An 81490-nucleotide genomic window follows, 5' to 3' on the forward strand; every position below is an offset into this window, starting at 1 on the left:
AATTCTTCTTCACTCAACTCATCAACAGCATTCTCTATTTGAGCTTCTATATCTAGTTCCTCTTCCTCTTGGGCCGGAGCTTCTTTAGGTTCTTCTTCGAGGTCTAGTGATAACTCTTCGTCTAGCTCAAGGTCATCTTCTCCTAAATCTAAATCGTCTAAGTCTAGTTCCTCTTCCTCATCTGTTTCATTTAACAGATCCTTTACTTTTTGTGCCTCTTCATCATCTAAAATACTGTCACTAAGATCCTCATCTATATCAGCTAGCTCTTCAAGGTCATCTAGTTCATCTAGCTCCTCAAATTCTTCAAGTTCAGCTTCAGGTGTACTTTCTTCTACAGTATCCAGAGTTATCTTTTGAGATTCTTTTCCAAGAGTTGCAAAAATTTCCACTAATTCTGTGGGTAAAAAAGGTTTACTTAGTATGTTTGTAAAAGCATCTACTTTCTCAGCACCTCTTGCACATATGTATAAAGATTTAGTAAATGTGATTTTAGTTTTAATTTCATCAAGTAAATCATCAGTATAGAGTGTATCATCAATAACTATTAGGTCGTATACAGATGATGCAACACTATCAATAGAACTTACAACTTCTAAGTTATCTGATGTCTTTTGTGCACTTAGTGTAACGAGTTTATTAACAACTGGATTATCATTTAAAAGTAATATTTTCACGTAGATTCCTTGAACTTAAGTAGTTTCTTTTAAAAACTATATGTTTATTATTGTATCTAAATAAAATTAAAAAAACATCTCTAATACATTAAATGCTTCGAGCATCTCGTTTTTGAGAATAAGCATAGTTGATGTAAAAGTAGCAATTAAAACAACAAAAGCAACCATGATTTTAATAGGAAACCCAATAACAAGTAAATTAAATTGAGGCATTGTTTTCATCAGCATTCCAAATATAACATCAGCGAGCCAGGAGAGAGCTATTATTGGGAAAGCTATCATAAATCCAACTATAAACATGTTCGAAGTTGCCTTAATAACATAGTTGAAAATATCTTCTGTTAGTAAAAAGCCACCTAGAGGTACAGTTTTTAAAGAGTTGTCTACAAAAAGTAACATCCAATGGTGTAGGTCTAAAGAAAGCAGTACCATTAAACCCATTAACGATAAAAACTGAGAGATGATTGGCATTGAAACACCAGTCTGTGGATCTATAGCACTTGCCATTGAAAACCCCATCATAAAAGATATAAGACCTCCAGCATAAGTGATAACATTATAAGAGATTAGAAGTACTATACCAATAACAAGACCTAACATCAACTCACTTAAAATAGCTAAAAATATTGTTGGTACATCTATAGATATTTGAGTATTTGGCATTGATGAGTAGAAGACAATAGTAAAAAAGAATGCCATTGAAGCTTTAATATTCATTGGGATATTTTTATGTGAAAAAATAGGAACAGCCATAAAAAGAGCAGCAAAACGAAAAAAGAGAAGTATAAAACCTACAATAAAAGTTTCGTTAAAAACCTGTGCCCATTCCACCTAAACTACCTTTATTATTTTATCTGTTGAAGTTTTTTATTTTCTAGTTTAAAAACTTTGTCACATTTGTGTGCGAGTTCATCATCGTGTGTTACAAGTATCATTCCCGCATTGTTATCTTCGCAGTATTGGAAAAAAAGTTTCATGACTTCATCGGCTGTCTTTTTATCTAAATTTCCTGTTGGTTCATCAGCAAATATAATTCGAGGTTTTTTAGTAAGCACTCTTGCTATAGAAACACGTTGCTGCTGTCCACCGGAAAGTTCTGTAACTTTTTGCTTTATTACATCTGTAATTTGCAGTCTATTTAAAAGTTCTTTCTCTATAGTTATCCCAGAAAGTATTTCTGCTACTTCTAAGTTTTCATAAGCACTAAAACCATTAAAAAGATAATGTGATTGGAAAATAAGCCCTAGATCATGGCGTTTAATCTGAGAAAGTCTCTTGTTATTCATACTTTTGATATCTTCGTTAAAGAGTGAAACTGTTCCATGTTCTTGTGTTAGAAGTGTTGAAAGTATGTGAAGGAGTGTGGACTTTCCACTACCGCTCATCCCTATAATAGCTATAGACTCTTGTTCATTTAGATCTAATGAGACATCAGAAAAAAGTTCATATTCAAATGTATGTGATATATTTTGTGCAGATAGTAAATTCATAAAGAGGATTATAGCAAGTCTTACTAAAAAATTGGCAAAAAAAAAGGCTAAGACCTAAGTCCTAGCCTTTTAATAAAAAGAGAGAATGTTAATCCTAAGGATTAACTCATTTGTGCAGCAACTTCCGCAGCAAAATCATCTTCAGCTTTTTCAATTCCTTCACCTACTTCAAGGCGAACAAATTCAGTAATCTCAGCAGTTCCACCTAGAGCTTTAGCCGCTTTGTCAATAGCTTGTGCTACTGTTAACTTCTCGTCTAAAACATAGTTTTGGTCAAGAAGAGCTTGCTCTTTATCTAAAGTCGTGTTATCAGAGATAAAACGAGCTAAAGAACCAGGAACAATTTTGTCCCAGATTTTTTCTGGTTTACCTTGAGCCGCTAAATCAGCTTTGATATCAGCTTCAGCTTGTGCTAAAACTTCATCAGTTAATTGACTCATAGAAATGTATGTTGGCACATTTTTAAGAGGCTTCTTAAGACGAGCTAATTCTTCGTTCTCTTTTTTAATAACTTCAATTCTACCAATAGTTTCAGATGCAACGTAAGCAGCATCAAAATCTTTGTAAGAAAGTGTCGTTGGTTTCATTGCAGATGTATGCATAGCTACTTGTTTAAGAACAGCTCTCATACCCTCAGCAGTTTTTTCACTGTCACATTTAGCAGTAAGAATAACTGCTATACGAGTGTTTGAGTGAATGTAACCATTTAAAGCCGTAGTAGCATCAGCAGTAAGTGTGTTAAAACGACGAACTTCAATTTTCTCACCGATTTTAATAACAGCAGCTTGAAAAGTTGCACCAAATGCAGATGCATTAAATGCAGCTACATCAGCAGGATTGTTATCATAAACTTCTTTTGCAGAATCTTTTACAAGGTTTTGGAAACCTTCATTTTGTGCAACAAAGTCAGTTTCAGAGTTAATCTCTATAACTGTAGCCTTAGAGAAATCTCGTGCAATAACAATTCCAGCAAGACCTTCAGCAGCAACTCTATCAGCTTTTTTAGCTGCTTTAGCAATACCACGTTCTTTTAAAAGTTCAGTTGCTCTGTCCATGTCTCCATCAGCTTCAACAAGAACTTTTTTACAATCCATCATAGGTGCATCAGTAGCAGAGCGAAGCTCTTTTACCATTGCCGCTGTAATAGCTGCCATTATTATGCTTCCTCTGTTATTGCCGCTTCAGCTACAGGAGCCTCAGTTGCTACTTCTTCTTCAACTTGCTCTTCTTCAGCAGGTGCATCTCTAAGAGCTTTACCTTCGTTGATTGCAGCAGTCATTTCACGACAAAAAAGTTGAATCGAACGGATTGCATCATCATTACCAGGAATTGGATAGTCAATTAAATCTGGATCACAGTTAGTATCTAGTGGAGCAACAACTGGGATTTTAAGACATCTTGCTTCTAAAACAGCAATGTGCTCTTTAACAGCATCTACAACAAAAAGCATATCTGGAAGTTTTTTCATGTTACGGATACCACCGAAATATGCTTCTAGTTTAACTTTTTGACGAGCAAGCATTAATGCTTCTTTCTTAGTAAGAAGATCAATTTGACCATTTTCTTGCATTTCAGAAATAACATCAAGTTTACGGATAGACTTTTGAATAGTTGGGAAGTTTGTAAGCATACCACCTAACCATCTGTTATCTACATAAGGCATACCACAATCGATTGCAGCTTGTCTTACAGAGTTACGAGCTTGTTTTTTAGTACCAACAAAAAGAACAGTTTGTCCTTCAGCAGCAGCGTCCATAACAATTGTATAAGTATTACGGAAATAACGTAAAGTCTTCTGTAAATCAATTATATAGATATTTTTACGAACACCAAAAATGTATTTTTTCATTTTCGGATTCCAACGACGAGTTTGGTGTCCAAAGTGTACACCACATTCTAAAAGGTCTTTCATAGTTACCATAGGTAATCCTTAAATTGCACATTCGTGCAAAGAGTTTTGTTAGTTGACTTCGGTAATGTGGGACATTGACTCACTAAAAAGAGAGTTGCACTAACTTTTGACACATACCTGTTTAATGTTCTCTTCTACATTTAAAGAAGAAAAATCCGCGAATTATACTAAAATTTTATTTAAATTATCATAAAATGTAACCAAATAACTATTTATTATCAATTACCCTCATTTAAAGATTCCTTCATAAATATATAAAGAGTGACTTTATAACTATTTATTATAAAATTACCCTCGTTTAAAAGTCCTTTTATAATAGATAATGTATAGTGTTGGCATATTATATTCAAAAAGGGATAAAAATGAATAAATACATAATACTACTCTTAGCATTGATAACAATGTTAAGTACTAACTTAAGTGCACTATCTATGTTTGATCGCATTCAAGGCATGGAACTGGAAATGAAGAAAATGCAAGAAGAAATAGTTACTCTTAAAACATCTGAAGCTGATGATGAAGAGTCTGATGATGAAGACGCAGATGAAGAAAGTTCTGAGTCTGATGATGAAGATGCAGATGAAGAAGAGTCTGATGATGAAGATGCAGATGAAGAAGAGTCTGATGATGAAGATGCAGATGAAGAAGAGTCTGATGATGAAGAGTCTTTATTTGGCGATGACATGACTATTGAAGAACGTTTGGAAGAAGCTGAAGAAACTATTAATGAACTTAACATTCGTACTAATGGTAACAAGTTAAAATTGGGTGTTGATTATAGATTTGCACTAGACAATATGCAATACACAATGGCGGATGGTTCGACACAAGGCAATGATGCCTTTATGACAAACAGACTATGGATTAATATGAACTGGAAAGCTACGGACAACCTAAGTTTCTCTGGTCAATTAGCATACAATAAAGCATTTGGTGCTAGAAGTGGTTGGAATTCAAATATGGCTGGAATGGAAACATTTGACTGGATAACGAATGAAAATGCATATGATGATGTAGTTAGAGTTCGTACTGCTTATTTCTTATATAAAAATGATACTTTTGCAGGCATTGACACACCATGGACATTTAGTATTGGTCGTCGTCCATCTACCAATGGTCACTTAATTAATTTAAGAGATGACGATGGCAAAGCTTCACCTATGGCTCACACTATCAATGTTGAGTTTGATGGTGCAAGTGCTAAGTTTGGACTAGAAGAACTTACAGGTATTAATGGAATGTATGTTAAATTTTGTGCAGGTCTAGGTGGAACAAATGCAAGTCCTAAATTCTTTGCTGTCAACCCAAATACAGGCTCTCCTGAGCCAAGCAGAGCTCCATATAGTACAAACCCAGATGATATTCCAAACATTCATCTATTTGGTTTCATCTTTACTCCTTATGATAATGGTCAATATGCACTTGCTACTCAGTATTATTATGCAGAAAACTTAATTGATGCAGATGTTAATGCCAGTAGAACTATGTTAGGTATGAAAACTGTTGGTGGTATGCACAGTGTAACAGCTAACTTTACGGTAAATGGAATCGGTGATGAGTGGAGTGATTATCTTGATGATACTTTTTTCTTTGTAAGTGGTGCTATGAGTGTATCTAATCCAAAAGACGGTGTTGTAGGTGGCATGTTCGGTTCAGAAGAAGCTAAAACAGGTCATTCTGTATGGGTTGGACTTCAAATGCCTTCGGTTATGACGGGTGATGGTAGATGGGGAATTGAATATAATCAAGGTTCTAAGTACTGGAGAAGTATTACTTATGCAGAAGATACAAATATAGGTTCCAAAATAGCTGCTCGTGGTGAAGCATATGAAATCTACTTTACAGAACCTCTTGTAGAAGATATCCTTACATTCCAAGTTCGTGCTACATATATCGACTATAAGTATTCTGGAAGTAATGGTTTCTTCGGAAATATAACAGGAACACCTGTTAAGATAGCTAACTCAATGCCAACACCTATGGGTAACATTGAGTCAACGACTGTTGACACAGCACAAGACATCCGTTTTTACTTACGTTATAGATTCTAAGTCTTATAAGTTCTCACATTATGTGAGAACTTAATCTTCCACACTTACTTTTAACTCATAAATCACAAACTAAATTTATTCAGCTACAAGTCTTTCTAGTTCTACTTTTACTTTAGCAACATGCTCTTTCACACGAACCTTTTCAAACACAGCTTTTACTATTCCATCAGGATTGATAATTAAAGTCGTTCTTACAATTCCCATATACTCTTTACCGTAGTTCATTTTCATCTGCCAAACGCCATACTCTTGCATCATGTTAGTAGACTCATCACTGAGTAATGTTATACCTAAGTTTTGCTTCTCTATGAAGCTACGGTGCTTTTTAGTTGTGTCTGCACTTACACCAATTATGATAGCATCAAGCGAGTTAAAGTCTGGAGCAGCTTCTGTAAACTCACAGGCTTCAGTTGTGCAACCTGGTGTACTGTCTCTAGGGTAAAAGTATAAAACTATCCACTTGCCTTTTATATCTCTTAAACATATCTCTACATCATCTTGATTGGGTAAACAAAACTCTGGTGCCTTGTCATCTATTTTTATCAAATCTTATCCTTTTTTATTTAGTATACAAAAAGAAGCATATATACCCATGCTCCTGTAAGCATTATCAAAGTGACACCTGTAAATGTTATCCACCCAGCACGTTTATGTTTTCCATTTTCAAGTTGCTTTTTTGCCATAAGAAGTGTTGTCGTCCAAATAATAATCGTTACCACAGCTATAGATATATGAACAATCAAAACAATAAAAGCATAATCATGCCCTACACCACTTCCTTGCATAAAACTTTTAAATCCACCAACAAAGCGAACACCAACTTCAAAAAATGATAAGACTATTAGTGAAACAATGTACAAGATTCCTTGCAATAGTGCATGTAGCTTATACTTCTTTTGTCTCGCTAAGAAAATGATTCCCAACATTAGGAAAGGTAAAGCCGCAACTATGAGACTTACTATATCCATAAACAAAGGAGCCCGTGTTCCAAAAAAACCTGGTAAATTCATAAATTCTAACATTAAAATTCCTATATTTTTTTATTTTTGTAAGTGTACCAAAAGCCAAGTAAAACTATTAATACTAAGAGAACAATAGTTATTTGTTTTAAGTAAGCATCTAGCATTTCTTGATTTTCGCCTATAAAGTACCCCAGCATTACTAAAACTAAAGACCAAATACCTGCACCAAGTGTTGTATAAGTAGAGAAAGTAACTAAATTCATACGTGATAAGCCAGCAGGAATAGAAATTAGCTGTCTAATCCCAGGAATAAGCCTTCCTATAAAAGTAGAAATTGCCCCGTGTTTTAAAAAATACCTATCCATTTTATACAAACTTTCATTAGAAACAAAAAAATACTTTCCATAACGAAGGAGTATTTTACGTCCTAAAAAAAGCGCTAAAAAGTAGTTTATGAAAGCTCCAATAAGTGAACCACTCAGAGCACAGAGTATAATAACTAATAAGTTCATTTCCCCTTGTGAAGCTAAATATCCAGCAGGTATCATAACAATCTCACTAGGAAAAGGTACAAAACTACTCTCTACGGCCATAAGTAAAAATATTCCTAAGTATCCCCAGTCGAAAATTAAATCAACTAAGAGCTGTGCTATATCATGTATCATTTTAAAACTTCCTCGACATCTTTTATCATTTTATACGCTACATCTTTGTTTGAGTAGCTAAGTAGTTTCTCACTTTTTTCAGTAAGAGGTTCACTAACTGCACCCCAAAACTTATCCTCAAGATTTTCATCTTCTCTATAGCACCAACCCATGCTATTGTCTACTATAAATTTAGCATTATAAAACTGGTGGTCACCTGCTGCATAAGGATAAGGAATATAAAACGCAGGACATCCATTTGTCGTGAGTTCCCACAGTGTACTCGCACCTGCACGACTCACTGCAAAGTCAGCTTTTACAATCAAAGAATCTAGCTCTTTGGTAAATGCATAGACTTCAGCATCAATACCAAGTTTTTCATACTCTTTGCAAACTCTCTCATAATCTAAATCACCCGCTTGGTGAATAATTTTAATACCCATTTCATCTAGTTTCTTTGCAACAGACAGTGCTAAATCATTAATAGCCTTTGCCCCATGAGATCCACCTAAAAATATAATACTTTTGAATTCATCGCGTTTTCTAGCATTTACAGAGAAAGTCTCTTTTACAGGATAACCTTGAATTTGAGAGTTTTCATCATATGCAGAAATAAATCTCTTTGCAAATGGCTTTAACATCGCGTTTAGTCTACCATTTACTGCATTTTGCTCATGAATAAAAAGAGGTAGAAATTTACTCAGGCAAGCAAGAGAAGCAGGTGCAGCAGAAAAACCACCGACACTATAAGTAGCCTGTATCTGATGATTTTTCAGTAGAGAACGTGCTTTTAAAAACGCTTTAAAAATCTTGTAAAGTGCTATAAACTTAGCAAAACCTTTTTGGTTCACTACCCCAGTAGTTTCTAAAAAATAAACATGAGAAAAAGAACTATGCTCCCCAAAGTACCTTTTATCTTGTCCTTTTGTAGAACCTATAAATATGACTTCGTGCCCATCTTTTACAGCAGCCTCAACAAGAGCCTCAGCTATCATAAGATGTCCACCCGTGCCACCACCTGTTATACATAATTTCATATTAAATCCATCAACTCATATCTGCTTTTTTAGAAGCCATTAAAACCATACCAATTCCAAAAGCACTTCCTAGCATTGCCGACCCACCATAAGATAAAAAAGGAACACTTATACCTTTAATGGGTGTAATTCCACTGATGCCATAAGCATTTACTAAAAAAGAAAATGCTAGACTTAATCCTATTCCTATACTAAATAGATAAGCACTTTTATCCCTAGTTCTATTTGCCACTTTAAAAATTCTTTGGAGTATCCATAAAAAAACAACTACTACAAAGAATACTCCAAAAAACCCAAACTCTTCTGCCAGACCAGCTAAAACAAAATCCGTATGCACTTCTGAGAGAAATCCGAGTTTAAAAGTTCCATTTCCTAAACCAACACCTATAAAACCACCATTGTGTATGGCGTTTAAAGAGTGCCCTATCTGGTAAGGTTCAACTTCAACAGGTACTCTTAATTGGTCAGCTATAGAAGCTGGAAATATCTCCAATACACTATTTTGAGCTAAAGACCACCAAGATTTTATACGCAGAATTCTATGTTCTGCTGTAAAAATAAAGATAAGTATAGAGATAAAAATACCTCCTAAAATACTAAGAAAAAACCGAAAACTACTTCCAGCAAAGATAAGCATAAAAAGAAGTGTCAAACCTAAAACAACGACTTGTCCTAAATCTTTTTGTAAAAATGCGATAACAAACATCGCCCCGATGAATACAACTCCATAAGGAATAAAACGCTTAAACTCATTTGTTAAACCCATTCCACCATGATCTCCAAGTTTACGGGAGAAACTCCAAGCCAAAAAGTAAACAAATCCAACTTTAAAAAACTCAACAGGTGCAAGAGAAAAACCTGCTACTTTAATCCAGCGTTTTGCACCACCAACGGCAGAAACTAAACTCTCAGGTAAGAAAGGCATTGCTATCATCAGAAATAAAGATCCCAAAAAAAGTAAAAATCCGATGGGTGTAAGCCATTTATCAGGGTCTAATTGAGAGAGAATAAATATAAGACTAATACCTAAAAGCGCAAAAACAGCTTGTCTTATAGCAAAATGAAACTCATTTACTCCAAAAAGAAGTGTTGTATAGGGAGCAAGTGTGTAAGACAGAATTACACCTGTAAAGATAAGTATCGACACTAAGGTGAAAAGTTTTCTATCTGCACTCATGAGACTACTTTATCTTGTTTATTTTGAGGACAAACTCAACTTCAGGTTTAGATATATGAAGCTCTTTTGATATAGTCTCTACTGAGACGCCTTGCTTGAACAGTGAAATAATTTTTTCATCATCATTTCCATGGATAGAGTTTGGAATACTTATTTGTTTTACTCCACTTTCTAAAAGAGCTATGCGGTTTCCTATTTCTACATCTATGGTGCTAATATTCTCTTGGAGTTGAGTAATTGCCGCCTTGAGCGGTTGAACCATATCGTAGACACTACGTTCTACCTCTTCATAAATATTTTCATCATTCATTCTTTGTGAATTATTTTCTAGATTTTCCTGTGTCTCACTGAGATTCTTTTTAAGATAAAAAAGTTCACGATTTAAATCTTCTACAACAGAAGCAACAGAGTGAATACTTTTGGAGTAGTCTGCATCCTTTGTATATACATAGTAAAGAAGGTATAAAATGACCCCAGCCATTCCAACAACAATGTACTCTATGTTAAAGTTTACAATGTTCACGATTTTTTCTCTCTTGATTCTCTTATTAAAACTCTTTCTCTTGCTGTCATATAGGCACTCCACTCTTTTTCATCTCTATCATGTATCTTTAAAAATTTTGCTAATGTTTCACTCACAGCCTCAAAAAAAACTCCTACATCGCGTTTAGGATAAACAGGCATCTCAATACGACCATAGTAAACTTTTCCAACTTCAAAGAGTGCTTCTTCTAGATTAAAATGCTCAAATCCTATAGATTCGATTTGTCCTTCATGCATAAGTGAAATTCTTTGTGGTACTTCATCTTTTAAAAACATCTCTAATGTATCTATTTTTCTATGCAGTTCTACTACTAGTTGCAGTAATACTTGGTCAGTATCTCTTGTGTCGCCCTTTGCTTTTGCAAGCTTTAACCACTGGCTAATAGGATCGTCATCTGCCTCACTTAACTGCTGATATTCTCTCTTATAAACTTCTTTATTTACTGACTCTTCACTAAAGTAAAGATGTATAGGAGCAGGAACTAAACGCGGTGTACTCATGCCAAACTCCTGTCTAAAATAATAAGAGCTAAAAAGGCTATGCCTAAGTACCCGTTAACAGTAAAAAATGCACGATCTATCTGAGTGAAATCACGACGTACTAACTTTTGCTCATAAGCTAAAACTACTCCACTACCAAATGCAGCCACTAAAGCAGAGAAACCAAGTCCTGCTGACCACACAAAAAGAATCCAAAAAAGAACTGCAAGAGAGTGAAAAATAGCAGATATAAAAAGTGTAGCTTGTGCACCATACATGGATGGAATAGAATGAAGTCCCTTCTCTTTGTCAAAATCTATATCTTGAAGAGAGTATAAAAGATCAAAACCAGCTACCCAAAAAATAACTCCAAGACTAAGAAGAACTGACCAAAGAGGAATACTTGCACTTACAGCTACAACACCAGCGATAGGTGCTAAACCAAGAGATATACCTAAAATAATATGCGCTAGAGAAGAAAAACGCTTGAAGTAAGAGTAAGAACCTAAAACAAAAAGTATAGGAATTGCGAGCTTAAACGCTAAGGGATTTATTATGTATGCTACCACGACAAATACAAAAGCATTCACTCCTATAAAAACTAAAATAGATGAAGCATCAAGTCTTCCATCTACATTTGGACGACTAGCTGTTCGAGGATTTTGTGAATCTATGTCACGATCAGCATAACGGTTTACACCCATCGCAAAGTTTCTTGCACTTAGAGCTGCTAAAACACCTAAGAGTAGAAGCCAAAAACCGAACCAACCATTTGCGGAAACGATCATAGCTATAAAGATAAACGGCAAAGAAAAGATAGAGTGTTCAAACATTACCAACTCGTTAAAATCTTTTGCTTTTTGTATGACTCTTTGCAAGTTTTCAACCCTCTTATGTTAATTACTATCATTCTATCTAAAAGAGCTTAAAAATGATATAATTCTCCCATGAAAAAACTCGCTATTATTGGACCTACAGCATCTGGAAAGAGTGATTTAGCTATTAAAATCGCACAACAAATAGATGCTTACATACTTTCCATAGACTCTTTAAGTATCTACAAAGAGATAGATGTAGTCTCGGCAAAGCCTTCTTTAACAGACTTAAACGCCATCAAGCATTTTGGTATTAATGTTTTAAACCCTGATGAGTACTTTAGTGTTGACATCTTTATATCTCTGTATAAAGAAGTTCTCAAAACATGTAAAAAAGATTCTAAAAACCTTGTTATAGTAGGTGGTACTTCTTTTTATTTGAAGTCGCTTGTTGAGGGTTTATCTTCTCTTCCAGCTATGGATGAAGATGTAAAACACAGAGTCCAAGTTAGACTCAAAGAGCTTCATAAATCATATGAATTACTTTTAAATCTTGATGAAAAATACATGCAAAAAATAGACAAAAACGACTCTTACCGTATAGAAAAAGCTCTGCTTATTTATGAGGCTTCAGGGCTAACTCCAAGTGAGTGGTTTAAGCAAAACCCACCAAAGCCAATCATTGAGAACCTTCCTATATTTAACATTGACGTAGAGCGCGACGTATTAAGAAAAAGGATTGCTTCTCGCAGTCAAAAAATGCTTGAAATGGGTCTTGTAGATGAAGTGTGTATACTTGAGAGAAAGTACTCGCGTTTACCACATTCTATGAAAAGCATTGGAATTGTAGAAGTTTTGGATTTTCTTGATGGAAAGGTTGATAAAAAGCAGATGATAGAGTTAATCTCTATACATACCGCTCAACTTGCTAAACGCCAACAAACTTTTAATAAAACTCAGTTTGATGGCATTGTAAACGCAAGGTTAGAAGAACTAGAAGAGTTAATACTCAACTCGCTAAGCGAGGACTAACCTCTTCCCGTTACTTCTAGTAAGTGGTAACCAAACTGTGTTTTAATTGGTCCATAAACAACACCAACGTCACCATTAAAAACAGCCTTATCAAATTCAGGAACCATTTGTCCTGGTCCAAACTTACCTAAGTCTCCACCCTCATTAGATGAAGGACAGTTTGAATTTGCTTTTGCAGCAGCACCAAACTCAGTTCCGTTTGCTATTTCTGTTTTAATTTCACTACATTTATCTTCGCTATCTACTAGTATGTGTCTTGCTGTTGCCCATGCCATATTATTTTCCTTGTGATTTTATAGTGAAATTTTACACTTAAGTTCTTTAAATTTTATTAAGATTAATAGCTAACTATTATAAGAATCAAAATAACAACACTACTCTTGTATTATATTGTATATAAAAATTAGGATAAAAAATGATAAAAACATTACTAGTTATAGCTGCTCTTTTCTTTGTTGGATGTAGTTCAGATGAAACGAATGTACCTGTTGTACCAAAACTTGTAGTTGGTAAAAGTTTAGCCGACCTAAAGTTAAATGACCAGTTTGAAAAAGCACACACACTTAATGAAGATACATATAGAGTTATTTTTGCATTGGGCAAAGAGTCTGGACATATTTGTAACGACTTCTTTGTAACGCAAGAGCCTACATACTTAGCAGAGCACAACACTCAGTTTGTTGCTGACATAAGTTCTGCACCTTCTGTCATTAGAAGCCTTTTTATCATGCCTGGTCTTAAAGACTTTAAACATACAGTTTTACTTCTTGATAACAAAGCTATCGCCGCACCTTACAGAGAAGGTATGGATGTAGAGAAAATTGTTGTTGTTTATATTTTAAATAAAGAGATTAGTGAGATTAAAACTATTAGTACAACAGAAGAGTTAAAAGCTACTATAGAAAAGAAATCTGTTATGTCTGTCATCGCTCCAGTTATAAACTCTGTTTTAAACTAAAGTTCTAAAAGCACGGTATCTCGCCGTGTGGATTCAAACTTAGGTTGATAAATCTAAGTATTCAGATATATCTTCAAATTTTTTATCAAACTCTTCAGCTGTTATTTTTTTCATAATTTGTTATGTGTTTAGTCCTAAGCATCTTGTCTATGCTTATAATCAACAATTGCTATAATAAGTTTATTATCTTCAATAAGATAAAAAAGTCTATAGTTCCCAACCCTATATCTATAATAACCTTCTAAATTATCTTTTAATTTTTTTATATTAGAACCATAAAATGGATTTTCTTTAAGCTGGGGATAAACAAAAATTTTAATCTTTAAATATAATTTTTTGTCTATCTTTTTTTTAGCTTTTTCAAAAGTTTTAGTTTCAGCAATCTGATACTTTAATGGCATGCCCTTAGGGTACAATTGTATAGTCACCTTTTTTAAAGTCTTCTAATCCATTCATTAGGTTTTTAAAAAGCTCTTTATCTTCTAAAATTTCTGCCATTTCATCTTTTTCTACAAATTGTGATGAAGTTAGATATTGCAGTGTTGCAAATTCTATGAAATTTGAAAGGTTTCTTCTTTGACCTTCTGCTGCAAGCTTTATCATATCATAGATTGAATCGTCAACTCTCATCGTTACCGTTTTCATTGCATACTCCTTTGAATATTTATATATCTAATTATATTCAAATTTATTCACTTTGTCAATTTATTGAATTATCACATAACGACTGTCGTGAGCGATAATTTTCCCGCTAGGGTAAATTATTGGTCTCCTCATACTTGTTATATAGCTGCGGCAGTAGTGTTTAAGCTTTGAAGTTTTTCTGCTAACCACATTTTTATAACAGCTTGACGACTTACACCAACATGCTTAGCTTCTTTGTCTAAAGATTGAACCATCCAAACTGGAAAGTCAATATTAACTCTTTTTGGTTCTTCATTTATCATCTTAATTTTTGATGTATCAAAATGCTCTAATATATCATCTTGATTATCATCGAATATTTTATCTAGCTCTGATGCTTTCATAAAGTTTACTCTCCTTTTCTCTTGAAAGTCTAACAGAAATAATTCTAACATTTGCATTTCTGTATGTAATAATAGCAGTATAGTTTTTTGAGTCAATTTGTCCTAAAACTAAAAATCTATCTTCATCTTTACTTTGTGGAGACGGAATTTCAAAAGAATACGGGTCTTCCCATAACTTTTGAGCTTCTTCAAAATCAATACAATGTTTAGACTTATTTATATTTTTGTTTTGTCATATTCAAATTTCATACCTAAGTTATACCATAATTATATGAGAATTGATTTTATAGGGAAGTTTTGATATATCTTTATTGTTTCTTACACTCAAAAAAGTGGAGATGTTACCCCTGGGGTGTAATTTTGGGTGTAATTTTGAAGCTTTTCTTCATACATGAGCAGTTACAAAAGAAATTTTAGAAAAGATAAATGATAAGTGAATTATTACAGAAAAAGATTATCAATTTTGACTAGAATTTTTAAAAACACAAGAAGATCAAGAAAAAAATAAAACGCATATTGATGAGGCTATAGAAAACATCAATTCAAGATTAAATTGAATAACGATAGAAATGCCACAACCAAACACTCAAATCACATAAAAAGTTTAGACTAAAAATCTAAGCTTTTTTTACTTCCCACCCTCAAACTTCTTCTTCAACTCCTTAGCCTTTTCAGCACTCTCCACATTCAACTCAACAATATCATCAAATGCAAATCCTTTCATAATAATCTCATACAATTCAGGCTTATTTTTTCTCCAATTTCTAAGTGTTACAGGTGTAACATCAATATACCCAGCCATATCTCTTTGAGTCATATTTCCCACCTTTTTTAGGTAAGAATTTAACCCATAAGTCTTGAAACTACAACTAGTTAAATATTAACTATTATTTGTTGATTTATAGTTATATTTAACTATAATCTATTTTGCTAGTTAAATATTAACTCAAAAAATTAAAAAAGAGTTAATTTTAATAAATAAAATTTGACATTGTCAAGTAAATTCATAACATATAAATACTTTCCTTATGAAAGTACAGTAAAACAATGTACTTTTGTAAGCAAAAGTAACAAAATTAAAATAAAAAGTGAGGAAGAAATCATGAAAAAGTTATTAATAACTGGATTAGTTGGTTTAAGTTTAGTAGTTGGAGCGAATGCTTCTGTAAGAGATACAACTGTAAATGTTTACGGTGTTGGTGCAAAGACTGATAAAAATCAGGACAGTTCTGCTGGTGCAGGTATTATGCTTGACAGTGAAAATGTTAAAGTAAAATTAGAAGCTACTTCTGATTTTATCAAAACTGGTGCTGTTTTAAAGTTTAATCCTTTAGAAAAGTATTACATTAAAGTTGGTTTGAATTATTTAAATCAAAAAATGTATGCTCCTGATAATACAAATGCAAAAGTTAATCAATACTCTGGTGCTTTAGGTACTGGTTATATGATAAGCAATGATTTGTATATTGAACTTGGTGGTTCTATTACTCAGCTTGACGGTTCTAAAGTTGGTGCTGATTATGAAGTAAAAGATGAAACAACTTCATTAACTTACTTAGAAGTAGCAAAGCGTTGGTTTGATGTACTAGATACAACAGCAAATGCAGGACAAGTATTTCACGAGTTTAGTAATGATGAGTTCTCATATGGTGTCGGTGTAGATTACTACCCTACAAATAACTCAAAATTAGGATTTAACTATCAAAATGAAAAGAATAATATCGTAAGTGTTTATTCTGCTCAATACGGTTATCTTTTTGCTGAGTATGTAGATAATATCTCCAGCAAGACTAATCAAGTAAATGCAGGTTTCAAAATTGCATTTACAGACATTACAGACTTCTCTACTTACAGTATGCCTAAAAATATCAAGCCTCATCTTTCAGAACTTCACAGATTTGAAAGTATTGCCTTTGGTACAAATATGGAAATACAAAGTAGTGCAGGTGTAAGTAAAACTGCTGAGGCTATAGCAAGAGATAACACTCCTGCAATATCAAGTCCTACTATATCGTTAGCAAATCAAAGTGTTAATGATAATGGTGGTTTTATAACTACTGATTTACCTGCTCCTACAGTTTCAAATGTTAATGCTGGTGCTGTTTATAGCATAGTTGGAGACCCTACAGGTGGAAAACTTACTATTAATGCAGGAACTGGTGTGGCTACTTGGGATGGAGATTTAGGTGGAGATACTGATTATAGTATTACTATTAAAGTTCTAAATACTGATGGTGGAACTAGTTCTACTACATTTACTTTAACAGTTATTGATAACGGTTAAAGCAAAAAAAATTAAAAGCTTAGATTTTTTTCTAAGCTTTTTTGTATAATATAAAACTACACCCCTGTGAATGAATCTCCACTTTTTACAACTTTGCTAATCAAAGATTTAGAAAGATTGAGATAACGACACATTTTGGTATTGCGGCCTATAAAGCTGAGCAAATGTGTTTAGTTATAAATGCAAGAACAAGTGGAGCAGTAGGAGGAATGGATACTCATGGAGACCATGACATACAACATCCTTTATGCATTGATGAAATCGTAGAACAGATAGATGCTTTAGTCACTGACTTAAAAGAAATGGGGGTTTACGATGATAGTGTAATCGTCGTTGGCTCTGATATGGGTAGGACGCCTCAGTACAACTCCTTTAACGGTAAAGATCACTGGCCTATCACTAGTATGCTACTTCTAGGAGGACGAGTCCAAGGTAACCAAGTAATAGGAGAAACTACAGACCTTCTTGAAGCTAAAAAAGTCGATCCTCAAACTTTAGAACTATCAGAAAATGGGATAGAACTAACCTACCCTGATATGCATCAACTCTTTCGTCGTTACTCAGGTATTGAAAATACAGCTGTTTCAAAAAAATATGATCTCAAAGCACAAGAGTTAAACATTACAAAGTTTTTCAAAATTTAATAAATACTAAAATAGTTGTAGATCAAAAAATTTACGTACAGTTAAATGCAACTGAAGATACTTTTAGGCCCTTAATATTTGAGAGTATCATGCTAGAGTCTTTTTCAATTGCAATAAGTCCAATGTTTTTTGCTTTTGTAAACTCTTTTAAATAGTTAGAATTCTTATTAAAAAGTGCTGTTGCATATGCATCTAGTAGGTCTATATCCAATCCGTTTTGTATAATTGTAACTGAACTATATATGTTAGATGACATTCCAGTTTGTGTGTTGAGTATATGGTTGTTTTGTGGTGAGTCAATAAATCTTTCATAGTCTCCACTTGTCGAAATAGAGATGGCATCTTTTGAAGTCTTTATAAAACCAATAGACCCATCACTGTTGGGGTCTTTTATAGCTATATTATAACTTTTACCAAAACCAACTATTTCTCCACCTACATCAACAAGTGCCTTTGTTGCCCCTACTTCTTTTAAATATAGTGCTATTAACTTAGACACATACCCCTTACCAATACCACCTAAGTCTATCCTCACTCCACTCTTTTTAAATGATATACTCTGCTCTTGTATATCAAGTAGTTTGTAGTTGACAAGTTCCTTTTTCTCTTCTAGCTCTTCTTTACTTGCTAGCTTTTGATTGGAAAACCCAAAATGATATGCTCCATGACTTAAAGAGCCAATGGTAATGTCAAATGCACCAGCACAAAGCCTTGATGCTTCAATGCATCTTTTAAAAAGTACAATATCTTCTTCTTCACAAAACACTTTTTCTTTACTGGCCGTTGTATTTATTTCATATAAAAAAGAGTCTTGCTTGTATGCACTATACCTCTTCTCAAAATCAGTTGCTATTTTATAAGCTTGATAGAGAATACTTTTTGAGACATTTGCCCTTATGAGAATTTTTGTACTCATAACTTTAGCTTCAAGAGCCTTTTCAAAAAATCTCAATATTAAAAATCGTATTCTATAGATAGAGTAGTATATACTGCTGTTATTTTATCAATGTCATACCAATTTTTTATATATGCATTTTCAGTTGTTTGATACATATCTATACTCGCAGTTACTTTATATGGACTAGAAATTGATGGTTTGTATATAAAAGGAATTCCAATATCATAAGAGTCAAAAGCACTCATTCTATAATCAACCGCAAAGTATTGGTCATCTAAACCATAAGCACCAACATCTTTAGCAAAAAATGCATCCGATTGTGAATAATATCTTAATCGTAATCCTGATGTAACACTACTTCCAAAATCACTTAACCATTCTGTACTAACAGTATGTGAAGATATATCCCAATCATCTGCATAGTATCTATATGAGTAGTTAATACTGTTTCTATCATTTAGCATTACTATGCCCTTGAATGCGAATGCATGAGCTGTTCTTGTTTCAGGGTATTTCTCAAACTTTGCAAAAGTATCTTGTTTGACATAGTTGTATGGAGATGCTAAAAAACCTTCGCTATACATAAGTGAGTATATAAACTGAATGGATGCCGTAGGGGATAAAAGTTGATTTATCGACATATCAATTTTACCCTCTTTTCTATCATCTCTTGGAAGGTTTCTGTCAAATGCAGGAATCCATGTATCATCTGATTGTGAAATACCTATTCCAATTGCTGTATTTTGCTCATTGAGTTGTCTTGTATAGTTAATAAAAAATGCCCTACCTTCATAGTCACTCTCAGTAGAGTAATAAACACCACCACTCAAAGCATTGTTAGTATCTTCATATGCCATAGTTAAAGTTGGAGCGTAACGAACTTCTTCAAAAGTGCCCTCTTTTGGAGATGCACCAGTCACAACATCAACCACAGCTGGACTACCTCCATTTTTAAAACTTGCAGCAGCTATAGTGTCTACTCTAAGTTTTACTCCAATTAAAAAGTTTTTTGAAAGGGTTTTCATTAATGAAAATGTTGGGGAGTAAACTTGAACATCTGCTGTATCGTTGTAGCTGTTCAAACCTACAGTTGTGCTGTCTTTTAAAGAAGATGCATAAGATTTTAAAAATGGTACTAGAAGCATTAAACTAATAAAAAGAGATTTCATCACCTGCATCCACATCCTCCTTGAAAACTACTATCTCCTCCTGCACTTGCTTCACGTATTAAGAAGATATGACTCTCTTGTTCAGCTCTCTGCGCTAAAGGTGAAAGGCTCATCTTATCTTGTGCAAAATATTCTTTTTCATAAGGCATAACTCGCACAAGTGCATCAGAACATCCAGTAAGTAGTACTAATGATACTAAAAAAATATACTGCATTTAAATTACTTTAATTTATCTATTTTAATTTTGAGTTTAGCTATATCATCATGCGATAAACTACCCACAATCACATCTCTAACTACTCCTTGTTTATCTATGAGGTATGAAGATGGCATACCTTTTGCACCATAAGCTTTTGGCATAGATTTACTAGGATCATATAACGCTATAAATGGTCTTTTATAGCCTAACTCTTTTTCAACACTTTCTAGGAACTCTTGTGAGCTACTACTTGACTTATCTATGCTTACTGTTACTATTTTAAAGCCACTCTTATACTCTTGTTGAAGTGTGAAAAACTCTGGCATCTCTTTTTTACATCCTCCACACCAACTAGCCCATAAGTTTACCAGTACAACTTCTCCTTTGAAGTCATCCATAGAGTATGATGTAGTAGCATCTAGTGTTTGAAGTTTAAAAGCAACCGCATTATCGCCTTTTGTAACTTCTGCAGATAGACTGAGTGTTAGTAGCACCATTGTTATAATTTTTTTCATATTTTATTCCTATTGACATAAATTTACATTTGATTGTACAAATAATGGACTTGTTACACCATTATTATGACAAGCATTACATGATATTCTATTGCTGAAGTCTATTGCTGAATCTATAGAATATTCTGCACTACTAAAACTATGAGAAGCAAAATTTGATTGTGCTAGAGTTTGGTTTGTGTCTCTTGTTATGATTCTCATAGTATATGTTCCATTAAGAGGAGCATTAAAGAGTCTATCTAGTAAAAATACATTTCCTTGACCAAGGTTACCTTTTGACTCTTCATCATAGTAGTTTACAGTAGAGTGAACTACATTCGAACTAGCATCTAAAAACTCAACTGCCAAGTCTGCATTACAGGTATTTTCTAAGTCGTTCATATCTTCAACATTAGCACTTTTATAAAGTGTACCTGCTATTGTTAGATGTTTGTTCGGAGCTAAGTCAAGATTGTGACAGGAAAGGCAATCTCTTCCTTGAAAGTGTGATCCTCTATCTGCCGCACTTACTGGTTGTGTTAACTTTTGAGTTTCTTCTCCACACCCAATGAAAAAGAGTGCAAGAGTAGTAGCAACAATGGTTTTATAGTATTTCACTTAAAGTTCCTTAACGATACACATTTTATGAAAATATATCTAAATCTTCAATAGTTCCAGCTAGGGGGTAGTATTGTGTTAAGAGTTGGTTATTCTCTATTTTTGCTAGTTTTCGCATGGCTTTATTTATATGAGCATAAGTTATATTTATCCCATTTTCATCAACTGCTAAAGTGGTAGGGTTTACTTTTAAAGCATCGTGTCTATGAGTAGAAGCACCGACAACACGGCCACCTGTAATTCCTTTACCCATAAACATCATAGAACTAACACTCCAGTGATCTTTACCGTTACCACTATTATAGCCAGGTGTTCTGCCAAATTCAGAGCCAATTACAAAAATAACATTATCAGAGATACCTTGGTTTTCTGCCTCTTGTTTGAGTAAATCTACACCTTTTAATAATCTAGCTAGTCTTGGTATATGAGTAGCATCATGGTTTCCATGTGTATCAAAACTACCAAAATTGATATTAACACTTGCAGTCAGTCCAGCCTTATAGCCCGCCATTGCAAAACGACCTTGAGAAAAAACTTGATTGTTTCTATCTGGGTGTGTATTTACATCATCTGGTAAAAACTCTACTAATTTTTTAAGTTCATTGGAGCCACTATGAGCTAAACCATATTGTTTTGCTAACTTTATAATAGACTCCAGACCTTGATTTGCTATTGTTCTGTTTGTGCGTGCTTCATTTGCTGCTTTAATTCTATTAAAATCATCATCATGAAAATAGTTATTATCATCATTATATCGATTTACAAAAGCGAGTTCATTTATTGCATTCATATTGCTCAGTCGTGTTCCTGCTACAACACCAAATGTTTCATCATATCCACCAGCTGTAATAAATGCTAAAGGAGAAGCAGGATTACTTATACCTGCAACTAAGGCAGATAAAGCAGGGTATCCCTCTGAAAGTTTTCCACTCATCATATATCTACGACCTGAGTCATGACCATTTGTTTGAGTATCTATTCCGTTAACGACTAAAAGTTCCGCACCAAACTTATCAAAAAAAGTTGAGAATTCATAATCAACATTGTTGTCATCTAAACCTCTAACTGGAGCATATTTAATAGCAGAAGCTGAAGTTGATGTTGCAATATCAACATTTGCATAACTCCTATTCATTGCTGCTGATGTAGGGTTGTCATTTGAATCCAACTCTTCTTCAAGGAAGCCTTTAGGGTCACAAAAAGATGTTGGATCCCAACCACCAGATGCTTGAACAAACACCCAAAGAGGGTTATCGCCTACATTTGCTTGAAGTGTGTTTGGAAAAAGAGCCATTGCCGCAACAACCGATGTGTATTTCAAAAAATTTCTACGTAACATAATATTCTCCTTACTCTGCACTATTTTCATAGACAAATTTAAAATCACTTAAAAGATAAGCGACAACTACTTGCCATGAACGGATAACATAATTAGCATCTCGATAAACTCGATCATCTGCTCTACCATCATTGTATAATCCTTCACGAGTTACTGGATCATAGTGAAGTTCACATACATCCATTATTTCTTTTGATTCATCACCAAGAGAAATACGATTTTTACCCGCAGTATACGTTTGCATAAATAGCTCATATGTCTTTTCTAGCTCAACAGTACCTAGAGGAAGTTCTTCGCCTAATATATGCTTATGAAGATGCTGAATATTTTTCTTTATCGCTGCGATAAAAAATTCATTTTCAGGTTCTAATGTTGTACTCACATATGGGAAAAGCTTACGTTCACTAGCAGGAAAATAAAAATCTCTTGAAACAGGATAGCATGACATCTGAAGAGCCATACGAGTCTGAATACTTGCCATAACGCCATTAAGCTCTTCTACTCTAGTTGAAATAGATCCTGAGTTAATACCTCCATAAAGTATCTTGTAATTATCATCTCTTAGAAGTCTGTGAGTATATGATCTATTGTTGTCAGCATCACCTTGTCTTCTATATATACTCCAGTAGTAACCCATAACATCATATATTTTACTGTTAAGTGCTTCTGGCGTTATAAGTTTAGCCTGCCCTAGTCTCTCTGAGAGTACACTATTTGTACTCCCAGTTGCTACAGCTCTATAGAGTGGTGACTTTACAATCTCTTTTATAACAAGTTTAGCATCAAGACTACTTGCTATAAACTTATCTTTAATAGCCTCTAAAATAGAATTTTCATATGTATATGCTTCTAGTTTATTGACATAGTCAATATCGTCACTGACAGGCTGAGTTAATGCATCTCTTCCTAACAGTGCTTTATAAAACAGCTTTACTATAGACTTAGCAAAACGTTCATCTTTTGTAATTTCACCTGCTAACCATTGTAGTAAGTTTCCTGATGCACTTTGTGGTGCAGTATTTGACAAGCTTATTCCAGCAGTTTGTGCTACGTCTCCACGAAAACCAGGTCTATATCTACCATTATTATCCCAGTTTTTAAAAGCACTTGCTATAGGCTCCATCACATTGTGACATACTGTACAGTTAGGATTTGTCCATGTTGCTGTATCGCTTACTACTTCATCAGAATTTAGCGGACGATTTGCCAATCCTAATATATCTGTATCTAGAAAGAAAATCTGTGCTTTAGCAGATCTGTGACGGTCCAAGTTAGTATTTGTAGAAGGAAATCTATTTAAGTAAGTGATAGTTGTAAAAATTCCTGCATGAGGAATACCATCTATTTTTGCTTCTCTAAATACATCTTGTGGATATTTTGCTTCTATCTCGTCTTTAGTGACATTTAACTCATGCACATATGTAAACCCACTTATGTCAATGTCATATGTTTTTGCAGAAAATGGATTTACCATTACATAATCAGCTGTTAATATCTCACTAAATGGACGGTTCTCTTTGATTACATGGACTATTAACTCTATCGCTTCTCGTGATATTGCATAGTTTGTGTAGTTGTCAATTTCGTTGTATTCACCATCATCAATATCTTCCCACCATCTCCTTTGTGGAAAGTCCGTACTACTTAAAAGGTTTTCTCCATCATGTCCAGGTGTATAAAAGTCTGTTAATAGTACATCGTTAAAACTAAGTCTAACCCAGTCATAAAAAGCTTTGCTTTGCATATATTTGTCAAGGGAAGCATCTATGTCTTCTATAGATTTTACACTGTTTATTTCATCACTATTTGGTGCTTTTCCTTGTATGGCATAAGAGGCACTTCTAAGAGTTTTTGTGGGCGAGAGCAGTGATACTGCTGCATTTGTAAGTGTTGTATTTTGAGTGGCACTTACACATGTCTTGGTGTCTTTAACATATGCAACAAATTCTTCAACATTATCTTTAGCAGTACCAGTTAGCTGTACACCCCCACTATGAGAAACTTCATTTGAACCTTTTTGGACAAGTTGTGATCCTGCTGATTTTATATAGGTCTGTAAAATATTATAATTTTCAGCCTTATTATCACCAAGAGGACTCGCTAAAACTAACCTATTACCCTTGTAGTCACCGCCAGAAGAGTGGCAAGAGACACATGAGCTAAGTGCTAAAGAAACAGAGTCATTAAAATACTCTTGCTTACATGATTCAGTATTACCTTGTACTTTTGCACTATCGTCTGTGGTCTCTTGAGAATTACATCCTACAAGAAAAAGAGCAGTAATAATCGAACTATATGAAAGTAATTTTTTCATTTTATTCTCCTAAATGTTTAAAGTTTTTAAGGTTTAATAAGAATTATAGGTGGCAAGTATAATGTTGAAGAATATTTGCAACTCGGCTATCTTAATAACATAAGACCCATAAGCTTTCCGTCCTTGCTTCGCAACAAGTTTGGCATTTTAAATACTTATATAAGAAAATTCTATAATAAGTAACATTAAATCATTATTAAACATATAAATAAGAATTTGCAAGAAGCTAGAGAAGGCTGTCAAAAATTATGCGATGATTAGCTTGTTTTACTACTAGACTCTTCTGTAGAGTTTTCTTCTTCCATTTTTGCTCTATCTGCTTTACAGATATAACGCGGTTTAGACGAAGTGTTTAACTTCTTTCTAGCACTTTTGAGGCGTTTATCGTACAGTTTTTGAATCTTAGCATTTCTATTCATCTTATTCTTCCTTAACTATCTTAACTTTTAGCATATATAATGCATTTTTGAAAGTATACACTTCTTTTTTATCTTCACCTAATCCTTTATTTTTTTTATTGGTGTATTTAGTTAAAATGCGGCATGAATAAAAAACAAATAGCTATTTTAAGTGTCGGAAATATATCAAATCAAGATGAAGGTATTGCTTTATATGCGAGTAAATACTTAGAATCTAACTACAGTTTTCACCCAAGTGTAACATCAATATCCCCAGCCATATCTCTTTGAGTCATATTTCCCACCTTTTTTAGGTAAGAATTTAACCCATAAGTCTTGAAACTACAACTAGTTAAATATTAACTCAAAAAATTAAAAAAGAGTTAATTTTAATAAATTAAATATTGACATTGTCAAGTAAATTCATAACATATAAATACTTTCCTTATGAAAGTACAGTAAAACAATGAACTTTTGTATTCATTCCCATTATAGTTAACTAAACCTTAAATCACATTATTAATAGACATAAAGAGTGTCCTCTACTATCAGCTTAAAACTGGCTAATATTAGGGGAGTATTTGTATTTTTGGAAGCATATGCGATGAAAATTATCGCTTAATCTTAAGAAACTGTACTATATTATTCTAAAGCTCTAAAAGCACGGTATCTCTCCGTGTGGATTCAAACTTTTTACATCCACTCTCAAAAGCACCGCCCTCTCCCACTAAAATACACTTATGTTTTGCACGAGTAATCGCAGTATAGATAAGCTTTGTATTATGCATAATGAAGTGTGTGAAACTCATAGGAATTACCACTATGTCATACTCCATACCTTGCACTTTATGAATTGTCAGAGCATATGAGAGCATCAGGTGAGACTTTAACTCTTCATACTCATACACCACTACGACATCTTCATTTGGATAAAAAACAAAAAGCTGTTCATCATCTTCTTCTATCTTAAAAAGGAGTCCACTCATTCCGTTAAATATTCTTCTAACACTAGACTCCTCTCCCGTCTTAAAACCATCCCCACTCCAAGAAGTCATGTTTTCATTTTTTGTATGGACTACTTTATCCATTAAACGAAACTCTAAACTACCGCGTTTAACACACTTGCTCGGGTTTGGGTTAAAGTAGTCTTGGAGAACTTTGTTTAGGTTTGTAGTGCCTAGTATGCCACCCTTCATAGGTGTTATGACTTGAAAGTAATTTAGATACTCTTTTATCTGTTTATTCTTTAGTCTGTACCTAGCTTTTTCTATGGACTCTACAACTCTGTGTACTATTTCGGCCACGATATTGTTAGAGTTCTCATCACGAAGATTTTTGAGTTCATCTTGGGAAAGTTGGTTTCGTAGAGAATAGTAGTTTTGTATACTCACATCTGTAAATTCAAAGTCATCATACTTCTCTCTATAATGAGGTACATTCCCTTTTCGGATATCATTGGCTATAAGGGTTATGGCTTGTTCTTCACTCTGTCTATAAATCTTTGTTAGCTTTACTATAGGCGCAAGAGAGAGTTCTAAAACATCACTCAGTACATTGCCTGCTCCAATCGGAGGAAGTTGTGCATCATCACCTACGATGATTACTACAGCCTTTTTAGATATCTTTCTCATAAGTCGCGCAAAAAGCGAAGAGTTTATCATAGAAGCCTCATCAATAAGCACAACGGAATAAGGAAAAGTATCTAGACTCTCATGCTTTATAAGTAAAGACTGAATCGTAGCCGACTCATACCCAGTTGTGTCACTTATACGCTGAGATGCTATCCCACTTAAAGCACATGTCATGATTTCTTTTTTATCATATCTTGTGTTGAGTATTTCTAAAATTGTTTTTGAAGTTGTACTCTTTCCTGTTCCTGCATAACCAACTAAAAACAGAAGTCCTACTCCTGAGTTTATCATTTGGACAGCTTCTGTTTGTTGCTCTCCAAGTTTTAATTCTGACTCTTTTAAAAAAGCATCTAAATCGCCAACAAAACCGCTATTTTTTATCTTCGAACGAGTAGCAAAGTCATCATATAAAAACTTTTCTGCATCATAAAGTCTAGAAGGTGAAACACGGTTGTTCTTCATAATGACTATGCTTCCCTCACCTACTCTCTCAACTAAAGCAGCTTCATAAAGGTTCGTCCTATTTGTAAAAAGTAACAACTCATCGAGCCCACTAAAAAGAACTTCTTTAGAGATACAAGAGTTTCCTTGTGCTTCGCAGTAATTAAGCAAAACATAATCCATAGCAGAGCTAATACGCCCTTCATCTTCTTTTTCTACTCCCATTTTAAGAGCAAGTTCATCTGCTCTTTTAAAACCTATGGAGTTTATATTTGTCAGGACATATGGGTTTTCTTTTATTTTTGCACAGGGTGCGTCAACATCTTTCATCGCAGTTGCTATAGTAGTTAAAAGAGCTGGTGAAACGTCAAAAGGACTTAAAAATTCTCCGAGTTCTCTCATGGAACGAAATTGTTTCCAAGAGTTCTGAATCTTTTTAAGTCGTTTCTCTTTAATACCTTTAAATTCTAATAGTCTCTCGATGTCGTTATCGAGTATATCTATAAGCCCCTCTTGTCCAAACTGCTCAATTAAATCTGCTGAGAGTTTTTTAGTGAAGCCTTTGATGATTTTGTTTAAGAAGAAAAAGAGTTCGTTTTGATTTACTTTGAGGGAGTCAAACTTGAAAGTTTTGCCATGTTTTTTATGCTCATGCCACTCACCACTTAGAGTGATTGCAGAACCTTTTATATTTTCAACAGAACTCTCATAATAAGTACCACTTATCTTCTCATCAGACTTTAAAACAGCTATAAAAAAGCCATCTTCTTCAAAAAGGATTCTATCAATTTGACCTATTAAAGTAGTTGCCAATGTTATATACTTAAATAATTTTCTATGATTTGGTCTGAAACATCTTCATGTTCATGAAGTATCATTTTTGATATTACAAAATCTATTTTATTAATTATTTCTTCCTTACTCAATAAATATTTTTCTAAAATTAATATTTTTTCTTGATTATTCATTATTATCTCTATTTATCTTATTTAACTAGAATTGACATATTACTTTCAAGAATTAAAATTTATGCTATAATTTTATCAGTTGGGACAATTAGAGAGCATCAACTCTCTAAAAGCTTTTAATATAACCTTAGTTCATAAAGAACTAAAAGTATAACAATTATGACGCTTAATCGCATTGTTACATCCTTTTGGTTACAAGGCTGACCCTGTCCCACCTTCCACCTCACAATACAACTCATACATCATAATCGACAACCGATTGTACAATTATAATATTTTTTGTAATGCTTAGTAGAAAACATGGCAATATGCCACACTTTAAAGCTATTTTGTAACTATTGCGAAGCTTATGTCTAGAATCTCTTTATGCTCTTTAATATACTTGTTTAAATCTTTGAGTTTTAGATTTTGGATCTGTTCTAGTTCTAGTTCAGAACTTCCTAGCTCAAAACCTTTATAGTACTCCTGAAAAGTTCTACTTAAACGCTGACTCATAGTCTCAACACGTAATGGCTCTGAACCAAGTATGAACTTTTTCGTCTGCTCTAATTCATCTTTAGTCACACCCTTTTTAACAAAAGTAGCTATCACTTCTTTAACTGTTGCTTTAGCTTCTTCCATAGACTCAAGTTTTGTTTGTAAATAACCGCTCATATAAGAGCTAGATTTTGTCACATTTACTCTTGCGTATGCAGAGTAAGCAAGACCACGTTTTACACGTACTTCTTCCATTAAACGTGAACCAAATCCACCTGTACCAAGTATAAACATAGCAACTCTAGCCTTGTAAAACTCAGAGGAATCTATACTGATGTCATATGGCGAACCAAAATAAACATATGCTTGTTCAGTCTCGCGTTTAAGTACAGAATTTTTAATTTTTTTATCAACTTTAATCTGTACTAAAGGCTCACTTTTTCCAACTTCTAATGTAGATAAAACCTCAGTAAGTGTCTTTTTAACAAGTTTAATATCAATATCACCACCAACAACAACAATAGCACGAGAAAGTACTATATGTTCTGCTGTAAATTTCTTTACATCTGTCATATTAATACTTTCAACACTCTCTTTCGTTCCACTTGATGGCTGTGCAAGAACAGAACCAGTAAACAAAAGACTTTTAAGTTCATTCCCTGCAATATAATCAAAGTCATTCTCTTTACGACTCAAACCACCAACTGTCATAGTTTTTATCTTCTCGAGTGCTTTAGCAGAATAGTTAGGGTCTTTTAACAGTGTCTCTAAGCAATTCATACTATTTGCATACTCATCTTTTAAAGAACTTACTTCTAAAACAAAAGTTTCAGTTCCTGAATGAGCAGAGATACTAATGGCCTTAGATTCAAGTGCCTCAGCAAAAGCATTAGAACCCTCTGTTTTTGTACCCTCATTTAAAATCTTAGCTGATACTTTGGCTAAACCTGCCTTTTGAATATCAGTGATACTTCCACTGTTTGTAAAAACTATTTGTGTACTTACAAGTGGTAATCTGTTGTCTTCTTCATAGATTAAAGGGATTTTTACACCCTTGATTTCTATTGTTTCTGTTTTAGCTGCCATAAGTATCTGTCCTATTATTAGTAGTGTTAAAAATATTTTCATTATATCTAGTTGAAAATTTCTAATGTTTCATATGCTGTATTTCTTACAGCTGGTATTTCATCTATGTCTTTAATGAGTTGTACCATCTCTTCTTTAGCCATTACATAAGCTGCGCCTGCAGAACTTACAACATTTTCTTCCATCATAGTAGAACCAAGATCATTTGCTCCAAAACGCAGTGCCATCTGACCGATGTAAGGACCTTGTGTTACCCAAGAACTTTGTATGTTTGGCACATTATCAATGTAAAGTCGTGCAACTGCGAGTAAACGCAGGTAACGGTTTGAAGATGGTTTGTCCATATCTGGAATCAAAGCTAAAAGTTCAGTATTTTTTCCCTGAAAACTCCACATGATAAATGCACGAAAACCACCAGTTTCATCTTGAAGGTTTCGTATCATATCAAAGTGATCTACAATCTGTTCATCAGTTTCAACTGTTCCATACATCATAGTAGCAGTACTCATGATGTCGAGTTTATGAGCTTGACGATGTACATTTACCCAAACTTCCGCATCTATTTTCTTTGGAGCGATGATATCACGAACTTTATCTGAAAGTATTTCTGCACCAGCACCAGGTATGGAAGCTAAACCTTTTACTTTTAAACGCGATAGCACTTCTCCAATTGTTATGCGAGAAACCTTAGCAATAAAATCTAGCTCAATAGAAGAAAAACCGTGAATAGTAATACTCGGGTATTTAGTATGAATATGTTCAACTAAATCCTCGTACCACTCTATTTTTAGCTTAGGGTGTACTCCACCTTGAAAAAGTATCTGTGTACCACCGATTTCAAGAAGTTCGTCTATTTTGTCATCTATCTCTTCGAAAGTTAAAACGTAAGCATCTGCATCTTTTTCATGTCTATAAAAGGCACAAAACTTACAGTCAACCCAACAAATGTTCGTATAGTTAATATTTCTATCAATTACAAAAGTGGTAATACCTTTTGGGTGAAGTTCTTTTTTACGAGCACTAGCCATCCGGCCAAGTTCCTTTAAATCAGCATTCTTTATTAAATCGAGAGCCTCTTCTTTAGTCATTCTTTGGCGTACAATTTTACTCATTATTTCCAACCTTTATTTTTAGGGTTTATCGATTTTTTCTTAACAAAAACAGTGTAAGCTATATAAAAAATAATCATCATAAAAATCATAAGTCCAAATATTTGAACCCATGCACTTAGGTTCATTACTTTAGAAACTATGCTCCTATGCTCTTTGTTATCTATGTTAACTTCAGCCATTTGGGCAACATGTGTCATTGCAGATACTGCTAAATTACCATCAGGTATATTTATATGACAAGAGATACAAACACCTCTTCTATCTAACTTATCTCTCTGCTCTTTTGAAAGGGCTTGTGAAAGTTTAAAGTGATGACCAACAGTCATTACCTGTGTACCATTTTCATCAACAAACTGAGAATAATCATACTTTAGGTTAGGAATTGCAGGTATTTGCTCATCCGTCTTTTTTACAAGTAACTTTTTATCAGCAGTCATTAAATCCATAATAGTTGTTTTAGTGGCATCACCATTCATTTTTCCGCCACCTATACCTAAACCAAGTGCCTTATCTGAAGAGTGACAAGATTCACAAGTTCTAGACTCTTTACTTATAGTATGTGGTTGAACAGGGGACATATCAATAGCATTTTGTCCTTCTTCACCAGCACCTTCGACATTTGGTATTTTAAAGATATGGTTTTGTAAAAGTGCTTCGCCATCTTGCCCAATTACAGTAATTGTAGTCTGACAACCTGGGATAACTGGAGTGATGCGACCCTCACCGTTTTGAGCAAGTGCTGGGTCTTCCCATCTTAAAAAACTTCTTGTTTCTGTTACTTTTCCTGGGACTAAGTACTTCTTCAAGTCACGCATTCCACCCGTTGTACCGTGGATATCTTTATCATGTGAAGCTTTTAAAAAGTCAGGGTTTTGTTTTCCACCAGAGTAGTCAACTTTTACATGACATCCATAACATTGTGGTGCCCATGCAGCATGACAAGTGTAGCACTCAAGCTCCGTTGTATGTGCTTCAATCACATCCATTGCAACGAGTGCTTTTTTAGATAGCTTATTTTGAGCTTTTAAAAGCTTCAAAGGTTTTAGTTCTATGTCTTTTCCGGATGCAAGATGCATTATGATTGTATTGCCCTTTTTAACAGCCTTTGGTAATGGATTACCACGTGCTGTAAGTATAAAACCATCTTCTTTCTCTGGTACATATCCTTGCTTTAGATAATCAGCTACATTTTGAGCAACACCACGTGCTTTACCTTTTTTCACCTCATCTTCGAACTCATCAGAGTAACCAATAGGAAGTTCCCAAGGGTAAGAAGTTGTTGTTCCGTGACAATCTTGACACTCAACCTCAACCGCGGCTAAGTTTGCTCCACCTAAAAAGCCATCTCCATGAAGGTCATTTGATGTATGACAATCCTGACATAACATCCCCTTTTGATAGTGAATATCTTCTTTCATATGAAGATAGCGTTTAGTATGAAGTTTTGGTTGACCATTGCCTTGTTTATCAAATGTTGAGTTATACGCAGTTTCCATAAGACCTTGGTAAGAAACACCTATTCTTTTACCACGGTTATGACAAGTAGCGCATGTCTCAACTGGAACTCCGGAATACTCTACATCGTTTACTTTTACTTTTACCTTACGAGAAGATTGGAGTTGGTGAGTAAGCATATGACCTGGATTTTTCTTTGAAGTTGCTTTATCATTTCCTTCATAAAAACCCTCATTAGAGTATGGAACATGACACGATGCACAGCCAATTCCTCTAAAATCACCGCGTTTTTCTCGTCCTTTACTACCAGTATGGCAGCGTAGGCACTCTTGACGAAGATATGTATAAACAGCTAAAGATGGATCTTTGTGTACTTCTTCAACTGTTGGAGCATCTCGAAGTTGTCTCATTTGCTTAGGAAATGCCTGTGGTTCCATAGTCGCTAGTTTTTCCATATACTTTTTATATACATCCGTACCTAGTCTGGAGTTTTTGTCTTTAGGGTTTGCCGTTTTATATGTTCCTACTTCGTGCTTGTACCCATCATTTTGACCAAAACTCCACATTGCCCCTTGAATCTTACCTTGTTCAGTCATCATCAAAGAGTTCATCTGTGCACCAACTTGTGACGCATGACACATTCCACAAGTGTTTTCATTTACCCATGTAGAAGCAGGTGCCGGATAATAATTTTTCGGGCCCTTATTTTCTTTAAAATACTTTACTGTTCCATTATGTGCATACTTTTTTCTCTTTGACTTTGGATTACCACCGTGACAAACTATACAGTCATTGTCTTTGTGTCCAGCCTTTTGTGCAATCTTGAGTATCTCTTGCATCATGCTCGAGTTTCTATCACGGATATCTTCTATACCCTCATGACAGACTATGCACTGATTAGCTCCAAAAACGAAAGAGTTTACAAAAATAAATAATAGAACGAAAGCTTTCATAATTTAGTTTTTAAGTTTAGATATACCGTCTAAAACGCCATTAATAAATTTTGGTGATTGCTCAGTACCAAACGCTTTAGTAATTTCAACTGCCTCGTTAATGACAACAGCAGAATCTAACTCACCATATAAAATCTCATAAGTAGCTAAACGCAGTGTAGCCCGTTCAATAGTTCCTAAACGCTCAAAATCCCACTCTTTTAGACTTTCAACTATCGCTTTATCACAAGCTTCTAAATGTTCCATTACTCCATCATAAAGAGTAAGTGCAAAATCTTTTTGTTTGTTACGAATCTTTTTTTCTTCTAGTATTTCATTTGCATGTTCTGCAGTGTTTCCATTTCCTAAGTCAAATGCATAAAGAAGACTTACTACTGCCATTCTTGCGTGATGTCTAGTTGCCATTATATAGCCTCATAAAGGTCAAGCATTTCAATAACCGTAGTCATTGCTTCAAACCCTTTATTTCCAGCTTTAGTTCCAGCTCTTTCTATTGCTTGCTCGATTGTATCAGTTGTTAAAAGTCCAAAACTTACTGGTTTTTGGTACTTTAAACTCATAGTTGCTATTCCCTTTGTCGCTTCAGCTGAAACATAGTCAAAGTGAGGAGTTGCCCCTCTTATAACTGCACCAAGAGCACAAACAGCGTCATACTTTCCAGAAGCTAGTAGTTGATCCACTACCATTGGAAGTTCAAATGCACCAGGGATTAAAACATGTGTGATATCTTCATCATTTCCACCATGGCGTTTAAATGCATCTTCTGCACCTTCAACAAGTCTATCAACTATAAAGTGATTCCATCTTGTACTTACTATCGCTATCTTTTTTCCGTTAATTACTTTTAATTTACCTTCAACTACTTTCATTTCTTTCCTTTAAATTGCTTGTATTTTTTTAATTTTTTGAATCACTTCATCTAAATCTTGAAGTTTTAACATATTTGGTCCATCGCTAAGAGCACTACTTGGGTCAAAGTGCGTCTCAAAAAAGAAACCATCAACACCAATAGCGGCTGCAGCTTTTGCCAAGTGTGGTACCATTGAGCTATCTCCACCTGTTTTACCATTCTCTGCAGTTGGCATTTGAACAGAGTGTGTCGCATCAAATATCACTGGTGCAAATTCTCTCATTATCACTAAGTTTCGCATATCAACAACCATGTTTCCATAACCAAAGCTATTGCCACGTTCACAAAGATAAACACCATGTTTTTTTGCATTCTCATATGTTGGTTCAGAACATCCTCGCGTTTGAAGAATTTTTAAGAGTGGGTACTTCATAGCATCCGCACTTAAAAACTGTCCTTTTTTAATGTTTACTTCACATGATGTCTTTGCACATGCAACAAGTAAGTCAGTTTGACGACATAAAAATGCAGGAATTTGTAGCATATCAACAACTGCTGCTACTTGTTCAACTTGCACTGACTCATGAACATCAGTCACTATTTTATAACCAAAATCATCTTTGACTTTTTGAAGTATTCTAAGCCCTTCATCTATGCCAAGTCCACGAAAAGACTCCAAAGATGTACGATTCGCTTTGTCAAAACTAGCTTTAAAATAAAAGTCTATTGTCTCATCATTATGATATTTTTCTAATTCTCGAGCAATTTTGAAGATATTCTCTTCACTCTCGATTACACAAGGTCCTGCTAAAAGTTTCATATACTCTACCTAATAAAAATATAGTAAATTATAGCACAATTGATTTAAGCTGCCATTAACAGACTGGGTTAAGCCCTTTATCTAAGTCTACAAATCCTAGATGTCGTCTATTTTAATAACTCTGTTTCTTCCATTGTCCTTTGCTTTGCACTGTCCCTTGTCTCAATTTTTATAGAGCTTTTCCATATTTATCACTTGACAACCTGTTGCTATTAACTGAACATTCTTACTTTATACTTCAATCACATTTTTTTCAATAATTTTACTTAATTATTTTGTTTTAGCTACCAGTATTCCCGCAAACACTATTAGCAAAATTCCGAAACTACTAGCAAGTGATGGAAGAGAATCACCAAGCATAACTCCGACCATAATAGAGAATAAAATATTTGTATAACTCACCGCTCCAACTATTCCTGCCTTTGTCTCTCCATAAGCCTTTGTCATTAGAAGCTGAGAGATGGTTGCAAAAACTCCCATGCAGATGACGTAAAACCAAACTATCCCTTGAGGCATAACAAACTCACCTAATAAAAAATCCAACTCTGGAGCATCTAAATATGGCGATATTAAAAATAAAACTATTGGTCCAATGGTTCCGACAAGCATAAATGAAAGTACAATTGCTCTTGTGTCATAGTAAGATTTTAACTCTCGTACGGAAGTGTATGCAAGAGCTGCTCCTACACCTGAAAATACCCCTAAAACATCATACTTTGTAAAGCCAAGTTCACTAGGTTGAGTTATAAAAAGAATACCTATAAAACCTATGAAAACTGCACCCCAAGCCTTAGCAGATAGTTTTTCTTGTAGAAATAAAAATGCGAAGATTGCTGTAAAAATAGGTGATGTTTTTGAGTATGTCATCGCATCCCCAAGTGAAATATGTGCGATGTTGTAAAAGAATGCTAAAAGTGCGATAAAACCAATAAAACCACGGAAGAAAAGAAGAAGTGGTTTTCCTCCGACATGCCTCATTGGTTTTTTTAAAATTGCAAAACCGACAATAAGTACTCCCGCAATGTTCCTAAAAAATACAACTTCTAGTGAACTCATACTTACAGATGCTAGTTTGGCAAAAGCACCCATAATCGCAAATGTAAAAGAAGCGATAAGCATATACTTTACACCCTTGTTCAAGTTTTTAAAATATGTACGACTCATCACTAAGTGCTTCCTTTCACTGAACTGTTGCTTCTTGATTCGTAATTATATCTATTTATTTACTTCGAGTTTGTATACTCTCTTAAACATTTCACAGGATTTCATATGACAAACATCATAGTACTTGCAATAATCGGATACTTTTTTTACTATATATTTAAAAGTTACTCAAAGTATACGGACTACTCAAAAGAGGCTTTTAAGAACTTCTCAGTTTCTCACGACTCCCTCAAGCATAGTGAACTTGGCCTTTTTGTAGCATTAGTTGCTAAAGTTGCTAAAGCAGATGGAAAAGTGGACGCACTTGAAGCAGAACTAGTCAGTATCATGTTTGATGATATCTCAGCAGTTTTTCCTGAGCCAGAAAAAACAAAACAAATACTCAAAGATATATTTTCAGAGGAAAAAGGCAGAACAGATAATGTACATACAGTTGCAGATGCATTATCTCAAGCGACTAAACGCAACAAAGCAAAAGAACAGCAATTTATGGGATTTTTGATTCAACTTGCATTTGTTGATGGAGAGTGTTCTAAAGAAGAAGAGGCCATTTTACAAATAATTGCTGAGGCCTTAGAATTTGACCCTAATGCATACCATGCTATCTTCGAACAATTTGAAAATATGATAAAAAATGTCCAACCAAAAGCAAGTATAGAAGATGCATATAAACTTTTAGGAGTAAATGCTGAAGATGATATGCAAAGTATCAAAAAAGCTTATAGAAAACTTGTTAGAGAGTATCATCCAGATATCATTAAGTCACAAGGCAAGAGTGAAGAGTATATGAAAGTAGCAACTGCTAAAACACAAGAGATAAATCAGGCTTATGAAATGATAAAAAAGCAAAAAATAAAATAACTTATGGTAATATTGACTTAACTAAAACTCAAGGATATATAATATGGTAAAAACACTTTCATCAATCGCATTCGCAGGTTTAATCGCTGCAACACTTACAGGTTGTAATGCAGCAGCTCCGGCTCCAGAAGAAACACTAGACGAGCGTTGTCGTAAAGCTGGAGAACTAGTTCCTGAATGGGTATGTTCTTCTAGTATAGAAGGTGCTACATATGCAGCTGTTGGTACTGGTAAGTCAAAAATGGCTTCAATGGCTATGAATAAAGCAATGGCTGGTGCTCGTGCTAAACTTGCTTATCAAGTAAACGTACAAGTAAAAGCGAAACTTGAAGACTTTATGCGTTCAACAGGCAATGGTGATACAGAAACTATAGATGCAGTAACAACTTCAGTAACTAAACAGACTGCAAAAGTTGATCTTGCTGGTTCAAGAAAAGTAAAAGAATACACTACAAAGAGTGGACATCTTTTTGTTCTAGTAGCTGTTGATGAAAATATCGTTAATAAACAAGTAAAGAAATCTGTAGCAGTAGCTTCAAGTCGTAATAACGATGATGCTATGTGGCAACAATTTCAGTCTAAGCAAGCTATGGATAGTCTAGATAAAGAATTCCCAACTGACTAATGAAATTATTCTTTAGTTCATTAATTCTTTCTTTGCTAGTTATGAGTGGTTGTGCAAACAATCCTCAGCCAGCAGAAAAACATACAAAACCTCTTTGGACAAACAATGGAGAAGGTGCTATCGGAGTTTGTGATTCCCACATCAATGGTAATGCAGCCCAAGAACAAGCAGCTATGGATCGTGCTTTAGAAAAGCTTGCGAAACAACAAGCAGTAAGTATAAAAACATCTTCATTGTCTTCACAACATGAAAATTCTGGGATGTACAGCTCTGGGTATAACTCTGCAACAGAGATAAATGCTAATACAAAAATAAATGCTCATATCAAAAAATCTTGGCGAAATCCTAGAAATAACAGATATTATGTCTGGATGGAACTCGACTAAAAATTCTCTTTTTTTTAAAGAGAATTTCTACAACACTCACACAATCAAACCTTATTTTAGCTATAATTTCAAATAATATATAAATTATCTACTTAATCAAGGTTCCCCATGAAAAAAATTGCTATTATCGGTCGTCCAAATGTTGGAAAAAGCTCTCTTTTTAATCGTCTTATAAAAAAACGTGATGCTATAACTGCGGAGATTGCTGGTACAACTCGTGATGTTAAACGCCGAACAGTTACTTTTATAGACAGAGAAGCAATGCTTCTTGACACTGGTGGACTTGACAAGGGATGCGAACTTTTTGACAAGATTAAAGAGATGTCAATTAAAGCTGCATACTCTGCTGATATCATTTTATACATGGTTGATGGGAAAAGTATTCCAGAAGATGAAGATAAAAAGTTTTTTTATGAACTCCAAGCAATGGGAAAAGATATGGCCCTCGTTGTAAATAAAATTGACAATGATAAAATGAAAGAAAACCTCTGGGATTACTATGAGTTTGGAACCGATGCTATTTTTGGAATCTCAGTTGCACACAATAGAAACACAGTAGAGCTTTTAGACTGGATAGCCAGTAAAATTCCAGATAGCGATATTGTAAAAGAGGAAGAAGAAAAAGAGGAAGAAAAGATTCAAGTTTTCGAGCCAGAAGTAAACGATGAAGACTTTTTTGCTAATGTTGAAGATAGAGATAAAGACGATGATGGTTATACTTACTGGGATGAAGATGAAATGGATGGTGTTATTGTTGATGATACAATCTTTGGAAACAACGACCGTATTAAAGAGTTTGATGAAGAAGATCTTAACCATATTAAAATTGCTATTATCGGTCGCACAAATGTCGGAAAAAGCTCACTACTAAATGCTCTTCTTGGTGAAGAACGTTGTGTTGTAAGTAGTGTTGCAGGAACAACTATTGACCCTATTGATGAGACTGTAGAGTATAAAGGTAAGCAACTTACATTTGTAGACACTGCCGGTCTTCGTCGTCGTGGTAAAATTCTAGGTATTGAGAAGTATGCACTTACGCGTACAACAGAAATGCTTGACAATTCAAATATGGCATTAATAGTTTTAGATGCAAGTGAGCCGTTCATGGACCTTGATGAAAAGATTGCAGGACTTGTTGATAGTAACAGACTATCTTGTATCATAGTTTTAAATAAGTGGGATATTTCTAAACGCGACGAGCATGACAAAATCATCAAAGAGGTTCGTGATAGATTTAAATTTCTTGCTTATGCACCTATTTTAACACTCTCCGCAAAATCACATCTAAGAGTTGATAAGCTTCACGATATGATTTTAGAAATAACTGAGAACTACTCACAAAGAATTCCAACAAGTAAGATAAATGAAGTAATTGAAAAAGCACTTCGTCGCCATACACTTCCAAGTGTAAGCGGACAGGTTATTCGCATCTACTACGGAACACAGTATGAAACGCGACCACCAAAGATAGCGATAGTTATGAATAAACCAAGTGGTCTTCACTTTACATATAGACGTTACCTTACAAACAAAATGCGCGAAGCATTTAACTTTACAGGAACACCAGTTCTATTTAAAGCGAAAAAACGCGGAGAGAAATAAGAAGAACCTCTCTTTAGTGTTTATGCACTAAAGGGCTTAAAAACAACCATTGCAACAATAATAATCATTAAAATAGTTGGAACCTCATTATACATTCTAAAAAATTTACCACTTTTAATACATCTATCTTCTAAGAACTCTTTTCTATACTTATTCATAGAGAAAAAATATACCATCAAAAGAAACACAAAAGTTATCTTTGCATGTATCCATCCATTTCCAGCAAAACCATACATATAAGCTAAACCTAATCCACTCACTACACTCGCCCACATAGAAGGTACACCAATGTACTTATAAAGCTTCATCTCTTGTACTTTTACTACTTCTACGAAACCTTTATTTTCAATATTTTCAGCATGGTACACAAATAAACGCGGTAGGTAAAACAGGACTGCGAACCAAGATATAAATGAAATAACATGAAACCATAGTACTAACTCATACATTATATAAACTCCTTAAAAGTTTTTTTCTAAATAAACAGTGTTATAATTTGAGCCACCTTTAGTGACACCATTTATAAGTCCAAATATACCTGAACGATGTTTAAGTGCCCATCCAACATAAGTATTGTGCATCGGTTTATAGTGAATCAACCTTCCTAAATCTAAGTCTAGACTTAAGTCAATATAGTTTAAATAGTAAGATTTATTATCACCTATATCCCCTTCTAGCTCTTCAACTGATAAAATATTACTCGTATACGAAGCACCTTCTCCAAAACCAAATCGTATTCTGTTATCTAAAAAGTCGATATTGTAGAACAGTTTTATATAAAGAGTCGCTTCATAAACTTTATCACTATGTGCGGGATTTGCACTTTCGTCAAACTCCGCTAATCCACCTCTTAAATATAAATCTAAAGGCTTATCAAATAGCTTGTGTTTAAGTAAATACCCACCATCAAGTCCAATAACAGTATAGTCGAACTCGTGTAGTTTTGAACCAAAGGATATGATTTCACCGAGTGTACTTGCCGATGCCTTACCATATGCTAAACGCATTGAGTAATTATCTTGTGCGATAAGATTTAATGTTAATAATAGTGCTAGTAATAATGTTTTCAAATATAATCCTTAAAAGTTTTTTTCTAAATAAATAGAGTTATAGTTCGAACCACCATCAGCTACACCACCATAAAGACCATGAAATCCTGAACGATGCTTAATCAAGTAACCTAAAAATAAATCTTCCATACTTTTAACACGAATAAGTTTACCAATATCAAAATCATATGAAAACTCTAAGTAGTTAAGAAAGGTTGATTGCTTATCGTTTTCTACTATTGCCTCTTGTGCTTCTACCCAAGGAACTCTCCCTGCCCAAGAAACACCTTCTCCAAATCCAATCCGAAACTGATTATCAAATAAATTTAGCTTATAGATAATTTTGACACAAACAGTACCTTCAAGAAAATCAGCTTGATGATAATTTTCATCAAAGTAACTGATACCACCTTTTGCATAGATATCAAAAGGTAAATCAAATATCTCTTCTAATACTTTATACCCTCCATCTATTCCATAAACATTAGTTTTAAAAGAGCTAGTATTTAATCCTGTAAAGGTATAGAGTTGATCAAAATCACTCGCAGAAGATGCACCCCAAAAGGCTCGGACAGAGTATTGATTTTCTTTAGTATCATTAGCATAGCTAATCGTATTAAAAAAAACTAAAATTAAAAAGAGAAGTTTCAAATGGATTTCCTTGAAGAAAGAGAGGCTATATGCCAAAATAGCATATAGTTCTATGTGTTAAGTATTTTATGCGTCTAATGTTTCTAGATCTTTAACAGAAGTGGCTTTATGAGAAACAACTTTATCATGTAAACGACGAAGTGCTTTATTCCCTTTTTCGATTGCTAAATCTATAGCAGCATCTAGAGAGTCATCTTTTTGGTTAATAACAACTGGTTGTGCATGAGCGATATGAATATCAAACTCAACATTTACACCTTTTTTCTCAGCAGTAACAACACAGTTAATAGTTGTAATATCTAATGAATATTTTGTAAATGCTTCAACAGCACCTTCGATGTGAGCTTTTGCAGCTTCATTTAATGTTATGTCTTTTGCTCTAATTTGTAAGTTCATCATAAGTCCTTTGTCTTGAAGTATCTCTGACACCTCTGTATATAGTTATATAATAACAGAATAAAGCTGAAATTGGTATAATTCTCATAAAAATTTTAGGATTTGTAATTATGAGAGTATTAACAGGTATTCAGCCATCAGGCGACTTACATATAGGAAACTACTTTGGCTCTATAAAGCAAATGGTAGACGCACAAAAGGACAGTGACACTTTCGCATTTATTGCAAATTATCATGCTATGAGTAGTGGAAATGGTGGAGAAAAACTAGCTAACCTTACAATGCAAACTGCTACAGACTTTTTATCACTTGGAATTGATTCTGAGAAATCAACATTTTGGGTTCAATCTGATGTTAAAGAGGTACTAGAACTTTACTGGATACTCTCTACCTTTACTCCTATGGGTCTACTAGAACGTGCTCATAGCTATAAAGATAAAACAGCCAAAGGTATCCCCGCGAGCCATTCTCTATTCTCATACCCTGTTTTAATGGCGGCAGATATACTTCTCTACTCTCCAGAAATTATTCCTGTTGGGAAAGACCAAATTCAGCATGTAGAAATAGCTCGTGACATCGCGACTAAGTTTAACAATGAATATGGAGACATTTTAACAATTCCTGAGTTTCAAGTTCAAGAAGATGTGCAGACCGTTCCAGGAACTGACGGACAGAAAATGTCTAAGAGCTACAAAAATACAGTAAATATATTTGGTGAAGAGAAAAAACAACTCAAAACAATTAAAAAAATTGTTACTGAAAATGTAGCGATGGAAGAACCAAAAGAATTTGCAACATGCAATGTTTACAACATGGCAAAACTTTTCTTAGAAGGTGAGAATCTCAAAGCACTTGAGCAAAGATACACTCAAGGTGGAGAAGGTCATGGACACTTTAAAGTTTATCTTGGTGAAGTTATGTGGGACTACTTTAAAGAGTACCGTGAAAAACGCGACTACTATATGAGTAATCAAAATGAAGTTAGAGAGATACTCAAAGCAGGAGCTTTAAAAGCAAGTGCTGTCGCACAGCCAATGATGGAAAAGATAAGAATGGCTACTGGGATTAAATACTAAAAAGTATCTAATTATCTACATCAAAAACTTTAAGGGACATCATGTCCTTTTAGTAACTTCTTTTGTACTTACATAATAAACTCCCTTATTAACTATTGTTTTTTATATTTAAGGTTTTTATGCCTATAATGTGTTTGAATAGATAGTTACACTGGGGATTACCATCCTGATACTAATATCGTTCGTATTAGTTCAGATATACAATTAAAATCTATGGCAGTGTTTGCAAAAATACGGAAAATGCCAGCTTTAGTGGCAAAATTTAGTATCCCTAAAGATACAACAGTTCAATATATCTTGAAACTAAGGATGCAAGACTATTATAATGGACCTGAGGTCGTAGTCATTGGAGAAGGAAGAGATGGAACTTTATATAAAAGTATCTCTTATTTAGGAAATTATGATAAAACTAGATTTATTGAAAATTGCAAAAAACAAAATAATAATTTAGACACTAATGCATGTAGAGAAACTGCTAATGAAATAAGTTTACAAAAACTGGGAAGTTATTATCAGTCCTTAATGAAAACAAGCTATTTACCAGCTTCTAGAAAACTATTAGTACAACAAGAGTCATGGCTACTAAATAGAAAAAATGTTTGTCCAAGTTTTAATGCCGATTGTCTTTCAAAATACTATCAAAAAAGAATGGATACATTAAAAAAGACATATACAAAAAAACACTTAGGATTTACAGGTCAAGGTGTTTCATGTGAGTCTTTTCCCGGAAAACTATTTTCTGATAATATACTCATATTTGGAGCTAAAGCAGACCATGGGAAAAGAGTTGACTATCAAGTTGCTGATAGCAATAGAGAAACTCATGTAATCGATGTTGTTGTTAACTCGCCAGAAAAACCTGTGGGACTTATTCTTCAAGGACACTATCCATCAGTATGGAATATTAAATGGACAAAGGGAACCAAAATAGAAGCAGTTATAGCATTTGGAGATGATAAACAGTTTATCGCGGGCCTTCCAAAAGGAATACCTATTTTGGCGGGTAATGATAATAAGTCGTGTGATTTATCGTTTAGATATCAAGGGACATTTTCTACAAAAGATAATCAGCATACATATTCAGGGAGTTTAAAACATCTTTCCCAAAGGGCTTTTAATAAAAACTTTACAAGTGTTTTTATGGCTGAAGGAGGCAAGCTCTTAATAGGAAACAGTATAGATGACAAAACAAAATTTTATACTTCATCCGATGCACCTCCCGAATCATTTGCAGATAAATCAAAGCCATTAATTGGACAAGCTGGATTAAATAACTTCCTTAAAGAAGGTAAAATTCGTCCATTAAAAGAACAAGACTTGGATAGATGGTTGCAAAAAATGATTCTAATAAAAAAATCAGAAAAAAATGCAGTCAATGTAGTGACAGATTCCACTTTAGAAAAGTGGGAAGGAGAAAAGAAAATACAAGACATGTTGAGCAAAAGACATGATACTCATAGAATTTTTAGTACAGGGTATATGATTTTAGAAAAAATCACAATTCCTATACAGGCCAAGGCACATTATTTTATTAAAGAGAATGTGCCTTATCCAGATATTTCAATGGATAATGAACCAACAATTTATGAACTTGATACTATGACATGCAATGGCAGTGTAGCAAGTGGCTGTAAGAATTATTAGCAACAAATAGCAGAACTGTCGTTGAAGATAAATGCTAGATAATAACCAGAGAAAACTATCTCTGTCTATCTAACCAAACCATAAGACCTTTTTGAGCATGAAGTCTATTTTCTGCTTCATCAAAAATGATGTCTGCATGTGCATCCATAATCTCTTCTGAAACTTCTTGTCCACGATAAGCTGGTAAACAGTGTAAGAATTTTGCATCTTTTTTCGCTAAACACATTTTTAAACCATCCACCATATAACCATCAAAAGCTTTTACTCTTTGGGCTTTCTCATCTTCTTGACCCATTGAAGCCCAAGTATCTGTTGTTACTATAGTTGCATCTCTGAGTGCTTCCATTGGATCATTTGACACAGATATCACTGCCCCACTCTCTTTCGCTAAATGTACAGCATCGTCTAATACATCTCTATCTACTTCATAGCCTTTAGGTGTTGCTATACGAAGTTCAAAACCAATTTTTGCAGCGAGCATTAACCATGAATGTGTCATATTATTACCATCACCTATGTAAGCAACCACTGCGTTTTCATTAATGCCATATTCAGTCATAGTCATATAATCAGCAAGCAACTGTACTGGATGATAAGAGTCTGTTAGTCCATTTATAACAGGTACTTTTGAGTAAGAAGCGAACTCTTCTATCATACTATGAGCAAAAGTTCTTATCATAACCATATCACACATGCTAGAGATTACACGAGCCGTATCTTTTACAGGTTCACCACGACCTAAATGTATGTCACGGCTAGAAAGAAAGAGTGCATGACCACCAAGTTGGTATATCCCTGTCTCAAAACTAACACGAGTTCGAGTAGAACTCTTTTCAAATATCATAGCAAGTGTCTGTTTTTTGAGTGGTTCTTTATAAACGCCAGCTTTTAAATCATTTTTGATTTCTAAGCCAATATTTATAATCTCTAAAATTTCTTCTTTTGTAAAATCTTTCAGTGTTAAAAAATGTCTCATGTCTCTTTCCTATTTTTGTAGCATTGCTGCTACCTCTTTTGCATGGTATGTAATAATAATGTTAGCACCAGCACGCTTAAACGCCACCATTGTCTCCATAACTACTCTATCATAATCTATAAGGTTGTTTTGCCCTGCCATCTTAAGCATTGCATACTCGCCACTTACATTATAAACAGCCATTGGTAGTGAGGTTGCGTCTTTTATCTCACGTACTAAGTCTAAGTAAGCAAGTGCTGGTTTTACCATAAGTATATCAGCACCCTGTATCTCATCACTTACAGACTCAGCTATAGCCTCACGACGATTTGCTGGGTCCATTTGGTATGAAGAACGGTCTCCAAAACTCGGAGTAGACTCAGCTACATCACGAAATGGTCCATAGTACCCTGAAGCAAATTTTGTAGAGTATGACATAATCGGAAGGTTTTTAAAGCCTGCCCCATCAAGAGCTTCCCGCAGTGTTTCTATGATACCGTCCATCATACCCGATGGAGCTATCATATCTGCTCCAGCTTTTGCATGGATTATTGCTTGTTGTCCTGAAATTTCTAAGGTTGCATCGTTGTCTACCGTCTCATTCTTATCATCTATGATTCCACAGTGACCGTGATCCGTGTACTCACAAAAACAGAGGTCAGTTACTATAAACATATCTGGATGAACTTCTTTTATAGCACGAATACTAGAAGCAATGATTCCATGTTCACATAGGCTGTCGCTTCCTATAGAATCTTTTGTATCAGGAATTCCAAAAAGGATTATTGAGAAGATTCCAAGTTTTTTCAACTCTGAACACTCTTTGATAATTTCATCGATACTCATCTGAAAAACACCAGGCATTGAAGCAACTTCTTTTTTTATGCCCTCCCCACTTTTGATGAAAAGTGGATATATAAAGTCTTCAACACTGACATTTGTCTCTCTTACAAGCGAACGAAGATGCTTGTTTAAACGAGTGCGACGAAATCTTTGAAACATTCTTGAACCTTTTTTTTGCTATAATAATTTTTTTAAGAAAACATTTTACCCATTTAAAGATTAAATTAATGAATATAGAAATATCAGAAGTAGCAAATTTACCATCAAAGTTCGGTCTCTTTAATGTCAAGGCATATAAAGAGGGTGAAAAAGAACATCTAGTTATCTATGCAAAAAAATTGCATGAGACACCTATTGTAAGGGTTCACTCAGAGTGTTTAACAGGTGATGCCATAGGAAGTTTAAAGTGTGACTGTCGTGAGCAACTAGAGTATGCTCTTGAGCTTGTTGCTAAAGAAGGAGGTATGGTTATCTACCTCAGACAAGAAGGACGCAACATTGGTCTTTTAAACAAGATAAACGCTTATGCACTTCAAGATAAAGGTCTCAATACTATAGAGGCAAACCATCAACTAGGCTTTCAAGCAGATGAACGTACATATGAAGTTGTAAATTTTATCTTAGAAGATTTTGGTATTAAAAAGATTCAGCTCCTAACAAACAACCCAAAAAAAATGGATTCTATTAGTGGTGTTGAAATTATAAAGAGAGTCCCTATCGTTATCCAAGCAAATGGGTTTAACAAAGACTACCTAGGAACTAAACGTGACGAGATGGGACACCTGCTCTAAACTAAATACACAAACCCCATAAACAAGGGCTATAAAGCCCTTAACTGCTACTTTTACTCCAAAATTAAAATCCTTTTAACCTCTTCAAACCACTTTAACCGTATCCTAAGTCTATACACTTTATTTTAAGTGTAATGGGTTTATGGAAAAAGAAAAGTTATGGCAAGAAAGAATAAACTTGAACAAGCAAAAGATAAGAGTGGAAAAAATATTAAAAATAATACACACTAATTAATGCCAGTGGTCATACAGAATACTATACTTCATTTATGTTAGATGGTATGTCATATCAGAAGAAAAATCTCACTAAAAGATACAATGCCAAAACACCAACACAAGCAATAGCAGCACTTGAATCAGCAAAAACAGATTTACGAAATATTAATATTAATCCTTTTGAAGATAATTCAAAAGGCGAAAAAGTGAAAGATATTGTTCTCAAACAGATTAAAGAAAAAAAACCAAAAACCAAAACAAAAGACAACACTCACTATAAGAGAAGTTTAGAGTTATTTTACTACAACTATATTGACCCAATAATAGGACACTTACGATTAGAAAAAGTTCAGAGAAAACACGCACTTCAAATTTTAGGCTCTCTCGAAGATAACACTAAAAGTTTCAAGCTCATACTTAATGTTTTAATGTTTAAAATATTTGAAAATGAGTTTAGAGCAAGAAGAATAGATACAAATCCATTTTATGAACTTGATTATGGAACACATAAGCCAAAGGAAGGATTTGATACAAGACTCAATGAACCTATGGAAGATGTAGCAAAGAAACTATACAAGACTACTGTTACCTTTAATCTATCGCATAGGCTGTTATTTATGATGTCCATTATGGTGGCTAGAAGGATAGGCGAACTTTTTCAACTTAAATTGCCATTGAGTTCATAAAATGGGTGGAGTGCTATAAGTTCGCTCTGATAGTAAGCAACTTTTTTGGAAAACTCTATTTTGTCTTTGTAGATAGTAAGATATTTATCTTTTTCAAGTTCTGTAAAAATTCTTGTTGATTGGTTCGTAAGATATTCAGATAAGCAAAATTGAGAATTACCTTTGCTCATATTAACTGTTCTATAAACTCCAGCAAAATCATAGAGAGCTTCAAAAGTTTTTTTATGTATATCTACAAAATACTCTTCATCAAATTTTGTGTTTTCATTTAGTTCGTGGGAGAATTTCGCATAAGCTTCTATAAGTAGGTTATTTTCTATTTCGTGGATTAGTTCAGGATTAGTAATATCTAATTTATTTTTTGGAACATCAGACCCATCAATATAAATGGGGCTATCATCAAGCTGATACTTGGACATTGTGTTTTGCCATTAACTCTTTTGCTTTTTGAGCCAATGATTTAGAAGCAGGTTTATAGCCCTCTATCTTTTGAGAATTAGCAACGATTTTAATAATCTCAAAGGATTTCAGCTTGAAACTGATACAGTCAAATATCTTGAAGATTTGACACCCTTTGAGGAGTAGTTAAAATTATACTATAAAAGAGTTCAATACATTTTGTCTGGACAAAGTGTCTATCTTATTTCTTTATACTCTCCATCAATCTCTCTTTCAACATAATAATCACTGCCTAAATAAGCTTTTAACTTTTGAGCCAATAAATGACCTTGATTATCAAACTTTTCCCAATTGTAGAGGAGCGTACACTTGGCCACCCAGAAGCGTCAACACTTGGCCAGTAGATTACTAAAAAATATTCTTATGTATTCTAAACCTAATAGAGTAATAGTGGTTCTTATTAACTGATAAATTAACACTCATTAGAGACATTCCTAGTATGTTTCTAGATGTTTTGTTGTTCCCTCGCAGTAGCTGTGAAGTACTCTCAGAAGCTCTCAAATGCTCTGTAATGACTGTATTTAAGGGGTTTCATAGGGTTGTTATTAAGGGGTTATTGGTTTAAGTTTAGATTAAGGTGGTGGACCCTCAGAGATTCGAATAGTGTCCGTATGGTTTTCTTAAAATCTATTCAAACTACCTACAATAGAGGTTTAGTCCGTAGTAAAGGGACTTAAAAAAATAATATTCGTTCAATTTATGCCCCTTGGTCTGCATAATGAATACATATTCAAGAACTAATACAGAGCTAAAACCGTACAAATAGCGTACAAAGTCTAAACTTAAGCTTCTCTACAAATTTCAGCAGTTCATTTCCGATGTATACAGGAAAAAACTTATAATTTCATATACATCCACTCATGCTTATTGGTCGCATAAGAAAAATCCATAGACTTATAAAAATCAACTAAGACTCTGTTTTCTTTGCCACCATCTGGGTATAAAATTAGATAGCTGACTCCAACATGTTCTCTGACTTCATAAAACTTTGAGATTGCATATTCTATCATCAGTTGAGATATTTTAGAATCATCAAGATGTTCATATACTTTTGACCTGTAGTTGTTGTGAACTAAAAGTAAATCTATTAATACAGCAGGCTTCTTTGTTTCATCAATAATAACTTCAGATGCTGAAAGTGCAAGATAGCCAAGGATTCCTTTTAGTTGAGAACTTGTATCTCGTAAAGAGTATAATTTTGTACTATTGTTTTGAGCAAATGATATTGCTTTAGTTAAGAGAGCTTTCTCTCGTTCTGCTTTAGTTATGTCATCATTAAATTCAATGGCATTTAGAAGTGATCTTTTTTCTGATTTTACATTACTAGAAGTATATGATTTAAATCTATAGGACATTAAGTAGTTAAGCAGCTTCGGTTATGAATTTTTTTGCTTTTACTCTTTCTACAAGTTTTTCAGGAACTTTTGCATTAAGCATTTTTTTAGCATCTTCACCTGTAATATGTGGCATTGATACTTGAACTACTTTACCGTTTTCATATTTGAAAGCCATTGCAAATCCTTTATAATTTTCTTGTATTGATATTTTACCATAACTTAGCTTTTATTCTCAGAGCATAGTAAAAGTATGAAATGGAGCTTATGGTTTGTATTGTGATATGTAAGTTAGACAAGTTAGTCAAAGTTAGTTTACTAAGTTAGACATTAAAATAGACTCTTAAAGAGCCTATCTATCGGGTGTTTAGTTGTGAAAAATCTAAGTTAGACAAATGAGACATAAATATTATTTATTTAAAATTATTGCAGATTCAAAATCAAATATTTTGTCATCTATGAATAAATTATACTGACTTAACCTTTGACTTAGTATCTCTCTAAATTTCTTAGTATCATCAAAAATATCAAATGAGATTCTATGTTTACTTTTAAAATCAATAGTGAACTCTACTCTGGTTAAATCTCCACCTAATTTTTCTTTATTTGATTTATCATAGATATTTACTCTGTTATCTGGACGATTAGGCTTAAGGCTTTTAAGAAAATTACCTTTATACTTTTTAGTATGTTTTTGATTGAACTCTTGAATGTATTGATATCTGATTTTAATGTTATTAGTGTTAACTATAATGTCATAGGCATAATCTAGCCATCGCCTATTAACCGCATTTAAACTTGGAATATTATAATCTTTCTTTAAATTTTTAAACCATTCAATTTCTAGAAAACTTGGATTGTTCTTCTCAAATCAAATTGACTATAATTTTTTCTGAATGAGTGAAATGATTTTGACTTGTCAGTAATAATTTTATTCAAGTATCTGTTCAGCTTTTTAGAATTTGCAGAAGAATTTCCTTCAAAAAATAAGAACTCAAATCTTGACTTTATTCTCTTTTCTAAAATTTTCTGAATCTTATTATGGATGGGAATTGCCCTTATAGCATTTTTTGTTTTCCCATCAAACACTTCTATAAAATTTATATCTGTATTGATATTAACTTTCTTTAAATTACTGATTTCTGAAATTCTCAATCCAGTAAAAAGTGCAACCAAACAAAATTCTTTCAAGTCTTGACTTATATCAGAATTGAAAATTAAATTTAAATCCTCTGGCTGATACTCTTCCTTCACAATAGTATCATCTTCCCATAATGTTTTTAACTTCTTCATATCTGTTGTGTATTTACTATCATTATATTCAAGCCACTCAAAAAATTGTTTGTGAAAATTTATATGCTTATTAATTGTAGTAGGCTTAATAGTTTGATAGTCAGACTTAGGAAGATTATTCATAATCCAACTAATATCTTTTCCTCTCCATTTCTTTGCACGTAAGTAATCAAAAGGCATTACTTTCATTTTTTTCTGAACATCTTTATAGAATTCCAAAGTTGGTACAGTATCTTTAACACAAAATAAATTTAAATATTTAAAACCACTCTTCATATTCTTGATTGTGTTGTCTACCATATGTCTTTGGTCTTGTATCTCAGCCAAAAATTCTTCTAGCTTAACATCTATATTTTCCCATATATCATTCCACATATCATTCTTTGAATTTATGTTGATTGAAACATTTTCTATTGGAGTAGACATTAATTCTGCTTTTTTAACTTCTGCACCTTGCATTGTTTCCCCATCTTGATTGGGATAAACTTCATAATTCTTTGCAATTAATGTCAATTTATCATTAATATCTGAACTAAATGTGCTTGTATCTTGAATTAACCAACCAGATTGATGCTTTTTGTGCATTAAAAACTCCATAATTGTGTCTCTTTCAAGCATAGCGTAGTCTAAATTAGAACTTCTTAAACTCTTTTTGACTATTTTTTTGCCAAATCTTTTACAAAAATAATAATAATTATTAATTAAAATTAAATATTTTGTAGTATTTGTATAATAATTTATGTTTCTTGATTGTTTCCAGGTTGTTTCTTTGTTGTTTTTTTGATTTTTGTTAAAGTAGCTATTATAGGGGTTTATTGAAGTAAGTGGTGGACCCTCAGAGATTCGAACTCTGGGAGGTGTAACCCTCGCCGGTTTTCAAGACCGGTGCATTCGACCAACTCTGCCAAAGATCCACGTGTTTGTAACGATATGTTTTAGAACTATAAAACTGGAGGTGCCACCCAGATTTGAACTGGGGATAGCAGCTTTGCAGGCTGCGGCCTTACCACTTGGCGATGGCACCAGTTATCTTTCATGTCAATGGTGCCCGGAGCCGGACTTGAACCGGCACAGTATTGCTACCGGGGGATTTTAAGTCCCCTGCGTCTACCAATTTCGCCATCCGGGCATAGTGAATGAAATCACAGTTTATAATAATAAATTAAAAAATGGAGCGGGAGACGAGGTTCGAACTCGCGACCCCAACCTTGGCAAGGTTATGCTCTACCGCTGAGCTACTCCCGCATCCATACTCTTACACGATAAATCGGTAAGTGAGGTGGAATTATAGCCGATACTTTTTTGTTTGTAAAGTCTTTTTAGTTTAAATTATGAAAATAGTGCTATAATCACCTTTATAAACTAAATACATATGAGATGGATAAAGGATTATTTATGAGAAGTGATATTATTAAAAAAGGTTTTGACAAAGCCCCTCACCGTTCTTTGCTACGTGCAACAGGTCTTAAAGATGAAGATTTTGACAAGCCATTTATAGGTGTTGCCAACAGCTATATTGACATTATTCCTGGTCACTTTTTTCTTCATGAATATGGAGAGATTGTAAAAGAGGCTATCAGAGAAGCTGGTGGTGTGCCATTTGTTTTTAACACTATTGGTGTTGACGATGGTATAGCTATGGGTCATGAAGGTATGCTTTACTCTCTTCCTTCACGTGAAATTATTGCAGACTCTATTGAGACTGTTATGAACGCACACCAACTAGATGCGATGATTTGTATTCCTAACTGTGATAAGATTGTTCCAGGTATGATTATGGGTTCACTACGTGTTAATGTTCCTACTATATTTGTTTCAGGTGGTCCTATGGCTGCTGGACATAAGAAAGATGGAACTCCTATTGACCTTGCGACTGCGTTTGAGGCTGTTGGAAAACATGCTGAAGGTAAGATGACAGATGAAGAACTTTATGAGATAGAGTGTGAAGCTTGTCCATCAGGTGGTTCATGTTCAGGTATGTTTACTGCAAACTCTATGAACACTCTATGTGAAGCTATGGGTATCGCACTTCCTGGTAATGGAACTATTTTAGCGATGACTCCCGAGCGTATAGAACTAGTTAAAAAAGCAGCTCGTCGTATAGTTGAACTAGCTAAGATGGAAAACAATGAAAAGTTTAGAATGAAAAACATTTTAAATGAAAAAGCAATTCATAATGCATTTGTTGTAGACATGGCAATGGGTGGAAGTTCAAACACAGTACTTCATCTTTTAGCGATAGCAAGAGAATCAGATATAGAATACAAGATAGAAAACATTAACAAGATTGCACATAAAGTAGCTCACATCGCTAAAATATCTCCATCAAAAAGTGATGTTCACATGGATGATGTTAATCGTGCAGGTGGTGTAAACGCAGTAATGTGTGAAGTTTCTAAACGAAGCGGCAGTTTAAACCTTGATTCTCTTATGATTACAGGTGAGACTTTAGCAGAGCGTATTGAAGGCTGTGAGATTTTAGATGAAGATATTATTCATACAAATGAAAATGCTTATTCTCAAGTTGGTGGTTTATCTATTCTTTTTGGAAATCTTGCAACTGAGGGTGCTGTTGTTAAAACTGCAGGTATCGCAGGAAATATGAGACAGTTCAAAGGAAAAGCGGTTTGTTTTAACTCTCAACCTGCAGCAATAGCTGGAATTATGGGACATCAAGTAAAGTCTGGCGATGTTGTTGTTATTCGTTATGAGGGTCCAAAAGGTGGTCCAGGTATGCAAGAGATGCTCGCTCCTACTTCACTTATCATGGGTATGGGCCTTGGCGAGTCAGTTGCTCTTATAACTGATGGTCGTTTCTCTGGAGCTACTCGTGGTGCATCTATAGGTCACGTTTCTCCAGAAGCTGCTGAGGGTGGTATGATAGCTCTTATTGAAGATGGTGATGAGATAGAGTTAGATACAGATGCTCACTTACTACAACTTAATGTAAGCGAAGAGATTATTGCAGAGCGTCGTGCTAAATGGACTCCGCATATCAATCATGTAACATCAAAATGGCTTAAGCGTTATGCACTTTTAGTTTCAAACGCATCAAATGGTGCTATTTTAAAAACAGAATTATAAAAGGAAATTTTTAGTGAATGCAATCGCAATAAAACATAATGATCAAATTATTGACTTACAAACTGCTGAACAATTAGGTTTTGAAGGTGAGCAAATTCACCTTGATAATTCTGAAGATTCATTAGAAGTTTTACGTCACTCAACAGCACACTTAATGGCACAGGCTATAAAGTCACTTTATCCAGATGCTAAATTCTATGTCGGACCAACTGTAAAAGAGGGTTTTTACTATGACTTTAAAACGCAAACTGAGATAGGTGAGGGTGACCTTAAAAAGATTGAAAAGCAAATGCTTTCTTTTGCAAAGAAAAAATACCCAATAGAAAAATACGAAATTTCAATGGACGAAGCAAAAGTAAAGTTCGCAGATGACCATTTAAAACTTGCTGTTATGGAGAGAATTCCAGATGAGACTGTTTCTATCTACAAGCAAGGTGAGTTCGAAGATTTATGTCGTGGACCTCATTTACCTTCTATTGGTCTTATCCGTTACTTTAAACTTACAAAGGTTTCAGGTGCGTATCTTGGTGGAGATTCTAAAAATGAGATGCTTACTCGTATTTACGGTATTGCATTTGCAGACAAAGAATCATTAAAAGCACATATGGAAATGTTAGCAGAAGCTGCTAAACGCGACCACCGTAAACTTGGAAATGAAATGAAACTTTTCACTTTCCGTGAAGAAGTTGGAGCAGGTTTTCCTATCTGGCTTCCAGCTGGTGGACGTCTTCGTGCACGTTTAGAATCACTTCTCTTTAAAGCACACCGTAAACGCGGATATGAGCCAGTTCGTGGTCCTGAAATGTTAAAAAGTGACCTTTGGAAAACATCAGGGCACTATCAAAACTATGGTGAAAATATGTATTTTACTAGTATTGATGATGTAGAATTTGGTGTTAAACCAATGAACTGTGTTGGACATATTAAAGTATATGAAGATGAACTTCACTCTTACCGTGATTTACCAATAAAATATTTTGAATATGGTGTAGTCCATCGTCATGAGTTTACTGGTGCCCTGCATGGTCTATTTAGAGTACGTGAATTTACTCAAGATGATGCACATATCTTTTGTACTGTAGATCAGATAGAAGAACAAATTATTGAAGTAGTTGATTTTGTCGACAAAATTATGTCTACATTTGAATTTGATTATAAAATGATGGTTTCTACTCGTCCAGAAAAAGCTGTTGGTGATGATAAAGTATGGGAACTCTCAACTCAAGCACTTAAAAATGCAATGGATAAAAACTCACTGCCATATGAAATAGATGAAGGTGGCGGAGCTTTTTATGGTCCTAAAATCGACATTAAAATTACGGATGCTATTGGTCGTGAATGGCAATGTGGAACAATTCAGTTAGATTTTAATCTTCCTGAACGTTTTGAGCTAGAGTATAATGGAGATGATAACGAAAAGATACAACCTGTTATGATTCACCGTGCTATTCTTGGCTCATTTGAGCGTTTTATTGGAATTTTAACTGAGCATTATGCTGGTGAATTTCCTATGTTTATCGCTCCAACACAGGTTGCAATTGTACCTGTCGCAGATGTGCATAAAGATTATGCTAAGCAATTATCAGATAAACTTATTGACATTAACACCGATAGTGAGATATATGCTAGGAATGATTCGTTAAATAAACGAATTCGTGTGGCTGAAAAAACTCGTGTTCCAATGATTGTTGTTATTGGTGATGAAGAGATAAAGAATAAAACTGTAGCTATTCGTGATAGAAGAACAAGAGAACAATATAACCTAAGTGAAGAAGAATTTCTTACACTTATACAAACTAAAGTAAATGAGGTAAATTTTTGAGCCAAAAGAAAAACCGTGTAATAATGAATGACGATATCCGTGCAACTGAATTAAGATGTAGTATAGATGGGGGAGATTCTTTAGGAATTATCTCAATTGATGATGCTATGGAAAAAGCGAATGAACTAGGTCAAGATTTAGTTCTTATTGCTCCTGATGCAAAGCCACCTGTTGCTAAGATTATGGATTACGGCAAATACAGATACCAAGAAGAGAAAAAACTTAAAGAACAACGTAAAAATCAAGTAAAGATTGTTGTTAAAGAAATTAAGCTTTCTGTGAAAATTGCTGAGAATGATGTTGCATATAAAGTTAAGCACGCAAGAGAGTTTTTAGAAAAAGGTTTTCATGTTAAGTTTAGAGTTTTCTTGAGAGGTCGTGAAATGGCTAATCCTCAAGCGGGTAGAGAAGTTCTTTTAAGTGTTTGGCCAATGGTTGAAGACATAGGTGTTATGGAAAAGCCACCTAAGTTTGAAGGTCGTTACTATAACATGTACGTAACACCACAAAAATAAAATAAGTCACAATAGCAATGCATCTACTGCGTTGCTTCATTCGTCATGTACTACCGCACACTTCCTCAATCAGCCCTTGTAACTACATCACTCTTGTGATTATTTCCACTTTATTAATATTTTCTATAGAGCAATTTTAATTTTATCAGTAGCATAGTTATGAACTAGAAGCTGTATTAGGTTTTGATAACCTATTCCTAGTTCTTTGGACTTGGCTTTTATGATAGCTAGGTCACTTACTGCAAATCTAATAGTAGTTTGTTTTTTTTCTTGAAGAGCTTTTGTATATTTAGCATAGTTTTTATACTCATTTATTTCATCTGTATTGATTGTATCATTTGTCCACTCATCGGATTCTAATGATTTTAAGAGTTCTAGCTCTTCATTATCAAGATATTTTGTATCACTATTCATGTCTATCTCCTTTGTGCTCTTTATTTAGTTTTCTACTAGGAATGATGGTCTTTAGAAAAATCTCTGTGTCATTTTCTACAAAAGCAACAAAGCAGATGTAGTCATCAAGTTCTAAAATAAATATCTTTTGATTTGGATATTTATTACTATTTGGATGAGATTTTCTTCCAATTATCTCTCCTTTTAGGAGTTTTTCCAAAACCATCTCAAAACTAATTCCTCTTTGAATTTGCAGAAGTTGATTTTTCTCTTCATTCCAATTTATCTGCTTATTCAAAATTCACCTTTTCTAGTAATTTATAGTCTATTATGTCATAATTGTAGATGTTTAGTCAATACATTAATTATATATTACATCCCCATATGTCAAGACCACTTAAACCAAGATTCTTATTTCACTTATTATGCTACTTCTAGTAACTCTTGATTTTGTAACTTTAAACTAGTGATGAAGCTATCGTAAATCTCATTAGGAGTTTTATTTCCAAGAGCAGAGTGTAATCGTCTCGAATTGTATTTAACTATATAGTTATCTATAGAGTATCTCAATTCGCTCATACTTTTGTAATCTGGAGTGGTAACTTAAATGCATACTAATTTTTCGAAGAAACATATCATTGATAAGGGAATGTTACTCATAACAACGAAACTTATTCTAAAATCTCTACACTAGAACACAACACGTCATGCAATGCTTTTTTATCTTTTCTATAAAAAGGTAAGAGTAGACCAACGACTATAGTTGCAGAAAACAAAAACGCGATGAATCGTAGCACTGCTTTTATAAATGAAATATTTTTAAATGTTCTATTATCAACTACTTTAATTCCATAAGCTTTTTTTCCTGGTGTTTGTCCACTTATAGTAAGTAGTATAGAATAAATAAGCCCATAAATACTTACACCAACTAAAGGTGCTAGTTGAGAAGCTTGGAAATCTTCTTTTCCATCCAAGACTAAATAGGTAATGATGTAAAGAATAGGTGCATAAATCATAAACATATCTGTAATGAAAGCTTTTATTTTTAGAGGGTAAGAAGCATAGAGTACTTTTGGAATTTTTTTTTGTACTTTTGCTGTTTGTTTTTTTAGTTGACGAAATCTCATGTGAGAGTATAACAAAAAAAGGTAAAGAAATTTTCAACTCTTATGGCTATAATAGCAAAATAAATGAGTGATAGGGATAGTAATGTTAATAGATAGCTATGATAGAGTGGTTGACTACCTAAGAGTTTCAGTCACAGAACGCTGTAATTTTAGATGTCAATACTGTATGCCAGAAAAGCCTTTTTCATGGGTTCCAAAAGAAAATCTTTTAAGTTTTGAAGAGCTTTTTGAGTTTATGAAAGTTGCTATTGATGAGGGAATCAAAAAAATCCGTATCACTGGTGGAGAACCTCTTCTTCGTGAAGACTTAGATAAATTCATAAAAATGATATACGATTACGAACCTACTATCGATCTTGCTATGACTACAAATGCTTTTTTACTTAAAGGAACTGCTCAAAGACTTAAAGATGCAGGGCTCAAACGCATCAATGTAAGTATAGACACTTTAATCCCAAGTGTTGCCAAAGATATAGCTGGAAAAGATGTTCTTAAAAATGTTTTAGAAGGTGTGGAAGAAGCTCTTAAGGTTGGGCTTAAAGTAAAAGTAAATATGGTTCCTATGAAAACAGTCAATGCAAATGAAATCATAGAGGTTTTAGAGTACTGTAAGAGTAAAAATATGACTATAAGATTTATAGAGTATATGGAAAATAAATTTGCAAAAGAAGGTATCGCTGGTCTGAAATCTCCTGAACTTTTAGATATTTTAAAAGAAAAGTATGAGTTTACTGATGAAGGATTTGATGGAACTTCCCCTTCTCATTATTATAAAATGAGTGATGGTTATAAATTTGGGATCATTGAACCTTATGCGGATGACTTTTGTAAAAAATGTAACCGTATTCGTTTAACTGCCGAGGGTAACTTAATTCCTTGTCTTTACTTTGATGAGGCCATGAGCATCTCCGAGTCTATCAAACGCGGTGACATTAAAGGTGCAGCTCTTGTTTTAAAAGAAGTTGTTCGCACAAAACCCGAGAAAAATCGTTGGGGTGGTGAAGATGATGAAGTTTCTTCTCGTGCATTTTATGAGACTGGTGGCTGATCGTTGATTTACCTAGTAGAACACTTTTACTCTATTCAAGGTGAGGGAAAGTATGTCGGTACCCCTTCACTTTTCTTTCGTTTTGGCGGATGCAATATGAAGTGCGAAGGTTTCGGCTGCATTGAAAAAACAGATGATGGGACAGAAGTCTTAGGCTGCGATACTGTTTATGCCGTAAGTAAAGAACACTTCTCAAAAAACTGGGCAAGTATAGAAAATGCTCAAGAGCTTTTAAACGTACTCAATCTTTATGAATTGCCAGAAGCCGTAGACATAGTTTTAACTGGTGGAGAACCTCTTATATATGCTAATGATCCAATTTTTATAAAATTTTTAGAAGTTCTAGTTGAAAATGGCCATAATATAACCTTTGAAACAAACGGCTCTCTAAATGTTGATTTTGATGAATACCCAGTTTATAGGGAGTGTTTCTTTGCTCTTTCTGTAAAACTCAGTAACTCTCATGAACCTCTTAGTAAAAGAGTCCGTGGAGACACTATTTACAACATCGCTTCAAATGCCAAAGATGCTTTTTTCAAGTTCTCAATTGATGCTGAATCCATTAACCTAGGACTAGAAGAAGAGTTGTCAGAAATACTACAGCACTCTCCTAAAACCAAGGTATATTGTATGCCTCTTGGTGGGAATAAAGAAGAAGTGGAGCTAAATACCGAACCTCTTATAGAATTTTGTAAAGTAAAAGGTTATAATTTTAGTGATAGACTTCATATCAGAATCTGGGATATCAATAAGGGTGTATAGATGATAATTCGTAAACTTTTTAAATTTGAAAACGCACATGTAGTTCGTGGTTGCTCAACCGTAAAATGTAGAAGCTCTCTTCATGGTCACTCTTATAGAATTGAACTTCTTTTTGAATCGAACTTTCTAGATAATGGTCAAATGGTTTATGACTTTGGTCTTATGAAACAGAATATGAAAGATTTGATTGAAAGTTTTGATCATGCTGTGAGTTTATGGAGCGAAGATGATACTTCATACCTTGAAGATATGAAAAAGCATTCAGCAAGATGGTTGCAACTACCTGTTTCTCCATCAGCAGAACAAATCTCTCGTGTTTTATATGTCATCATAGATAAACTTTTACAACTTACCTCAACAGTAAATGGTGAAAAAGAAGTAAAACTCAACTCTGTCATAGTTCATGAAACACAAACTGGTTATGCACAATGTTTTAAAGAAGACGCTTACTCTACTCAAATGGGAGTTATAAACCTTGAAGATATCGTTTTCTCAAAAGCTGTTCTTGACGACTTTAAAGATAATCAACTTTTCGAAAAAATGAAAAGAAATGAAAAGTTTATAAACCCTCTAAGTGTTTAACTAGATGAATAGTCTAAGAACGCTTCTTTTAAAATACCCCCAAACATCTTTAATATTTATCATTTCTCTTGTTTACCTTTACTTTATGCAAGAGATGTATTTACCAACAACTGGTGATCAAAAAACATATATGGCTCAAGCTTTAGAGATGCATCGTGATGGGCATTGGTTTATGCAAACTCTTTTTAATGAGAGTGATTACTACAAAGGACCTCTACACTTTATCTTTTTAAGAATTGGTTTTTTTATTTTTGGAACTAACAGTATGTTTGCCATAGTTTATATGAACTTTCTAGGGCTCATTCTTCTTAGTATTTTACTCTATAGATTTCTTCTCTCATCTTTATCTGACAAAGGCTGGGCATTTTTCTATTCCATTAGTGTAGTACTTAGTGTTGGTGTTTACTCACACTCTTTTGCCTCTCAAATGGAAACAGAACTCGTCGTGTGTTATGGGGTTGTTCTTTACCTCTTAAACAAGTTAGATAGTGATGAAAGTTTTATTACTGAACTTCTTTTATGGGGAGTTATAGGTCTTACTGGCTGGTTAAAATCACCAGCTTATAGTGTCTTTCTTGCGTTTAGTGTCTTTTTATACTGGATCATGACAAGTCAATTCAAAAGTAAAATCACAAATCTAAAAAGTTGGACAGCCCTTCTTTTTGGTATTGGTATTGGTGTTCTTGGTTATGCGCCTATACTCATCTATGACGGAGATGCTTTTATAGAGACTTATATCCTAAGAGAGTCTTTGAGTAAGGGTGCAAATGGTGTACCATGGACTACAGCTTTTTTTCCAATCTTTACCTATTTTTTAGCTCCTTGGATGTTTGTTGCCATCTTTGCATATTTACTATCTTTTTATAAAGCTCTCTTGAGTAAAGTAAAAGTTTTAAATGATGAAGAGAGACGACTTATAAAACTGGGACTCTCAATTTCTCTTCCTACTTTAGCCTTTTTCACAATACATCCTTACCGTGGAGATATCTATGCACTTCCAATAGTAAATGCAACAATGCTGATGGCTTATGTATTTTTCAGAGCTTATATTAAAGAGTATGAGAAAACTTTTATCTGGATGATGCGTCTCTCTAGTATAGTTTTATCTATACTTCCTCTACTAGTAATCGCTTTATATATTCACCTTTCACCTATGCCTGAGTGGTGGTCACCTCTTCTTTTCCCTATCGCTATTTTTACACTTATATTTACCCTTTGGTTTGTATTTGTAGAGAGTAAAAATGTCTTAAAAAAATCACCTATTCTGCTTGGTGTCGCGTTTGTACCATTACTACTCACATTAGGACTGATGTTTGAGTCTTTTGGAAAAGGGGAAGTTGTTGGTCTAAAAGAGTATGTGCAGAAAAATGCCATTAAACAACCATTAGGAGATTACAATCTCTACCAAAACTTTTGGAATGAGTATGGAGCTTTAAACTTCTGGACGGGAGAGAAAGTCATTGGCATTCATACGAAAGAGTCGCTTGTCACATTTTTAAATGATGGTGGTTCCCTTATAGTAGAAGGTCAAGGAAGACTCAAGGAATTCCAGAAGAACACTCTAGACACATACAAGATGGATGATTTTGAAGTTTATATCTGGAAACGCTGGTTAACACATGGAAAAGGTCCAAATGGAGAGAGTATGTTCTTAAAGTACTGGAACTCTAAAAACATAGAAGACATACAAAGAGATTTTTATATCCTTAGACTAAAAGAATTAAAAACTCACTAGATTTTTTGGTTCTTTTGCAGTAAAGTTAAACTTCGTGCTTATAACTTTCACATAACTATCTTCAGCGAGAAAATCACACTCCGCATCTATCATGATGTAAGCGTTACCATGTGCGAGAGGAGATACCATACCCGGTGCAAACTGCTCGCATACTGTAAAATACTCTCCATCAAAAAAACCAGGGACTAAACTTCTTCGTCCAGCTCTTAGTTTATAATCATCGCTCATTTTAGCGACTATGGGGTTTATAAATTTTTCTTTTGCACCAGAGAGTGCATAGATGATAGAAGAAGCAAAAAGCTCGAAGTTTAATGCTGCGGCTAAAGGGTTACCAGGTAAGTTAAGCACTACGGTTTCGCCTATTTTTCCAAAAGTTGTTGGTTTTCCGGGTTTAATCTCGACCTTGTCAAAAAGTATTTTGTATCCAAATGCACCAAATGCTTCTTTAGTAAAATCAGCATCACCCACACTCACTCCACCACTAGTAATGATAAAGTCACAATCAAGAGCGGACTCTATGTGAGCATGGATATCGTCAAGAGTGTCTTGCGCAGTTCCTATAAACTCCACTGCACAGCCAAGTTCTTGAGCACGAGATAAAAGCGTCGGAGTATTAGTGTTGTAAAGTTGGTAGTCGGTAACATCTTCAAAGTGCATCTTCAGTTCATTTCCAGATGCAAAAAGCGCCACACGAGGTTTTTTATAAACCTTTATATGACTTATCCCTTGTGATGCTAAAAGAGTTATTTGATGAGCATCTAGTTTTTCGCCTCTCTCAAGAAGTAACACTTCTTTTTTAATGTCTTCACCAGCAAAACGAATGTGCTTTGACATGATAAGATTATCAGGGAGTTGTATACCGTCTTGCTCACATGTGATGTCTTCTATGGGGACAACGGCTTGTGTTCCTAGTGGAATTTTCGCACCTGTCATTATTTTGATGGCTTCACCATGGAAAAGTTCACCTCTAAAGTCATCACCCGCAAAAATCGTCTCTTTTACAGATACTACTTTTGCCGAGTCTTCTATCTTCACAGCATATCCATCCATTGCAGAATTATCAAATGCTGGTAGGTTATGTGAAGCTACTATACCCTCAGCCAAAATATACCCAAGAGCATTTTCTATAGGTATAATTTTCAGGGATTTTGGCTTTGTATTTGTATAAATAAGCTCTAATGCTTTCTCAATTGTAACTGCCATTTTTATGTACCCTTTGTTTAGTTGACATATTATATTATAATTTCGTTATGAATGAAATGTACACTATGGGTTTATCCCTTCACTCTCTTACTAGCGTTGCTATTTTAGCAGTTGTATTTTTAAATCTTTTTCTTCTTATTAGTACACAAGAGTTATCAGACTATAAAAGATTAATGAGTATTTTTTTAGTTCCTCTTACTTTGACTACCTATGGAGCTGTTGTTTTTACGGGTATTATTATGATGGCCTCTAGGCATTTAGACTTTAGCATTGAAAATATTATAATGATTGTAATAGCTCTCATTTATCTATACATAGAGGTTAAACGCATCAAGTCCTTAAAACATATGAATGAAACTAAAGATGGAGTATTTGATGCTTATAGACCTTTCGCTCGTCGTCTTCTACAAATAGAATTCTTATTGCTTTTACTTATTTCATTATGGATGTGGCTTGTTTGATCTACATACTTCACGATAATGCAGGAGAAGAGACTATTCACATAAAAGGGGAACTTCACAAGTACCTTATCAAAGTTCGTCGACACCAAGAAGGAGATGAGCTTCTCTTTAGAACAAAACAGAAGATACAAACTCTTTATCATTATAAAATAGACTCAGTAGATGGAAGAACACTTACTCTTTCTTTAGTTTCATCTAAGATAAAAGAAGTAAAGAGTCATAAAGAACTTCATTTAGCTTGGTGTGTCATAGATGTAAAATCTATAGAAAAAGTTCTTCCATCTCTATGCGAGATAGGTGTCAGTAAAATCACTTTTATTCTATGTGAACGCTCTCAAAAGAACTTTAAACTAGACTTTAAACGTTTTGAGAGAATAGCAGAAGCTTCTATGCAACAGAGCGGAAGAACATCTATAATGGAGTTTGACACTTACAAAAATATAAGTACATTTATCCAAGAATTTCCAGATACAAAAGTGTTTGATTTTACAGAAAATATTTTAAGTGGAGAGAGTGACTTTAAAAGAGTTCTTATAGGTTGTGAAGGTGGTTTTTCTAAAAATGAGAAAGAGCTCTTAAAAACTCAAGAAGTCTTTAGACTTGACTCTCCGATGGTTCTTCGTTCGGAGTCCGCAGTGATGGCAGTAGCTTCAAAAATACTGCTCTAAGCTCCTCTTTAGTTCTTTAAGAAATATTTAGATATAATTTCAGTCAATACCCTCAAGGGGTACCTCGAAAATCTGCCCCCATACGGATTTAAAAAATATATAGTTTCACGCACCTAGACGTGAAACAAAAGGCAAAAAAATGAAGAAAAATTTACACCCAGAATTCGTAACTTGTGCTGTTACATGTGCTTGTGGAAACACTTTTGAGAACAAAGCGGCTCAAGATACACTTAAAATTGACATTTGTAGTGAGTGTCACCCATTCTTTACAGGTTCTGAAAGAATGGTAGATACTGCTGGACGCATTGAGAAGTTTAACGCTCGTTACGCTAAAAAATAGTCAAGATTTTTCTTGCTTAGTCTAGTTCCTACTCCCATAGGTAACATAGGCGATATCTCACTTAGAAGTATTACACTTCTAAGTGAAGCTGATATACTCCTCTGCGAAGACACTCGCGTTACTAAAAAACTTATCCATATACTTAAAGAGCGTTACAACACTATCTTTAAAGAAGATCAAGAATTCATTTCTCTACACTCACACAATGAAAAAGATTTTATTGAAAAATTATCACCAGATTTTTTTGAATTAAATGTTGTTTATGCAAGTGATGCAGGTATGCCTGGAGTAAGTGATCCGGGTCAAGCTCTAGTAGCCTACTGTTTAAAAAATAATGTGGAGTTTGACATACTCCCTGGAGCAAATGCAGTACTAACAGCATTTGTAGCCAGTGGGTTCGAAGAGACGCAAATGCTCTTTCTTGGCTTTTTAGACCATAAAGGAAGTTCACGCAGTGCAGGACTTCTTCGTGCTCTTCATAATGGTTTTACTACTGTTTTATATGAATCTCCCCACCGTTTAGAAAAACTTCTTTTAGAGATACAAACAGAAGAACCAACTCGTGAAATATTTTTAGCGAAAGAGCTTACTAAAAAGTATCAGAAGTATCTAAAAGGTACTGCGACGCAAGCACTAGCAAATCTAGATGGGAACTTTCGTGGTGAGTGGGTAGTAGTTATCTCAGCTGGAGAATCTCAAACTGAGTCTGCCATCAGTCAAAAAGATATATTAGCCCTTGATTTACCAAAGAAAGTACAAGCTAAACTCATCTGTAAAATCACCGGCGAAAATACTAAAGTATGCTATAACAGACTCTTGGAACTATAAACATTTCATAAACTTTTAAACTTACTTGCCCATATAACACTTTTTTTAGATAAAATACTCTTATGTTAATTTATGCAAAACAACCAATAAACTATCTAATAAATAAATATCCAAATAAAATAAAGACACTTTATCTAGCCAAAGAGTTAGAAAAAAAAGAGTATTCACGTCTTATGAAAATGGGTTTTGAAGTTAAACGGGTTCCTAACGAAGCAGCACAAAAAATGTGTAAGAATGCGAATCACCAAGGGTATTTAGCAGAGGTAGATGACTACGAATTACAACCATATAACTTCTTTTTTGAGAAAAAATTTATCTTGGTTCTTTCAGGTGTAACTGATGTTGGAAATATCGGTGCAATTGTAAGAAGTGCTTATGCTCTTGGAGTTGATGCAATTGTAGCTTGTGGACTTAAACAACTTCCTCTTGAGACTATTTTACGTACAAGTACTGGTACTCTTTATGATATGCCTTTTGCAATACAAAATAATATTCACGATGTCTTGAATGATTTCAAAATGTCTGACTTTACTATATATGGTGCAGATATGAACGGTATGGATGTTCGCGAGACTCGTATAGATAGAAAAAAAGTCTTAGTTTTAGGTAGCGAAGGTGAAGGTCTTACTGCTCGTGTACTTTCTAAATTAGATTGTGCAGTCAGTATTCCTATGGCGAATGAATTTGATTCTTTGAATGTAAGTGTAGCTGCAGGTATTTTAATGGATAGGATGAGATAATGGAAACAGAGTTAGAGAAACTTGGTAAAGTAGGCATACAAAAAATATCTGAAGATACACACATACCAGTTCAGCATATAAGGGCCTTACTAAGTGGTACCTTTAACTCTTTCTCACGTGTCCAGTTTTTAGGATTTATCTCTATTCTTGAGAGAGAATACAGTGATAAGCTTATATCTATAAAAAGAAAAGGTCTTGAATATTTTGATGAGATAGATGTACAAACTATTAATGATGGACTTTTTGTTGCACCCAAGCATACAAAAAAGAAAAAATCTTCTTATCTCTTCATCATGCTCTTACTATTCACTCTTGGACTCTTTTATACTTTTGGCATGTTTGATGAAAAAACTCTTCCTCAACACAAAATTGACAGTACAAAAATAGAAGAAGTTCATAAAAATATAAAACTAGAAAAAAGCCTTATTCCAATTGAACTAAGCAGTACAAAGGATGGAAATCTTACTGTACAAGATGCAAATTCTTCTCTAAGTAAAGATGTTCTTAAAAGTTCTATTACAGTTGAAAAATCTTTTAAAATAGTCGCAAAATCAAAAGTATGGATAGGTTATATAAACCTAAAAACAGGCAAGCAGTACCACAAAACATTTACTAAAACATTAGAACTAGACCCCAAGAACGACTGGTTAATAATATTTGGACATCCACACATTGATATGTCAGTAAATGGAAATGTAATAGACTTTGGAGAAAGAAAAAATATACGTTTTTTATATGAAAATGGTTCTCTAATTACTATCAACGATTTAAAGTTCCAAGAGCTAAATAAAGGTAGTAAATGGTAAAACACTTACTACTTCTACTTCTTCTTTTCAATTCTGCATTAGCCCTTAAAATAGACTCTAAAAATGAAGAAGTTACCCTCAAGATCAAAAGTTTTTTAAATGAAAAAACATATGAAAATAATAAAGAATTTATAGATGTCATTTTTGAGCCTAAAACAGCTTTTTTCGTTAATGAGAGAGTAAATACGGTAAAGGTAATTGAAACACTCAAAGAAAATGGTCTACTTAAACTCTTTTTTAATACTCCTAGAGAGTTAAAGCTAAACTTTAAAACAAGTGGGGCACCTCTCTTTTTTGTAAAAATCATGGCAGATACCCTAAGAAGCATAGGTTACTATCGTTATGTTACAACAGCTTCAAACCTAGATGCTTCAGAATTCACTTGGAATATTAACCTTACTTCAGAGTATGCAACAGACCCACTTATACTTGATAAAGAACTCACTAAAAGAGGCTGTAAAATCATAGATATAACTATGAATTCTCTTTCTGAGTGGACATATGTCATAGATATTAGTCGTGGGTATCTCAATGTAGTAGAGCTAATCGCAAATCAAGATGTTAAACTAAAACGCTCAATATATGCACATTGGTTAGATATTTCAAAGATTAAAGAGCTTACTATTCGAAGTTCACGTAAAAATAGTTGGTATCCTTCTATAGCATATTATGATTCTTCCTTACACCTTTTAAAGGTCACAAAAAAGAACTATATATCTAGAAAAATCTACTTAGATATTCCCCAAAACAGTAAATATATAAAAATATCAGACCTCTACACTCTTAAAAATGTCAGAGATTCTCTTCATCTATTTCCAAGTTCTGCACGGTAGTTACTTTTAGCTATTATTTTATTCTAAATATTTTCTGATAAAATGTCATGAATAAACTTAGAGGGCTAAATATGTTTGATGAGATAAGATTTAACAGAGTCGAGAGACTTCCGAAGTATGTGTTTGCAGAAGTAAATGACATAAAAATGAAAGAGCGCCGTGCTGGGAAAGATGTTATAGATTTTTCTATGGGAAATCCTGATGGTGATACTCCTGAGCACATTCGTGAGAAACTTGTTGAATCAGCCCAAAAAACAAAGACTCATGGTTACTCTACTTCTAAAGGTATACCTAAACTTCTCAAAGCAATAGCAGACTGGTATGAAAGACGTTACGACTGTGTTTTAAATCCTGAGACAGAGTGTGTTGCTACTATGGGTTCAAAAGAGGGTTATGCTCACCTAACTTATGCTATCACAAACCCAGGTGATGTAGCAGTTGTTCCAGATCCTACTTACCCTATTCATGAATATTCATTTATTTTAGCTGGTGGAAATGTTGTCAAATTTGGAATAGAATTTGATGAGAAGTTTCGTATAAATGAAGATAAGTTTTTTGAAGATTTAGATAGGGTTTTTAAAGAATCTTCTCCCAAACCAAAGTATGTTCTAGTAAACTTTCCTCATAATCCTACAACGGCAACAGTAACTCAAGAGTTCTATGTACGCCTAGTTGCTATGGCTAAAGAAAAGAGATTTTATATTATCTCAGATATTGCTTATGGTGACATCACATTTGATGGATATGTAACACCATCAATTATGTCAGTTCCTGGTGCAAAAGATGTAGCGGTTGAATCGTTCACACTCTCAAAATCTTATAACATGGCAGGTTGGCGTGTAGGTTTCTTTGTAGGAAACCCTAAACTTATCGGTGCTCTTCAAAAGATCAAGTCATGGTTAGATTATGGAATGTTTACTCCTATTCAAGTAGCTGCCACTGTAGCTCTTAATGGCGATCAGCAATGTGTAAGAGACATTACAGACAAATATAACCATCGTCAGGAAGTTCTCATAGAAGCCTTTGATAGAGCCGGATGGCATATTGAGAAGAATCAAGCAAGTATGTTCTCATGGGCAAAAATGCCAGAATGTGTACAACACCTTGGTTCCTTAGAATTCTCTAAACGCCTTCTAACTGAAGCTGGAGTTGCAGTAGCACCTGGTATCGGTTTTGGTGCTTATGGAGAGGGTTATGTTCGTATTGCTCTCATAGAAAATGATAACCGCATTCGTCAAGCCGCAAAAAATATTAAAAACTTTTTAAAACAGTTTCAAGATGAAGAAAAACAGGAAGAAAATAATGATTAAAGTCGGAATAATTGGTGTTGGAACAGTAGGAACAAGCGTTGCAGAGATTTTAAGAGATAATGCAGATGTTATCACTGCTCGTGCTGGTGTAGATATAGTTGTTAAAAGTGGTGTTGTAAAAAATCTTAACAAAGACAGAGGTCTAGACATTAGCATATCTGATAATGTAGATGACATTCTAAACGATCCTGAAATTGACATTGTTGTAGAACTTATGGGTGGAATTGAAGAACCTTTTGAAGTTGTTAAACGTGCACTTAACTCTGGAAAAGCAGTTGTAACAGCAAATAAAGCACTTCTTGCTTATCACCGTTACGAACTTCAAGATATAGCAAAAGATATAGCATTCGAATATGAAGCAGCAGTTGCAGGTGGTATCCCAATTATTACTGCTCTTCGTGATGGACTCTCAGCAAACCATATAGAGTCAATGATGGGAATCATGAATGGTACTTGTAATTATATGATGACAGAGATGACAAACAATGGCGTTTCATATGATGCTATACTAAAAGAATCTCAAGACTTAGGTTATGCAGAAGCTGATCCTAGTTTTGATGTTGGTGGATTTGATGCAGCTCACAAACTTCTTATTTTAGCTTCTATTGCTTATGGAATTGATGCTAAACCTGAAGATATTCTCATCGAGGGAATTGACAATGTTAGAAGTGAAGATATCGCATTTGCTAAAGAGTTTGGTTATGCTATTAAACTTCTAGGTATCGCAAAGAAAGATGGAAATGAAGTAGAACTTCGTGTTCATGCTTGTCTTATTAAGCAAGAAGAAATGATTGCAAAGATTGACGGTGTTATGAATGCTATTTCTGTTGTTGGCGATAAAGTTGGTGAAACACTTTACTATGGTCCTGGAGCTGGTGGGGATGCTACTGCCTCTGCTGTTGTTGCGAACATCATTGACATTGCAAGAAGTGGAAAATCAACACCTATGCTTGGATTTAACAGACCTATGGAAGGGAGTAAACTTACTCTCAAGCCAACGGAAAATATAGAATCAAAATACTATTTACGTGTAAATGTAAGTGATAAGGCTGGTGTTTTAGCAAAACTTACTAAAATTTACGAAAGCCATAATATCTCCATAGAGACTATGCTTCAACGTCCAAGTGAAAACACAAGTGCAAATCTTCTTATCTCTACTCATACTGCTAAAGAGAGTAATGTTCAAGCTATGATAAACGAGCTTGAAGCAGAAAGTTTTGTAAACGCAAGACCTGTTATGATTAGGATTGTATAGATTTAAATGAAAATCTTAATCACTGGAGCGAGTTCAGGCCTTGGTGCCGAGCTTGCCCGTCAATATGCCTCTTCACAAAACGAACTTATTCTTCTTGCACGACGTGAAGACAAACTTTTTAAACTGCGCAGTGAACTTTTTGAGATAACAAAATCGATAGATATAATTGTAGCAGATGTAACAGACTTTACAACCTTACAAGAAAAAATAAAACCAATTAATAATCTTGACATTGTAATATTAAACGCAGGTATTTCACTAGGTCATTCAGATGAGATTCCTACAATTGCCGAATTTAAAAATCTATATGATGTAAATGTACTTTCTAACCATGCAATCTTAGAAATTTTACTTCCAAAATTCAAAGAACAACAGTCAGGAAAAATAGTATTTATTTCTTCTCTTGCTTCGCTTATATCTATGCCAAGTTCGAAGGTTTACTCTTCATCTAAACGTGCCTTAAATGCATATGCTGAGGGTATAAGATACAAATATAATAAATATGGTATTAAAGTTATAAATATACTACCTGGATTTGTAAAAAGTGAACTCACAGATAAAAACGATTTTAATATGCCTTTTATTTTAAGTACCCAAGATGGTGTCAAAAGAATAAAAAAAGCTATAGAGAAAAACAAGAGAATATATGTCTTTCCACTTAGATTTTATTTAATCATTCGTGCCCTTAATCTACTTCCAAAGTTTTTAAGAGAAAAGATTGTAAACTCCGTTAATTAAATTCTAGGGATTTTGAGATGGAAAATATGGATAATATTGTAACAATTGATAGTGTATGCGCATACTGTGGTGTAGGCTGTGATATCGCTGCTCATGTCGATACTAAAGAGAATAAAATTAAGAAAATATTTGCTCACCCTGATGGTGCTACATCTGAAGGAAACCTTTGTGTAAAAGGAAAATATGGATATGATTTTGTTGATTCAAATGCACGTATTACAAAACCTCGTATTCGTAAAACATTTTTAGAAAAAAACCCTCATATTAAAGAAGTAATAGCTGACAGTTTAACAGACTTAGATGATACATGGTATGAGTCTGATGTAGATAATGCTACAACTGCAGGAGCTATGAAGCTAAAAGATATTCAAGCAAAACATGGTAGAAAATCTGTTTGTTCACTTGGTGGAGCAAGAAGTTCTTGTGAGTCTGCTTACTACTTCCAAAAATTTACTCGTTATACACTAAACTCTCCACACGTTGACAACTGTGCTCGCGTTTGTCACTCTCCATCACTTAAAGGTATGAGGCTTACTATTGGTGAAGGTGCTGCTTCAAATCCATTTGATGACATCTATAAAACAGAGTTTATGATAGTAATGGGTTCAAACACAACAGAAGCACATCCAATCGTAGCAAATCGTATGATAAAGGCTGCTCAAGATGGTACTGGAATCGCTTGTTTTGATGTAAGAGAAATTAAACTACATAAATTTTCAAAGTATAAAGTAGTCGCTCCTCATGAGTCTAACTTACTTGTATTAAATATGATAGCTTATGTTATTATCACTGAAGAGTTGTATCACAAAGATTTTATTTCTAAAAGAACAAAAAACTTTGAGCATTTTAAAGAAAGTATTTTAGCTGACCCTTATGCAAATCCAGAGTTTTTTAGAGATGTTGAAGGTTTTGAGTATTTAGCAGATATGCTTCCTGAGATTGCTCGTGAGTATGCGACTAAAAAGTCTTTAATTCTTTGGGGACTAGGTATTACAGAACATGTCGATGGTTCGTATGCTGTAATGGCCATCGTTCACCTTGCACTTATGACGGGTAACATTGGTAAAGATGGAGCTGGTGTTATGCCTCTTCGCGGACAAACAAATGTACAAGGTGTATGTGACATGGGTATGCTTCCATACTATGCACCAGATTATCAAGCACCGAGAGAAGTTGGACTTATGACTCCACAGTTGGTTGATGGCATGATTGATGGTACTATAAAAGGTGTGCTTAACATCGGTGAAGATTTAACACATATCCATCCAAATCTTAACAAAATAAAAAAAGCGTTTGAAAACTTAGAGCTTATCTTTGTTCAAGAGCTTTTTATGACTGATATCGCTCGTCGCGCAGACATCGTCGTAGGTGTTAAATCTATATACGAAAAAACTGGTGTCTATATAAACGCGATGAGAAAAGTGCACCTCTCTACTCCTTTAGTAAAATCTGATTTACCTGATGACTGGGAAATTATTAAACTTCTTGATGAAAAGATGGGTGGTGGTTATGACTTTAACTCTTCAGAAGATATATGGGAAGATGTAAGAAAAACTGCTACAAATAGATTTACAGGTGCTTCATACAAGGTTCTTCGCGACAATGAAAAAGCAGGAATATCATGGCCTATCAAAGAAGACGGAACAGGTACTCCAGTACTTCATAGAGAAGATTTCAGAACACAAGATGGAATCGGTGCATTTAGATACCATGGTTACGAGCTTTCAGGCATGGTTGAAGAGATTTTAAACAAGAGACTCAAAGGTTACCACCTAACAACTGGTCGTGCAATGGCTCACTATAACAACTCTGCACAAACAAAGTACACAGAAAAGCTAGCTAAACGCTATACAGAAGACCTGCTGCTCGTTCATACTGACGATGCAGCAGATTTTACAACTGAAAAAGTTATACTTAAAACTGAGTTTGGTCAAACAAATCCGTTAAGAGTGAAGTTTACAGACAAGGTTCGTCCTAAAACTCTTTACACAACTTTCCACCATGAAGACTCAAAACTAAACAATGTTTTTGGTGATAAAAGTGATGTTCTTATCATGACTGCCGCGTTTAAATCTATTCAAGTTGAGATAATTAGCGCATAGATGAGTAGAGCTAAGGGGAATATAGGAGAAGATAAAGCTTCTGTGTTTCTTGAAGATAATGCTTACTTAATCATAGAGAAAAACTTCTACTCGCGTTTTGGCGAGATAGATATTATCGCGTCAAAAGACAATGTACTCCATTTTATCGAAGTTAAAAGTGGACTTGATTATGAATCTGCAGTACAAAACATAACTCCCTCAAAACTATCAAAATTCATTAAAACAGTCCATGTCTATATGAAAAAAAATGCTTTAGATGCTGACTTCATGATTGATGCGGTAATTGTCACTCCTCAGAAAATAGAGTTGATAGAAAACATTACCTTATAATGTTATAATTTCACTATTAATATATTTGGAGATTGCATGCAAGCAAAAATATTTTTCGGCTCAACAGAAGCTACAAAAGAAAATCTAAGTGAAAGAAAAAGTCCATACTCTGGTGAAGTAGTCTCAACTGCTCCCATATGTGATGAGTTAGATGCTAAAAAAGCTCTAGACATAGCTCAAAGAGCATCACAAGCTGCAAAAGCATCAACACTTGCTCAAAGATGTTCTTGGCTTCTAGATGTTGCTAAAAAACTTGGGGAAAATAAAGAAGACATAGCAAAAACTATTACTGACGAAGTAGGAAAACCTATTACTTTTGCTCGTGTAGAAGTTGAACGCTGTATAGAGACAATCACTCTCTCAGCTGAAACTATGAGAACGATGCACGGTGAGACTATAAACACAGATGCAATGGCAAGTGGTAAGAAAACACTGAGCTTTTTTCGTCGTGAGCCTGTTGGTGTTGTTGTAGCCATTACACCTTTTAACTTTCCCCTTAATCTTGTTGCACACAAACTTGGTCCCGCACTTGTAGCGGGCAACTGTGTTGTACTCAAACCAACTCCAGAAGCTCCTCTTACATCTTACAAATTTGCTAAGCTTTTTATTGAGAGTGAGTATGCAGTAAAAGATGCGCTTAGTGTTGTGTATGGTGATGCTGAAGTTGGCTCTGCTCTTATATCGAGCGACATTCCTCGTGTTATTAGTTTTACGGGTTCTGTTCCTGTTGGAAATATCATCACAAAAAACTCTGGTATCAAAAAAATTGGGCTTGAACTCGGTGGAAATGCAGCGACTTTCATAGAAAAAACTGCTGACTTAAAACTCGCTGCTTCAAGATGTGCTCTTGGTGCATTTGTGAACTCTGGTCAAGTTTGTATATCTCTTCAGCGTATCTATGTTGCAAGTGAAGTATATGATGAATTTGCTTCTTTAATGGCACAAGAGACAAAAAAACTAATTGTTGGTTCTCCTTATGAAGATGATACATTTATGGGTCCACTCATAGATGACGAGGCAGCTGAGCGTGCTATGGGTTGGGTTGAGTCTGCTATGAAAGAAGGTGCGACAGCACTTCTTACTCCTAAACGCGATGGAAGAATGTTCTACCCATGTGTAATGGCTGATGTAACAGATGACATGGCAATTGTATGTGAAGAGGTATTTGCTCCCATAGTTTCTCTTGTAAAAGTAAACTCGTTTGACGATGCCCTACCCCGTATGAACAACTCTCCTTACGGTTTACAGTTTTCAGTATTTACAAATGACTTAAGCATTACAAACCGTGCCATAGATGAGTTAAATGCAGGTGGTATAGTTATCAATGACATGCCGACACTGCGTTTTGACATACAGCCTTATGGTGGTGTAAAACTTAGTGGTGTTGGACGAGAAGGTCCACGTTTCGCTATTGAAGAGATGACAGAAATAAAGTCTGTAGTCATCTGCTAAGAATAAAATGAGTAAAAAAAGGGTAACTAATCACCCTCTCTAAAAGAGAGAATTTCCCTGCATAACAGAAACCAATGATTCAAATTCATTTAAGCCTCGTTTTCGAGAAGTGTCAATAACTGATCGTAAATTAGCATAATTTTTTGCACCCTCTAGTGATTTGAATTGTCCTGGTACTTTTTGCTTTACTTTTATATTTCGGATAGCTCTTTCGCTGCCATTATTGTCAGCTGGTATATTTTCATCAAGTAAAAAAGTGAAGAGTTTATCTTTGGATTTTGTAAGTGATTTAATTTGTTTATGAGTTTCACTTTTTTCTATATAAGGCATAGTGAGAAGATGCTACAGTGTTTTATCATATTGAACTTTTATAGTTACTCTTTGAGTAGAAGTAAAACTCTCTTTATTATCTCTTATAGCTTCTTTAAGGAGTGACTTAATATCTTTCATTAGTTTAGTGTCATGCCGTGAACGAAGTGAATAGCTATTGCAGCTACTACCATTAACCAATAACCAACGATTTTTAACTTTTATCATATTTATATCCTTTAGGTTCGTAATTGTATAAAATGAAAAGATAGATATTTCTTTAAGTATGAATAACTTTTCTAAGAGCATCCCGTGAAGCTTTATCAACTAAAGTAAATATATCATCAACTATATTTTTTTGGGATGATTTCTTGTGACCTTTTACTTTAATTAACTCACAATCCAATGTATCTAATCTTTTATAAAAAGATTTATAGAGCTCATGATTCTTTATTTGATTTCCTTTGCTTGTCATATAGTTTTTTCTCTCAAAACAATCTCTTCTCGCTAGTAAACCTATAATATTTTGACAATCTGTATATACTACTACATCATAGTTTTCTAGACATGCTTCGTCTAAAGCCCACAAAAGTGTTTCTAGTTCTAATTTTGTAGAGGAAGTATCTTCAAACTTTTTAATCTTTATTTTATTTTCTAGTCCCCTCAGAGGAGACTCGAGCTTATCTAAAAATAGACAAGCTCCATATCCAACTCCACTTCGAGGATTAACACTTCCATCCGTAAATAAAAATATTTTTTCTTTAGTTTTTAAGTTTTGCATGTACTTCATCAAAAGTTACTTTTGCATTTTCACTCTCTGTTGTATACCTACTCACTATGACAATTGCAATCCAAGATAGAATAAACGCAGGTAATAGTTCATAAACATCAAACCATCCACCCTTAAGCTGTTTATATACTATAACAGTTAAGGCTCCAGTAACCATACCTGCTATAGCACCTTCTTTTGTAATTCCTCTATGGTACAAACTAAGTATTACCAGTGGTCCAAACGCAGCACCAAAACCAGCCCATGCGTATGAGACTAACTCAAGCACACTAGAGTTTCTATCTGTTGAAATATAGAGTGCGATTAAGGCGATGATGAGTACTGTTGATCTTCCTATCCAAACTAGCTCTTTATCACTTGCATCTTTTTTGAGGATAGCATGATAGATATCTCGTGTTAGAACTGATGAAGAGACTAAAAGTTGAGAATCTATCGTACTCATAATGGCTGCGAGTATTGCTGCAAGTAAGAAGCCTGATATCCATGGATTAAAAAGAAGTTGCGAAAGAACTATAAATACTTTCTCACTGTCTTCAAGTGATACACCATTTGCCAATACATAAGCAAATCCAAAAAAACCAACGCTCAGTGAACCCAGTACTGAGATCACCATCCAAGTCATACCTATCTGTTTTGCCTTTTGCATCTCATTTTCGTGACGGATTGACATAAAGCGCACCAAGATATGTGGCTGACCAAAGTACCCAAGTCCCCAAGCTAAAAGAGAGACAATCGCAACAAAGGAACTCCCATTAAATATACTCAAATTCGACACTTTAGCTTTCTCGATAATAGAAAGTGCTTCACTAATGCCACCAATATCTATAACCACGACAATAGGAGCTACAACTAGTGCTAACATCATCAGTATCCCTTGGATAAAGTCTGTCCAACTTACCGCGTTGTATCCACCTAGAAACGTATACGAAACGATAATAACACTGCCTGTTAAGAGTGCATCGGTGTACTCTAATCCAAAGGTAGCTTCAAACAGTTTTGCACCACCAACAAGTCCTGAAGAAGTATAAAGTGTGTAAAATAGTAGAATAACAATGGCTGTAACAAGTCTAAGTGAATTTCCTTTCGCTTCAAATCTATTTGAAAAATAATCTGGGATTGTAATAGAATCATTTAGGTAATGAGTATAAACTCTTAAGGGTTTAGCAACATAGTGCCAATTTAAATAGGCTCCTATTATAAGCCCAACAGCTATCCAAGATCCAACTACTCCTTGTGAGTACATCATTCCAGGAAGTCCAAGCAAAAGCCATCCACTCATATCTGATGCTCCAGCACTTAGTGCTGTTACACCAGGTCCAAGTCCACGACCACCGAGTACATAATCACTCAAGTTGTCTGTTTTAAAATAGAAGTAGATCCCAATGCCTACCATCAAAATCATATATAAACTAAACGATACCAATACCGGTGTTTCCATTATTTTTCCTCTTTATTTATGTGTTTATGTTCACCAAGATTACCATATCTATGATAACTATCTGAGATACTCTGTTCGATGTAGTAATGTAACATTTCTAATCTTCCATGCCCTATAAATGGCTCATCCGATATATAAATAGCATCACTGCTAAGTACTTTATGTATATGCTCATTTACTGGTTCTTGTGTAAGAAACCTCACTCTTTCATGTGACTTGATGGCGTTTATAAGCTCATTTTCGTCTTCTATGAAAAGTTCTTCATCCTCTAAAAGTATAGATTTATTTTCTTGTAGTATTTTAATTGCGCTACTAGTTGTCTCTGTTGGAATTGATAAATGCAACTTAGCACCAACAAGTTTAATGGCAACTATTGAACAAATTATTTCTTCGATTGTTGCACTAGGCTCAACTCTTAGTACAACACTTTTTACACCAAGGTATCTAGTATAGTTACTTTCTCCTCTTATGTTGGAGTAGTCTTTTTCTTGGGAAAACTCTTTATCTATCCAGTAGACAAAGTTCTCGCAGGTGTTAAGTATATTTTCTAAACCATCTACAGTAAGGTTTACTCGATAGTGCTCAATTAATGCATTAGTACATGTATCTTTAGCAATGGTCTGGGTTCTTGTGATATCTGCAAATTGAGTGACATAGTTAAATCCACCAGCTTTTCTACCACTTCCTATACTTGACTTTCTCATGCCGCCAAATGGCTGTCTTCTTACTATTGCACCTGTTGTCATACGATTTAGATAGAGGTTACCAGCTAATACCTTCTCTTTAAATATTGCTTTTTCTCTCTCATCTAAACTTTCTATTCCAGATGTAAGGCCATAACCTGTCGAGTTTACAATCTCTATGGCGTTTTCTAAGTCTTTTGCGCACATTATGCTAAGTACTGGACCAAACAGCTCATTCATATGACAATAGTCATCACTTTTTGTTCCCAATCTTATCGATGGTTTTAACATATATGGATTTTTAGTTGCAAATCTTGGTTTGATGAGCCACTCTTCATCATCATCTAGATAATCTAGTGCCTTTTTTAGTTTTGCATTTGGAAGTGAACTCAGAGTTCCTATTTTGTTATGTAAATCCCAAACACTTCCAACTTCTAGTGACTTGGCTGCATCTACTAATGTTTCCATAAAAACTTTATCTTTATAAAGTTCCTCTTCTAAAATAAGAAGTGAAGTAGCTGAACACTTTTGCCCAGAATTGTTAAACGCAGAAGCCACAACATTTTTTATGGCTTGGTCTTTGTCTGCAAGTGTGGTCACTATTGTCGCATTTTTACCACCTGTCTCAGCACTTATATGAAGGTTTGGACGAGTATCTAGCATATTGTATGCTGTATCTTCAGAACCTGTAAATATTACAAACGCGACATCTTCATTTGCCACTAACTCACTGCTAACGTCTTTACCATCAGCTATAACATACTGTAAAGTTTTTTTACTAACACCCGCATCCCAAAAACATTGACATAGCCTATATCCACATAGTATTGAACTTGATGATGCTTTAAGGATTACAGTATTCCCAGTTGCAAGAGCGGCTGCAATACCACCTACCGGTATGGCAATGGGAAAGTTCCACGGACTAATAACCAAAGCAACACCTTTTGGCTTCAATGTTACAGAGTCTAAGTCTTCTATTTGTTTGTATGAGTGAGGATAAAAATAAAGAAAGTCGATAGCCTCGCTAACCTCAACATCAGTCTCAGAAAATACTTTTCCAACCTCAGCAGCTGCAACTCCTATAAGGTCGGCTCTTGCTTTTTTAAATTCATTTGCAACATTAGCGAGTATCTCATATCTTTGAAGTGAAGTTTTTCTACTCCATCCATCAGCATCTTTTTTAGCGATATCAAGTGCTTTATTTAATTGTTCTTTGCCAACTTTTGTATAACTTCCAACCTCTATATTTTCATGAAACTGTGATTTGTCAATAACTACTATCTGTTTTTCACCCTTTACTTCATCTCCACCAATTACAGAGTGAACATGATATCCCCCTGATTTAGCTATATTTGACCATTTATCTATAATGGCTTGTGCCCAGACTCTATTTGTTTCAAGTGAGAAGTCTGTATCGCTTTCATTGTCAAAAGTGTTAATACTTTGATTTGATTCTATAGTCTCAGTTAATCTATCTTGGGTTCTATAGGGTGTCAACTTGAGGGCATCCATAATGTTTATCGAATCATCAAAGGTTTTTACCAACTTATCCCAAGTGTCATCTTCAACATTTAGTCCAAAACTATGACGTAAGAAATTTTGCTCTGCCGTATTTTCATCAAATCTTCTTACAAGATAAGCTATCGCGTTTGTAAATGTTTCTTTGGTTGCAGTTGGTGCATATAAAATAACGTCAATACCATCATTCTTAAGTACCTTATATGCACTTTCACTCATTCCCTCTAACATCTCAGCACAATAGTACTTTTGAGTTCCTCTTTCTACGGCTAACTCATGTGCAAAAGCTTGGTCGAACAAGTTATGTGAGGCTACTCCAATGTTTACATAAGGCGCAACATCTTTTGCAAGTAAAAAATCAATGAGCACTTTAAAGTTTGCATCGCTTTCACTTTTGTTTTCATAAGTAACACAGGGCCATCCTTTTAGACTTGCTTCTGTGAGTTCCATCTCTTGATTTGCACCCTTAACAACTCTGATCTTTATCGGAGCACCTCCGTCTTGGACTCTTTTCTTTGCCCATGATGCTAATCGCTTTGCATAACCTAGTGCATCTGGCATATAAGTTTGCAGCACTATGCCGGCATAAAGATTTTTATACTTATCTTGTGAGAGTGTTGTCACAAATGAGTCTATGGTAAGGTCTATATCTTTGTATTCTTCCATATCTAGATTAACAAACTTGTTTTCTAGCTGTCCCTGTGCATTCATAAATTTATTTTCTATTGCCGCATCGTAGATGAGAGCTATCCGCTTAGATATCATCCCAACACTCCAGTCATGTGCAAGTGGTACTATTTGTGAGAAAATTGTTGAAATTTTTATTGAGATGTAATCTATATCTGGATTTTTAAGAGATTTGACATATTTTTCAATTCTATCCCTTGCTTCACTCTCCCCTAAAACAGCTTCGCCAATTATATTAATGTTAACTCTTGTATTTTCAGCTCTTCTATTTTTAAGGTGCTGAGAAAGGAGTGCATCCTCACCCTTTATAACAATGGCACTAATGTCATTTCGTAAGTACTTGATAAAAGGAGGAACAGAGACACTTGTAAGATAGATTCCTATATCGCGAAATAACCAAATTAAGACATCCTCAAATTTAGTAAAAAACTTTACATCTTTATACTTGCTAAACAAAAACTCTAGTTGATTTGCAATTCTATTTGTACTTGCAGCTCTAAAGCTTTGGTCTAACAACTCTATTAGAAAAAGCTTATTTTGTGGATCTTCTAACATTTTAAGCATCATCTCGTGAAACTTTTTTTCTTGTTTCTCACGGTTATGAGAGATTTCCTTTTGCCATGTTTTTGATAAACTCTTTGCTTGTTCAAATATATTATTTTTTATAGACATTATTTCCCTTCAAATTCATAATAAATCAGAGTAACTAAAAGCGGCTAAAATAAAATTGAATTTTCTATATCAATCAATAAACCTACTATAAATTGAACTAACTTATACTCATAATATGCTTTTCTATTAACTTGCATGCTTGCCCATATTAATTGCAAAATCCAACATAAAGTTTGAAAGGCCATCACTATAATTAAGTGATAAAACATTGATTCCTCTCACGAATCGCTTCTCTTTATTGGAGTACAACTTATCCCGACTTCCTTCAATC

88 protein-coding genes, 4 tRNA genes, 2 pseudogenes and 1 riboswitch are annotated in these 81490 nt (G+C 34.3%); of the genes and pseudogenes, 34 read left to right on the forward strand and 60 right to left on the reverse strand.

Annotated elements, in window-relative coordinates:
- From HOG88_RS01780 to rpsB, 5 genes and pseudogenes are all read right to left on the reverse strand, one after another.
- Positions 1 to 677, reverse strand: a pseudogene (locus HOG88_RS01780) (DNA topoisomerase IV); the annotation flags it as partial.
- Positions 678 to 743: 66 nt separating this feature from the next.
- Positions 744 to 1508: a flagellar biosynthetic protein FliR gene (gene fliR / locus HOG88_RS01785; RefSeq protein WP_295002512.1), complete on the reverse strand. Its 765-nt coding sequence runs from the start codon at positions 1506 to 1508 to the stop codon at positions 744 to 746.
- 14 nt (positions 1509 to 1522) lie between these two features.
- Complete coding sequence (locus HOG88_RS01790) at positions 1523 to 2167, reverse strand: ABC transporter ATP-binding protein (protein WP_295002515.1); 645 nt, start codon at positions 2165 to 2167, stop codon at positions 1523 to 1525.
- Between the two features lie 101 nt (positions 2168 to 2268).
- Positions 2269 to 3321, reverse strand: a complete 1053-nt coding sequence (tsf, locus tag HOG88_RS01795; protein WP_295002517.1) for a translation elongation factor Ts — start codon at positions 3319 to 3321, stop codon at positions 2269 to 2271.
- Between the two features lie 2 nt (positions 3322 to 3323).
- A complete protein-coding gene (gene rpsB, locus HOG88_RS01800; protein WP_295002518.1) occupies positions 3324 to 4088 on the reverse strand; it encodes a 30S ribosomal protein S2 in 765 nt (254 codons plus the stop codon).
- 353 nt (positions 4089 to 4441) lie between these two features.
- Between rpsB and HOG88_RS01805 the strand changes: the two genes are divergently transcribed.
- Positions 4442 to 6130, forward strand: a complete 1689-nt coding sequence (locus HOG88_RS01805; protein ID WP_295002519.1) for a DUF3373 family protein — start codon at positions 4442 to 4444, stop codon at positions 6128 to 6130.
- Between the two features lie 75 nt (positions 6131 to 6205).
- Here the strand turns inward: HOG88_RS01805 and bcp are convergent, their stop codons facing one another.
- Genes bcp through mqnP form a run of 8 tightly spaced genes read right to left on the reverse strand, consistent with a single transcriptional unit; the run spans position 6206 to position 11851 of the window.
- Positions 6206 to 6676: a thioredoxin-dependent thiol peroxidase gene (bcp, locus tag HOG88_RS01810; RefSeq protein ID WP_295002521.1), complete on the reverse strand. Its 471-nt coding sequence runs from the start codon at positions 6674 to 6676 to the stop codon at positions 6206 to 6208.
- Between the two features lie 17 nt (positions 6677 to 6693).
- Positions 6694 to 7152, reverse strand: coding sequence for a DUF420 domain-containing protein (locus tag HOG88_RS01815; RefSeq protein ID WP_295002522.1), 459 nt, complete (start codon positions 7150 to 7152; stop codon positions 6694 to 6696).
- A gap of 8 nt (positions 7153 to 7160) precedes the next feature.
- The gene (locus tag HOG88_RS01820; protein ID WP_295002524.1) at positions 7161 to 7757 is read right to left on the reverse strand and encodes a DedA family protein; all 597 of its coding nucleotides are present in this window, start codon (positions 7755 to 7757) and stop codon (positions 7161 to 7163) included.
- Complete coding sequence (locus HOG88_RS01825; RefSeq protein ID WP_295002526.1) at positions 7754 to 8773, reverse strand: UDP-N-acetylglucosamine--N-acetylmuramyl-(pentapeptide) pyrophosphoryl-undecaprenol N-acetylglucosamine transferase; 1020 nt, start codon at positions 8771 to 8773, stop codon at positions 7754 to 7756. Before HOG88_RS01825 ends, HOG88_RS01820 begins: the two co-directional genes overlap by 4 nt.
- A gap of 10 nt (positions 8774 to 8783) precedes the next feature.
- A complete protein-coding gene (locus HOG88_RS01830; protein ID WP_295002528.1) occupies positions 8784 to 9950 on the reverse strand; it encodes an FtsW/RodA/SpoVE family cell cycle protein in 1167 nt (388 codons plus the stop codon).
- Positions 9951 to 9954: 4 nt separating this feature from the next.
- Positions 9955 to 10473, reverse strand: a complete 519-nt coding sequence (locus HOG88_RS01835) for a hypothetical protein (RefSeq protein WP_295002530.1) — start codon at positions 10471 to 10473, stop codon at positions 9955 to 9957.
- Complete coding sequence (locus HOG88_RS01840; protein ID WP_295002532.1) at positions 10470 to 10994, reverse strand: hypothetical protein; 525 nt, start codon at positions 10992 to 10994, stop codon at positions 10470 to 10472. The genes HOG88_RS01835 and HOG88_RS01840 overlap by 4 nt, the downstream gene beginning before the upstream one ends.
- Entirely contained in the window at positions 10991 to 11851 is an 861-nt protein-coding gene (gene mqnP / locus HOG88_RS01845; RefSeq protein ID WP_295002534.1) for a menaquinone biosynthesis prenyltransferase MqnP, read from the reverse strand. The genes HOG88_RS01840 and mqnP overlap by 4 nt, the downstream gene beginning before the upstream one ends.
- A gap of 69 nt (positions 11852 to 11920) precedes the next feature.
- Here mqnP and miaA point away from each other — a divergent pair, with 69 nt between their 5' ends.
- Complete coding sequence (gene miaA, locus HOG88_RS01850; protein WP_295002536.1) at positions 11921 to 12820, forward strand: tRNA (adenosine(37)-N6)-dimethylallyltransferase MiaA; 900 nt, start codon at positions 11921 to 11923, stop codon at positions 12818 to 12820.
- Here miaA and HOG88_RS01855 read toward each other — a convergent pair.
- Positions 12817 to 13095 carry a peptidylprolyl isomerase gene (locus tag HOG88_RS01855; protein WP_295002538.1) on the reverse strand — a complete coding sequence of 93 codons (279 nt, stop codon included), beginning with the start codon at positions 13093 to 13095 and terminating at the stop codon, positions 12817 to 12819. The genes miaA and HOG88_RS01855 overlap by 4 nt on opposite strands.
- A gap of 140 nt (positions 13096 to 13235) precedes the next feature.
- Between HOG88_RS01855 and HOG88_RS01860 the strand changes: the two genes are divergently transcribed.
- Positions 13236 to 13778, forward strand: coding sequence for a hypothetical protein (locus HOG88_RS01860; protein WP_295002540.1), 543 nt, complete (start codon positions 13236 to 13238; stop codon positions 13776 to 13778).
- Between the two features lie 134 nt (positions 13779 to 13912).
- Here HOG88_RS01860 and HOG88_RS01865 read toward each other — a convergent pair whose 3' ends face one another.
- The 5 genes from HOG88_RS01865 to HOG88_RS01885 form a co-directional block, all read right to left on the reverse strand.
- Positions 13913 to 14179, reverse strand: coding sequence for a type II toxin-antitoxin system RelE/ParE family toxin (locus tag HOG88_RS01865; protein WP_295002542.1), 267 nt, complete (start codon positions 14177 to 14179; stop codon positions 13913 to 13915).
- A gap of 4 nt (positions 14180 to 14183) precedes the next feature.
- Positions 14184 to 14423 carry a CopG family transcriptional regulator gene (locus tag HOG88_RS01870; RefSeq protein ID WP_295002544.1) on the reverse strand — a complete coding sequence of 80 codons (240 nt, stop codon included), beginning with the start codon at positions 14421 to 14423 and terminating at the stop codon, positions 14184 to 14186.
- A gap of 137 nt (positions 14424 to 14560) precedes the next feature.
- On the reverse strand, positions 14561 to 14806 hold the full coding sequence (locus tag HOG88_RS01875; protein WP_295002546.1) for a CopG family transcriptional regulator: 246 nt from the start codon (positions 14804 to 14806) through the stop codon (positions 14561 to 14563).
- Positions 14784 to 15026 (reverse strand): BrnT family toxin, encoded by a 243-nt coding sequence (locus HOG88_RS01880; RefSeq protein ID WP_367234376.1) that lies wholly within the window; start codon positions 15024 to 15026, stop codon positions 14784 to 14786. The genes HOG88_RS01875 and HOG88_RS01880 overlap by 23 nt, the downstream gene beginning before the upstream one ends.
- A gap of 408 nt (positions 15027 to 15434) precedes the next feature.
- Positions 15435 to 15623 (reverse strand): hypothetical protein, encoded by a 189-nt coding sequence (locus HOG88_RS01885; RefSeq protein ID WP_295002548.1) that lies wholly within the window; start codon positions 15621 to 15623, stop codon positions 15435 to 15437.
- Positions 15624 to 15908: 285 nt separating this feature from the next.
- Here HOG88_RS01885 and HOG88_RS01890 point away from each other — a divergent pair, with 285 nt between their 5' ends.
- Entirely contained in the window at positions 15909 to 17090 is a 1182-nt protein-coding gene (locus tag HOG88_RS01890) for a cadherin repeat domain-containing protein (protein WP_295002550.1), read from the forward strand.
- Positions 17091 to 17254: 164 nt separating this feature from the next.
- A complete protein-coding gene (locus HOG88_RS01895; RefSeq protein WP_295002552.1) occupies positions 17255 to 17734 on the forward strand; it encodes a DUF1501 domain-containing protein in 480 nt (159 codons plus the stop codon).
- A gap of 31 nt (positions 17735 to 17765) precedes the next feature.
- On the opposite strand, the gene HOG88_RS01900 is transcribed toward HOG88_RS01895, so the two are convergent.
- The 8 genes from HOG88_RS01900 to HOG88_RS01935 all read right to left on the reverse strand — a co-directional run bounded on the left by HOG88_RS01900 (position 17766) and on the right by HOG88_RS01935 (position 25185).
- Positions 17766 to 18650: an FAD:protein FMN transferase gene (locus HOG88_RS01900; RefSeq protein ID WP_295002554.1), complete on the reverse strand. Its 885-nt coding sequence runs from the start codon at positions 18648 to 18650 to the stop codon at positions 17766 to 17768.
- Positions 18651 to 18688: 38 nt separating this feature from the next.
- Positions 18689 to 19810: a DUF3570 domain-containing protein gene (locus HOG88_RS01905; RefSeq protein ID WP_295002556.1), complete on the reverse strand. Its 1122-nt coding sequence runs from the start codon at positions 19808 to 19810 to the stop codon at positions 18689 to 18691.
- Positions 19801 to 20016, reverse strand: a complete 216-nt coding sequence (locus HOG88_RS01910; RefSeq protein WP_295002558.1) for a DUF4266 domain-containing protein — start codon at positions 20014 to 20016, stop codon at positions 19801 to 19803. Before HOG88_RS01910 ends, HOG88_RS01905 begins: the two co-directional genes overlap by 10 nt.
- 5 nt (positions 20017 to 20021) lie before the next feature.
- Entirely contained in the window at positions 20022 to 20516 is a 495-nt protein-coding gene (locus HOG88_RS01915) for a TlpA disulfide reductase family protein (RefSeq protein ID WP_295002560.1), read from the reverse strand.
- A 9-nt stretch (positions 20517 to 20525) separates the two neighbouring features.
- Positions 20526 to 21113 carry a hypothetical protein gene (locus HOG88_RS01920; RefSeq protein ID WP_295002562.1) on the reverse strand — a complete coding sequence of 196 codons (588 nt, stop codon included), beginning with the start codon at positions 21111 to 21113 and terminating at the stop codon, positions 20526 to 20528.
- Between the two features lie 25 nt (positions 21114 to 21138).
- Complete coding sequence (locus HOG88_RS01925) at positions 21139 to 22452, reverse strand: DUF1501 domain-containing protein (RefSeq protein WP_295002564.1); 1314 nt, start codon at positions 22450 to 22452, stop codon at positions 21139 to 21141.
- 10 nt (positions 22453 to 22462) lie between these two features.
- Positions 22463 to 24766, reverse strand: a complete 2304-nt coding sequence (locus tag HOG88_RS01930) for a DUF1592 domain-containing protein (protein ID WP_295002566.1) — start codon at positions 24764 to 24766, stop codon at positions 22463 to 22465.
- A gap of 73 nt (positions 24767 to 24839) precedes the next feature.
- A riboswitch (cyclic di-GMP riboswitch) is annotated at positions 24840 to 24920 on the reverse strand.
- Positions 24921 to 25023: 103 nt separating this feature from the next.
- Entirely contained in the window at positions 25024 to 25185 is a 162-nt protein-coding gene (locus HOG88_RS01935; protein ID WP_295002568.1) for a DUF2986 domain-containing protein, read from the reverse strand.
- A 123-nt stretch (positions 25186 to 25308) separates the two neighbouring features.
- On the opposite strand from HOG88_RS01935, the gene HOG88_RS01940 reads away from it, so the two are divergent.
- Positions 25309 to 25455, forward strand: a complete 147-nt coding sequence (locus HOG88_RS01940) for a hypothetical protein (RefSeq protein WP_295002571.1) — start codon at positions 25309 to 25311, stop codon at positions 25453 to 25455.
- Positions 25456 to 25811: 356 nt separating this feature from the next.
- On the opposite strand, the gene HOG88_RS01945 is transcribed toward HOG88_RS01940, so the two are convergent.
- From HOG88_RS01945 to HOG88_RS01985, 9 genes are all read right to left on the reverse strand, one after another.
- Positions 25812 to 28049 (reverse strand): AAA family ATPase, encoded by a 2238-nt coding sequence (locus HOG88_RS01945; protein ID WP_295002573.1) that lies wholly within the window; start codon positions 28047 to 28049, stop codon positions 25812 to 25814.
- 2 nt (positions 28050 to 28051) lie between these two features.
- Complete coding sequence (locus HOG88_RS01950) at positions 28052 to 28204, reverse strand: hypothetical protein (RefSeq protein WP_295002574.1); 153 nt, start codon at positions 28202 to 28204, stop codon at positions 28052 to 28054.
- Between the two features lie 324 nt (positions 28205 to 28528).
- Complete coding sequence (locus tag HOG88_RS01955; RefSeq protein ID WP_295002576.1) at positions 28529 to 29809, reverse strand: pitrilysin family protein; 1281 nt, start codon at positions 29807 to 29809, stop codon at positions 28529 to 28531.
- Positions 29810 to 29814: 5 nt separating this feature from the next.
- Positions 29815 to 30879 (reverse strand): dehypoxanthine futalosine cyclase, encoded by a 1065-nt coding sequence (locus HOG88_RS01960; protein ID WP_295002578.1) that lies wholly within the window; start codon positions 30877 to 30879, stop codon positions 29815 to 29817.
- A complete protein-coding gene (locus tag HOG88_RS01965; protein WP_295002580.1) occupies positions 30879 to 33287 on the reverse strand; it encodes a multiheme c-type cytochrome in 2409 nt (802 codons plus the stop codon). Before HOG88_RS01965 ends, HOG88_RS01960 begins: the two co-directional genes overlap by 1 nt.
- Before the next feature lie 3 nt (positions 33288 to 33290).
- Positions 33291 to 33692 carry a transcription antitermination factor NusB gene (nusB, locus tag HOG88_RS01970; RefSeq protein WP_295002582.1) on the reverse strand — a complete coding sequence of 134 codons (402 nt, stop codon included), beginning with the start codon at positions 33690 to 33692 and terminating at the stop codon, positions 33291 to 33293.
- Entirely contained in the window at positions 33692 to 34156 is a 465-nt protein-coding gene (gene ribE / locus HOG88_RS01975; RefSeq protein ID WP_295002584.1) for a 6,7-dimethyl-8-ribityllumazine synthase, read from the reverse strand. The genes nusB and ribE overlap by 1 nt, the downstream gene beginning before the upstream one ends.
- Positions 34157 to 34165: 9 nt before the next feature.
- Positions 34166 to 34957 carry a 3-deoxy-8-phosphooctulonate synthase gene (gene kdsA, locus HOG88_RS01980; protein WP_295002586.1) on the reverse strand — a complete coding sequence of 264 codons (792 nt, stop codon included), beginning with the start codon at positions 34955 to 34957 and terminating at the stop codon, positions 34166 to 34168.
- Positions 34958 to 35227: 270 nt separating this feature from the next.
- Positions 35228 to 36121 (reverse strand): DMT family transporter, encoded by an 894-nt coding sequence (locus HOG88_RS01985; RefSeq protein ID WP_295002589.1) that lies wholly within the window; start codon positions 36119 to 36121, stop codon positions 35228 to 35230.
- A gap of 105 nt (positions 36122 to 36226) precedes the next feature.
- On the opposite strand from HOG88_RS01985, the gene HOG88_RS01990 reads away from it, so the two are divergent.
- From HOG88_RS01990 to der, 4 genes are all read left to right on the forward strand, one after another.
- Positions 36227 to 36982, forward strand: coding sequence for a TerB family tellurite resistance protein (locus HOG88_RS01990; RefSeq protein ID WP_295002591.1), 756 nt, complete (start codon positions 36227 to 36229; stop codon positions 36980 to 36982).
- Between the two features lie 43 nt (positions 36983 to 37025).
- Positions 37026 to 37607 (forward strand): LPP20 family lipoprotein, encoded by a 582-nt coding sequence (locus tag HOG88_RS01995; protein ID WP_295002594.1) that lies wholly within the window; start codon positions 37026 to 37028, stop codon positions 37605 to 37607.
- A complete protein-coding gene (locus HOG88_RS02000; protein WP_295002596.1) occupies positions 37607 to 37993 on the forward strand; it encodes a hypothetical protein in 387 nt (128 codons plus the stop codon). Before HOG88_RS01995 ends, HOG88_RS02000 begins: the two co-directional genes overlap by 1 nt.
- A gap of 108 nt (positions 37994 to 38101) precedes the next feature.
- Positions 38102 to 39595 carry a ribosome biogenesis GTPase Der gene (der, locus tag HOG88_RS02005; protein ID WP_295002599.1) on the forward strand — a complete coding sequence of 498 codons (1494 nt, stop codon included), beginning with the start codon at positions 38102 to 38104 and terminating at the stop codon, positions 39593 to 39595.
- A 20-nt stretch (positions 39596 to 39615) separates the two neighbouring features.
- Here der and hemJ read toward each other — a convergent pair whose 3' ends face one another.
- The 4 genes from hemJ to raiA form a co-directional block, all read right to left on the reverse strand.
- Positions 39616 to 40044, reverse strand: a complete 429-nt coding sequence (gene hemJ / locus HOG88_RS02010; RefSeq protein WP_295002601.1) for a protoporphyrinogen oxidase HemJ — start codon at positions 40042 to 40044, stop codon at positions 39616 to 39618.
- 12 nt (positions 40045 to 40056) lie between these two features.
- Positions 40057 to 40665 (reverse strand): hypothetical protein, encoded by a 609-nt coding sequence (locus HOG88_RS02015; RefSeq protein ID WP_295002604.1) that lies wholly within the window; start codon positions 40663 to 40665, stop codon positions 40057 to 40059.
- Between the two features lie 9 nt (positions 40666 to 40674).
- The gene (locus HOG88_RS02020; RefSeq protein ID WP_295002607.1) at positions 40675 to 41295 is read right to left on the reverse strand and encodes a hypothetical protein; all 621 of its coding nucleotides are present in this window, start codon (positions 41293 to 41295) and stop codon (positions 40675 to 40677) included.
- A gap of 66 nt (positions 41296 to 41361) precedes the next feature.
- Entirely contained in the window at positions 41362 to 41691 is a 330-nt protein-coding gene (raiA, locus tag HOG88_RS02025) for a ribosome-associated translation inhibitor RaiA (RefSeq protein WP_295002610.1), read from the reverse strand.
- Positions 41692 to 41801: 110 nt separating this feature from the next.
- Here raiA and trpS point away from each other — a divergent pair, with 110 nt between their 5' ends.
- On the forward strand, positions 41802 to 42767 hold the full coding sequence (gene trpS / locus HOG88_RS02030; RefSeq protein WP_295002612.1) for a tryptophan--tRNA ligase: 966 nt from the start codon (positions 41802 to 41804) through the stop codon (positions 42765 to 42767).
- A gap of 213 nt (positions 42768 to 42980) precedes the next feature.
- Positions 42981 to 44411, forward strand: coding sequence for a lysozyme inhibitor LprI family protein (locus tag HOG88_RS02035; protein ID WP_295002614.1), 1431 nt, complete (start codon positions 42981 to 42983; stop codon positions 44409 to 44411).
- Positions 44412 to 44466: 55 nt separating this feature from the next.
- Here the strand turns inward: HOG88_RS02035 and argF are convergent, their stop codons facing one another.
- Together argF and hemB are read right to left on the reverse strand one after the other, a co-directional pair.
- Positions 44467 to 45387 carry an ornithine carbamoyltransferase gene (argF, locus tag HOG88_RS02040; protein WP_295002617.1) on the reverse strand — a complete coding sequence of 307 codons (921 nt, stop codon included), beginning with the start codon at positions 45385 to 45387 and terminating at the stop codon, positions 44467 to 44469.
- Between the two features lie 9 nt (positions 45388 to 45396).
- Positions 45397 to 46368, reverse strand: coding sequence for a porphobilinogen synthase (gene hemB / locus HOG88_RS02045; protein ID WP_295002619.1), 972 nt, complete (start codon positions 46366 to 46368; stop codon positions 45397 to 45399).
- A gap of 68 nt (positions 46369 to 46436) precedes the next feature.
- Between hemB and ribA the strand changes: the two genes are divergently transcribed.
- Complete coding sequence (gene ribA / locus HOG88_RS02050; RefSeq protein WP_295002621.1) at positions 46437 to 47000, forward strand: GTP cyclohydrolase II; 564 nt, start codon at positions 46437 to 46439, stop codon at positions 46998 to 47000.
- 269 nt (positions 47001 to 47269) lie between these two features.
- Positions 47270 to 47902 carry a hypothetical protein gene (locus HOG88_RS02055; RefSeq protein WP_295002623.1) on the forward strand — a complete coding sequence of 211 codons (633 nt, stop codon included), beginning with the start codon at positions 47270 to 47272 and terminating at the stop codon, positions 47900 to 47902.
- On the opposite strand, the gene HOG88_RS02060 is transcribed toward HOG88_RS02055, so the two are convergent.
- From HOG88_RS02060 to HOG88_RS02095, 8 genes are all read right to left on the reverse strand, one after another.
- A complete protein-coding gene (locus HOG88_RS02060) occupies positions 47875 to 48321 on the reverse strand; it encodes a Fic family protein (protein WP_295002626.1) in 447 nt (148 codons plus the stop codon). The genes HOG88_RS02055 and HOG88_RS02060 overlap by 28 nt on opposite strands.
- Before the next feature lie 876 nt (positions 48322 to 49197).
- Positions 49198 to 49716, reverse strand: a complete 519-nt coding sequence (locus tag HOG88_RS02065; protein ID WP_295002628.1) for a hypothetical protein — start codon at positions 49714 to 49716, stop codon at positions 49198 to 49200.
- Between the two features lie 7 nt (positions 49717 to 49723).
- Positions 49724 to 49873 (reverse strand): hypothetical protein, encoded by a 150-nt coding sequence (locus HOG88_RS02070; RefSeq protein WP_295002629.1) that lies wholly within the window; start codon positions 49871 to 49873, stop codon positions 49724 to 49726.
- Positions 49874 to 50538: 665 nt separating this feature from the next.
- Entirely contained in the window at positions 50539 to 51606 is a 1068-nt protein-coding gene (locus tag HOG88_RS02075) for a tyrosine-type recombinase/integrase (protein ID WP_295002631.1), read from the reverse strand.
- Between the two features lie 207 nt (positions 51607 to 51813).
- A tRNA-Ser gene (locus tag HOG88_RS02080) sits at positions 51814 to 51902 on the reverse strand.
- A gap of 36 nt (positions 51903 to 51938) precedes the next feature.
- Positions 51939 to 52012 (reverse strand) — tRNA-Cys (locus HOG88_RS02085).
- Positions 52013 to 52030: 18 nt separating this feature from the next.
- A tRNA-Leu gene (locus HOG88_RS02090) sits at positions 52031 to 52117 on the reverse strand.
- A 41-nt stretch (positions 52118 to 52158) separates the two neighbouring features.
- A tRNA-Gly gene (locus HOG88_RS02095) sits at positions 52159 to 52233 on the reverse strand.
- 150 nt (positions 52234 to 52383) lie between these two features.
- Between HOG88_RS02095 and ilvD the strand changes: the two genes are divergently transcribed.
- From ilvD to infC, 3 genes are read left to right on the forward strand one after another with little or no spacing between them, the layout of a single operon-like run.
- A complete protein-coding gene (ilvD, locus tag HOG88_RS02100; protein WP_295002633.1) occupies positions 52384 to 54072 on the forward strand; it encodes a dihydroxy-acid dehydratase in 1689 nt (562 codons plus the stop codon).
- Positions 54073 to 54118: 46 nt separating this feature from the next.
- Positions 54119 to 55894, forward strand: a complete 1776-nt coding sequence (gene thrS / locus HOG88_RS02105) for a threonine--tRNA ligase (protein WP_295002682.1) — start codon at positions 54119 to 54121, stop codon at positions 55892 to 55894.
- Positions 55891 to 56409, forward strand: a complete 519-nt coding sequence (gene infC / locus HOG88_RS02110; protein WP_295002635.1) for a translation initiation factor IF-3 — start codon at positions 55891 to 55893, stop codon at positions 56407 to 56409. Before thrS ends, infC begins: the two co-directional genes overlap by 4 nt.
- A gap of 123 nt (positions 56410 to 56532) precedes the next feature.
- On the opposite strand, the gene HOG88_RS02115 is transcribed toward infC, so the two are convergent.
- The 4 genes and pseudogenes from HOG88_RS02115 to HOG88_RS02130 form a co-directional block, all read right to left on the reverse strand.
- A complete protein-coding gene (locus tag HOG88_RS02115) occupies positions 56533 to 56823 on the reverse strand; it encodes a hypothetical protein (protein WP_295002637.1) in 291 nt (96 codons plus the stop codon).
- Positions 56816 to 57100, reverse strand: a complete 285-nt coding sequence (locus HOG88_RS02120; RefSeq protein ID WP_295002639.1) for a DUF4258 domain-containing protein — start codon at positions 57098 to 57100, stop codon at positions 56816 to 56818. The genes HOG88_RS02115 and HOG88_RS02120 overlap by 8 nt, the downstream gene beginning before the upstream one ends.
- Positions 57101 to 57225: 125 nt before the next feature.
- Positions 57226 to 57384: pseudogene (locus HOG88_RS02125) on the reverse strand (integrase core domain-containing protein); the annotation flags it as partial.
- An 89-nt stretch (positions 57385 to 57473) separates the two neighbouring features.
- Positions 57474 to 57929, reverse strand: a complete 456-nt coding sequence (locus HOG88_RS02130) for an RDD family protein (RefSeq protein ID WP_295002641.1) — start codon at positions 57927 to 57929, stop codon at positions 57474 to 57476.
- Positions 57930 to 58011: 82 nt separating this feature from the next.
- Here HOG88_RS02130 and moaA point away from each other — a divergent pair, with 82 nt between their 5' ends.
- Genes moaA through HOG88_RS02150 form a run of 4 tightly spaced genes read left to right on the forward strand, consistent with a single transcriptional unit; the run spans position 58012 to position 62056 of the window.
- The gene (moaA, locus tag HOG88_RS02135) at positions 58012 to 58977 is read left to right on the forward strand and encodes a GTP 3',8-cyclase MoaA (protein WP_295002642.1); all 966 of its coding nucleotides are present in this window, start codon (positions 58012 to 58014) and stop codon (positions 58975 to 58977) included.
- A gap of 3 nt (positions 58978 to 58980) precedes the next feature.
- On the forward strand, positions 58981 to 59739 hold the full coding sequence (locus HOG88_RS02140; protein WP_295002643.1) for a 7-carboxy-7-deazaguanine synthase QueE: 759 nt from the start codon (positions 58981 to 58983) through the stop codon (positions 59737 to 59739).
- Entirely contained in the window at positions 59740 to 60321 is a 582-nt protein-coding gene (locus tag HOG88_RS02145) for a 6-pyruvoyl tetrahydropterin synthase family protein (RefSeq protein WP_295002645.1), read from the forward strand. It begins immediately after the preceding gene.
- A 4-nt stretch (positions 60322 to 60325) separates the two neighbouring features.
- Positions 60326 to 62056, forward strand: a complete 1731-nt coding sequence (locus HOG88_RS02150) for a hypothetical protein (protein WP_295002647.1) — start codon at positions 60326 to 60328, stop codon at positions 62054 to 62056.
- Here the strand turns inward: HOG88_RS02150 and HOG88_RS02155 are convergent.
- Positions 62042 to 63259 (reverse strand): molybdopterin molybdotransferase MoeA, encoded by a 1218-nt coding sequence (locus HOG88_RS02155; RefSeq protein WP_295002649.1) that lies wholly within the window; start codon positions 63257 to 63259, stop codon positions 62042 to 62044. The two genes, HOG88_RS02150 and HOG88_RS02155, sit on opposite strands and share 15 nt — an antisense overlap.
- A gap of 47 nt (positions 63260 to 63306) precedes the next feature.
- On the opposite strand from HOG88_RS02155, the gene HOG88_RS02160 reads away from it, so the two are divergent.
- The 13 genes from HOG88_RS02160 (at position 63307) to HOG88_RS02220 (ending at position 75122) form a co-directional block, all read left to right on the forward strand.
- Positions 63307 to 63720, forward strand: a complete 414-nt coding sequence (locus HOG88_RS02160; RefSeq protein ID WP_295002651.1) for a hypothetical protein — start codon at positions 63307 to 63309, stop codon at positions 63718 to 63720.
- On the forward strand, positions 63708 to 64388 hold the full coding sequence (locus HOG88_RS02165; protein ID WP_295002653.1) for a 16S rRNA (uracil(1498)-N(3))-methyltransferase: 681 nt from the start codon (positions 63708 to 63710) through the stop codon (positions 64386 to 64388). Before HOG88_RS02160 ends, HOG88_RS02165 begins: the two co-directional genes overlap by 13 nt.
- A gap of 139 nt (positions 64389 to 64527) precedes the next feature.
- Complete coding sequence (gene rpmE, locus HOG88_RS02170; RefSeq protein WP_295002654.1) at positions 64528 to 64728, forward strand: 50S ribosomal protein L31; 201 nt, start codon at positions 64528 to 64530, stop codon at positions 64726 to 64728.
- 12 nt (positions 64729 to 64740) lie between these two features.
- Positions 64741 to 65556: a 16S rRNA (cytidine(1402)-2'-O)-methyltransferase gene (gene rsmI, locus HOG88_RS02175; protein ID WP_295002655.1), complete on the forward strand. Its 816-nt coding sequence runs from the start codon at positions 64741 to 64743 to the stop codon at positions 65554 to 65556.
- A gap of 62 nt (positions 65557 to 65618) precedes the next feature.
- Positions 65619 to 66296: a 23S rRNA (guanosine(2251)-2'-O)-methyltransferase RlmB gene (rlmB, locus tag HOG88_RS02180; protein WP_295002656.1), complete on the forward strand. Its 678-nt coding sequence runs from the start codon at positions 65619 to 65621 to the stop codon at positions 66294 to 66296.
- Entirely contained in the window at positions 66296 to 67102 is an 807-nt protein-coding gene (locus tag HOG88_RS02185; RefSeq protein ID WP_295002658.1) for a hypothetical protein, read from the forward strand. Before rlmB ends, HOG88_RS02185 begins: the two co-directional genes overlap by 1 nt.
- Positions 67096 to 67935 (forward strand): hypothetical protein, encoded by an 840-nt coding sequence (locus HOG88_RS02190; protein ID WP_295002660.1) that lies wholly within the window; start codon positions 67096 to 67098, stop codon positions 67933 to 67935. The genes HOG88_RS02185 and HOG88_RS02190 overlap by 7 nt, the downstream gene beginning before the upstream one ends.
- 71 nt (positions 67936 to 68006) lie before the next feature.
- The gene (locus HOG88_RS02195; protein ID WP_295002684.1) at positions 68007 to 69245 is read left to right on the forward strand and encodes an LL-diaminopimelate aminotransferase; all 1239 of its coding nucleotides are present in this window, start codon (positions 68007 to 68009) and stop codon (positions 69243 to 69245) included.
- Entirely contained in the window at positions 69238 to 70500 is a 1263-nt protein-coding gene (locus tag HOG88_RS02200) for a homoserine dehydrogenase (RefSeq protein WP_295002662.1), read from the forward strand. Before HOG88_RS02195 ends, HOG88_RS02200 begins: the two co-directional genes overlap by 8 nt.
- A 6-nt stretch (positions 70501 to 70506) precedes the next feature.
- The gene (locus HOG88_RS02205) at positions 70507 to 71238 is read left to right on the forward strand and encodes an SDR family NAD(P)-dependent oxidoreductase (RefSeq protein ID WP_295002664.1); all 732 of its coding nucleotides are present in this window, start codon (positions 70507 to 70509) and stop codon (positions 71236 to 71238) included.
- A gap of 26 nt (positions 71239 to 71264) precedes the next feature.
- Positions 71265 to 73340 (forward strand): molybdopterin-dependent oxidoreductase, encoded by a 2076-nt coding sequence (locus tag HOG88_RS02210; RefSeq protein ID WP_295002686.1) that lies wholly within the window; start codon positions 71265 to 71267, stop codon positions 73338 to 73340.
- Positions 73341 to 73670 carry a YraN family protein gene (locus HOG88_RS02215; protein ID WP_295002666.1) on the forward strand — a complete coding sequence of 110 codons (330 nt, stop codon included), beginning with the start codon at positions 73341 to 73343 and terminating at the stop codon, positions 73668 to 73670.
- Between the two features lie 36 nt (positions 73671 to 73706).
- Positions 73707 to 75122 carry an aldehyde dehydrogenase family protein gene (locus HOG88_RS02220; RefSeq protein ID WP_295002668.1) on the forward strand — a complete coding sequence of 472 codons (1416 nt, stop codon included), beginning with the start codon at positions 73707 to 73709 and terminating at the stop codon, positions 75120 to 75122.
- Between the two features lie 39 nt (positions 75123 to 75161).
- On the opposite strand, the gene HOG88_RS02225 is transcribed toward HOG88_RS02220, so the two are convergent.
- The 5 genes from HOG88_RS02225 to HOG88_RS02245 are packed head-to-tail and all read right to left on the reverse strand — an operon-like array spanning position 75162 to position 81219.
- The gene (locus tag HOG88_RS02225) at positions 75162 to 75452 is read right to left on the reverse strand and encodes a transposase (protein ID WP_295002670.1); all 291 of its coding nucleotides are present in this window, start codon (positions 75450 to 75452) and stop codon (positions 75162 to 75164) included.
- Positions 75453 to 75464: 12 nt separating this feature from the next.
- Complete coding sequence (locus HOG88_RS02230; RefSeq protein ID WP_295002672.1) at positions 75465 to 75659, reverse strand: hypothetical protein; 195 nt, start codon at positions 75657 to 75659, stop codon at positions 75465 to 75467.
- Positions 75660 to 75711: 52 nt separating this feature from the next.
- Positions 75712 to 76221, reverse strand: a complete 510-nt coding sequence (locus tag HOG88_RS02235; protein ID WP_295002674.1) for a ribonuclease HI — start codon at positions 76219 to 76221, stop codon at positions 75712 to 75714.
- A complete protein-coding gene (gene putP, locus HOG88_RS02240; RefSeq protein WP_295002676.1) occupies positions 76193 to 77659 on the reverse strand; it encodes a sodium/proline symporter PutP in 1467 nt (488 codons plus the stop codon). Before putP ends, HOG88_RS02235 begins: the two co-directional genes overlap by 29 nt.
- Positions 77659 to 81219, reverse strand: a complete 3561-nt coding sequence (locus tag HOG88_RS02245; protein ID WP_295002678.1) for a bifunctional proline dehydrogenase/L-glutamate gamma-semialdehyde dehydrogenase — start codon at positions 81217 to 81219, stop codon at positions 77659 to 77661. The genes putP and HOG88_RS02245 overlap by 1 nt, the downstream gene beginning before the upstream one ends.
- Between the last annotated feature and the right edge of the window lie 271 nt (positions 81220 to 81490).

The organism is Sulfurimonas sp. (assembly GCF_018698455.1).
Lineage (GTDB): Bacteria > Campylobacterota > Campylobacteria > Campylobacterales > Sulfurimonadaceae > Sulfurimonas.

What these genes read in the sequence shown, in the direction of transcription:
- HOG88_RS02220 (WP_295002668.1), top strand. Translation starts at nt 73,707, where the DNA reads ATGCAAGCAAAAATATTTTTCGGCTCAACAGAAGCTACAAAAGAAAAT.
- HOG88_RS02160 (WP_295002651.1), top strand. Translation starts at nt 63,307, where the DNA reads ATGAATGAAATGTACACTATGGGTTTATCCCTTCACTCTCTTACTAGC.
- HOG88_RS02210 (WP_295002686.1), top strand. Translation starts at nt 71,265, where the DNA reads ATGGATAATATTGTAACAATTGATAGTGTATGCGCATACTGTGGTGTA.
- der (WP_295002599.1), top strand. Translation starts at nt 38,102, where the DNA reads ATGAAAAAAATTGCTATTATCGGTCGTCCAAATGTTGGAAAAAGCTCT.
- ribE (WP_295002584.1), bottom strand. Translation starts at nt 34,156, where the DNA reads ATGAAAGTAGTTGAAGGTAAATTAAAAGTAATTAACGGAAAAAAGATA.
- HOG88_RS02065 (WP_295002628.1), bottom strand. Translation starts at nt 49,716, where the DNA reads ATGTCCTATAGATTTAAATCATATACTTCTAGTAATGTAAAATCAGAA.
- HOG88_RS02195 (WP_295002684.1), top strand. Translation starts at nt 68,007, where the DNA reads ATGTTTGATGAGATAAGATTTAACAGAGTCGAGAGACTTCCGAAGTAT.
- HOG88_RS01905 (WP_295002556.1), bottom strand. Translation starts at nt 19,810, where the DNA reads ATGCAGGTGATGAAATCTCTTTTTATTAGTTTAATGCTTCTAGTACCA.
- HOG88_RS01990 (WP_295002591.1), top strand. Translation starts at nt 36,227, where the DNA reads ATGACAAACATCATAGTACTTGCAATAATCGGATACTTTTTTTACTAT.
- HOG88_RS02225 (WP_295002670.1), bottom strand. Translation starts at nt 75,452, where the DNA reads ATGCCTTATATAGAAAAAAGTGAAACTCATAAACAAATTAAATCACTT.
- HOG88_RS01860 (WP_295002540.1), top strand. Translation starts at nt 13,236, where the DNA reads ATGATAAAAACATTACTAGTTATAGCTGCTCTTTTCTTTGTTGGATGT.
- HOG88_RS02000 (WP_295002596.1), top strand. Translation starts at nt 37,607, where the DNA reads ATGAAATTATTCTTTAGTTCATTAATTCTTTCTTTGCTAGTTATGAGT.
- HOG88_RS02185 (WP_295002658.1), top strand. Translation starts at nt 66,296, where the DNA reads ATGGAAACAGAGTTAGAGAAACTTGGTAAAGTAGGCATACAAAAAATA.
- HOG88_RS01915 (WP_295002560.1), bottom strand. Translation starts at nt 20,516, where the DNA reads ATGAAAAAAATTATAACAATGGTGCTACTAACACTCAGTCTATCTGCA.
- kdsA (WP_295002586.1), bottom strand. Translation starts at nt 34,957, where the DNA reads ATGAAACTTTTAGCAGGACCTTGTGTAATCGAGAGTGAAGAGAATATC.
- HOG88_RS01955 (WP_295002576.1), bottom strand. Translation starts at nt 29,809, where the DNA reads ATGAAAATATTTTTAACACTACTAATAATAGGACAGATACTTATGGCA.
- rpmE (WP_295002654.1), top strand. Translation starts at nt 64,528, where the DNA reads ATGAAGAAAAATTTACACCCAGAATTCGTAACTTGTGCTGTTACATGT.
- HOG88_RS01965 (WP_295002580.1), bottom strand. Translation starts at nt 33,287, where the DNA reads ATGAAAGCTTTCGTTCTATTATTTATTTTTGTAAACTCTTTCGTTTTT.
- HOG88_RS02130 (WP_295002641.1), bottom strand. Translation starts at nt 57,929, where the DNA reads ATGAGATTTCGTCAACTAAAAAAACAAACAGCAAAAGTACAAAAAAAA.
- moaA (WP_295002642.1), top strand. Translation starts at nt 58,012, where the DNA reads ATGTTAATAGATAGCTATGATAGAGTGGTTGACTACCTAAGAGTTTCA.
- HOG88_RS01815 (WP_295002522.1), bottom strand. Translation starts at nt 7,152, where the DNA reads ATGTTAGAATTTATGAATTTACCAGGTTTTTTTGGAACACGGGCTCCT.
- rpsB (WP_295002518.1), bottom strand. Translation starts at nt 4,088, where the DNA reads ATGGTAACTATGAAAGACCTTTTAGAATGTGGTGTACACTTTGGACAC.
- HOG88_RS02215 (WP_295002666.1), top strand. Translation starts at nt 73,341, where the DNA reads ATGAGTAGAGCTAAGGGGAATATAGGAGAAGATAAAGCTTCTGTGTTT.
- HOG88_RS02035 (WP_295002614.1), top strand. Translation starts at nt 42,981, where the DNA reads ATGGCAGTGTTTGCAAAAATACGGAAAATGCCAGCTTTAGTGGCAAAA.
- HOG88_RS01960 (WP_295002578.1), bottom strand. Translation starts at nt 30,879, where the DNA reads ATGAGTAAAATTGTACGCCAAAGAATGACTAAAGAAGAGGCTCTCGAT.
- HOG88_RS02055 (WP_295002623.1), top strand. Translation starts at nt 47,270, where the DNA reads ATGTTAGATGGTATGTCATATCAGAAGAAAAATCTCACTAAAAGATAC.
- HOG88_RS01870 (WP_295002544.1), bottom strand. Translation starts at nt 14,423, where the DNA reads ATGAAAACGGTAACGATGAGAGTTGACGATTCAATCTATGATATGATA.
- HOG88_RS01950 (WP_295002574.1), bottom strand. Translation starts at nt 28,204, where the DNA reads ATGAATAATCAAGAAAAAATATTAATTTTAGAAAAATATTTATTGAGT.
- HOG88_RS01825 (WP_295002526.1), bottom strand. Translation starts at nt 8,773, where the DNA reads ATGAAATTATGTATAACAGGTGGTGGCACGGGTGGACATCTTATGATA.
- HOG88_RS02155 (WP_295002649.1), bottom strand. Translation starts at nt 63,259, where the DNA reads ATGGCAGTTACAATTGAGAAAGCATTAGAGCTTATTTATACAAATACA.
- HOG88_RS01995 (WP_295002594.1), top strand. Translation starts at nt 37,026, where the DNA reads ATGGTAAAAACACTTTCATCAATCGCATTCGCAGGTTTAATCGCTGCA.
- HOG88_RS01940 (WP_295002571.1), top strand. Translation starts at nt 25,309, where the DNA reads ATGAATAAAAAACAAATAGCTATTTTAAGTGTCGGAAATATATCAAAT.
- HOG88_RS02200 (WP_295002662.1), top strand. Translation starts at nt 69,238, where the DNA reads ATGATTAAAGTCGGAATAATTGGTGTTGGAACAGTAGGAACAAGCGTT.
- HOG88_RS01985 (WP_295002589.1), bottom strand. Translation starts at nt 36,121, where the DNA reads ATGAGTCGTACATATTTTAAAAACTTGAACAAGGGTGTAAAGTATATG.
- HOG88_RS02115 (WP_295002637.1), bottom strand. Translation starts at nt 56,823, where the DNA reads ATGAATAGTGATACAAAATATCTTGATAATGAAGAGCTAGAACTCTTA.
- HOG88_RS01855 (WP_295002538.1), bottom strand. Translation starts at nt 13,095, where the DNA reads ATGGCATGGGCAACAGCAAGACACATACTAGTAGATAGCGAAGATAAA.
- HOG88_RS01890 (WP_295002550.1), top strand. Translation starts at nt 15,909, where the DNA reads ATGAAAAAGTTATTAATAACTGGATTAGTTGGTTTAAGTTTAGTAGTT.
- HOG88_RS01805 (WP_295002519.1), top strand. Translation starts at nt 4,442, where the DNA reads ATGAATAAATACATAATACTACTCTTAGCATTGATAACAATGTTAAGT.
- HOG88_RS02245 (WP_295002678.1), bottom strand. Translation starts at nt 81,219, where the DNA reads ATGTCTATAAAAAATAATATATTTGAACAAGCAAAGAGTTTATCAAAA.
- HOG88_RS02190 (WP_295002660.1), top strand. Translation starts at nt 67,096, where the DNA reads ATGGTAAAACACTTACTACTTCTACTTCTTCTTTTCAATTCTGCATTA.
- hemJ (WP_295002601.1), bottom strand. Translation starts at nt 40,044, where the DNA reads ATGTATGAGTTAGTACTATGGTTTCATGTTATTTCATTTATATCTTGG.
- ilvD (WP_295002633.1), top strand. Translation starts at nt 52,384, where the DNA reads ATGAGAAGTGATATTATTAAAAAAGGTTTTGACAAAGCCCCTCACCGT.
- hemB (WP_295002619.1), bottom strand. Translation starts at nt 46,368, where the DNA reads ATGTTTCAAAGATTTCGTCGCACTCGTTTAAACAAGCATCTTCGTTCG.
- nusB (WP_295002582.1), bottom strand. Translation starts at nt 33,692, where the DNA reads ATGGCAACTAGACATCACGCAAGAATGGCAGTAGTAAGTCTTCTTTAT.
- HOG88_RS01930 (WP_295002566.1), bottom strand. Translation starts at nt 24,766, where the DNA reads ATGAAAAAATTACTTTCATATAGTTCGATTATTACTGCTCTTTTTCTT.
- HOG88_RS02145 (WP_295002645.1), top strand. Translation starts at nt 59,740, where the DNA reads ATGATAATTCGTAAACTTTTTAAATTTGAAAACGCACATGTAGTTCGT.
- HOG88_RS01885 (WP_295002548.1), bottom strand. Translation starts at nt 15,623, where the DNA reads ATGACTCAAAGAGATATGGCTGGGTATATTGATGTTACACCTGTAACA.
- HOG88_RS01820 (WP_295002524.1), bottom strand. Translation starts at nt 7,757, where the DNA reads ATGATACATGATATAGCACAGCTCTTAGTTGATTTAATTTTCGACTGG.
- HOG88_RS01875 (WP_295002546.1), bottom strand. Translation starts at nt 14,806, where the DNA reads ATGAAAGCATCAGAGCTAGATAAAATATTCGATGATAATCAAGATGAT.
- HOG88_RS02070 (WP_295002629.1), bottom strand. Translation starts at nt 49,873, where the DNA reads ATGGCTTTCAAATATGAAAACGGTAAAGTAGTTCAAGTATCAATGCCA.
- HOG88_RS02060 (WP_295002626.1), bottom strand. Translation starts at nt 48,321, where the DNA reads ATGTCCAAGTATCAGCTTGATGATAGCCCCATTTATATTGATGGGTCT.
- HOG88_RS01895 (WP_295002552.1), top strand. Translation starts at nt 17,255, where the DNA reads ATGTGTTTAGTTATAAATGCAAGAACAAGTGGAGCAGTAGGAGGAATG.
- HOG88_RS02205 (WP_295002664.1), top strand. Translation starts at nt 70,507, where the DNA reads ATGAAAATCTTAATCACTGGAGCGAGTTCAGGCCTTGGTGCCGAGCTT.
- HOG88_RS01935 (WP_295002568.1), bottom strand. Translation starts at nt 25,185, where the DNA reads ATGAATAGAAATGCTAAGATTCAAAAACTGTACGATAAACGCCTCAAA.
- HOG88_RS02230 (WP_295002672.1), bottom strand. Translation starts at nt 75,659, where the DNA reads ATGATAAAAGTTAAAAATCGTTGGTTATTGGTTAATGGTAGTAGCTGC.
- HOG88_RS01900 (WP_295002554.1), bottom strand. Translation starts at nt 18,650, where the DNA reads ATGAGTACAAAAATTCTCATAAGGGCAAATGTCTCAAAAAGTATTCTC.
- trpS (WP_295002612.1), top strand. Translation starts at nt 41,802, where the DNA reads ATGAGAGTATTAACAGGTATTCAGCCATCAGGCGACTTACATATAGGA.
- rlmB (WP_295002656.1), top strand. Translation starts at nt 65,619, where the DNA reads ATGTTAATTTATGCAAAACAACCAATAAACTATCTAATAAATAAATAT.
- HOG88_RS01910 (WP_295002558.1), bottom strand. Translation starts at nt 20,016, where the DNA reads ATGCAGTATATTTTTTTAGTATCATTAGTACTACTTACTGGATGTTCT.
- HOG88_RS02150 (WP_295002647.1), top strand. Translation starts at nt 60,326, where the DNA reads ATGAATAGTCTAAGAACGCTTCTTTTAAAATACCCCCAAACATCTTTA.
- tsf (WP_295002517.1), bottom strand. Translation starts at nt 3,321, where the DNA reads ATGGCAGCTATTACAGCGGCAATGGTAAAAGAGCTTCGCTCTGCTACT.
- miaA (WP_295002536.1), top strand. Translation starts at nt 11,921, where the DNA reads ATGAAAAAACTCGCTATTATTGGACCTACAGCATCTGGAAAGAGTGAT.
- raiA (WP_295002610.1), bottom strand. Translation starts at nt 41,691, where the DNA reads ATGAACTTACAAATTAGAGCAAAAGACATAACATTAAATGAAGCTGCA.
- HOG88_RS01830 (WP_295002528.1), bottom strand. Translation starts at nt 9,950, where the DNA reads ATGAGTGCAGATAGAAAACTTTTCACCTTAGTGTCGATACTTATCTTT.
- HOG88_RS01925 (WP_295002564.1), bottom strand. Translation starts at nt 22,452, where the DNA reads ATGTTACGTAGAAATTTTTTGAAATACACATCGGTTGTTGCGGCAATG.
- HOG88_RS01790 (WP_295002515.1), bottom strand. Translation starts at nt 2,167, where the DNA reads ATGAATTTACTATCTGCACAAAATATATCACATACATTTGAATATGAA.
- HOG88_RS02075 (WP_295002631.1), bottom strand. Translation starts at nt 51,606, where the DNA reads ATGCTTGAAAGAGACACAATTATGGAGTTTTTAATGCACAAAAAGCAT.
- putP (WP_295002676.1), bottom strand. Translation starts at nt 77,659, where the DNA reads ATGGAAACACCGGTATTGGTATCGTTTAGTTTATATATGATTTTGATG.
- ribA (WP_295002621.1), top strand. Translation starts at nt 46,437, where the DNA reads ATGAATATAGAAATATCAGAAGTAGCAAATTTACCATCAAAGTTCGGT.
- HOG88_RS02235 (WP_295002674.1), bottom strand. Translation starts at nt 76,221, where the DNA reads ATGAAGTACATGCAAAACTTAAAAACTAAAGAAAAAATATTTTTATTT.
- HOG88_RS01840 (WP_295002532.1), bottom strand. Translation starts at nt 10,994, where the DNA reads ATGAGTACACCGCGTTTAGTTCCTGCTCCTATACATCTTTACTTTAGT.
- argF (WP_295002617.1), bottom strand. Translation starts at nt 45,387, where the DNA reads ATGAGACATTTTTTAACACTGAAAGATTTTACAAAAGAAGAAATTTTA.
- HOG88_RS01865 (WP_295002542.1), bottom strand. Translation starts at nt 14,179, where the DNA reads ATGCCATTAAAGTATCAGATTGCTGAAACTAAAACTTTTGAAAAAGCT.